The 112,835-nt window shown below is 72.4% G+C and carries 103 protein-coding genes, 2 tRNA genes and 1 riboswitch (1 of these 106 running past the window's edge); of the genes, 43 read left to right on the forward strand and 62 right to left on the reverse strand.

From position 1 onward, the window contains the following. Positions 1–68: 68 nt before the first annotated feature. Together FKN01_RS18915 and FKN01_RS18920 are read right to left on the reverse strand one after the other, a co-directional pair. Entirely contained in the window at positions 69–848 is a 780-nt protein-coding gene (locus FKN01_RS18915; protein ID WP_143622134.1) for a hypothetical protein, read from the reverse strand. Next, entirely contained in the window at positions 845–1,333 is a 489-nt protein-coding gene (locus FKN01_RS18920) for a SigE family RNA polymerase sigma factor (RefSeq protein ID WP_143622136.1), read from the reverse strand. The genes FKN01_RS18915 and FKN01_RS18920 overlap by 4 nt, the downstream gene beginning before the upstream one ends. 211 nt (positions 1,334–1,544) lie before the next feature. Here FKN01_RS18920 and FKN01_RS18925 point away from each other — a divergent pair, with 211 nt between their 5' ends. Then, positions 1,545–2,174: an ABATE domain-containing protein gene (locus FKN01_RS18925; RefSeq protein ID WP_143622138.1), complete on the forward strand. Its 630-nt coding sequence runs from the start codon at positions 1,545–1,547 to the stop codon at positions 2,172–2,174. On the opposite strand, the gene sodX is transcribed toward FKN01_RS18925, so the two are convergent. Continuing rightward, the gene (gene sodX, locus FKN01_RS18930) at positions 2,078–2,536 is read right to left on the reverse strand and encodes a nickel-type superoxide dismutase maturation protease (protein ID WP_143622140.1); all 459 of its coding nucleotides are present in this window, start codon (positions 2,534–2,536) and stop codon (positions 2,078–2,080) included. The two genes, FKN01_RS18925 and sodX, sit on opposite strands and share 97 nt — an antisense overlap. A 249-nt stretch (positions 2,537–2,785) precedes the next feature. On the opposite strand from sodX, the gene FKN01_RS18935 reads away from it, so the two are divergent. Together FKN01_RS18935 and sodN are read left to right on the forward strand one after the other, a co-directional pair. Further along, positions 2,786–4,033 (forward strand): RNA-guided endonuclease TnpB family protein, encoded by a 1,248-nt coding sequence (locus FKN01_RS18935; RefSeq protein ID WP_185992896.1) that lies wholly within the window; start codon positions 2,786–2,788, stop codon positions 4,031–4,033. 64 nt (positions 4,034–4,097) lie between these two features. Next, positions 4,098–4,493 carry a superoxide dismutase, Ni gene (gene sodN / locus FKN01_RS18940; RefSeq protein ID WP_143622142.1) on the forward strand — a complete coding sequence of 132 codons (396 nt, stop codon included), beginning with the start codon at positions 4,098–4,100 and terminating at the stop codon, positions 4,491–4,493. Positions 4,494–4,786: 293 nt separating this feature from the next. Here sodN and FKN01_RS18950 read toward each other — a convergent pair whose 3' ends face one another. Further along, the gene (locus FKN01_RS18950) at positions 4,787–5,254 is read right to left on the reverse strand and encodes an arsenate reductase ArsC (RefSeq protein ID WP_143622144.1); all 468 of its coding nucleotides are present in this window, start codon (positions 5,252–5,254) and stop codon (positions 4,787–4,789) included. Between the two features lie 91 nt (positions 5,255–5,345). Here FKN01_RS18950 and FKN01_RS18955 point away from each other — a divergent pair, with 91 nt between their 5' ends. Genes FKN01_RS18955 through FKN01_RS18965 form a run of 3 tightly spaced genes read left to right on the forward strand, consistent with a single transcriptional unit; the run spans position 5,346 to position 7,812 of the window. Next, entirely contained in the window at positions 5,346–5,654 is a 309-nt protein-coding gene (locus tag FKN01_RS18955) for a helix-turn-helix transcriptional regulator (protein ID WP_143622145.1), read from the forward strand. Continuing rightward, positions 5,645–6,757, forward strand: coding sequence for an ACR3 family arsenite efflux transporter (gene arsB / locus FKN01_RS18960; RefSeq protein WP_143622147.1), 1,113 nt, complete (start codon positions 5,645–5,647; stop codon positions 6,755–6,757). The genes FKN01_RS18955 and arsB overlap by 10 nt, the downstream gene beginning before the upstream one ends. Continuing rightward, a complete protein-coding gene (locus tag FKN01_RS18965) occupies positions 6,754–7,812 on the forward strand; it encodes an ArsO family NAD(P)H-dependent flavin-containing monooxygenase (protein WP_143622149.1) in 1,059 nt (352 codons plus the stop codon). The genes arsB and FKN01_RS18965 overlap by 4 nt, the downstream gene beginning before the upstream one ends. A gap of 5 nt (positions 7,813–7,817) precedes the next feature. On the opposite strand, the gene FKN01_RS18970 is transcribed toward FKN01_RS18965, so the two are convergent. Beyond that, a complete protein-coding gene (locus FKN01_RS18970) occupies positions 7,818–8,336 on the reverse strand; it encodes a GNAT family N-acetyltransferase (RefSeq protein ID WP_143622151.1) in 519 nt (172 codons plus the stop codon). After that, positions 8,336–8,707, reverse strand: coding sequence for a helix-turn-helix transcriptional regulator (locus FKN01_RS18975; protein ID WP_143622153.1), 372 nt, complete (start codon positions 8,705–8,707; stop codon positions 8,336–8,338). The genes FKN01_RS18970 and FKN01_RS18975 overlap by 1 nt, the downstream gene beginning before the upstream one ends. A gap of 454 nt (positions 8,708–9,161) precedes the next feature. Here FKN01_RS18975 and FKN01_RS18980 point away from each other — a divergent pair, with 454 nt between their 5' ends. Continuing rightward, positions 9,162–10,562, forward strand: coding sequence for an NAD(P)-binding domain-containing protein (locus FKN01_RS18980; RefSeq protein ID WP_143622155.1), 1,401 nt, complete (start codon positions 9,162–9,164; stop codon positions 10,560–10,562). A gap of 309 nt (positions 10,563–10,871) precedes the next feature. After that, positions 10,872–11,804, forward strand: coding sequence for a hypothetical protein (locus FKN01_RS32590; protein WP_185992897.1), 933 nt, complete (start codon positions 10,872–10,874; stop codon positions 11,802–11,804). Positions 11,805–11,940: 136 nt separating this feature from the next. Here FKN01_RS32590 and FKN01_RS18990 read toward each other — a convergent pair whose 3' ends face one another. After that, the gene (locus FKN01_RS18990; protein WP_143622157.1) at positions 11,941–14,805 is read right to left on the reverse strand and encodes a M4 family metallopeptidase; all 2,865 of its coding nucleotides are present in this window, start codon (positions 14,803–14,805) and stop codon (positions 11,941–11,943) included. 148 nt (positions 14,806–14,953) lie between these two features. Between FKN01_RS18990 and FKN01_RS18995 the strand changes: the two genes are divergently transcribed. Further along, a complete protein-coding gene (locus tag FKN01_RS18995) occupies positions 14,954–15,964 on the forward strand; it encodes a helix-turn-helix transcriptional regulator (protein WP_143622158.1) in 1,011 nt (336 codons plus the stop codon). A gap of 57 nt (positions 15,965–16,021) precedes the next feature. Here FKN01_RS18995 and FKN01_RS19000 read toward each other — a convergent pair whose 3' ends face one another. From FKN01_RS19000 to FKN01_RS19020, 5 genes are all read right to left on the reverse strand, one after another. Then, positions 16,022–16,645: a nucleotidyltransferase domain-containing protein gene (locus FKN01_RS19000; RefSeq protein WP_143622160.1), complete on the reverse strand. Its 624-nt coding sequence runs from the start codon at positions 16,643–16,645 to the stop codon at positions 16,022–16,024. Between the two features lie 5 nt (positions 16,646–16,650). Beyond that, positions 16,651–17,580: an SDR family oxidoreductase gene (locus tag FKN01_RS19005; RefSeq protein WP_143622162.1), complete on the reverse strand. Its 930-nt coding sequence runs from the start codon at positions 17,578–17,580 to the stop codon at positions 16,651–16,653. After that, a complete protein-coding gene (locus FKN01_RS19010; RefSeq protein ID WP_143622164.1) occupies positions 17,577–17,933 on the reverse strand; it encodes a DUF952 domain-containing protein in 357 nt (118 codons plus the stop codon). The genes FKN01_RS19005 and FKN01_RS19010 overlap by 4 nt, the downstream gene beginning before the upstream one ends. A gap of 81 nt (positions 17,934–18,014) precedes the next feature. Beyond that, positions 18,015–19,001 carry an NAD-dependent epimerase/dehydratase family protein gene (locus FKN01_RS19015; RefSeq protein ID WP_143622301.1) on the reverse strand — a complete coding sequence of 329 codons (987 nt, stop codon included), beginning with the start codon at positions 18,999–19,001 and terminating at the stop codon, positions 18,015–18,017. 114 nt (positions 19,002–19,115) lie between these two features. Next, complete coding sequence (locus FKN01_RS19020; RefSeq protein ID WP_143622166.1) at positions 19,116–20,060, reverse strand: LysR family transcriptional regulator; 945 nt, start codon at positions 20,058–20,060, stop codon at positions 19,116–19,118. A gap of 278 nt (positions 20,061–20,338) precedes the next feature. Between FKN01_RS19020 and snpA the strand changes: the two genes are divergently transcribed. Beyond that, positions 20,339–20,974: a snapalysin gene (snpA, locus tag FKN01_RS19025; protein ID WP_143622303.1), complete on the forward strand. Its 636-nt coding sequence runs from the start codon at positions 20,339–20,341 to the stop codon at positions 20,972–20,974. Positions 20,975–21,046: 72 nt separating this feature from the next. Here the strand turns inward: snpA and FKN01_RS19030 are convergent, their stop codons facing one another. From FKN01_RS19030 to FKN01_RS19050, 5 genes are all read right to left on the reverse strand, one after another. Then, positions 21,047–21,409 (reverse strand): GntR family transcriptional regulator, encoded by a 363-nt coding sequence (locus FKN01_RS19030; RefSeq protein ID WP_143622168.1) that lies wholly within the window; start codon positions 21,407–21,409, stop codon positions 21,047–21,049. A 2-nt stretch (positions 21,410–21,411) separates the two neighbouring features. Further along, positions 21,412–22,395 carry a DUF1648 domain-containing protein gene (locus FKN01_RS19035; RefSeq protein WP_143622170.1) on the reverse strand — a complete coding sequence of 328 codons (984 nt, stop codon included), beginning with the start codon at positions 22,393–22,395 and terminating at the stop codon, positions 21,412–21,414. Between the two features lie 149 nt (positions 22,396–22,544). Beyond that, complete coding sequence (locus tag FKN01_RS19040) at positions 22,545–23,225, reverse strand: DUF6304 family protein (RefSeq protein ID WP_143622172.1); 681 nt, start codon at positions 23,223–23,225, stop codon at positions 22,545–22,547. Between the two features lie 96 nt (positions 23,226–23,321). Next, on the reverse strand, positions 23,322–24,365 hold the full coding sequence (locus tag FKN01_RS19045) for a family 2 encapsulin nanocompartment cargo protein polyprenyl transferase (RefSeq protein ID WP_143622174.1): 1,044 nt from the start codon (positions 24,363–24,365) through the stop codon (positions 23,322–23,324). A gap of 130 nt (positions 24,366–24,495) precedes the next feature. Then, complete coding sequence (locus FKN01_RS19050; protein ID WP_143622176.1) at positions 24,496–25,902, reverse strand: family 2B encapsulin nanocompartment shell protein; 1,407 nt, start codon at positions 25,900–25,902, stop codon at positions 24,496–24,498. A 179-nt stretch (positions 25,903–26,081) separates the two neighbouring features. Here FKN01_RS19050 and FKN01_RS19055 point away from each other — a divergent pair, with 179 nt between their 5' ends. The 4 genes from FKN01_RS19055 (at position 26,082) to FKN01_RS19070 (ending at position 29,498) form a co-directional block, all read left to right on the forward strand. Next, positions 26,082–26,531 (forward strand): Rrf2 family transcriptional regulator, encoded by a 450-nt coding sequence (locus FKN01_RS19055; protein ID WP_143622178.1) that lies wholly within the window; start codon positions 26,082–26,084, stop codon positions 26,529–26,531. 88 nt (positions 26,532–26,619) lie between these two features. After that, positions 26,620–27,813 carry a globin domain-containing protein gene (locus FKN01_RS19060; RefSeq protein ID WP_143622305.1) on the forward strand — a complete coding sequence of 398 codons (1,194 nt, stop codon included), beginning with the start codon at positions 26,620–26,622 and terminating at the stop codon, positions 27,811–27,813. Between the two features lie 139 nt (positions 27,814–27,952). Further along, entirely contained in the window at positions 27,953–28,546 is a 594-nt protein-coding gene (locus tag FKN01_RS19065; protein ID WP_143622180.1) for an N-acetylmuramoyl-L-alanine amidase, read from the forward strand. A gap of 34 nt (positions 28,547–28,580) precedes the next feature. Next, entirely contained in the window at positions 28,581–29,498 is a 918-nt protein-coding gene (locus tag FKN01_RS19070) for a 1-aminocyclopropane-1-carboxylate deaminase/D-cysteine desulfhydrase (RefSeq protein ID WP_143622182.1), read from the forward strand. On the opposite strand, the gene FKN01_RS19075 is transcribed toward FKN01_RS19070, so the two are convergent. Continuing rightward, positions 29,480–31,075 (reverse strand): Na+/H+ antiporter, encoded by a 1,596-nt coding sequence (locus FKN01_RS19075; RefSeq protein WP_143622185.1) that lies wholly within the window; start codon positions 31,073–31,075, stop codon positions 29,480–29,482. The two genes, FKN01_RS19070 and FKN01_RS19075, sit on opposite strands and share 19 nt — an antisense overlap. Before the next feature lie 35 nt (positions 31,076–31,110). On the opposite strand from FKN01_RS19075, the gene FKN01_RS19080 reads away from it, so the two are divergent. The 3 genes from FKN01_RS19080 (at position 31,111) to FKN01_RS19090 (ending at position 32,992) form a co-directional block, all read left to right on the forward strand. Next, on the forward strand, positions 31,111–31,371 hold the full coding sequence (locus tag FKN01_RS19080) for a UBP-type zinc finger domain-containing protein (RefSeq protein WP_143622187.1): 261 nt from the start codon (positions 31,111–31,113) through the stop codon (positions 31,369–31,371). 230 nt (positions 31,372–31,601) lie between these two features. Further along, on the forward strand, positions 31,602–32,015 hold the full coding sequence (locus tag FKN01_RS19085; RefSeq protein ID WP_018105584.1) for an anti-sigma regulatory factor: 414 nt from the start codon (positions 31,602–31,604) through the stop codon (positions 32,013–32,015). Continuing rightward, positions 32,012–32,992, forward strand: a complete 981-nt coding sequence (locus FKN01_RS19090) for an RNA polymerase sigma factor SigF (protein WP_398932749.1) — start codon at positions 32,012–32,014, stop codon at positions 32,990–32,992. The genes FKN01_RS19085 and FKN01_RS19090 overlap by 4 nt, the downstream gene beginning before the upstream one ends. A gap of 67 nt (positions 32,993–33,059) precedes the next feature. Here the strand turns inward: FKN01_RS19090 and FKN01_RS19095 are convergent, their stop codons facing one another. Then, the gene (locus tag FKN01_RS19095) at positions 33,060–33,518 is read right to left on the reverse strand and encodes a hypothetical protein (RefSeq protein ID WP_398932751.1); all 459 of its coding nucleotides are present in this window, start codon (positions 33,516–33,518) and stop codon (positions 33,060–33,062) included. A gap of 141 nt (positions 33,519–33,659) precedes the next feature. On the opposite strand from FKN01_RS19095, the gene FKN01_RS19100 reads away from it, so the two are divergent. Then, positions 33,660–34,628 (forward strand): diacylglycerol kinase family protein, encoded by a 969-nt coding sequence (locus FKN01_RS19100; RefSeq protein ID WP_143622189.1) that lies wholly within the window; start codon positions 33,660–33,662, stop codon positions 34,626–34,628. 319 nt (positions 34,629–34,947) lie between these two features. Beyond that, a complete protein-coding gene (locus FKN01_RS19105) occupies positions 34,948–35,205 on the forward strand; it encodes a WhiB family transcriptional regulator (RefSeq protein WP_003953983.1) in 258 nt (85 codons plus the stop codon). 161 nt (positions 35,206–35,366) lie between these two features. Here the strand turns inward: FKN01_RS19105 and FKN01_RS19110 are convergent, their stop codons facing one another. Together FKN01_RS19110 and FKN01_RS19115 are read right to left on the reverse strand one after the other, a co-directional pair. Further along, positions 35,367–36,833, reverse strand: coding sequence for a sensor histidine kinase (locus FKN01_RS19110; protein ID WP_143622311.1), 1,467 nt, complete (start codon positions 36,831–36,833; stop codon positions 35,367–35,369). A 358-nt stretch (positions 36,834–37,191) separates the two neighbouring features. Beyond that, a complete protein-coding gene (locus FKN01_RS19115; protein ID WP_143622191.1) occupies positions 37,192–38,262 on the reverse strand; it encodes an SIS domain-containing protein in 1,071 nt (356 codons plus the stop codon). A gap of 197 nt (positions 38,263–38,459) precedes the next feature. On the opposite strand from FKN01_RS19115, the gene nagB reads away from it, so the two are divergent. Continuing rightward, positions 38,460–39,245, forward strand: a complete 786-nt coding sequence (nagB, locus tag FKN01_RS19120; RefSeq protein ID WP_143622193.1) for a glucosamine-6-phosphate deaminase — start codon at positions 38,460–38,462, stop codon at positions 39,243–39,245. Positions 39,246–39,318: 73 nt separating this feature from the next. Here the strand turns inward: nagB and FKN01_RS19125 are convergent, their stop codons facing one another. The 4 genes from FKN01_RS19125 to FKN01_RS19140 form a co-directional block, all read right to left on the reverse strand. After that, complete coding sequence (locus FKN01_RS19125; protein WP_143622195.1) at positions 39,319–40,854, reverse strand: glycoside hydrolase family 3 protein; 1,536 nt, start codon at positions 40,852–40,854, stop codon at positions 39,319–39,321. A gap of 9 nt (positions 40,855–40,863) precedes the next feature. Further along, positions 40,864–41,730, reverse strand: a complete 867-nt coding sequence (locus tag FKN01_RS19130; RefSeq protein WP_143622197.1) for a carbohydrate ABC transporter permease — start codon at positions 41,728–41,730, stop codon at positions 40,864–40,866. Further along, positions 41,727–42,737 (reverse strand): carbohydrate ABC transporter permease, encoded by a 1,011-nt coding sequence (locus FKN01_RS19135; protein WP_143622199.1) that lies wholly within the window; start codon positions 42,735–42,737, stop codon positions 41,727–41,729. Before FKN01_RS19135 ends, FKN01_RS19130 begins: the two co-directional genes overlap by 4 nt. Positions 42,738–42,851: 114 nt before the next feature. Beyond that, positions 42,852–44,150: a sugar ABC transporter substrate-binding protein gene (locus FKN01_RS19140; RefSeq protein WP_143622202.1), complete on the reverse strand. Its 1,299-nt coding sequence runs from the start codon at positions 44,148–44,150 to the stop codon at positions 42,852–42,854. Between the two features lie 281 nt (positions 44,151–44,431). Here FKN01_RS19140 and FKN01_RS19145 point away from each other — a divergent pair, with 281 nt between their 5' ends. The 5 genes from FKN01_RS19145 (at position 44,432) to FKN01_RS19165 (ending at position 51,072) form a co-directional block, all read left to right on the forward strand. After that, complete coding sequence (locus FKN01_RS19145) at positions 44,432–45,202, forward strand: GntR family transcriptional regulator (RefSeq protein WP_143622313.1); 771 nt, start codon at positions 44,432–44,434, stop codon at positions 45,200–45,202. A 240-nt stretch (positions 45,203–45,442) separates the two neighbouring features. Next, positions 45,443–45,697: a DUF3311 domain-containing protein gene (locus FKN01_RS19150; protein ID WP_143622204.1), complete on the forward strand. Its 255-nt coding sequence runs from the start codon at positions 45,443–45,445 to the stop codon at positions 45,695–45,697. Continuing rightward, positions 45,694–47,325, forward strand: a complete 1,632-nt coding sequence (gene mctP, locus FKN01_RS19155) for a monocarboxylate uptake permease MctP (protein ID WP_143622206.1) — start codon at positions 45,694–45,696, stop codon at positions 47,323–47,325. Before FKN01_RS19150 ends, mctP begins: the two co-directional genes overlap by 4 nt. A gap of 58 nt (positions 47,326–47,383) precedes the next feature. Next, a riboswitch (cobalamin riboswitch) is annotated at positions 47,384–47,515 on the forward strand. Positions 47,516–47,656: 141 nt separating this feature from the next. Further along, the gene (locus tag FKN01_RS19160) at positions 47,657–50,053 is read left to right on the forward strand and encodes a ribonucleoside-diphosphate reductase subunit alpha (RefSeq protein WP_143622208.1); all 2,397 of its coding nucleotides are present in this window, start codon (positions 47,657–47,659) and stop codon (positions 50,051–50,053) included. Further along, entirely contained in the window at positions 50,053–51,072 is a 1,020-nt protein-coding gene (locus FKN01_RS19165) for a ribonucleotide-diphosphate reductase subunit beta (RefSeq protein ID WP_185992900.1), read from the forward strand. Before FKN01_RS19160 ends, FKN01_RS19165 begins: the two co-directional genes overlap by 1 nt. Here FKN01_RS19165 and FKN01_RS19170 read toward each other — a convergent pair. Next, entirely contained in the window at positions 51,069–51,281 is a 213-nt protein-coding gene (locus FKN01_RS19170) for a hypothetical protein (protein ID WP_143622211.1), read from the reverse strand. The two genes, FKN01_RS19165 and FKN01_RS19170, sit on opposite strands and share 4 nt — an antisense overlap. Before the next feature lie 81 nt (positions 51,282–51,362). Here FKN01_RS19170 and FKN01_RS19175 point away from each other — a divergent pair, with 81 nt between their 5' ends. Then, complete coding sequence (locus tag FKN01_RS19175; protein WP_143622213.1) at positions 51,363–52,337, forward strand: GlxA family transcriptional regulator; 975 nt, start codon at positions 51,363–51,365, stop codon at positions 52,335–52,337. 28 nt (positions 52,338–52,365) lie between these two features. Here FKN01_RS19175 and FKN01_RS19180 read toward each other — a convergent pair whose 3' ends face one another. The 9 genes from FKN01_RS19180 to FKN01_RS19220 all read right to left on the reverse strand — a co-directional run bounded on the left by FKN01_RS19180 (position 52,366) and on the right by FKN01_RS19220 (position 60,548). Continuing rightward, positions 52,366–53,097: a D-Ala-D-Ala carboxypeptidase family metallohydrolase gene (locus FKN01_RS19180; protein ID WP_185992901.1), complete on the reverse strand. Its 732-nt coding sequence runs from the start codon at positions 53,095–53,097 to the stop codon at positions 52,366–52,368. A gap of 159 nt (positions 53,098–53,256) precedes the next feature. Further along, a complete protein-coding gene (gene def / locus FKN01_RS19185; protein ID WP_073964049.1) occupies positions 53,257–53,895 on the reverse strand; it encodes a peptide deformylase in 639 nt (212 codons plus the stop codon). A 59-nt stretch (positions 53,896–53,954) separates the two neighbouring features. Continuing rightward, entirely contained in the window at positions 53,955–54,947 is a 993-nt protein-coding gene (locus tag FKN01_RS19190; protein ID WP_143622215.1) for a hypothetical protein, read from the reverse strand. A gap of 91 nt (positions 54,948–55,038) precedes the next feature. Further along, the gene (locus tag FKN01_RS19195) at positions 55,039–56,307 is read right to left on the reverse strand and encodes an HD-GYP domain-containing protein (RefSeq protein ID WP_143622217.1); all 1,269 of its coding nucleotides are present in this window, start codon (positions 56,305–56,307) and stop codon (positions 55,039–55,041) included. After that, entirely contained in the window at positions 56,304–57,674 is a 1,371-nt protein-coding gene (locus tag FKN01_RS19200) for an HD-GYP domain-containing protein (protein ID WP_143622218.1), read from the reverse strand. The genes FKN01_RS19195 and FKN01_RS19200 overlap by 4 nt, the downstream gene beginning before the upstream one ends. 106 nt (positions 57,675–57,780) lie before the next feature. After that, positions 57,781–58,101, reverse strand: a complete 321-nt coding sequence (rsrA, locus tag FKN01_RS19205) for a mycothiol system anti-sigma-R factor (protein ID WP_143622220.1) — start codon at positions 58,099–58,101, stop codon at positions 57,781–57,783. Then, positions 58,098–58,742 carry a sigma-70 family RNA polymerase sigma factor gene (locus FKN01_RS19210; RefSeq protein ID WP_398932760.1) on the reverse strand — a complete coding sequence of 215 codons (645 nt, stop codon included), beginning with the start codon at positions 58,740–58,742 and terminating at the stop codon, positions 58,098–58,100. The genes rsrA and FKN01_RS19210 overlap by 4 nt, the downstream gene beginning before the upstream one ends. 274 nt (positions 58,743–59,016) lie before the next feature. Then, positions 59,017–59,676, reverse strand: coding sequence for an alpha/beta family hydrolase (locus FKN01_RS19215; RefSeq protein WP_143622224.1), 660 nt, complete (start codon positions 59,674–59,676; stop codon positions 59,017–59,019). 56 nt (positions 59,677–59,732) lie between these two features. After that, positions 59,733–60,548, reverse strand: coding sequence for an SOS response-associated peptidase (locus FKN01_RS19220; RefSeq protein WP_143622226.1), 816 nt, complete (start codon positions 60,546–60,548; stop codon positions 59,733–59,735). A 65-nt stretch (positions 60,549–60,613) separates the two neighbouring features. Here FKN01_RS19220 and FKN01_RS19225 point away from each other — a divergent pair, with 65 nt between their 5' ends. From FKN01_RS19225 to FKN01_RS19250, 6 genes are all read left to right on the forward strand, one after another. Further along, on the forward strand, positions 60,614–61,327 hold the full coding sequence (locus FKN01_RS19225; RefSeq protein ID WP_143622228.1) for a M50 family metallopeptidase: 714 nt from the start codon (positions 60,614–60,616) through the stop codon (positions 61,325–61,327). A gap of 47 nt (positions 61,328–61,374) precedes the next feature. Continuing rightward, positions 61,375–62,724, forward strand: coding sequence for a 3-phosphoshikimate 1-carboxyvinyltransferase (gene aroA / locus FKN01_RS19230; RefSeq protein WP_143622230.1), 1,350 nt, complete (start codon positions 61,375–61,377; stop codon positions 62,722–62,724). Positions 62,725–62,727: 3 nt separating this feature from the next. Next, positions 62,728–63,744, forward strand: coding sequence for a ribosome small subunit-dependent GTPase A (gene rsgA / locus FKN01_RS19235; protein ID WP_143622231.1), 1,017 nt, complete (start codon positions 62,728–62,730; stop codon positions 63,742–63,744). Between the two features lie 110 nt (positions 63,745–63,854). Continuing rightward, complete coding sequence (locus FKN01_RS19240) at positions 63,855–64,178, forward strand: multidrug efflux SMR transporter (RefSeq protein WP_143622233.1); 324 nt, start codon at positions 63,855–63,857, stop codon at positions 64,176–64,178. A gap of 51 nt (positions 64,179–64,229) precedes the next feature. Then, positions 64,230–65,030 carry a histidinol-phosphatase gene (gene hisN, locus FKN01_RS19245; protein WP_143622235.1) on the forward strand — a complete coding sequence of 267 codons (801 nt, stop codon included), beginning with the start codon at positions 64,230–64,232 and terminating at the stop codon, positions 65,028–65,030. Between the two features lie 186 nt (positions 65,031–65,216). Continuing rightward, entirely contained in the window at positions 65,217–65,618 is a 402-nt protein-coding gene (locus FKN01_RS19250) for a cyclic nucleotide-binding/CBS domain-containing protein (RefSeq protein ID WP_143622237.1), read from the forward strand. Positions 65,619–65,691: 73 nt separating this feature from the next. Here the strand turns inward: FKN01_RS19250 and FKN01_RS19255 are convergent, their stop codons facing one another. Continuing rightward, positions 65,692–67,143, reverse strand: coding sequence for a catalase (locus FKN01_RS19255; protein ID WP_143622239.1), 1,452 nt, complete (start codon positions 67,141–67,143; stop codon positions 65,692–65,694). 173 nt (positions 67,144–67,316) lie between these two features. On the opposite strand from FKN01_RS19255, the gene FKN01_RS19260 reads away from it, so the two are divergent. Next, complete coding sequence (locus FKN01_RS19260) at positions 67,317–67,736, forward strand: Fur family transcriptional regulator (RefSeq protein WP_143622241.1); 420 nt, start codon at positions 67,317–67,319, stop codon at positions 67,734–67,736. Positions 67,737–67,837: 101 nt separating this feature from the next. On the opposite strand, the gene FKN01_RS19265 is transcribed toward FKN01_RS19260, so the two are convergent. The 4 genes from FKN01_RS19265 to FKN01_RS19280 form a co-directional block, all read right to left on the reverse strand. Continuing rightward, positions 67,838–67,911: transfer RNA gene (locus FKN01_RS19265), tRNA-Met, on the reverse strand. A 107-nt stretch (positions 67,912–68,018) separates the two neighbouring features. Further along, a complete protein-coding gene (locus FKN01_RS19270; RefSeq protein WP_143622242.1) occupies positions 68,019–70,010 on the reverse strand; it encodes a tetratricopeptide repeat protein in 1,992 nt (663 codons plus the stop codon). A gap of 291 nt (positions 70,011–70,301) precedes the next feature. Then, positions 70,302–70,375: transfer RNA gene (locus tag FKN01_RS19275), tRNA-Met, on the reverse strand. Positions 70,376–70,426: 51 nt separating this feature from the next. After that, positions 70,427–73,414, reverse strand: coding sequence for a UPF0182 family protein (locus tag FKN01_RS19280; protein ID WP_185992905.1), 2,988 nt, complete (start codon positions 73,412–73,414; stop codon positions 70,427–70,429). Between the two features lie 137 nt (positions 73,415–73,551). Between FKN01_RS19280 and FKN01_RS19285 the strand changes: the two genes are divergently transcribed. Then, positions 73,552–74,109 (forward strand): PPA1309 family protein, encoded by a 558-nt coding sequence (locus tag FKN01_RS19285; protein WP_260696947.1) that lies wholly within the window; start codon positions 73,552–73,554, stop codon positions 74,107–74,109. Between the two features lie 28 nt (positions 74,110–74,137). Here the strand turns inward: FKN01_RS19285 and FKN01_RS19290 are convergent, their stop codons facing one another. From FKN01_RS19290 to FKN01_RS19305, 4 genes are all read right to left on the reverse strand, one after another. Continuing rightward, entirely contained in the window at positions 74,138–75,226 is a 1,089-nt protein-coding gene (locus tag FKN01_RS19290) for a PDZ domain-containing protein (RefSeq protein WP_143622245.1), read from the reverse strand. A gap of 92 nt (positions 75,227–75,318) precedes the next feature. Beyond that, positions 75,319–75,507, reverse strand: a complete 189-nt coding sequence (locus tag FKN01_RS19295; RefSeq protein WP_143622247.1) for a hypothetical protein — start codon at positions 75,505–75,507, stop codon at positions 75,319–75,321. A 127-nt stretch (positions 75,508–75,634) separates the two neighbouring features. Beyond that, positions 75,635–76,096, reverse strand: a complete 462-nt coding sequence (locus FKN01_RS19300; RefSeq protein ID WP_143622249.1) for a molybdenum cofactor biosynthesis protein MoaE — start codon at positions 76,094–76,096, stop codon at positions 75,635–75,637. Between the two features lie 175 nt (positions 76,097–76,271). Continuing rightward, entirely contained in the window at positions 76,272–77,414 is a 1,143-nt protein-coding gene (locus FKN01_RS19305; protein WP_143622251.1) for an SDR family oxidoreductase, read from the reverse strand. Between the two features lie 189 nt (positions 77,415–77,603). On the opposite strand from FKN01_RS19305, the gene FKN01_RS19310 reads away from it, so the two are divergent. Together FKN01_RS19310 and FKN01_RS19315 are read left to right on the forward strand one after the other, a co-directional pair. Next, positions 77,604–79,052, forward strand: a complete 1,449-nt coding sequence (locus tag FKN01_RS19310; RefSeq protein ID WP_143622253.1) for a zinc-dependent metalloprotease — start codon at positions 77,604–77,606, stop codon at positions 79,050–79,052. Then, on the forward strand, positions 79,049–79,597 hold the full coding sequence (locus FKN01_RS19315) for an NUDIX hydrolase (RefSeq protein WP_143622255.1): 549 nt from the start codon (positions 79,049–79,051) through the stop codon (positions 79,595–79,597). The genes FKN01_RS19310 and FKN01_RS19315 overlap by 4 nt, the downstream gene beginning before the upstream one ends. A gap of 70 nt (positions 79,598–79,667) precedes the next feature. On the opposite strand, the gene FKN01_RS19320 is transcribed toward FKN01_RS19315, so the two are convergent. The 4 genes from FKN01_RS19320 to FKN01_RS19335 form a co-directional block, all read right to left on the reverse strand. Then, positions 79,668–80,423, reverse strand: a complete 756-nt coding sequence (locus tag FKN01_RS19320) for an AIM24 family protein (protein WP_143622257.1) — start codon at positions 80,421–80,423, stop codon at positions 79,668–79,670. Positions 80,424–80,442: 19 nt separating this feature from the next. Continuing rightward, positions 80,443–81,123 carry an AIM24 family protein gene (locus FKN01_RS19325; protein ID WP_143622259.1) on the reverse strand — a complete coding sequence of 227 codons (681 nt, stop codon included), beginning with the start codon at positions 81,121–81,123 and terminating at the stop codon, positions 80,443–80,445. 11 nt (positions 81,124–81,134) lie between these two features. After that, on the reverse strand, positions 81,135–82,808 hold the full coding sequence (locus FKN01_RS19330) for a TerD family protein (protein ID WP_143622260.1): 1,674 nt from the start codon (positions 82,806–82,808) through the stop codon (positions 81,135–81,137). Positions 82,809–82,939: 131 nt separating this feature from the next. Then, positions 82,940–83,560, reverse strand: coding sequence for a M48 family metallopeptidase (locus FKN01_RS19335; RefSeq protein ID WP_143622262.1), 621 nt, complete (start codon positions 83,558–83,560; stop codon positions 82,940–82,942). A 257-nt stretch (positions 83,561–83,817) separates the two neighbouring features. On the opposite strand from FKN01_RS19335, the gene FKN01_RS19340 reads away from it, so the two are divergent. Together FKN01_RS19340 and FKN01_RS19345 are read left to right on the forward strand one after the other, a co-directional pair. After that, entirely contained in the window at positions 83,818–84,966 is a 1,149-nt protein-coding gene (locus FKN01_RS19340) for a ThiF family adenylyltransferase (protein ID WP_143622264.1), read from the forward strand. A gap of 41 nt (positions 84,967–85,007) precedes the next feature. Continuing rightward, a complete protein-coding gene (locus FKN01_RS19345) occupies positions 85,008–86,579 on the forward strand; it encodes an AarF/ABC1/UbiB kinase family protein (protein ID WP_143622266.1) in 1,572 nt (523 codons plus the stop codon). A gap of 179 nt (positions 86,580–86,758) precedes the next feature. Here FKN01_RS19345 and FKN01_RS19350 read toward each other — a convergent pair whose 3' ends face one another. From FKN01_RS19350 to FKN01_RS19365, 4 genes are all read right to left on the reverse strand, one after another. After that, positions 86,759–87,088 (reverse strand): hypothetical protein, encoded by a 330-nt coding sequence (locus tag FKN01_RS19350; RefSeq protein ID WP_143622318.1) that lies wholly within the window; start codon positions 87,086–87,088, stop codon positions 86,759–86,761. Between the two features lie 29 nt (positions 87,089–87,117). Beyond that, on the reverse strand, positions 87,118–87,486 hold the full coding sequence (locus FKN01_RS19355) for a WhiB family transcriptional regulator (RefSeq protein WP_018105532.1): 369 nt from the start codon (positions 87,484–87,486) through the stop codon (positions 87,118–87,120). Positions 87,487–87,659: 173 nt separating this feature from the next. Beyond that, the gene (locus FKN01_RS19360) at positions 87,660–87,998 is read right to left on the reverse strand and encodes a hypothetical protein (RefSeq protein ID WP_143622268.1); all 339 of its coding nucleotides are present in this window, start codon (positions 87,996–87,998) and stop codon (positions 87,660–87,662) included. Positions 87,999–88,162: 164 nt separating this feature from the next. After that, positions 88,163–90,406, reverse strand: coding sequence for an ATP-dependent DNA helicase UvrD2 (locus tag FKN01_RS19365; RefSeq protein ID WP_143622270.1), 2,244 nt, complete (start codon positions 90,404–90,406; stop codon positions 88,163–88,165). A 268-nt stretch (positions 90,407–90,674) separates the two neighbouring features. On the opposite strand from FKN01_RS19365, the gene FKN01_RS19370 reads away from it, so the two are divergent. After that, complete coding sequence (locus FKN01_RS19370; RefSeq protein WP_143622272.1) at positions 90,675–90,932, forward strand: glutaredoxin domain-containing protein; 258 nt, start codon at positions 90,675–90,677, stop codon at positions 90,930–90,932. Between the two features lie 122 nt (positions 90,933–91,054). Here the strand turns inward: FKN01_RS19370 and nudC are convergent, their stop codons facing one another. Genes nudC through FKN01_RS19385 form a run of 3 tightly spaced genes read right to left on the reverse strand, consistent with a single transcriptional unit; the run spans position 91,055 to position 96,823 of the window. Continuing rightward, positions 91,055–92,002: an NAD(+) diphosphatase gene (nudC, locus tag FKN01_RS19375; RefSeq protein ID WP_143622274.1), complete on the reverse strand. Its 948-nt coding sequence runs from the start codon at positions 92,000–92,002 to the stop codon at positions 91,055–91,057. Positions 92,003–92,046: 44 nt separating this feature from the next. Beyond that, positions 92,047–93,441 carry a dipeptidase gene (locus FKN01_RS19380; protein WP_143622276.1) on the reverse strand — a complete coding sequence of 465 codons (1,395 nt, stop codon included), beginning with the start codon at positions 93,439–93,441 and terminating at the stop codon, positions 92,047–92,049. 10 nt (positions 93,442–93,451) lie between these two features. After that, a complete protein-coding gene (locus tag FKN01_RS19385) occupies positions 93,452–96,823 on the reverse strand; it encodes an ATP-dependent DNA helicase (RefSeq protein ID WP_143622277.1) in 3,372 nt (1,123 codons plus the stop codon). A gap of 141 nt (positions 96,824–96,964) precedes the next feature. On the opposite strand from FKN01_RS19385, the gene FKN01_RS19390 reads away from it, so the two are divergent. Then, positions 96,965–97,870, forward strand: a complete 906-nt coding sequence (locus tag FKN01_RS19390; RefSeq protein WP_143622279.1) for an SAM-dependent methyltransferase — start codon at positions 96,965–96,967, stop codon at positions 97,868–97,870. Here the strand turns inward: FKN01_RS19390 and FKN01_RS19395 are convergent, their stop codons facing one another. Beyond that, on the reverse strand, positions 97,871–101,197 hold the full coding sequence (locus FKN01_RS19395; protein WP_143622281.1) for an ATP-dependent DNA helicase: 3,327 nt from the start codon (positions 101,195–101,197) through the stop codon (positions 97,871–97,873). A 189-nt stretch (positions 101,198–101,386) separates the two neighbouring features. Beyond that, positions 101,387–101,755 carry an MGMT family protein gene (locus FKN01_RS19400; protein ID WP_143622282.1) on the reverse strand — a complete coding sequence of 123 codons (369 nt, stop codon included), beginning with the start codon at positions 101,753–101,755 and terminating at the stop codon, positions 101,387–101,389. Positions 101,756–101,985: 230 nt separating this feature from the next. On the opposite strand from FKN01_RS19400, the gene FKN01_RS19405 reads away from it, so the two are divergent. The 3 genes from FKN01_RS19405 (at position 101,986) to FKN01_RS19415 (ending at position 107,960) form a co-directional block, all read left to right on the forward strand. Beyond that, positions 101,986–104,703 (forward strand): lysylphosphatidylglycerol synthase transmembrane domain-containing protein, encoded by a 2,718-nt coding sequence (locus FKN01_RS19405; RefSeq protein WP_143622284.1) that lies wholly within the window; start codon positions 101,986–101,988, stop codon positions 104,701–104,703. Positions 104,704–104,779: 76 nt separating this feature from the next. Next, on the forward strand, positions 104,780–106,381 hold the full coding sequence (locus FKN01_RS19410) for an alpha/beta hydrolase (RefSeq protein WP_143622286.1): 1,602 nt from the start codon (positions 104,780–104,782) through the stop codon (positions 106,379–106,381). Positions 106,382–106,454: 73 nt separating this feature from the next. Beyond that, positions 106,455–107,960, forward strand: coding sequence for an alpha/beta hydrolase (locus FKN01_RS19415; RefSeq protein WP_143622288.1), 1,506 nt, complete (start codon positions 106,455–106,457; stop codon positions 107,958–107,960). A gap of 81 nt (positions 107,961–108,041) precedes the next feature. On the opposite strand, the gene moeZ is transcribed toward FKN01_RS19415, so the two are convergent. The 5 genes from moeZ to FKN01_RS19440 form a co-directional block, all read right to left on the reverse strand. Continuing rightward, complete coding sequence (moeZ, locus tag FKN01_RS19420) at positions 108,042–109,220, reverse strand: adenylyltransferase/sulfurtransferase MoeZ (protein WP_143622290.1); 1,179 nt, start codon at positions 109,218–109,220, stop codon at positions 108,042–108,044. 85 nt (positions 109,221–109,305) lie between these two features. Continuing rightward, a complete protein-coding gene (locus tag FKN01_RS19425; RefSeq protein ID WP_143622292.1) occupies positions 109,306–110,133 on the reverse strand; it encodes a spherulation-specific family 4 protein in 828 nt (275 codons plus the stop codon). Then, the gene (locus tag FKN01_RS19430) at positions 110,121–111,086 is read right to left on the reverse strand and encodes an NAD(P)-dependent oxidoreductase (RefSeq protein WP_143622294.1); all 966 of its coding nucleotides are present in this window, start codon (positions 111,084–111,086) and stop codon (positions 110,121–110,123) included. Before FKN01_RS19430 ends, FKN01_RS19425 begins: the two co-directional genes overlap by 13 nt. Before the next feature lie 160 nt (positions 111,087–111,246). Then, a complete protein-coding gene (locus tag FKN01_RS19435; RefSeq protein ID WP_143622296.1) occupies positions 111,247–112,443 on the reverse strand; it encodes a hypothetical protein in 1,197 nt (398 codons plus the stop codon). A gap of 61 nt (positions 112,444–112,504) precedes the next feature. Then, on the reverse strand, positions 112,505–112,835 hold the final stretch of the coding sequence (locus tag FKN01_RS19440) for a DUF3492 domain-containing protein (RefSeq protein ID WP_143622298.1). The gene runs 1,430 nt beyond the window's last position; only the last 331 of its 1,761 coding nucleotides appear in the window; the start codon falls outside the window, past its right edge; it ends in the stop codon at positions 112,505–112,507.

Below are 112,835 nucleotides of genomic sequence, written 5' to 3' on the forward strand. Positions count from 1 at the left end.
GCCGCCGCTGCCCGCCGAGCGCCGCCGCCAGGGCGAGCCCCACATAGGCGCCGAGGCTCTCCGGGCCGTCACTTCGCCGGCAGCAGCTCCGGACGCAGCATCAGCTCGCGCAGCTGGGCCCGGGTGAGCGGCGGGGACTTCAGCATCGGGCCCCGGACGACGTCGGCCTCGAAGCCGGTGCTGTCCCGCACGCCGAGCTGGCTGCCGTCGGCGAGGACGAGCCGGGCGGTCAGCTCGGGCCCCCACTGCGGGGTGCCGCCCTCGCCGTAGTCCATGTCGTCGCTCCAGATGGTGAGCACCCGGCCCCCGGACAGCTCTTCGCGCACGCAGTCCGTACGGGCGGGCGCCCCCTTCTCCGGCTCGCACAGGTCCGCGTCCGCTGCTCCGCCGCCGAGCTTCTTGCGTACCGCCTCGGCGTCCATGACGTCGATGGTCAGATAGCCGACGCCGCCGTCCCGGCGGATCTCGTACTGCCCGTCCAGCGGCCCGGTCCTGGGCGGCTCGGGCGGCAGGGGCGAAGCGTGCTTGATGATGTCGGCGAACGACACCTCTTCGACCGTGCCGGTCAGCTGCGGCAGCAGCTGGAGCAGCCGCACGTCCCGAGGCGCCTCACCGGGCTCCTGGGCCAGGGACGCCACGGACGAGGTCTGCGGGGCGTCCGGCGCCGAGGTGAGCTGCGGGACGACGAACGCCCCCGCCGCCACCGCGCAGACCGCCGTCACCGTCACCGCGGCCCGGCGCCGCCAGCGGACCCGGGCCGCCTTCGCGTACACGGCCTCCGTGCTGATGACCGGCCGCCCCGCGTCCTCGGCGGCCCGCCCCAGCAGCTCACGCACGTCGTCACTCATACCAATACCTCCGCCATCTCGGCGCGCAGCGCCGCCAACCCCCGAGCCGTGTGGCTCTTGACCGTGTTCTCCCGCATCCCGAGCGTCGCGGCCGTGGCCTCGACGCTCAGGTCCTCCCAGTAGCGCAGCACCAGGACCGCTCGCTGCCTGGGCGTGAGCCGGGCGAGCGCCGCCCGTACCGCCAGGCCGGTGTCGGTGTCGGGTGCCTCGACGGCCCGCTCGGGCAGTTCCCCGTACGCCTGCTCGCGGCGCCAGAACCTGCGGCGGCCCGCGATGAAGGTGTTGACCAGGGTCTTGCGGGCATACGCCTCGATGTTGTCGAGCCGCCCGTGCCGCCGCCCGCCCAGCACGACCTTGACCAGGGTCGTCTGGACCAGGTCCTCGGCCTCGTGCCGGTCGCCGCAGAGCAGGAACGCACTGCGGAACAGGGCGGTACGTCTGCCCTCGACGAAGGCGTGCAGCGCGGCGTGGTCATCGCTCCGCATCCGGTTGTCCTTCCCCCGGCCCGCGGGCGCGGACCGTCTCACCCTTCCAGTGCGGTGGCCGGCACGGCGGGTTGCAGCGTGTACGTGAGCAGTTTCGGGCGGCGGCGCCACCTCCTGGTCACCCCGCTCCGCTCTCGTAATACCCTGTAGGCTGAGCGACCCATTACGCCTGCTTCGCACCGCCTCCGGACCGACGCCGTAAGGACACCTCGTGGAACTCGCCTATTACGCGGACTACGCCGTGCGCCTCGTCAACACCGAGCAGCCGTCCCGGAACGAGGACACCCTCATCTCCGTCGAGGCGGTCCGGGAGCTGTTCGGCCCCAGCGGCCAGGCGGCCCGGCGGGCGACCGACGCGGACGTGACCCGGTTCCGTTCGGTACGGGCCCGGCTGCGCGGGGTGTTCGAGGCGGCCGACGCCGGGGACGAGCGGCTGGCGGTGGACCGGCTGAACTCGCTGCTGATGGAGTTCCCGGTCAGCCCGCAGATCTCCGGGCACGAGGAGCGCGACGCGGACGGCAGGCCGGACTGGCACATGCACCTGGCGGACCACCCGTCCAACGCGACCGCGGGGTACGCCGCGATCGCCTCCATGGGCCTGGCCTTCCACCTCACCTCGCACGGTGTGGACCGGCTCGGCCTGTGCGAGGCCGCGCCGTGCCGCAACGCCTACCTCGACACCTCGACCAACCGCTCCCGCCGCTACTGCTCGGACCGCTGCGCGACCCGGGCCAACGTGGCCGCCTACCGGGCCCGCAAGCGCCTGGAGACCGAGCGCGCCGCCGAGACCGGCCGCACCGCGGAGACCGCCCAGGCCACCACCCCGCGCACCGAGCGCTGATCCTTCGTCAGCGGCCGGTACCGCGCCCGGGCCCGGGCCAGCACCAGCTCCTCGGGCACCGTCCCGTAGTCCGTACTGTCCCCGCCCGCGAAACTGTTGTCCCCCAGCACCCACCAGCCCCCGGCCCGCCGCTCCACGGCCCGCTTCACGACCAGCAGGTCCTGCTGGAACGGGTGGCGCAGGATCACCACGTCCCCGGGGCGCACCTCCGCCCCGTACTGCACGAGCAGCCAGTCCCCGTGATGCAGCGTGGGCACCATCGAGGGCCCGGTCACCTCCACCACCTGGAACGGCACCCGCCCCGCCAGCCCCCGCGCGGGCTGCTCGTCGGCCAGCTCCGGCACCTCCGGCACGTCCCTCATCTCCTCCCCAGTCCGTCCGGTAAACCGTCCCTCACCGGATTTCGTACTTTCGGCCACTGGTCCCACACTCATCCCGGACTTTGGCCTAAGCCGCCGAGGCGCTCGCCCGAGGTATTTCTCTAGGGTGCCCCATTCTTCAGTATCGAAATGAGGACTTCGGTGCCGGGCCAATGAGGGTGGTGTTCGCTGCGCAGTGGCCCTGACCTGCGTTCTCTTACGTTGTCAGTGAGGGCTGTTAGGTTGCGGATCATGACGGCTACAGCAGCGACCGAGCGGGGTTCCGGGCTCGCCCGGTACACCTTCCGGCTCCGCGTGTCGTCGACCGCGCTCGTCCGGCTGGAGGCCGAGTGGGCGCGGTGTCGGTGGGTGTGGAACGAGTGCGTGGCGATGTCCCGCAAGGTCCACGCCGCAAACCGCGACGCCGTGGAAAAGACGACGTGCGCCCCGGCGCAGCTGGACAGGATGCTGACCGAGGCGCGGCAGTCGATGGCGTGGCTCCGCGCAGGTGCGTCGGTGCCGCAGCAGCAGGTCATCCGCGACTTCTCGAAGTCCCGTGCCAGGGCGGTCAAGGACATCAAGGCGAAGGTGCCGGTGCGGCGGCGGGCCGGGATGCCCCGGATGAAGCGCAAGCGGGACACACGGCCCACGCTGAACTACACCCTGCGCGCGTTCCGTCTGAAGGACGGCCGCCTCCACCTCGCGGGCGGCGTCTCCCTGACGGTCGTCTGGTCCCGCCCACTCCCGTCCGTCCCTTCCAGCGTGCGCGTTTACCAGGACAGTCTGGGGCACTGGTACGCGTCGTTCGTCGTCGCCACCGAACCCCAGCCGCTCCCCGCCACGGGGCGCGTGCTGGGCGTCGACTGGGGCGTCAAGGAGACCGCCACCACCACATCCGACGCCCACGACCTGCCTCATCCTGAGCACGGGAAGAGCGCGGCGCGGAAGCTGGAGCGCTGTCAGCGGATGATGGCCCGCCGCCGCCCCGCCAAGGGCAAGGCCGCCTCCAAGGGCTACCGCAACGCCAGGCGACTGACGGCGAAGGTGCTCAAGAAGGTGGCGCGACAGCGGCAGGACACCGCCCGCAAGTGGGCCAAGGCGGTGGTCCGCGACCACGACGCCATCGCGGTGGAGGACTTCCGTCCGAAGTTCCTGGCGAAGACCACCATGGCCCGCAAGGCCGCCGACGCCGCGATCGGCGCCACCAAAGCCGCCCTCATCGAGATGGGCCGCAAGCACGCACGGGACATTCGTCTCGTGCATCCCGCGCACACCACCAGGGACTGCGCACAGTGCGGAGCGAGAGCCAAGCACGCACTACCTCTTTCGGAACGTACCTACACCTGCACCGCGTGCGGAGCCGCGTCCCCCAGGGACAAGAACTCCGCGCACGTCATGCTGGTCCGGGCTGGTCTCAACCCGGCTGGTGCCGATCGTGTAAGAGCCGGAGGACCGCAGGTCCCCGGCCAACGTGAGCCAGAAATCCCCGCCACCCTTTAGGGCAGGGAGGACGTCAAGGAGTAATGTCCCACCTGAGAAGACGATCACGAGGAAGGACAGCTCAATGCTTTCCCGCCTGTTTGCCCCCAAGGTGAAGGTCAGCGCCCACTGCGACCTGCCCTGCGGCGTGTACGACCCGGCCCAGGCCCGCATCGAGGCGGAGTCCGTCAAGGCCGTCCAGGAGAAGTTCCAGGCCAACGAGGACCCGCACTTCCGGGCCCGCGCCGTGGTCATCAAGGAGCAGCGCGCCGAGCTCGCGAAGCACCACGTCTCGGTCCTGTGGAGCGACTACTTCAAGGCCCCGCACTTCGAGAAGTACCCGCAGCTGCACCAGCTGGTCAACGACACCCTGAAGGCCCTCTCGGCCGCCAAGGGCTCGACGGACCCGGCCACCGGCCAGAAGGCGCTGGACCTGATCGCGGAGATCGACAAGATCTTCTGGGAGACCAAGAAGGCTTGATCTCCGGTTAGGCCGTCCGACCCGCGATTCCGCTGGTCGGACTCCCTACCTGCCCGCACCCGGTCCACAGGCCGCCGAGCACGGCGTCCGTCGCGGGCCGGGTGCGGTTTTCGTTTTCCGGCCGCAGGTGCGCGTGGATCCGCAGCGGGCTGACGGCGGACGCGTGGCCGAGGACGGGTTGAAGCTGTTTCACGCTCGCGCCGTCCGCGGTGGGCGCGGAGGCGTGGAAGTGCCGCAGGCCGTGGGTCACGCCGATGTGATGCGTGGCGGTGTTCTCCGTGCGGAGGCCCTTTTCAGGATGCGGCCCCGTCGCAGGCCGTCGCGCGTGCACCCCTTGGGCGGGCCGGGACCGGGGCGATCTCGGCGATCAGGTCCTCCACCAGGGCCTTGATCTCGTCGCGGATACGGCGGACCGCTTCGACGCCCTGGCCGGCCGGGTCGTCGAGCTTCCAGTCCAGGTAACGCTTGCCGGGGAAGACGGGGCAGGTGTCGCCGCAGCCCATGGTGACGCACACGTCGGACTCCTTCACCGCGTCCACGGTGAGGATCTTCGGGGCCTCGGCGGAGATGTCGATGCCGGCCTCGGCCATCGCGGCGACGGCGGCGGGGTTGACCCGGGTGCCCGGGTCGGAGCCGGCGGAACGGACCTCGACGCGGTCTCCGGCCAAGTGGGTCAGCCAGGCGGCGGCCATCTGGGAGCGGCCGGCGTTGTGGACGCAGACGAACAGGACGGACGGCTTCGTGCCGGTGCTCTCGGGCATGAGGGGCTCTCTCATCTCGCGGCGGCCGGGTGCCACCCATGGCATCAGCGTCCGCTGGTGTCAGCGAATGGTGATGTGAAAGTATCAGCGCATGCTGACTTCAGTCGATCCTGATGTGATTCGGGCGCTGGGAGATCCGCTCCGGCTGCAGATCGTGACCCTGCTGGCGCGCGAGACGCTGTGCACCACGCACCTGGTGGAGGAGACCGGGGCCAAGCAGACCAACCTGTCCAACCACATGAAGGTGCTGCGCGAGGCCGGCCTGGTGGAGACCGAGCCGTGCGGTCGCTTCACCTACTACAGGCTCAAGTCCGACGTCCTGGCCGGCCTGTCCGCACAGTTCGCCGGGCTCGCCGAATCCGCCCGCGCCGCCGCCGAGAACAAGAGGGCATGCCCGTGACCTCCGCCGCCCACGCCCAGAGCGCCCAGGAGAGCGGGGACGACTCGGTCGTCAAGAAGCTCTCCACCCTCGACCGCTACCTCGCGGTGTGGATTCTCGCCGCGATGGCCACCGGTCTGGGCCTGGGCCGGCTCATCCCCGGTCTGAACGACGCCCTCGCGAAGGTGGAGACCGGCGGGATCTCCCTGCCGATCGCGCTCGGCCTGCTGGTCATGATGTATCCGGTGCTGGCGAAGGTCCGCTACGACCGGCTCGACGCCGTCACCGGCGACCGCAAGCTGATGGTCTCCTCGCTGGTCGTCAACTGGGTCGTCGGCCCCGCGGTGATGTTCGCGCTGGCCTGGATCTTCTTGCCGGACCTGCCCGAGTACCGCACCGGCCTGATCGTCGTCGGCCTGGCCCGCTGCATCGCCATGGTCATCATCTGGAACGACCTGGCCTGCGGCGACCGGGAAGCCGCCGCCGTCCTGGTCGCCCTCAACTCCGTCTTCCAGGTCCTCGCGTTCGGCCTGCTCGGCTGGTTCTACCTCGACCTGCTGCCCGGCCGGCTCGGGCTCGGCGACGGCGAGCACCTCGACGTCCCGATGGGGAAGATCGCGCTGAACGTGGTCATCTTCCTCGGCGTCCCGCTCGCCGCCGGCTTCCTCACCCGCCGCCTGGGCGAGAAGAGGATGGGCCGCGCCGACTACGAGCAGCGGTTCCTGCCGAAGATCGGCCCGTGGGCGCTGTACGGGCTGCTGTTCACGATCGTCATCCTCTTCGCCCTCCAGGGGAAGACCATCACGTCGCAGCCGCTGGACGTCGCCCGGATCGCGCTGCCGCTGCTGGTGTACTTCGCCGTCATGTTCTTCGGCACGTTCCTGCTCGGCAAGGGCCTGGGCCTGGCCTACGACCGCACCGCGACGCTCGCGTTCACGGCGGCGGGCAACAACTTCGAGCTGGCGATCGCGGTCGCCATCGCCACCTTCGGCGTCACTTCCGGCCAGGCCCTGTCCGGCGTCGTCGGCCCGCTCATCGAAGTACCGGTGCTGATCGGCCTGGTCCACGTCGCGCTCGCCTGGCGCAGGCGTTTCGGCGCCGACGCGGTGACGACGGCCCCGTGACGCGGCGGACGGATGTGGTGGTGGTCGGCGGCGGCCAGGCAGGGCTCGCCGCCGGCTACCACCTGCGCCGCCGAGGTCTCGACTTCGTCATCCTGGAGGCGGATGCGGCGCCGGGCGGGTCCTGGCAGCACATGTGGGACTCGCTGCACCTGTTCTCCCCGGCCGAGCACTCCTCGCTGCCCGGCCGCCTCATGCCCGCCCAGGCGGGCGAGACCTACCCGGGCGCCGGGCACGTGGTGGACTACCTCGCCGACTACGTGCACCGCTACGACCTGCCCGTTCAGCACGGCAGCCGCGTGGACGCCGTACGCCGCGACGCGGACCGCCTCCTGGTCGAGGCGGGCTCCAGCACCTGGGCGGCCCGCGCGGTCATCAGCGCCACCGGCAGCTGGTCGCGGCCCTTCCTCCCCGCCGTTCCCGGCCGGTCGGCCTTCGCCGGTCGGCAGCTGCACACGGTGAACTACCGCAGTCCGGGCCACTTCGCCGGGCAGCGTGTCGTCGTGGTGGGCGGAGGGAACTCCGGGGCCCAGATCGCCGCCGATCTCGCCCTGGACGGCGGAGCCGAGGTGACGTGGGTGACCCGGCGCCCGCCGCGGTTCCTGCCGGACGACATCGACGGCCGCGCCCTCTTCGAGGTCGCCACCGCCCGCCGCCGGGCCCTGGACACCGGCCGTACCGACACCGGTGGGGTGGCTTCGCTCGGCGACATCGTGGTTGTGCCGCCCGTCCGAGCCGCCCGCGACGCCGGACTCCTCACCGCGAAGCCGATGTTCGCCCGGCTCACCGCCACCGGTGTCCGGTGGGCCGACGGCAGCCAGAGCGACGCGGACGCGGTGATCTGGTGCACCGGCTTCCGCCCGGCCCTGGCCCACCTCGCCCCGCTGGACCTGCGGGGCCCGCGCGGGCACATCCCCACCGACGGCACGCGCGCCCTCGGCGAACCGCGGCTGCACCTGCTCGGCTACGGCGACTGGACCGGCCCGGCCTCCGCCACCCTGATCGGTGTCGGCCGCACCGCCCGCGACGCCGCCAGCGCGATCGCGCAGCTGCCTTGACCGGCTCAGGTGATGGCGGGGCTGCGGCGCTCTACGAGGACGACGTCGCGCCAGACGCCGTGCTGGCGCCCGATCCGCTCCCGCGTGCCGATGACGCGGAATCCGGCCCGCTGGTGCACGGCGAGGCTGGCGGTGTTCTCGGGGAAGATCCCGGACTGGATCGTCCAGATCCCGGCCCGTTCGGTGGAATCCACCAGCGCCTTCAGCAGGGCGGAGGCGATGCCGCGGCCACGAGCAGCCGGGTGGACGTAGACGGAGTGCTCCACCACGCCCGCGTACGCGCGCCGGTCGGAGACCCGGCTCGCGGCCACCCACCCCAGCACCGCCCCATCGGCGTCCACGGCGGCGAAGCGGTGCTCGGGCAGCTTCGCCGCGTCGAACGTCTCCCAGGCCGGCGCGACGGTCTCGAAGGTGGCGTTCCCCTCGTCGATCCCCACCTGGTAGATGGCCAGCACCTGCTCCGCGTGCTCCGGTGCCAGCGGCACGATCATCACACTCGCGGGCCCCTCCCCCACGGCGCTCATCAGGCTGCGGTCGGCAGGGTCAGCAACTGGCCCATCGCCGCCAGCACGGACGGCTCGACGCGGTAGTAGACCCAGGTGCCGCGCCGCTCGGAGGTGAGCAGTCCGGCCTCCTTGAGCTTCTTCAGGTGGTGGGACACCGTGGGCTGGGAGACGCCGACGTCGGAGATGTCGCACACGCACGCTTCGCCGCCCTCGTGGGAGGCCACGGCCGAGAAGAGGCGGAGGCGGACCGGGTCGCCGAGCGCCTTGAACATACGCGCGGCGGTCTCGGCCTCCTCGGCGGTCATCGGGCGCTCGGCCAGCGGCGGACAGCACGGCGCCACGCCGTGACCGCCGGGTTCGAGCAGCGGCAGCACCTTCGCATTCGACATGCGTCTATGTTGACACATGTCGAACCAGCGGGGGAGAGACATTACGGGCGCGCGAGACGGGCGGCCACGCGCCGGGGGGGCATGCGCCGGGCGACCACACGCTGGGCGGCCACGCGCCGGGGGGCATGCGTCGGGCGGCCACGCGCCGGGCGGCCACGCCTCGGGCGACCACGCGCTGGGCGACCACGCCTCGGGCGGCCACGCGCTGGGCGGCCACGCCTCGGGCGGCCACGCGCCGGACGACCACGCGCGCCGGACGGCCACGCGCCAGGCGGCCATGCGGCATATAGGCGGTCGCGAGCCCCGGCCGGCCGCCGCCGTTCACGGCGACGTCGATGCGTCACCCGCCCAAGCTCCCAGTTTCGATGATTGTCTATGTTGACGCTCGTCAATACAGGTGCCATGCTGGGCCGCGCAAGCCATCGACAGATGTCGAAACACGCGAGGAGTCGCCGTGAACGCGCCCGCCACCACCGATCTGCCCGTCGTCGTGATCGGGGCCGGCCCCACCGGTCTGGCCGCCGCCGCCCACCTGGTCGGCCAGGGCGTCGAGCCCCTGGTCCTGGAGGCCGGTTCCACCGCCGGCGCCGCGGTGCGCGAGTGGTCACACGTACGCCTGTTCTCCACCTGGGGCGAGGTCGTCGACCCGGCCGCCGAGAAGCTGCTGGCCCCCACCGGCTGGACCCGCCCCGACCCGGCCGCCTACCCCTCCGGCGGCGACTGGGCCGAGCGCTACCTCCAGCCGCTCGCCGGCCTCCTCGGGGACCGCGTACGCACCGGCGCCACCGTCACCGGTGTCTCGCGCACCGGCCGGGACCGGATCGTGGACGCCGACCGCGAGCGGCAGCCGTTCGTCGTGCACGTCACCCACGCCGACGGCCGTGAGGAGCGCCTCCTCGCGCGCGCCGTCATCGACGCCTCCGGTACCTGGGCCACGCCGTCCCCGGCCGGCGGGAGCGGGCTGCCCGCGCTCGGCGAGAAGGCCGCCGCGGACCGGATCACCTACCGCGTCCCGGACCTGAGGGACCCCGCTGTCCGGGCCCGGTACGCGGGCAAGCGCACCGCTGTGATCGGCTCGGGTGCCTCCGCGTTCACCGCTCTCGCCCACCTCGCCGACCTCGCCGGGTCCGACGACGGCGCGGGTACGAAGGGCGTGTGGATTCTGCGCCGGGGCCTCTCGGGCTCGACCTTCGGCGGCGGCACCGCCGACCAGCTCCCGGCGCGCGGCGCCCTGGGCCTGGCCGCGAAGGCCGCGGTCGACGAAGGTCACGCGGACGCGGTCACCGGATTCCGGACCGAGGCGGTCGAGCGGGCGGACGACGGCCGCCTGATCCTGGCCGGCGAGGACGGACGCCGGCTGGACCCGGTCGACGAGGTCATCGTGCTGACCGGCTTCCGCCCCGACCTGTCCTTCCTGGACGAGCTGCGCCTGCGCCTGGACGAGCGCCTCCAGGCGCCGGTCGAACTGGCTCCGCTGATCGACCCCAACCAGCACTCGTGCGGCACCGTCTACCCGCACGGCCACCGCGAGCTCTCCCACCCGGAACAGGGCATTTACCTGGTCGGGATGAAGTCCTACGGCCGCGCCCCGACGTTCCTCGCCATGACCGGCTACGAGCAGGTCCGCTCCGTGGCCGCCGCGATCGCCGGCGACCTCGACGCGGCCGACCGCGTCGAACTGACCCTGCCCGAGACCGGGGTGTGCGGCGGCGCCGGCCTCTTCGACGCCGCCCCCGAGACCGGCCGGGACGGCGGATGCTGCGCCCCGGCGCCCCAGCTCGTCCAGCTCGGCGCCCCTTCCGCGGCGGCCGTCGGCACCGCGGAAGGGGAGGCGGGCGGCTGCTGCGGCTCGTGACCGGCCTCGGCACCCCGGCCCGCGGGGCCGCGACCGGATCGCGGGACCGGTCGCGGCCCCGCGCCTGAGCCCGCGCTCCGCCCGGGGAGACCGGCGCGTTCCGGCCCACAGCGACCACCTAGCATGAGCCGGTCAACCTCAACCGGGGTTGCGGAACATGCACAACAAGGGAACGCCGTGCGCCTGATCAGGCACTTCGCAACGGCTGTCGTGGCAACGGCGGCGATAGCACTGCTCTCCGGGTGCGCACGCGCACAGGGTCCGGCGGCGGAGCCGGCACCGGCCCGGGCCGCCGGCACGAAGGTGCCGGTGGAGACCGGCGCCCGGGACGTCGTCCACACCGCCGCCAACGGGAAGACGTACGGGATTCGGCTCGCCGTGAAGGGTCTGGTCCGCGCGCCGGAAAGCATCCTCGACGGTGCGGGTGCGCAGGACGGCCCCGAGGGCGGGGTCCCCTACTACCTCACCTACGAGGTCACCAACACCGGCGACGAGAAGATCCCCCACGCCTACGAGGTCTTCCACGACCTCACCCTGACCGGCACCGACTGGGCGCCCGGAAGCCCGGTCACGGCGTCCGGCGGCGGGCGGGCGGGGTGCGAGGACTCGGCGCCGGAGGCGCTGGCGCCCAGCGACTCGTACACCTCCTGTGGGACGTACCTGCTGCCCAAGGGCGTCGGCGTGCTGGCGGTGACGCACACCTCCGGTGGCGGGTTCATCACCCCGGCCGACCACGTCACGTCCTGGCCTGTCGACGGCGGACTCGGCGCGGCGTCGAAGGAGATGGCCGCCCAGGGCGACACGATCGCCGTCCGCTACGACGCCGGCGAGAAGCAGGGCGGCCTCCTCGAACTGCCCGCCACGCTGAAGTCCGTACGCAAGGGCAGCAAGGCCGACCTCGACGGCCTCGAACCCGACGACGCCAAGCGGGACCGCATCCCGTACTACGTGACGATCTCCTACAGCAATCCCGGGAAGAGCGACTTCTACGCCGGTCAGGCAGGCAGCGTCCGGGTGCTCACCGAAAGCGGCCAGCAGCTCGGAGGCGTACCCGCCCTCTCCATCTGGGGGCTGGACATCGCGGCCTGCCCGCCCGACGGGCACGGCGACACCGTCCCGGCGGGCGGCAGCGTGACTCAGTGCACCGTCCACTTCGCGGCGGAAGGCGACGAGCCGGTCGCCGTCGGCTTCGAGAACGCGGGCGAGGGCGTCCTCACCGGCTGGCGGGCCCGGGTCTCCTGAGGTGCCGAGGCCGGCCGGCCCGGCCCGGCCGCCGGCGGGCTGATCTCGGCGTGGCCGGTGTCCACCGGTGGGCTGCGTGAACACGAGCGGCCGGGCCCCCTAAGGGGTCCGGCCGCTCGGCTGTCACTGGGTCAGGTCAGCACTTGCCCGCCGGGCGGTCGCGCTTGACCAGGTTGGTGTAGCCGGTCGTGCCGTCGAGCCACAGGACGCGCTGGCCCTCGTCGGCCGCCGCGTAGACCTGGTCGCCGCGGTTGCAGGAGACGCGCTGGGCGCCGCCCTTGCCGTCGGGGGCCGCCTGGTAGATCTTCGGCAGCGTGTCGTTCGTCCAGTCGGTGGCCGGGGGCAGCTCGGTGATGTTGACCGCGTCGTCCGAGGCGGTCACCGAGTAGGCGAAGAGGGCGCCGGCGCCGTGCTCGGGGGTGACGGTGACCGGGTTCGTACCGTCGAAGTTCGCGCGGCGCACCGCGGCCTGGCCGGCGTCGGTGGCGTCGTCGTCCTCGACCCAGTAGACGCCGTCGTCGGTCACGGCCGTCTGGCCGACGCCGTACAGCTTGGTCGAGTCGATCGGCATGAGCGTCTTCTTGCCGGTGGCGGTGTCCAGGACCTCCACGCCGAGCATGGCGGTGCCGTCGCTCGCGGGCCACATCTTGGCGTAGGCGATCTTGCCGTCGTGGACCGAGGCGAGCGTCGTCACGCCGATCGGGTTGTTGTACAGCTCCTTGGTCTCACCGGTCTTGATGTTGATGTAGCGGCTCTGGGTGTAGCCGCTCTGCGGGTTCATGTACGTGTAGACGAGCAGGTCGCCGTCGAAGGCGAGCGCGCTGACGTTGGCGCCGACCCCGCCGACGATCTTGTCCATGCCGCCCTTGACGGGGCGGACGTGGAAGTACACACCGGTCGAGGCGTACTCGGCCCACGCGACGTTCTTGCCGTCGGTGTCCGCGTACACGTTGAAGTTGCCGTTGTTCGGGCTGATCAGCTGCGGCTGGCCCTTGCCGCTGGTGTTGCCGGCCCACACCGAGTACGGCTCGCTGCCGTCCTCGTTCGAGCGGGAGACGGCGTACTTGCCGGCGCCGGCGCCGAAGCCCGTGCTGTAGATGTTGTCCTTGGCGATCAGGGTGTCGGTGTCGACGCCCAGGGCCTTCTCCCAGCCGGGCACGATGCCGTGCGCGTCGAAGGAACGCTTCACGATCTTCAGCTGGGCCTTGGTGGCGCCCAGCTCCTCGGCGGCGGCGATGACCGCGGCGCGGCCCTCGGTGAAGCCGTCCAGGGGCGTCATGTACGCGGACAGCGCGCGGTAGACGATCTGGTCGGCGAACTCGGGGTCGAGGTCCTGGCGCATGTCCCACAGGGCGCCCGAGAAGATCGTGGAGTTGAGGTGCACACCGCCGTTGTCACCGCGGTAGGTGACGCCGATGAAGTTCTTCGACGTGGTGGCGCCGTCGTTCAGGTCGCGCAGGGCGCACTCGCGCGGGCCCGCGTTGGTGCACAGGTCCTCGCCGAGGAGGCCGGCGTCCGGGTCGTCCATGGAGACGCCGTTGGCCTCCAGGTCGATGGCGTTGCCGAAGTAGTCGGCGATGGCCTCGTTCATGGCGCCGGACTGGCCCGCGTAGACCAGGTTCGCGGTGTGCGTGACGACGCCGTGCGTCATCTCGTGGCCCACCACGTCGGTGTCGGCCGAGAAGGTGCGGTAGTCGCCGCCGCCCTGGCCGTACACCATCTTGCTGCCGTCCCAGAAGGCGTTGTTGTACGGCTGTCCGCCGTTGACGACGCCCACCAGGGAGTAGATGTAACCGTCCTTGCCGTCGAGGCTGTTCCGGTCGAAGTGGTTCTTGTAGTAGTCGTAGACCTTGCCGGCCGCCCAGTGGGCGTCGACCGCACCGGAGTTGGTGTAGTCCTCGCCGAGCTCCGGGCTCGCGGGGCGGAAGGTCTTGATGCCGCTCGGCCAGACGCCGGAGGCGCCGGACGCCTCACGGCCGCGCGCGTCGTACGTGGCGATCATGGGGCCCTGGTACGGGGAGTCCGCGGCCCGCTTGCTGTAGTCGATCATCTGGTAGGCACCCGTGGTGTCCTTGTACAGATTGATGTCGACCTTCTGGCCGTTGTAGCGGACGCCGCTGCCCTTGACCACGAGCTGGTCGGCCGCGTCGGTGGAGGCGTCGGCGGGGGCCGCCGCGCCGTCCACCGCGCCGGGGGTGGTGCCCGTCGCGCCGAACGTCTGGATGCCGCTGTACTGCATGACGGGGAAACCGGAGTGCCCGTCGATGTACACCTCCTGCTGGACCGGCGAGCCGTCGGCCGGGTTGGTGCCCGTGACGGTGATGTGCCGGGTCAGCACGCCGGTGCCCTGCGGGAGGATCGTGACGTCGCCCGCGGTGCCCTTGAACTCGGCCTTGCCGAGCTTCTCGCCCTTGGCCGGGGCGCGCAGGATGCCGCCGCCGAACTGCGCGGAGACCGCGCCGACCGCGCGCTCGATCGCGGTCTCCTCGGAGACCTTCGGGGTGACCGTGTCGAGCTTCAGCTTGGTGAAGTAGTTGCCGGAGGTGCCGGTGACGGCGCGCTTGCCGCCCTTCTTCGTCATGCGGACGACGTACTGGCCGCCGAGGACCTTCACGCCCTTGTACTTCTGCTGGAGGCGGACCGTCTCCTTGCCGCCCTTCTCGGTGGTGGTCCCGACGGCCGTCAGGTCCTTCGCCGAGGTGTCCGCGATGTGGTAGCGGCCCTTCTTGGCCTTGAGGTGGCCCCGGGCGGCGTCGGCCGCGCTGCCGGTGGCGGCGACCTCCTCGTGCAGACCGGTCACGAGCGAGGGGGTGTCGGTCTCGCTGCCCGGCGTCGTCCCGGAGGCGGCGGGGGCGGCCGCCGCGGTGTCGGCGTGCGCTGCCGGCATGGCGGTGGCCATCAGGCCCGCCGTGGCCAGCAGCGCGGCTATGCCCTGTCCGACGACGACGCCGGTGCGGCGCCCCTGTGAACCAACTGCTCGTCTGCGTGCTGAAGTCCGCACGGTGCTCCTCCGGTTGTCACGAATGCGTGAACGGTTATCGGATGCCGACATGGAAGTCCCGCAGCGGGGATGTGAACAATGCGTTCCACCTGCAGACTTCTGTACGTGCACACTTGTGTGGCCTACACGAACCGGCGAAGATCACCTGGTGAAGTGGGCTGATCTGGACGAACAGTGGCAGGCCCTCGGGCTCGGTACGGACGAACTCCGGGTGTACGAGGCACTGCTGAACACCTCCGGTGACGGCACCCGGGCAGCTCTCGCCCGGAGCGTGGGCCTTTCGCCCCGGCAGCTCCGCAACGCGCTGGACCGCCTCGGCGAGCGCGGCTTCACCCGCCCCGCCCGGGGCACCGGACTGCCTGTCCCGGACGCCCCGGCGACCGCGCTGCGCAACCTCATCCATCTGCACCAGGCGGAGCTGCTGCGGCGCGAGGCGGAGTTGGAGGAGCTGACCGGCTCCGTGGACCGGATCGCCGCGCAGCTCATGTCCGCCTCGCACACCCCGCGCACCCTCGGGATCGAGACGCTGCGGGGGCGCAGGGCGATCGCCGAGCGGGTCACCTCGCTGGTGGTGTCGGCGACCGAGGAGGTGGCCCTCCTGGACCGCCCCCCGTACGCCGCGAGCGAGCCGGACGGCATGCCCGAGCCGATCAACATGGCCGAGCCGGTCCGGCGCGGGGTGCGGGTGCGGGCCGTGGTCGACCGGGAGGGGCTGAGATTCCAGGGGCGGGCGCGCGGGCTGAACGAGCTGTCCGCTCAGGGGGTGCAGATCAGGCTCGGGATGGACCTGCCGACCAAGCTGATCACCGTCGACCGCCGGATGACACTGCTGCCGCCGACCGACGCGGCCGACCCCACCGCCACCGCCCTGGTGGTCAGCGACGCACTGCTGAGCAATGCGCTGGTGCCGCTGTTCGAGGCAGTGTGGGAGCGGGCCGTACCGATCGGCTCGGTGGACAACGCCCAGGTCACGGACGAGGACCGGGAGCTGCTGACGATGCTCTCCTCCGGCCTGAAGGACGAGGCGATAGCCCGCCGCCTGGAGGTGCACGTCCACACGGTCCGCCGGCGCATCAGCCGCCTGATGCAGGAGCTGAAGGCGGAGACCCGCTTCCAGGCCGGCGTACAGGCGGCGATGCGTGGCTGGCTGACGCTGTGAGACGAAGCCGGGGGCGTACGCGGGCTGAGGGGGCGGGGCGCCCGAAGCGCCCCGCCCTCAGTGCGCCAACAGCCCCCGCAGCCGGACCGCCCAGGGGTGGTCCGCGCCCTCGGCGAGCGTAATGGTCTCGGCCAGCCAGGCGCGCGCGTGGTCGTCCAGGACCGGCAGCGCCGCCTCGAAGTCCCGCTCGTCCTTGGGCCTTCGGGACCTGGACTTGTAGAGGAGCTGGATCTCCGGCGCGAGGTAGGGCACGCCGCCCGGCGAGACCCGGCCCAGCCGCCCCGGCGAGAGGCGGACCCGGGCGTCCCGGCGGTAGACCCAGTCGTCGCCGTCCGTGTCGTCCAGCATGAACTGGAGCCGCCACGGCTCGTCCGCCCCCGGCCGGCACCAGATGTCGTGGACACCGGCGGGCAGGGTCTCACCCGTGCGCCAGGGCCGCAGTGTGCCGGGCGGATCGGCGGCCCACCACTCCCAGCCGGACAGGACCCGCCGCGCCTCCGCCTGGTCGCGGCGCAGCAGCAGCACGTCGATGTCGCCGTGGGCCCGGTACGCGCGCCCCACCGCCAGTTCGACCGCGTAGCCTCCGGCGATCCACCAGGGGGCGCGCAGCGGGGCGAGCAGGCGGACGGCCTCGGCGAGCGGCGGCGGGTCCCAGGGGCCCCACGGGGTCTCGGTGCGCATGCCCGTCAGCCCTGCCGCAGCAGGTGGCGGTAGCTGTCGGGGTGGTCGCGCAGATAGGTGGCGAGATCCGTGGCGGGGCGGCCGGTCAGTGTCGGGACGGCGTCCGAGACGGCGGCCATCTCGCCGGCCGCGATGGCCTCGTACGAGGTGACCCAGCCGGCCACCTCCCAGTCCGGGGCACCGTAGCCGGCCCGTGAGGCGTATGCCTCCTCGCGGGTCTCCGGGACATAGGTGACGGCCCGTCCGGTGGCCCGGCTCAGCTCCTCAGCCGCCTCGGCGAGCGTGAAGGCCACGGGGCCGGTCAGGTCGTAGGTGCGGCCGTCGTGCGAGGGGCCGGTCGCGTCGGTGTCCGCGAGGAGCACGGCGGTGGCGGCGTCGGCGATGTCCTCGTGGGCGACGGCGGCGACCCGGCCGTCCCCGGCGGGGCCGCGCAGCACTCCGTCGGCGCCCGTCATGGCGGGGAGCCCGGCGAGATACCAGCTGTCGCGCAGGAAGGTGTACCGGACGTCGGCGGTCCGGATGTGCGCCTCGGTGTGCCAGTGGTCCCGAGCGAAGGTGAACGTGGCGTCGGGGGCGGCGCCCAGGAAGGAGACGTAGACGATGCGTTCGACGCCGGCCGCGACCGCCGCGTCCACCGCCGTCGTGTGCTCGCGGACCCGGTCGGGACTCTCGTGCGCCGAGACGAGGAACAGGGTGTGCGCCCCGGCCAGGGCGCGCCGCATGGCCTCGCCGTCGCCGTAGGCGGCGGGTGGTGCGAGGTCGGCGCCGGGGAGGGCGGGCAGCCGGGACGGGTCGCGGCCGAGCAGCCGGACGGGGACGCCGGCCCGGGCCAGCCGGGTCGCGACCCGGCCGCCGAGCGCGCCGCTCGCCCCGGTGACGGCGGTGGGCGGACCGCTGGTGACGGCACCGGGGGCGGTGCCGGGGGCGGGGCTCATGCGGGGGTGCCCTCCTCGGACGGCCAGGGGCGCACCTCGACGACCGCGTCGACGGGAAGCGGTCCGTAGATGTGCGGGAACTCCTCGCCGCCGGGGGAGGCCGCCTCGTACCGGACGGGTGCGGTGAGCCGGCCGGGGTCGATGACGAGCACCACGAGCTCCTGGTCGGCGGCTCCGGCCCGGCTCCCCGCGCCGTACAGCATCTCGGCCACTCCGGGGAGCTGGTGGGGCAGCGAGCAGTGGATGAAGCCCTCTTCGTGCAGGGTGCGGCCGCGGGTGGACATCTCGTACGTCCCGATCCCGCGCGCCGCCTCCCAGAGCGGTCCTTCGGTGAGGTGCAGCAGTTCGGCCATGGGGCGAGGCTAACCCCGTGACGGGCGATGAGTCCGGCCCTGTGGACAACCCCTCGCCGCGTCGGCGTGGCGCCCGGGTCCTCAGCCGGCCAGCAGCTTCGCCTCCGTCTCCGGGGAGAGGCCCACGGCGGGGCGGTCGGGGCGCTGGGGCACCTCGCCGCCGATCCCCCGCAGCCATGCCCAGGTGTCCGCGACCGTCTCCTCGACCGGGCGGCAGCGCAGCCCCGCCGCGAGGGCGAGCCCGACGTCGCCCTGGTGGAGGGTGTCGTACACCTCCCCCGGCGGCAGCCACACCGGCAGTTCGGTCCACGGCTCGACGCCCGCCGCGAGGATCTTCTCCGCCGGGGTCCAGCGCAGTTCGGCGTCCGAACCGGTGGCGCGCACACAGGCGTCGAGCAGTCCGCCCATGGTGGTGTGCCCCGGCCGGCTGACCAGGTTGTACGGGCCGTGCAGCCCGCGCTCCGCCGCGTCGAGCACCCATGCGGCGAGGTCGCGCGCGTCGATGTACTGGAGGTCCGTGTCCGGGGGGCCGGGGGCCAGGACCGGGCCGCCGCGGGCGATCCGGTTCAGCCACCAGGGCAGCCGGCCGATGTTCTCCCAGGGGCCGAGGATCAGGCCCGCCCGGGCGAGGAGGGCGCGGTCGCCGAAGGCGTCCTGGGCGGCGAGTTCGCCGCCGCGCTTGGCCAGGGCGTACGACTGGTCGTCACCGGCGTCCGGCGAGGCGCCCGTCACCACGGGGCCGTCCTCCGCGAGGCCGGCCGGGGCCGGGTAGTCGTAGACGGAACGGCTCGATATGTATGTGTATCGGCCGGCGCGAGTGGAGAGCAGCCGGGCCGCGTCGCGCACGGCGAGGGGCGCGCCGCTCCAGGTGTCGACCACCAGGTCCCAGGCGGGGCCGTCGGCGTCGGCGAGGGCGGCCGGGCCGCCGTCGGCGGTGCGGTCACCGATGATCTCAGCGACCCCCGGCGGGGGCGCGTGGTGGCCCCGGTGGAAGACCGTGACCTGCCAGTCGCGCGCGAGGGCCGCCTCGGTCACGGCCCGGCCGACGAACTGCGTACCGCCCAGCATCAGAAGCCTCATACCTCCGACTCTGCCCTGTCGCGGCCCGGTCCGGAACGGCCCACGCTCTCGGCTGAATCGCCCGGAATCGGGAACTCCCCCGGTCCGGGCCCGCCCCGGGCCTCAGGAGCGGGCGAGCGGGCTGCGATGGCGCAGCAGCCACTGGTGGTATCCGGCCACCCGCCGCGCCGCGTCCCGGTAGGCGGCCTCCAGTTCCGCGTAGACGGCGGTCATGTCCGCGCCGGGCCGGGAGACCAGGATCAGCCGGACCGCGAGCGGGTCGTCGCGCAGCGGGCGGATCGCCATGTCGTCGCGGGGGCCCGAGGTCGGCTGGCAGGGGGCCACCGCTTCGCCGAGGACGACGAGGGAGGCGGCGGTCAGGTAGTCGCCGTGCAGGATCACCGGGGCCAGCCCGGCTTCGCTGAACATCCGGCGCAGGCCGTCCCATTCACCGTCCACCGTGGGGTCGACCATCCACCGGTCGGCGGCCAGGTCCGCCAGGTCGACCACGGGCAGCGCGGCGGCCGGGTGGTCGCGGGCCATGGAGACGAACTGCGGTTCGCGGTCCACGAGGACCCGCTGCTCCAGCCCGTCCGGAACGGCGAGCGGGCAGCCCTCCACCTCGTGCACGAAGGCCACGTCGAGCCGTCCGGCGTCGACCGCGCGCAGCAGGGCGCGGGCGGAGACGTCGACCCGTAGCGAGATGTCGGTCCCGGGCAGCCTCTGCCGCAGGCGGCGCAGCCAGCCGCCGATGACCCGGCTGGCGGTGCAGCCGATGCGCAGCCGGGGCCCTTCGGCGGCGGCGGCCTCCGCCAGCGCGTCGCTGACCAGGGCGCTCATGCCGTCGACCAGGGGGCGGGCGCGGCTGAGGACGGCGCGGCCGAGGAGGGTGGGGCGGCAGCCGGTGCGTTCGCGGCTGAAGAGTTCGGCGCCGAGCGCGTTCTCGATCCGGCGCAGCTGGGTGGTGAGCGCGGGCTGGCTCACGCCCAGGGTGCGGGCCGCCCGGTGCAGGCTGCCGGTGTCGGCGATGGCGCACAGCGCCCTGAGGTGTCTCACCTCAAGCTCCATGGTGCCGAGGTTAGGGCGAGCGGGCGAGCCGCACCATGGGCCGTAACCCGGGCAAACGCGGGTGATTCAGCGGGCGTTGAGCGTGCGGACGGCGGGTGTGCACAGGACGTCCACACGCTGGTGATAGGGCCGCGTTATCACCGGCTGACATCATCCGCGCGGGCCCCGCTTCCCCGACACTCTCTCCGTACCGCCCCCGTCCGAGTCCGATCATCGGACGGGTTCCTCTGACAGGTAACTGGTAGGAGACCCCCCACATGAGACACCCCAGGACCGTCATGTCGGCCGTGCTCGGACTCGGCCTCACCGTCGCCGCGCTGGGCGCGGGACCGGCGATCGCCGCTCCGGAGGCGGCCGCCACGGCCGCGCACGTGGCGTACTCGGCCAAGTCCGCCTCGCACGAGGACGCCGCCGCCAACAAGGCGTTCTTCGAAGCGGTCGCGAAGTCGGTGGCCGAGAAGCGGGCGGCCAACCCCGGCGTCCAGGCCGTCACCATCGTCTACAGCGCCGCCAACGCCCCGAGCTTCCGCACCCAGATAGCCAACAGCGCCTCGATCTGGAACAGCTCGGTCTCCAACGTCCGGCTCCAGGAGGGCTCGAACCCCGACTTCGCGTACTACGAGGGGAACGACTCCCGCGGCTCGTACGCCAGCACCGACGGCCACGGCAACGGCTACATCTTCCTGGACTACACGCAGAACCGGCAGTACAACTCGACCCGGGTCACCGCCCACGAGACCGGGCACGTCCTCGGTCTGCCGGACCACTACTCGGGGCCGTGCAGCGAGCTGATGTCGGGCGGCGGCCCCGGCACGTCCTGCACCAACCCGTATCCGAACGCCAGTGAGCGCAGCCAGGTGAACTACCTGTGGCAGTACGGCTTCGCGGCCACGCTGACCAAGGCCGGTTCCTGACCGTCCCCGCTCGCTCCGACGGGCCGCCTCGCAGGACGGGGCGGCCCGTCGCCGTGCCGGGTGCGGCGGCCGTCAGCCGGTGCCGCCGTATTCGGTACGGACCAGGGTCAGCAGTTCGTCCACCGTGAGGCCCAGGCCCTTTGCCTCGGCGACGGTCTCGCGGACCCGTTCGAGGAGGCGGGCGCGGTGCGGGGACGCGCCGTCCGCGATGGCCGCGCCCCGGCCCCGGCGCAGCTCGATCAGGCCTTCCTCGCGCAGCCGCTGGTAGCCCCGCAGCACCGTGTGCACGTTGACGCCGAGCGACTCGGCCAGGACCCGGGCCGCGGGCAGCCGTTCGCCCGGGCCCGCCGCGCCGTCGGCCACGGCGCGCCGCACGCAGGCGGCGATCTGGTCGCCGAGCGGCACGGTGGAGGTGGGGTCGACCCGGAAGAGCATGGTCAGTGGTCCGTTCGGCGCTGGTCGATCAGGGTGTTGAGGAGCGCGGCCCCGGTCGCCGAGTCGTCCACGGTCACCGCGAAGTCGCGGCCGTTCGTCAGCCGGGCCACGATGCCCTCCCCGGACCGGATCATGACACCGCTGCGCCCGGGCCGGACGCGGTACCCCCAGCCGCCGTACTCGGCGAACGGGCTGATGTCACGGCTGGCCGCGGCCTCTATCCGCTCCAGCGGGACGCGGACGCGCGGCCAGGGCAGCAGCCCGGAGACGGTGATCCCGCGCCGGTCCACGGTGACGTACGGGCGGGCGAAGCTCGCGATGAGCAGCCCGAGGACGAGGGGCAGCACGGCGAAGGGCCAACTGGCCGTGAACAGCATGGCGACACCGGTCCCGATGACCAGGAGCGCGGTGAGCGGCAGCCACCAGGACCCGGCGCCCCGGCCCCACCCGGCGACCTCCCCGGCGCCCAGCGCGATGCGCGCGCCGCCCGCCTCGGGCCCGTCGTCGGCGACCGGTTCGGGGACGGGCGTCAGCATCGCCGCGAGGTATCCGAGCCCGAAGGCGACGACGCCCGCCCCGAAGGCCGCGGCCATGTGCCACATGGGGAAGTGGATGCCCTGCCCCCGGCCCTGCGCGTCCTCGACCGCGTCCACGTTGATGAGGAGGACGGCCCCCATGAGGTAGCCGATGAAGGCGGCGAAGGCGTACCCGAAGGCGACCAGCGTGCGATGTGCCGTGCCCGCGAACTTCCCGAACCCGGCCATCAGCGTCCACAGGAGACCGGTGCCGAGCAGTACGAGCGTGGTGACGACCAGGTACGAGGTCTGGCCGGCGTAGTCGTCCACCCGGCCGTTGCCCACGAAGTGGCTGGCCAGCTGCGCGGGCAGCCGGTCGCGGCGGGTGGCGAAGAGCAGCAGGTCGACGGCGAGCGCGAGCAGGAACGGCAGGGCGGTGAGCACCACACGGCCGATGGTCTTCCGGTTCATCAAAACCTCCCTTGTTCGCATGTTAGTAGAACAATGGAGGTGACGGCAACGGAGGCGACGGCAAGGAAGGTGACGGCAATGGAGGTGTCGGCCGTGAAGCAGGCGCACAGGTAGGGCGGCGGGGCGGGCCGGCGGCCCTGCCCGGACGGTCAGGCGGTTTCGAGCGGGAACGCTCCCCGGTGGCCCGTACCGGCGCCCTCGGCCGGCCGGGGTTCGAACTCCCGGCAGCTCCAGACCTCCTGGACGAAGCCGGTCCGCCGCTCCCACAGCCCGAGCACGTCCTGCTCCCCGGCCGTGCCCCGGTATTCCTCCTTGGCGCCCCGGAAACAGGCGAGCCCACCGGAGAGACCGCGGCCGGGCGCCCGGTCCGGGGCCGGGAAGTAGTCGGAGAACGCGCAGGCTATGCAGGTCCGCAGGCGGACTCCGGGCGGCAGCTCCCGCTGGATCGTCGCCAGCGCGGACCCGAAGTCGCTCTCGGCCCGCTGCGAACCGAAGGCGGCCCCGCCGAACCGGAGTTCCAGGTAGAGATACGGGTCGGGCCTGCGGAGGGACAGCAGGCAGCTGAGGGTCGCCTGCCGCTCCGCCCCCTCCGCCATGACGGGGAACGGCAGGTCCCACTCCAGGACGCAGTCACCCAGGGCGCCGTCCGTCAGCGCGAAAAGCTCCCGCTCCGCCGGTCCGGCCGCCACCGGGCGCAGGCCGTCGAAGCTGCCGCCCTCGAAGTCCACGCCCCGCACGCGGAGGCGGAGTTGCTGCCCGTCGGTGGTGAGGATGACGGCGTCCGATCCCTGCCGGTCCCGGTACCACCCTGCCCACGACTCATCTGTCATGAGCAGGGACTGTAGCCCCTGCCTCCGACGCCTCCCCTGCCGCCCTCCGGTTGGCCGGGGCCGCCCCTCGGCACCTCCTTACGGCCGGTGGCTCCGTCAGTGCTGCCGGCGCGTCACGAACTCGGCCAGGGCCAGCAGATCGCCCGCCGCCGAGAGGTCCGGGACCGCCCTGGACAGATGGTGCACGGCCCGCGCCATGCGGTCCGCCGCGCAGCTCTGCGCCCAGTCCCGGCCGCCCGCCCGGTCCACCGCGTCGGCGGCCCGGCTCACCTCGGCGCGGGTGCTCATCGCGCCCCGGTACAGCTCGGCGAGCTCCGCCGCGGCCGGCCCGCCCGCGGTGAGCGCCGCCACCACGGGCAACGACTTCTTGTGGGCGCTGAGATCCGCGCCGACCGGCTTTCCGGTCTGGGCCGGGTCGCCCCAGATGCCGATCAGGTCGTCGATCAGCTGGAAGGCGAGGCCCGCCTCCCGGCCGAAGCCGTCCATGGCCCGGACGGCCCGCTCGTCGGCGCCCGCGTAGAGCGCGCCCAGGGCGCAGGCACAGCCGAGCAGCGCGCCGGTCTTCGCCGTCGCCATGGTCAGGCACTCGTCCAGCGACACCTGGTCCGGGTCCCGCTCCTCGAAGGCGCAGTCGGCCTGCTGGCCCGCGCAGAGCTCGATGACGCAGGTCGAGAGCCGGGCCGACGCGGCGGGCGACATCGCCCTGCCGTCCTCGGCGAGCAGCCGCTGGGCGAGGGCCAGCATCGCGTCGCCGGCGATGACGGCGTCCGGCACACCGAACACCGTCCAGGCGGTGGCCCGGTGGCGGCGGGTGTGGTCCTCGTCGATGACGTCGTCGTGGAGCAGGGTGAAGTTGTGGACGAGCTCGACGGCGACGGCGGCCCGGACGGCCTGTTCGGGATCGCCGCCCAGTGCGCGGGTGGCCGCCAGGACGAGCGCCGGTCTGATCGCCTTGCCCGCGCCGCCCGCCGCCGGGCTGCCGTCGGCGTGCTGCCAGCCGAAGTGGTACATCGCGACCCGCCGGATCGAGCCGGGCAGGGAGGCGACCGCCGCCCGCAGGTGCGGGTCCACGAGGGTCCGGGTGTACTCAAGGAGCGCCGCGGCCTCGTTGCCCTCGGTCGCGGCGTCTGTTCGGGTCATGGTCAATCGGTCACCCCTGTCGTTGCCGCCCCGGCCCCGGCCGCTGTCGCGGCCGGGGCCGGGGGCGTGGGTGGTTGCTGGGAGCGCGGGCGGGCGGGGCCCGGGCCGTGAAAGGCCCGGGCCCGGTGGCTCACCGCCAGCGGCTGACCTCGACGTTCTCCAGGACACCGAGGGCGTCCGGGACGAGGACCGCCGCGGAGTAGTAGGCCGTCACGAGGTAGGAGATGATCGCCTGCTCGTCGATGCCCATGAAGCGGACCGAGAGGCTGGGCTCGATCTCGTCCGGGATGCCCGTCTGCTGGAGGCCGATGACGCCCTGCTCGGACTCGCCGGTCCTCATGCAGATGATCGACGTGGTGCGGGCGTCGCTGACCGGGATCTTGTTGCACGGGAAGATCGGGACGCCGCGCCAGGCCGGCACGTGGTGTCCGCCGACGTCCACGCTCTCCGGGACGAGGCCGCGCTTGTTGCATTCGCGACCGAAGGCGGCGATGGCGCGCGGGTGGGCGAGGAAGAGCTTGGAGCCGCGCCGGCGCGAGAGCAGTTCGTCCATGTCGTCGGGGCTCGGCACCCCGTCGTGCGGCTGGAGCCGCTGGCCGTAGTCGCAGTTGTTGAGCAGGCCGAACTCCCGGTTGTTGATGAGCTCGTGCTCCTGGCGCTCGCGCAGCGCCTCGACCGTGAGCCGCAACTGCTGCTCGGTCTGGTTCATCGGCTGGTTGTAGAGGTCCGCTACGCGGCTGTGGACCTTCAGGACGGTCTGCGCGACGCTCAGTTCGTACTCGCGCGGGGCCGCGTCGTAGTCCACGTACGTGTGCGGGACGACGGCCTCGCCGACGTGGCCCGCGGAGAGGTCGATCGCCGCCTCGCCGTACTTGTTGGTGCGCTGCTGCGGGACGGCCAGCAGCCCGGCGAGATGGCTGCGCAGCGAATCGGCCCGTTCCGCGAGGTTGAGCACGTCCGCCCGCCGCAGCGTGAGCACCGTGCACGCGGTGACGGCGCGGGCCGTGTACTCCCAGACGGCGTCGCCCTCGACGAGGGAGTGGTCCCCGAAGTAGGCCCCGTCGGCGTGGACCCCGAGGACCGCCTCGTCACCGTAGGGGCCGGTGCCGACCTTCTCGACCTTGCCGTGCGCCAGCAGGTAGACCCGGTCCGCCGCCTCGCCCGCCGTGGCCAGGAGCTGCCCGGCGGGGATCTCGCGCTGCTCGCACCTCCGGGCCAGCTCGGCGAGCACCTCCTCGTCCCCGAAGTCCCTCAGCGCCGGCAGCTCACCGAGCTCGGCGGGGATGACCGCGACCCGGTCCCCGGTCTGCACGAACGTGACGCGGCCGTCCCCGACCGAGTAGCTCAGCCGGCGGTTCACCCGGTACGTGCCGCCCTGCACCTGGACCCACGGCAGCATCTTCAGCAGCCACCGTGAGGTGATCTCCTGCATCTGCGGAGCGGACTTGGTGGTCGTCGCGAGGTTCCGCGCGGCCGCCGTGCCGAGACTCTGCTGCGGCGGCGCCTGCACGTTCTGAACCTCTTCGCCAACGGACATTTGTCGTCCTCTCGATCTATCGGCTGACCTGCGGGAAGAACACTTCCAGCACGAGGACCGGCCACGCCATTACACAAAAGAGTGTGACTAATCGGGCTTTGGGCGGGGCACAACGCTGCGCGATGCCCCCCGCCGGCTTTAATTTGCATCCGGAATACCACTTACCTAGGGTGGCCGCCATGCGGCTGACCAAGTTCACCGACGTCGCGCTGCGCGTCCTCATGCGCCTCGCCGTCGTGAAGCACGAGGACCCGCCGACCACCCGCGAGGTGGCGGCGGTCATGCAGGTGCCGTACTCGCACGCCGCGAAGGTCGTGGCCCGCCTCCAGCACCTCGGCCTGGTCGAGGCGCGACGGGGCAGGGGCGGCGGGCTCGCCCTGACCGACGCGGGCAGGTCGGCCTCGGTCGGCGCCCTCGTCCGCGAGCTGGAGGAGCCCGGCGACGTGGTCGACTGCGAGGGCTCCACCCCGTGTCCGCTGCGCGCGGCCTGCCGGCTGCGCGGCGCCCTGCGCGAGGCACAGGAGGCCTTCTACGCGTCCCTGGACCCGCTCACCATCACGGAGCTGACCGCCACGCCCACCGGCCCCCTGCTGATCGGCCTCGGCGCCGGGCCGCCGCCCCGGGACTGACCCCCGTCGCACCGGGCCGCCGGCCCGGTGCCTACACTGCCGTTAAATGCGCATCCCAGATGCCAATTCAACATCCGAGGAGTCACCGATGCTCTCCGAGTCGTCCACCGCCACCGTCCGCGCCACCCTGCCCGCCGTCGGCGCGGCCATCGGGGACATCGCCGATCTCTTCTACCGCAAGCTGTTCGACGCCCACCCGGAGCTCCTGCGCGACCTGTTCAACCGGGGCAACCAGGCCTCCGGCGCCCAGCGCCGGGCGCTCGCCGGCTCCATCGCCGCCTTCGCGACCCAGCTGGTCGAGCAGCCCGACACCCGCCCCGACGTGATGCTCAGCCGGATCGCGCACAAGCACGCCTCGCTCGGGGTCACCCCGGCCCAGTACCAGGTCGTCCACACCCACCTCTTCGCCGCGATCGCCGAGGTCCTGGGCGAGGCGGTGACCCCCGAGGTCGCCGCCGCCTGGGACGAGGTCTACTGGCTGATGGCCAACGCCCTGATCGCGATCGAGGAGCGGCTGTACGCGGAGCAGGGCGTCGTCGCCGGCGACGTCTGGCGCGAGTGGGAGGTCGTCTCGCGCACCGAGGAGACCGACGACGTCGCCCGGTTCCGCATCCGCCCCGCCGACGGCTCGCCGGCCCCCGCCTTCCGCCCGGGCCAGTACGTCTCCGTCCAGGTCGAACTCCCGGACGGCGCCCGTCAGATACGCCAGTACAGCCTGACCGGCGCCGCCGGACCGGCGCTCCGCTCCATCACGGTCAAGCGGGTGCACGGCAACGACGCCCCGGACGGCGAGGTCTCCCGCCACCTGCACGCGCGGGTCCGCGCCGGTGACCGGCTCCGGGTCTCCGCCCCGTACGGCGACCTCGTACTGAAGTCCGACGAGGCCCCGCTGCTGCTCGCGTCCGCGGGCATCGGCTGCACCCCGATCCTGGCGATGCTGGAACACCTCGCGGAGTCGGAGCACCGCGCCCCGGTCACCGTCGTGCACGGCGACCGCTCCCCCGCCGACCACGCGCTGCGCACCGACCACACCGCGCTCACGGCCAAGCTGCACGACGCCGCCGCCCACTTCTGGTACGAGAACCCGGCGGACGGTCACCCCGCCGACCGCACCGGGCTCGTGGACCTGAGCGGCCTCACCGTCCTCCCGGGCACGCACGCCTACCTCTGCGGCCCGCTGCCCTTCATGCGGTCGGTCCGCACCCAGCTGCTCGCCAAGGGCGTCCCGGCCTCCGACATCCACTACGAGGTGTTCGGCCCCGACCTGTGGCTCGCCTCCTGAGCCTCCCGAGCCTCCTGGAGCCAGGACATGTCCGGATCGGCTCGCACACGATCCGAACAGGGCCCCGCCGTCGCCCCGCGACCGGTCGGGGCCCTTCCGGCCGGGTAGACCGCTCCCATACGCACAGAAGGAGCCGGCCATGTCCTCACCCATGTCCGCGAGCGCTTTTCTCGCCGCCCTCAAGAAGGAAGGGCTCACCGTCGTCGAGGTCGGCGACTGGCGCAGCCACAACCGCGACCGGAAGGGCCCCTGGGGCCCCGTCCACGGGGTGATGATCCATCACTCCGCCACCGAGGGGACCGACGCCACCGTGAACGTGTGCCGCGACGGCCACCCCGACCTGCCGGGGCCGCTGTGCCACGGCGTCATCGCCAAGGACGGCCGGGTCCACCTGGTCGGCTACGGCAGGACCAACCACGCGGGGATGGGCGACGGCGACGTCCTGCGCGCGGTCGTCGCGGAGAAGAAGCGCCTTCCCCGCGACAACGAGACCGACACCGACGGAAACCGGCACTTCTACGGCTTCGAGTGCGAGAACCTCGGCGACGGCCGGGACCCCTGGCCCGACGCCCAGCTCGAAGCCGTCGAGAAGGTATCGGCGGCCATCTGCCGCCACCACGGCTGGACCGCCCGCTCGGTCATCGGCCACCGCGAGTGGCAGCCCGGCAAGGTGGACCCGAAGGGCTTCTCGATGAACGACATGCGCGACCGCGTCCACGACCGCCTCAAATGACCCCCGGGCGGCACCCGCCGCCACAATGGACGGCATGCACGTCCCGTCCCCCGAGTCCCGGCTGCGCCCGCTGCTGCCTTCGCCCGTGCAGCCGGCCGAGGACGAGCGCTTCGCCCGGCACGGCGTGACGCTGCTGCTCAAGCGCGACGACCTCATCCACCCGGATCTGCCGGGCAACAAATGGCGCAAACTCGCGCCCAATCTGGCCGCCGCCGGCGGGCGCCCCGTGCTCACCTTCGGCGGCGCCTACTCCAACCACCTGCGGGCCACGGCCGCCGCCGGCCGGCTCCTCGGATTCCGCACCGTCGGCGTCGTACGCGGTGACGAGCTGGCCCACCGCCCCCTGAACCGCTCGCTCGCCCGGTGCGCCGCCGACGGCATGCGGCTGCACTTCGTGGACCGGGCCACGTACCGCGCCAAGACCGACCCGGCGGTCCTGACCGGGCTGCTGGAGGCGTACGGGGACTGCGAGGTCGTCCCGGAGGGCGGCAGCAACGCCCTCGCCGCCCGGGGCTGTGCCGCGCTCGGGCGCGAACTGCGGGGCGTGGCCGACGTGGCGGCGGTGGCCTGCGGCACCGGCGGCACCCTGGCCGGGCTCGCCGCCGGACTCGCGCCGGGGCAGCGCGCGCTCGGCGTCCCGGTGCTGCGCGGCGGCTTCCTGGGCGAGGCGGTGCGGGAGCTCCAGCGGGCGGCGTTCGGCGGTCCGGCGGGCGGCTGGTGGCTGGACGAGCGGTTCCACTTCGGCGGCTACGCCCGTACGACACCCGAGCTGCACGCCTTCGCACAGGATTTCGAGGACCGGCACGGGCTGCCCGTGGAGCGACTGTATGTGGCCAAATTGCTGTACGCGCTCACCGTGCTGGCCGAGGAGGGCGCCTTCCCCGCCGGGACCACGGTCGCGGCGGTGATCACCGGCCGCCCGGACGAAGATCCTCAGCCCTCCTCGCGGTAGGCCGCCGCCTCCTCCAGGTCCAGGCGGCGCAGCAGGGTCCGCATCATCTCGTCGTCGATCCGGCGCTCGTCCCGCAGCCGTACGAAGACCTCCCGCTCGGCCTCGATCATCTCGCCGGCCAGCCGCCGGTAGGTGTCGTCCGCCGACTCGCCGGTGACCGGGTTGGCCGCGCCCAGGCGTTCCCACACGGCGTTGCGGCGGCGCTCCAGGACGGTCCGCAGCCGGTCCGCCAGCGGCTGGGGCAGCCGGTTGCGCTCGTCGGCGAGCAGCTCGTCCAGGCGGGCCTCGGCGGCGGTGGACGCCTCGTTCTGGGCCTGCGCCTCGGCCAGGGTGTCGGCCTGCCGGTCCCGGCCCGGGAGCTTCAGCACGCGCACCAGGAGCGGCAGCGTGAGCCCCTGGACCACCAGCGTGCCGATGACGGTGGTGAACGTCAGGAACAGCACCAGGTTGCGGGCCGGGAAGTCCGCGCCGTCGGCGGTGACGAGGGGGACGGAGAAGGCGATGGCGAGCGAGACGACGCCGCGCATCCCGGCCCAGCCGACGATCAGCGGCGAGGTCCAGTCCGTGCCGGTCTCCCGCTCCCTGATCCGCCGTGACAGCCACCGGGGGAGGTAGGTCGCCGGGTAGACCCAGACGAAGCGGACCACCACCACGGCCAGGAAGACCAGCACCGCGTACCCGAAGGCGTCCGCCACGGAGTAGGTGCCCAGTCCCTTGAGCACGAACGGCAGCTGAAGGCCGATCAGCGCGAAGACGGCCGACTCCAGGACGAAGGCGACCATCTTCCAGACGGCGGCCTCCTGGAGCCGGGTGGCGAAGTCGACCTGCCAGGACCGGTGGCCCAGGTACAGCGCGACGACGACCACGGCGAGCACCCCCGAGGCGTGCACGCGCTCGGCCGCCGCGTACGCCACGAACGGGATGAGGAGCGAGAGGGTGTTCTGGAGCAGCGGCTCCTTCAGGTGGGTGCGCAGCCAGTGCAGCGGGACCATGAGCAGCAGGCCGACCCCGACGCCCCCGACCGAGGCCAGCAGGAATTCGCGCGCCCCCGCGCCCCAGCTGACGCCCTCCCCCACGGCGGCGGCCAGCGCCACCTTGAACGCGGTGATCGCGGTGGCGTCGTTCACCAGTGACTCGCCCTGCAGGATCGTCGTGACACGCGCGGGCAGCCCCACCCGTCGCGCGATCGCGGCGGCGGTGACGGCGTCCGGCGGGGCGATCACGGCGCCGAGCACCAGCGCGGCGGTCAGCGGCAGATCGGGCACCAGCAGATAGGCCAGCCACCCGACCGCGACCGTCGCGAACAGGACGTAGCCGACCGACAGCAGCGCCACGGGCCGCAGGTTGGCCCGCAGGTCCAGGTAGGAGCTGTCCACGGCGGCCGTGTAGAGCAGGGGCGGCAGCAGCAGGGGGAGCACGATGTGCGCGTCCAGGGCGTACGACGGCACCCCCGGCACGTACGAGGCGACCAGGCCGACGGCGACCAGGAGAAGGGGGGCCGGCACCGGCGTGCGGCGTGCGAGGCCCGCGGTCGCGGCGCTGCCCGCGACCAGCGCCACCAGGGGCAATGCGTCCATCTCATGATCCTCGCATCCGTCGTAACCTGGCCATCATGAGTGGTTGCCCGCATGTACCGGATCTGCCGCGCCCCGAGCCCGTGCCCCTCGGCGAGACCTGTCCCGAGTGCCTGGCGGCCGGCACCCACCCCGTGCAGCTGCGGCTGTGCCTGAGCTGCGGCCACGTCGGCTGCTGCGACTCCTCGCCCGGGCGGCACGCGACGGGGCACTTCGAGCAGACCGGCCATCCGGTGATGCGGAGCTTCGAACCGGGCGAGAAGTGGCGTTGGTGCTTTGTCGACGGTTCGATCGTCTGACGTCCGGGTACGTCAAACCGGCGCGCGTCGTTCGTAATTGAGCGACGCAGCCCCCTAGGCACTGTGTGTACGCGTGGACCTACCATGAGTGACAGCCACAGGGAGGGTTCCGGCGACACGGCATCATGGATGGCGATAGCGTCGCCGGGCCGAGAACCGAAGACGTACCGCATGGCTCCGGGCGTTCTTCCCGGAACCTCGAACGAGTTTGTGCCACCTTGGAGGTGAGGGTGTCCCAGATCGCAGGCGAGCCCGGGAATCAGGACTTCGTAGAGGTCCGGCTGCCCGCTGCGGGTGCCTACCTGTCGGTGCTGCGCACGGCCACGGCCGGTCTCGCAGCACGCTTGGACTTCACTCTCGACGAGATCGAGGACCTTCGCATCGCGGTGGACGAGGCGTGCGCGATCCTGCTCCAGCAGGCCGTGCCCGGCTCCGTCCTGAGCTGCGTCTTCCGCCTCATCGACGATTCGCTCGAGGTGACGGTCGCGGCCCCGACCACGGACGGCCGCGCCCCGGAGCGCGACACCTTCGCCTGGACGGTGCTCTCCGCGCTGGCCGGCAAGGTCGACTCCTCGGTCGCCGACGACCGTACGGTCAGCATCAGCCTGTACAAACAGCGCGGCGCGGGACCCGGGCCGGCGTGAGCAACGGGAACGGGGACGGTCCGGTGCGGGACGAGACGATCCGGCCAGGGGTGGTGCGTGCGGCGGGCATCCCGGATCAGCAGGCCCTGCCTCATCCGGTGGACGGGGCGGATGCGCCCCGTGCGGTGGACGGGGCGGACGGGCCCGCCGGCATTACGGTCGCGGTGGAGCAGTCGCAGGCGGAGCGGGCAGGCCAGATGAGCGAGCACGGGCACCACGATCCAAACGACCGCAGCGGGGCGCGGGCGCTGTTCATCGAGCTGGGCAAGCTGCCCGACGGTTCGCCGGAGCGGGCCGAGCTGCGCAACCGGCTGGTGCGGATGCACCTGCCGCTGGTCGAGCACCTGGCCCGCCGCTTCCGCAACCGCGGGGAGCCGCTGGACGACCTGACCCAGGTCGCCACGATCGGGCTGATCAAGTCCGTCGACCGGTTCGACCCGGACCGGGGCGTCGAGTTCTCGACGTACGCGACACCGACCGTCGTCGGGGAGATCAAGCGCCACTTCCGCGACAAGGGCTGGGCGGTGCGGGTGCCGCGCCGCCTCCAGGAGCTGCGGCTCTCGCTGACCTCGGCGACCGCGGAGCTCTCCCAGCTGCACGGCCGTTCGCCCACGGTGCACGAGCTGGCGGAGCGGCTGGGGATCTCCGAGGAGGAGGTCCTGGAGGGCCTGGAGTCGGCCAACGCGTACAGCACGCTCTCGCTGGACGTGCCGGACACGGACGACGAGTCGCCGGCCGTGGCGGACACGCTGGGCTCCGAGGACGAGGCGCTGGAGGGCGTCGAGTACCGGGAGTCGCTGAAGCCGCTCCTGGAGGACCTGCCGCCGCGCGAGAAGCGGATTCTGCTGCTTCGGTTCTTCGGCAACATGACCCAGTCGCAGATCGCGCAGGAGGTCGGCATCTCGCAGATGCACGTCTCGCGGCTGCTGGCCCGCACGCTGGCGCAGCTGCGCGAGCGGCTGCTCGTGGAGGAGTAGCGGGCGCGTGACGCGCGGGAGGCCGCCGGGGTGTTCTCCGGCGGCCTCCTCGTGTGTCCCGGGCCGTTCAGGCGTCCTCGGTGTCCGCGTCGGGCGTCGCGCCCGGCCTGCGGATGCCGAGGGCATCGATGGTGGCGGGCCTGACCAGCTGGTAGAGCGCGGTCAGCGCGACCGCCGCGAGGACGATCCCGGCGGGGATCAGCGCGCCGTGGGACCGCAGCAGCGTCCAGGCCACCGGCAGCGCGATGATCTGCGTGATGAGTGCGGGGCCCCGGCTCCAGCTGCGGCGCAGCAGCAGGCCGCGGGCGGCGAAGAGCGGGATCAGCCCCAGCGCGATGACGGTCAGCCCGCCCATCTCGGCCTGCTCGGGGCTGTCGGGCCGGCCCAGCAGGCCCATCACCAGCATGTAGATCCCGCCGATGACGAGGGCGGCGCCTTCGAGGCCGCTGATCGCGGCCACCAGGGTGATCCTGGCCGGCTTCGCGGGCTCGGCCAGGGGCGAGGGCGCGTTCTGCTGAGTACTCACCCTTGCAGGTTGGCATCCCGGCCCCGGCGAAGGAAAGCCGGGGTGGCGCGCGCCACCGCCGCGGCCCCGCGCCGTCACCGAGCGTGAGGGTCTGCGGGCAGGGCTTCGGGGGTGTACCTCGCGGTAGGTAGGCTGGCAGTCATGCGCGCACTTCTTGTGGTCAACCCAGCCGCCACCACCACCAGTGCGCGGACCCGTGACGTGCTGATCCACGCGCTGGCGAGCGAGATGAAGCTGGAGGCCGTCTCCACGGAGTACCGCGGGCACGCCCGCGACCTCGGGCGGCGGGCCGCCGACAGCGACGACATCGACCTCGTGGTGGCGCTCGGCGGCGACGGCACGGTCAACGAGGTCGTCAACGGCCTGCTGCACCGCGGCCCCGATCTGGACAACCTGCCGAAGCTGGCCGTGGTGCCCGGCGGCTCCACCAATGTCTTCGCGCGGGCCCTCGGGCTGCCCAACGACGCGGTGGAGGCGACCGGCGCCATTCTGGACGCGCTGGCGGACCGGACCGAACGCACGGTCGGCCTCGGCCTCGCGGCGGGGACTCCGGGCACGGAGGACGAATCCGTTCCGGAGCGCTGGTTCACCTTCTGCGCCGGCCTCGGATTCGACGCCGGGGTGGTGGGCCGGGTCGAACAGCAGCGGGAGCGCGGCAAGCGTTCGACCCATGCCCTGTACGTGCGCCAGGTGGTCCGGCAATTCCTGGAGGAGCCGCACCGCAGACAGGGCGTGATAACGCTCGACGTGCCCGGCGAGGAGCCGGTCACCGATCTCGCGCTTTCCATAATCTGCAACACGGCCCCCTGGACGTACCTGGGGGACAGGCCGGTCTACGCGGCCCCGAAGGCGTCCTTCGACACCGCCCTGGACGTCCTGGGCCTGCGGAAACTGTCCACGGCGGCGGTCAGCCGCTACGCCACCCAGCTGCTCACCTCGAGCCCGGAGAAGGGCCCCCGGGGCAAGCACGCCGTTTCACGGCACGACCTCACGGACTTCACCTTGCATTCAAAGGTGCCGCTGCCCTTCCAGATGGACGGTGACCACCTCGGAGTGCGTACGAGTGTGACGTTCACAGGCGTACGCCGTGCACTGCGTGTGATTGTGTGAGCGGAAGGGACCAAAGTCCTTTAACTCGAACGTTTGGACTGGCTTCCACCCTCTAGAAGTACGGCTGTGACCTAGCCGACACCGAGGAATCAAAAAAAACTTTCCAGAAGGGGTTGTATCCGCCGCCGAGGTTTGCGAATCTCTACATGGCGATCGGGACGGCCCGCAACAACGGCCTCCACTGAGAGCCAGAACCCCTCCTCACTTCACAGGACCACAACCAGTTCATCTGGGCGTCGGGCCTACACCTGCGGGGGGATTCGTGAAAGCGTTCACATTCACAAGCCACAGTACGTAACACCAAGGAGAGGTAGCAGCCATGGACTGGCGTCACAACGCCGTTTGTCGTGAGGAAGACCCGGAGCTGTTCTTCCCCATCGGCAACACCGGTCCTGCGCTGCTGCAGATCGAGGAAGCCAAGGCCGTCTGCCGTCGCTGCCCCGTCATGGAGCAGTGCCTGCAGTGGGCGCTCGAGTCCGGCCAGGACTCCGGCGTCTGGGGTGGCCTCAGCGAGGACGAGCGCCGCGCAATGAAGCGCCGCGCCGCTCGCAACCGGGCGCGCAACGCCAGCGCCTGACCGACGCCACCGCTACGAACCTCAGCGCAGGCGGCGCGTACAGCGCGTACGCACCACCCCGCCCCCCGAGTCGCAGCGCGCAGTACCCCCGAAGCGCATGCTTGACCGAAGAGCCCGGGCCGTTCACAACGGCCCGGGCTCTTCGGTGTGTACGGGCCCCGCTACTTCTCGTTGCGGACCGGGATGTCGAGGACGACCTGCGTCCCGCGCTCCGGCGCCGGGACCATGCCGAACGAGCCGCCGAGCTCGCCCTCGACCAGCGTGCGGACGATCTGCAGGCCGAGGTTGCCGGCCTTCTGCGGGTCGAATCCCTCGGGCAGACCGCAGCCGTCGTCCTGGACGGTGATGAGGAGCCGCCCCTCGCTGGGCGAGCCGCCCCGGACCGCCGAGACCTCGACGGTGCCGGACTCCGCGACGGAGAAGGCGTGTTCCAGCGCGTTCTGCAGGACCTCGGTGAGGACCATCGAGAGCGGCGTCGCGACCTCGGCGTCGAGTATCCCGAAGCGTCCCGTGCGGCGGCAGGTCACCTTGCCCGGCGAGATCTCCGCGACCATGGCGATCACCCGGTCGGCGATGTCGTCGAACTCCACCCGCTCGTCCAGATTCTGGGACAGCGTCTCGTGCACGATGGCGATCGAACCGACGCGCCGCACCGCCTCGTTGAGCGCCTCGCGGCCCTGCGGGGAGTCCATCCGGCGGGCCTGGAGGCGCAACAGGGCGGCGACCGTCTGGAGGTTGTTCTTCACCCGGTGGTGGATCTCCCGGATGGTGGCGTCCTTGGTGATCAACTCGCGCTCGCGGCGGCGCAGTTCCGTGACGTCACGCAGCAGGACCAGCGAACCGATGCGGACGCCCTTGGGTTTGAGGGGGATCGCGCGCAGCTGGATCACCCCGCCCGCGCACTCCACCTCGAACTCCCGGGGCGCGTAGCCGCTGGCCATCTTGACCAGGGCCTCGTCCACCGGGCCCCGGGACGGGGCGAGTTCGGCGGTGATCTGGCCGAGGTGCTGGCCGACCAGGTCGGAGGCGAGGCCGAGGCGGTGGTACGCGGAGAGGCCGTTGGGGCTGGCGTACTGGACGACCCCGTCGGCGTCCAGCCGGACCAGGCCGTCGCCGACGCGCGGGGACGCGTCCATGTCCACCTGCTGGCCCGGGAAGGGGAAGGCCCCGGCGGCGATCATCTGGGCCAGGTCCGACGCGGACTGGAGGTAGGTCAGCTCAAGCCGGGACGGGGTGCGGACGGTGAGGAGGTTGGTGTTGCGCGCGATCACGCCGAGCACCCGGCCCTCCCGGCGTACGGGGATCGACTCGACCCGTACGGGCACCTCCTCGCGCCACTCCGGGTCGCCTTCGCGCACGATCCGGCCCTCGTCCAGCGCCGCGTCGAGCAGCGGGCGGCGGCCACGCGGGACCAGGTGGCCGACCATGTCGTCCTGGTAGGAGGTCGGGCCGGTGTTGGGCCGCATCTGCGCGACGGAGACGTACCGCGTGCCGTCGCGGGTGGGGACCCACAGGACGAGGTCGGCGAAGGAGAGGTCGGAGAGCAACTGCCACTCCGAGACCAGCAGGTGGAGCCACTCGAGGTCGGTGTCGCTCAGGGCGGTGTGCTGGCGTACGAGGTCGTTCATGGAGGGCACGTGTGCGAGCGTACCCGTGGACGCGTGCCGGTCCGAACCGGAAGCGCCGCCCGTACGTGCGGTGAACCGGGGCCGACATCGGCGCCGCGTATGGATGGACACGGCACAGTGGTCTAGTCCACAATGCTTGATGTAGGACCTCCGCTCTCCCCGCACAGGAGAGCGGACGAGGTACCCGCGCTCTCTGCCCTGACTGCGCCGGTGCCTCTCCCCCGGCCGGGGGCACCGCACACCGCCGGCCGAGCCGGCCGCCCGCGAGGGCGGCTCCACTCCGGGCTGCGGTGCTGGTCGGGCTGAGGGTCCCGGCCCGGCGCCGCGGCCCGCGGGTCTTTCCGGGGGCTCCCCCGCCTCAGCGCGTCTCGGTGACCTTCGCGAGCGCGCGCGGCGCGTCCGGGTCCTGGCCCCGCGCGATCGTCACCTCGTACGCCAGCATCTGGAGCGGCAGGATCTCCAGGACCGGCTGGAGCTCCTCCGGCACCCCGGCCGTCGGCAGCACGAACCCCGCGGACGCCGCCGCCACCTGGGCCTCGGGCCCGACGACGAAGAGGTCGGCGCCCCGGCCGTGCAGCCGGTCCAGGACGGGCTGGAGGGCCTCGCCGCCCCGGCCGTCGGTCACCACGGCGATGACCGGCGAGATGTTGTCGACCATCGCCAGGGGGCCGTGCAGCAGGTCGGCACCGGAGTACGAGAGGGCGGGGATGTAGCTCGTCTCCATGAGCTTCAGGGCCGCTTCCTTGGCCGTGGGGTAGCCGTATCCCCGCGAGGTGATGACCATGCGCTCGGCGAACCGGTAGCGCGCGGCCAGGGCCCGCACCTCGTCCCTGCGGGCGAGCACCTCCTCCGCGAGGTCCGGCAGGACGCCGGCCGCCGCCCCGTCGCCGCCGCGCAGCCCCTCCACGAAGAGGTACAGCGAGAGCAGGGACGCGGTGTACGTCTTGGTGGCCGGCAGCGCCTTCTCGGGCCCGGCCAGGATGTCGATGTGGTATTCGGAGACGGCCGCGAGCGGCGAGTCCGGGTTGTTGGTCACCGCCAGCGTCACCGCGCCGGCCTCCCGGGCCGCCTTGGTCGAGGCCACCAGGTCGGGCGAGCCGCCGGACTGGCTGACGGTGATGACGAGGACGTCGCGGAGGTCCGGCTTCGCGCCGTAGGCCGTCGTGGTGGACATCGAGGCCAGCCCGCAGGGCAGCCCCAGCACGATCTCCAGCAGGTACTTCGCGTAGAGCGCGGCGTTGTCGGACGTGCCGCGGGCGGTGAGCAGGACGAAGCGAGGCTCGCGCGCCGCGATCCGCCCGGCGGTCTCGCGGATGGCGGGCGCGCCGCGCTCCAGGACGCGGCGGAGCATCGCGGGCTGCTCGGCCATCTCGCCGGCCATGATGCGGCCGGGCCGCTCGCCGTCACCGGCCGGGTACGTGGCGGACATGTCTGGTGCCTCCCGGGTGTCGCGATGCCCCGGACAAGTCGAACACGGGGCGCGCGGGGGCCGCCAGCGGACGACGCCCGGCGGGGCGCGTCCGGGTGCCGGTACGGGCCTCCCGGGGGAGGGTGAGTCTGCTAGATTGGAACCTTGATTGGTCTATACCACATATCGTCACTCTCGATCGGATCGGCAGGCCCCGCGTGGAAGTTGTCATCGTCCCGGACGCCAAGGCAGGCGGCGAGCTGATCGCGGGGGCCATCGGCGCCCTGCTCGGCCGCAAGCCCGACGCCCTTCTCGGCGTTGCCACCGGCTCTACCCCGCTGCCCATCTACCAGGCCCTCGCGGACCTGGTCCGCTCCGGCGCCGTGGACGCCTCGCGCGCCCGCGTCTGCCAGCTGGACGAGTACGTCGGGCTGCCGGCGGGCCACCCGGAGTCCTACCGCTCCGTGGTGCTCCGCGAGGTGGTCGAACCCCTCGGGCTCTCCGAGGACGCGTTCATGGGCCCCGACGGCTCCGCCGAGGACGTCCAGGCGGCCTGCGAGGCGTACGACAGGGCGCTGGCCGAGGCCGGCGGCGTCGACCTCCAGCTGCTGGGCATCGGCACCGACGGGCACATCGGCTTCAACGAGCCCTGCTCCTCGCTCGCCTCCCGCACCCGGATCAAGACGCTCACCGAGCAGACCCGGGTCGACAACGCGCGCTTCTTCGACGACGACATCGACCAGGTGCCGCACCACGTGATCACCCAGGGCATCGGCACCATCCTGGAGGCCCGCCACCCGATCCTGCTCGCGACGGGCGAGGGCAAGGCGGACGCGGTGGCCGCGACCGTCGAGGGGCCGGTGGCCTCGATCGTGCCCGCCTCGGCGCTCCAGCTGCACCCGCACGCGACGGTGGTCGTGGACGAGGCGGCGGCGTCGAAGCTGAAGCTGGCGGACTACTTCCGCGCGACCTACGCGGCGAAGCCGGCCTGGCAGGGGCTGTAGCCTTCGCGCTTCCGCCGTACGCGAGAGGGCCGGGACACCGCGGTGGTGTCCCGGCCCTCTCACGCGTGCGGGGTCAGCTCCCGGCGATGATCTCCGCCGCCGCCCGGCCGCAGACGCGGGCGGCGCCGTGCGTCGCGATGTGCAGCGCTCCCCGGGGCCCCGCCTGCGGGACGCCCATCTCGACCACGATGGTGTCCGGGCGCGCCGCGAGCAGCGCGTCCAGGGCCTCGCTCATCCACGCGTGGCGGTGCACGTCGCGGACCACGGCGACGACGCGCCGCTCCCCGGCCGCCCGCAGCGCGGCCTCGGCCGGGGCCTCGGAGTCGCCGTCGAAGGTGCCGGTCTCCGTGCCGGGGACGAGCCGGGTCAGCTCGGCCGCGAGGCCCCAGGGGGTCTCGTCGCCGACCGCGATGTTCGCGACCGGGGTGAAGGCGGCCACGTACGCCGGGCCGGTGAGCGGTGCGGCCTCGCCGGTCACCCTCACCGCGCGGCGGGCGGCGACCAGGCCGATGTCCGAGGCGACGCCGGTGTTCCGCGGGGTGCCGGGCGCGGTCCCCTCCTGTGCTGCCGCGCCCGGCCCCCGTACGGCCCCCCTGGCCTCCCGCGTCCAGGACGCGAGGGCCCGCACCCGTGCGGCGGCGTCGGCGAGCCGCTCCTCGGGAAGTTCACCGGAGCGCACCGCGGCGACCAGCGCGTCGCGCAGCCGCAGGACGGTGCTGTCGTCGTCGAGCCCGCCACCGACGCAGAGCGCGTCGGCACCGGCCGCGACGGCGAGGACGGAGCCGCGTTCGATCCCGTACGTCGAGGCGATGGCCTGCATCTCCACGGCGTCGGTCACGATGAGGCCCTGGTAGCCCAGCTCCTCGCGCAGCAGACCGGTGAGGATCTGGGGGCTGAGGGTGGCCGGGCGGTGCGGGTCGAGCGCGGGCAGCAGGATGTGCGCGCTCATCACCGACTTGGAGCCGGCCGCGATGGCCGCCCGGAACGGGACGAGCTCCCGGGCGTGCAGGGTCTCCAGGTCGACGTCGATGCGGGGCAGCGCGTGGTGCGAGTCGACCGCGGTGTCGCCGTGCCCGGGGAAGTGCTTGGTGCAGGCGGCGACACCGGCGGCCTGGAGGCCCTCGACGTACGCGGCGGTGTGCCGGGCGACCAGGTGCGGGTCGGCGCCGAAGGAGCGGACGCCGATGACGGGGTTGCCCGGGTTGGAGTTGACGTCCGCGGACGGGGCCCAGTTGAGGTTGACCCCGCACTCGGCGAGCCGGCGGCCCAGCTCGTGGGCGACGGCCCGGGTCAGCTCGGTGTCGTCCACCGCGCCGAGCGCCAGGTTGCCGGGGAAGGACGAGCCGTGCCGCACCTCGAGGCGGGTGACGTCGCCGCCCTCCTCGTCGATGGCGACGAGCACGTCGTCCCGCTCGGCCCTGAGCTGGGCGGTGAGCGCGGCGAGCTGCTCGGGCGTCTCGATGTTGCGGCCGAACAGTCCGACGGAGGAGAGCCCTTCGCCGACCCGGCGCAGCAGCCACTCCGGCGCCGTGGTGCCGGTGAAGCCGGGCTGCAGCACGGCGAGGGCGTCACGGGTGAGGGTGTCCGTGGTGGAGGTGAGGGTGGTCATGGGGCGGCGTTATCCCTTCACGGCGCCGGAGGTGAGCCCCGCGGCCATCTTCTTCTGCACGAACATGAAGAAGATGACGACCGGAAGAGCGATCATGGTGGACGCCGCCATCAGGGCGCCGTAGTCCGTACCGCGCTCACTGGTGAACGTCATCAGCCACACGTTGAGCGTGTACTTGGAGTTGTCGTTGATCAGGATGTAGGCGAAGAGGTACTCGTTCCACGCGTTCACCAGCGCGAAGATCGACGCGGCGGCGAGGCCGGGCGCGAGCAGCGGCAGGATCACCCGGCGGAAGGCGCCGAAGCGGGTGCAGCCGTCCACCATGGCGGACTCCTCCAGCTCCACCGGGATGTTCACCACGAAGCCGCGGATCATGATCGTCGCGAACGGCAGCGTGGAGACCAGGTAGACGACGATCAGGCTCCAGTACTCGTCGATGCCGCCCATGGCGTTGAGCTGGGCGTAGATCGGGATGAGCATCGCCGTGGGCGGCAGCATCTGGACCAGGATCAGGATCAGGACCAGGGCCTTGCGGCCGAAGAAGCGGAACCGGCCGATGGCCAGGGCCGCCAGGGTGGCGATGATCATGCCGCCGACGACGGCGGTGATCGAGACGATCAGGCTGGACTGGACCGCGGTGCCGAAGTTCGGCTGGTCCACGGCCTTGACGAAGTTGTCGAAGGTGATCGACGAGGGCCACAGGGTCTGGTCGTACGAGCGGATCTCGCGGCTGGGCCGCAAGGCGCTGATCACCAGCCAGTAGACCGGGAAGACCATGACCAGGGCGATGCCGAGGCCGAGGATGTTCAGGCCGACCCGGGTCTTCTTGCGGTCCGGGCGCAGGGCCTGGGGTGTGTCGGTCGTCGTGGTGCTCATTCGACCTCTCCCGTCTTCATGAGCTGGCGCAGGTAGTACACGGCCACCGCGGACAGCAGGAGCACCGTGATCAGGGCGATCGCGGTGCCCTGACTGAAGGAGGTGGACTCGAAGGCCTTGGAGTACGAGTAGAGGCCGAGGGTCTCGTATTCGGGTTCGGGCTTGCTGCCGCGCAGCAGCCAGATCTGGCCGAAGACGTTGAAGTCCCAGATCACCGACAGCGTGGAGACCATGCTGAAGACCGGCTTGATGACCGGCCAGGTCACGTAGCGGAAGATGCCGAAGCTGGTGGCGCCGTCGAGCGAGGCGGCCTCCTCCAGTTCCTGCGGGACCTGGGTGAGGGCGGCGTACAGCGTGACGACGACGAACGGGATGGCGCCCCAGACGACCAGCAGCGTGATGATCGCGAAGCCCTGGACCGGGTCGAGGTACCAGTTGTGGCCGAGCCAGTCGTCGCCGACGACCTTGGCGATGAGGGTGTTGATGAGGCCGTAGTCGGAGTCGGCCATGAACCGGAAGATGGAGGCGGCGACCATCAGCGGCATCGACCAGGCGGCGATCATGCAGAAGGTCAGGATGAGCCGCACCCAGTTGGACAGCCGGCGCATCAGCAGGGAGATCAGCAGCCCGATGCCCATGGTCAGCGTCACGCAGATGGCCATGAAGACGACGGTGCGGAAGGTCACCCACCAGAACTCGGAGTCCCCGAGGATGTTGGTGAACTGGTCGAAGCCGACCCAGGGTGCGGGATCACCGGTCCACAGCTCGCGCCGGCCCATGTCCTGGAACGACATGATGACGGTCTTGGCGAGGGGGTAGAGGTAGACGGCGGCGATCGCCACGATCGCCGGGAGGATCAGGAAGTAGGGCAGCAGTTCGCCCTTCTTCCGCTTCCTCTTCTGCTTCAGGGGCTTGCCGCCCTCATCGGACAGCGGGCTCCCGTCCGCCTTGGGATCACGTGGTACGGGGACCGGTGGCCCGGCGGCCTTGGTATCGGCGGCAGTCACGTGGCTGACCTTCCATCGCGGGTCCGAGGCAGCCCCCGGAAAACACGGCGTTCTTGTGCGAAAGGGGGCGGGGGCCCGGCGCGGTGCCGGGCCCCCGCCTGGCGATCAGAAGGCTCAGGCCTTCTTGTTGATCAGTGCGTCGATCTCGCTGTCGGCCTTCTTGGTGGCGTCGGCGACGGACGTGCCCTTGAGGATCTTCAGGAGCATGTTCTCCAGAATCTCCTCCTTCTCGATGGAGGCCCAGCCCGGCGCGATCGGCGTGAACCAGGCGTCCGGCACCGCGTTGGCGATGGCGGCCGTCTCGGGCTTGGCCTTCAGCGGCTCAAGCTGCTTCTCGTTGTTCGGGAGGATGTTCTTCGACGCGAGGACGTCCATGGACTTCGCGTTGGTGAAGAGGGAGATCCACTCCTGGCCGAGGTCCTGGACCTTGGACTTGGAGATGGTGGCGAGGTCGGAGCCGCCGATGAAGGACGGGAGCGCCTTGCCGTTCGGGCCGGGCATACCGGCCGTGGCGATCTTGCCGTCCAGCTTCGGGTTGCCGTTCTCGCCCGTGGTGACGCTGCCGGCCTCCCAGGCCTGGCCGTAGATGACCGCGGCCTTCTCGTTGGCCATGACGTTGGCGTGGTCCTGCTCGTCCTTCGTCTGGTCGGCCTTGTTGTACTTCTTGACCAGGTCGACGAAGTGCTGGATGCCCTTCTGCGCCTCGGGGGTGGAGAGGCTGGCCTTCCACTCCTTCGAGCCCTCGTCGTACTTGGCGATCTGGCCGCCCTCGGCCGCGACGTAGGACATCGCGGCGTACCAGTAACGGCCCGGGTAGTACAGGGACGAGGCGCGCTTGTCCTTCTTCGCGAGCTCGGCCTGGACCTTGTCCATCGCCTTGAGGAAGTCGTCCTCGTTCTGCGGGAGGGTGTCGCTGCCGGTACCGGCCTTCAGCATGTCCTTGTTGTAGACCGCCAGACGGGCACTGGCGTAGTAAGGAACGCAGTAGATCTTGCCCTCGTAGGAGCAGGTGTCCTTCAGACCCTTGATCCAGGTGTCCGAGTTCTCGTACTTCGAGGTGTCGATCTCGCCGAGCGCGCCGTTGAGGATGTACTGCATGGTCTCGGTGTTGCCGAGTTCGACAACGTCCGGGAACTTGTCGCCACCGAGGGAGGTGTCGAGCTTCTTGACCTTGTCCGCCCACTGCTGGTACTGGACCTTGACCGTGACGTTGGGGTACTTCTTCTTGAACTGGGCGTTGACGTCCTTGACCAGTTCGGGCCAGGTCGACTGGGCCTCGCCCATGAGCCAGACAGTCAGGTCTTCCTTGCGGTCCTTCGGGTCCTTCGAGGACGTCTTGTCGTCCGAACCACACGCCGCGATGGAAACCAACATGCCCGCGACGCCGATCGCCGCGATGAGCTTGCGCTTCACGCCACCCTCCTCAGGGATGCTGCAACCCCCTCCCCACCGCGCGAGAACGTCGACGAGTACCTCTGGGGCTGGGACCTGGTCTTTAATGGTTTAGACCAGTACCGGGAGCTTGGCCTAGACCTTTAGGGGTGTCAAGGGTGTATAAGAAGTGCACTCGCGTCCGTTATAGGACCGACACCTGAGGGAGGGCGACGAGCCGTGACCGGACCGTGCCACCATGTGAGCCGCGACAGACGGAGGAGCCGGTGACGGCAGCAACGCAGCAGTCGGGAAGGCGGGCCATGGGCGCCGACGGGGGCAGTTCGGAGAACGAGACGGGCACGGGCGCCGGGACGCGCACCGCGCGCGTACCGAAGTACTACCGGCTGAAGCGACATCTCCTCGACATGACCGACACCATGCCGCCGGGCACCCCCGTCCCCCCGGAACGGACCCTGGCCGCCGAGTTCGACACCTCGCGCACCACCGTGCGCCAGGCGCTCCAGGAACTGGTCGTCGAGGGCCGGCTGGAACGCATCCAGGGCAAGGGCACCTTCGTCGCCAAGCCGAAGGTCTCCCAGGCCCTGCAACTCACCTCGTACACCGAGGACATGCGCGCCCAGGGCCTCGAACCGACCTCCCAGCTCCTGGACATCGGCTACGTCACCGCCGACGACACCCTCGCCGGGCTGCTCGACATCAGCGCCGGCGGGCGGGTCCTGCGCATCGAGCGCCTGCGCCTGGCGAGCGGCGAGCCGATGGCCATCGAGACCACGCACCTCTCGGCCAAGCGCTTTCCCGCGCTGCGCCGTTCCCTGGTCAAGTACACCTCGCTCTACACCGCGCTCTCCGAGGTGTACGACGTCCGGCTGGCCGAGGCCGAGGAGACCATCGAGACCTCCCTGGCCACCCCGCGCGAGGCCGGGCTGCTCGGCACCGACGTCGGCCTGCCGATGCTGATGCTCTCCCGGCACTCGCTGGACGAGCAGGGCGAACCGGTCGAGTGGGTGCGCTCGGTCTACCGCGGTGACCGCTACAAGTTCGTGGCCCGCCTGAAGCGGCCGCTGGACTGACCCCCCGTACGCACGTCCCCCCGAACGGCCCCCGGACCCGCCCCCGGGGGCCGTTCGGCGTTCCCCGGGTCCGGATTGGACTGGACCAACCCCGGTACGTTTGCCGCTATTTGGGCCATCCGGCCGGGCCGCGCCGACCGTTGCCGGACCGCAATGCGGACGGGGGGTGACGGTGACCGGGACCCTCGCCTAGATTTCCTGCGCATTACAGGTGATCAGCGAGGGGACGGAGTCGCCGCCATGCCGCAAGAACCAGAAGGAAAGCCACCCACCGTCACACCGCTGCGGGTGGTCATCGCCCTGTGTCTCATCGCGCCGTTCGTGGCGATGCTCTGGGTGAGTTCGTACGCGAAGATCGACCCGACCTTCATCGGCATCCCGTTCTTCTACTGGTACCAGATGCTCTGGGTGCTGATCTCCACCGCGCTCACCATGATCGCGTACAAGCTGTGGCAGCGTGACCAGCGCGCCCGCAAGGGGGGTGCGTCGGCATGAAGGACGGCGTGAACGGCGTCGCGCTCGGCGTCTTCATCTTCTTCTTCGCGGCCGTCACGGTCATGGGCTTCCTGGCCGCCCGCTGGCGCAAGGCCGAGAACGAGGCCACCCTCGACGAATGGGGCCTGGGCGGACGGTCGTTCGGCACCTGGGTCACCTGGTTCCTGCTCGGCGGCGACCTCTACACCGCGTACACCTTCGTCGCCGTGCCCGCGGCGATCTACGCGGCCGGCGCGTCCGGCTTCTTCGCGGTGCCGTACACCATCCTGGTGTATCCGCTGATCTTCACCTTCCTGCCGCGCCTGTGGTCGGTCTCGCACAAGCACGGCTACGTCACCACCTCGGACTTCGTCCGCGGCCGGTTCGGCTCGAAGGGTCTTTCGCTGGCCGTCGCGGTCACCGGCATCCTCGCCACCATGCCCTACATCGCCCTCCAGCTCGTCGGCATCCAGGCGGTGCTGGACGTGATGGGCGTCGGCGGCGGCGAGGACACCAACTGGTTCGTCAAGGACCTGCCGCTGCTGATCGCGTTCGCGGTGCTCGCCGCGTACACCTACTCCTCGGGGCTGCGGGCGCCCGCGCTGATCGCGTTCGTCAAGGACGGGCTGATCTACCTGGTCATCGCCGTGGCGATCATCTACATCCCGATCAAACTCGGCGGCTTCGACGACATCTTCGCCGCCGCCAAGGACAAGTTCGCGCCGCCCGGGAAGCCGCCGACCGGCGCGCTCGCGCCCCCCGAGGCCGGCCACTGGGGATACGCCACCCTGGCGCTCGGGTCCGCGCTGGCGCTCTTCATGTACCCCCACTCGATCACGGCGACGCTCTCCAGCCGCAGCCGTGAGGTGATCCGCCGCAACACCACCATCCTGCCGCTGTACTCGCTGATGCTGGGCCTGCTCGCGCTGCTGGGCTTCATGGCGATCGCCGCCGGCGTGCAGGTGGAGAACGGCCAGCTCGCCATCCCGCAGCTGTTCGAGAACATGTTCCCCGACTGGTTCTCGGGCGTGGCCTTCGCCGCCATCGGCATCGGCGCGCTGGTGCCGGCCGCGATCATGTCCATCGCCGCGGCGAACCTGTTCACGCGCAACATCTACAAGGACTTCCTGAAGCCGGACGCGACGCCCGAGCAGGAGACCAAGGTCTCCAAGCTGGTCTCGCTGCTGGTCAAGGTCGGCGCGCTGGCCTTCGTCCTCACCATGGACAAGACCGTCGCGATCAACTTCCAGCTGCTGGGCGGGATCTGGATCCTCCAGACGATGCCGGCCCTGGTCGGCGGCCTGTTCACCCGGTGGTTCCACCGCTGGGCGCTGATCGCCGGGTGGGCGGCCGGCATGGTCTACGGCACCCTGGCCGCGTACGGGGTCGCGAGCCCGAACGGCTCCCAGCAGCACTTCGGCGGGTCCTCCAAGGAGATTCCCGGCCTCGGCGAGATCGGCTACATCGGCCTCACCGCGTTCGTGCTGAACGTCGTGGTCGTCGTCGTCCTCACCTTCGTCCTGAACGCCGTGAAGGCGCCCGCCGGGTCCGACGAGACCTCCCCGGCCGACTACACCGCGGACGCGGGCGACCCGGGTGTCCAGCAGAAGCTGCCGCCGGCCACGGCGGGGGCGCCGGGCGGTCACTGACCGCACACCTCTACGCCACGCGACACAACATGTGGGGGCCGTCCGACAGGGCGGCCCCCACATGTATGCTCATGCTCGCTGTCGCCGCAGGGGAATCCGGTGCAAATCCGGAACTGTCCCGCAACGGTGTATCCGGTGTGCTTTCGCGCACCCGTCAGTCCGAGGACCTGCCGACAGCGCGTCCGGCTCGACCGAACCGGACGCCCAGACGTCCGGGCCTCGTGGGATGGGCCGGTGGACGCCGCACGGAGTGCCGCCCTGCCCGGGCCCGCTCCTGCCCGGCTGCCCCCGCTCCCCCGCCGGACCGGAGCCGAGCGAGGGAGAGCACCACGTGACCATCGCGCCAGCCGATCCGGTTTCCACAGCCGGATCAACGGGAACCGCGAGCGACGGCCCCGGCACCGCACTGCTGCGGACCCTGACCGGCCTCACCGCCGATCTGCCCGACACCGACCCCGGGCGCGTCGCCGCCGCCGCCCTGCGCGGCCGCAACGCCCGGTCGGACGAGGCGGAGCTGCGCTCACTGGCCACCGAGGCCGCGGCGGGCCTGATCTCCGAGGACCCCGCCTACTCCCGCCTCGCCGCCCGTCTGCTCACCCGGTCCATCGCGGACGAGGCCGCGGGCCAGGGCGCCGTCTCGTTCTCCGCGTCCATCGCCGTGGGCCACCGCGAGGGCCTGATCGCGGACCGGACCGCCGAGTTCGTGACGCTGCACGCCGCCGCCCTGGACGCCCTGGTCGAGGGCGCACTCGCGGCCGGGGCCGACGACCGCTTCGGCTACTTCGGGCTGCGCACCCTGCACAGCCGCTACCTGCTGCGCCACCCGCTCACCCGGCAGGTCATCGAGACCCCCCAGCACTTCATGCTCCGGGTCGCCGCCGGGCTCGCCGAGGACACCTCCGGGCGGGCGCTGGACGAGGTCGCGGCGCTGTACGGGCTGATGAGCCGGCTGGACTACCTGCCGTCCTCGCCGACGCTCTTCAACTCCGGCACCCGCCACCCGCAGATGTCGTCCTGCTACCTGCTCGACTCGCCGCTGGACGAGCTGGACTCCATCTACGACCGCTACCACCAGGTGGCCCGCCTGTCGAAGCACGCGGGCGGCATCGGCCTCTCGTACTCCCGCGTCCGCGCCCGGGGTTCGCTGATCCGGGGCACCAACGGGCACTCCAACGGCATCGTGCCGTTCCTGAAGACGCTGGACGCCTCCGTCGCCGCCGTGAACCAGGGCGGCCGGCGCAAGGGCGCCGCCGCGGTCTACCTGGAGACCTGGCACGCGGACATCGAGGAGTTCCTGGAGCTGCGCGACAACACGGGCGAGGACCAGCGGCGCACGCACAACCTGAACCTGGCGCACTGGATTCCGGACGAGTTCATGCGCCGCGTCGACGCGGACACCGCCTGGTCGCTGTTCTCCCCGGCGGACGTGCCGGAGCTGGTCGACCTGTGGGGCGACGCGTTCGACGCCGCGTACCGGGCGGCCGAGGCGAAGGGGCTGGCCCGCAAGACCATGCCGGCCCGCGAGCTGTACGGCCGGATGATGCGGACCCTGGCGCAGACCGGTCAGGGCTGGATGACGTTCAAGGACGCCTCCAACCGCACGGCGAACCAGACCGCCGAGCCGGGCAGGGTCGTGCACTCCTCGAACCTGTGCACCGAGATCCTGGAGGTCACCGACGACGGCGAGACCGCCGTCTGCAACCTGGGCTCGGTCAACCTCGGCGCGTTCGTCAAGGGTTCCTCGATCGACTGGGAGCGGCTGGACGCCACCGTGCGGACCGCGGTGACCTTCCTCGACCGGGTCGTCGACATCAACTTCTACCCGACCGAGCAGGCCGGCCGGTCCAACGCCCGCTGGCGGCCGGTGGGCCTGGGCGCGATGGGCCTCCAGGACGTCTTCTTCCAGCTGCGGCTGCCCTTCGACTCCCCGGAGGCCCGGGCGCTCTCGGCCCGGATCGCGGAGCGCGTCATGCTCGCCGCGTACGAGGCGTCCTGCGACCTCGCGGAACGGTCCGGTCCGCTGCCCGCCTGGCCGGAGACCCGGGCCGCGCGCGGGGTGCTGCACCCGGACCACTACGACGTGGAGCTGAACTGGCCGGAGCGCTGGGAGGCGCTGCGGGCCCGGATCGCGAGGACCGGGATGCGCAACTCGCTGCTCCTGGCGATCGCCCCGACCGCGACGATCGCCTCGATCGCGGGGGTCTACGAGTGCGTCGAGCCCCAGGTCTCGAACCTCTTCAAGCGGGAGACCCTCAGCGGTGAGTTCCTCCAGGTCAACGGCTATCTGGTGGACGAGCTGAAGCGGCTCGGCGTGTGGGACGCGCGGACGCGTGAGGCGCTGCGCGAGTCGAACGGCTCGGTGCAGGGCTTCGGGTGGATCCCGGCGGACGTGCGGGCGCTGTACCGCACGGCGTGGGAGATCCCGCAGCGCGGCCTGATCGACATGGCGGCGGCCCGTACGCCGTTCCTCGACCAGAGCCAGTCGCTCAACCTCTTCCTGGAGACGCCGACCATCGGCAAGCTCTCCTCGATGTACGCGTACGCCTGGAAGCAGGGCCTGAAGACCACGTACTACCTGCGCTCCCGCCCGGCGACCCGGATCGCCCGTGCCGCCTCCGGTGCCGCGCCGGCCGCCGCCCCCGTCCCCGTACAGCAGGCGCAGGCGCCCGACGCGGACGCCGTCGCCTGTTCCCTGGAAAACCCCGAGTCCTGCGAGGCATGCCAGTGATGACCACCACGACCACCGGACGGAACCTGCTCGACCCGGGCTTCGAACTGACCCTGCGGCCCATGCGCTACCCGGACTTCTACGAGCGCTACCGGGACGCGATCAAGAACACCTGGCACGTGGAGGAGGTCGACCTCCACTCGGACGTGCCGGACCTCGCGAGGATGACGCCCGCCGAGCAGCACCTGATCGGGCGGCTGGTGGCGTTCTTCGCGACCGGTGACTCGATCGTCGCCAACAACCTGGTGCTGACGCTGTACAAGCACATCAACTCCCCCGAGGCCCGGCTGTATCTGTCGCGGCAGCTGTTCGAGGAGGCCGTGCACGTCCAGTTCTATCTGACGCTGCTCGACACCTATCTGCCCGACCCGGACGACCGCGCGGCGGCGTTCGCGGCGGTGCAGAACATCCCCTCGATCCGCGAGAAGGCGCAGTTCTGCTTCCGGTGGATGGACTCGGTGGAGGAGATCGACCGGCTGGAGTCGAAGGCGGACCGCCGTCGCTTCCTGCTGAACCTGATCTGCTTCGCGGCGTGCATCGAGGGGCTGTTCTTCTACGGCGCCTTCGCCTACGTGTACTGGTTCCGCTCGCGCGGGCTGCTGCACGGTCTCGCCACGGGGACCAACTGGGTCTTCCGCGACGAGACCATGCACATGAACTTCGCGTTCGAGGTCGTGGACACGGTCCGCGCGGAGGAGCCGGACCTCTTCGACGACGCCCTCCGGCAGCAGGTCACCGACATGCTGAAGGAGGCCGTCGAGGCGGAGCTGCAGTTCGGCCGCGACCTGTGCGGCGACGGGCTGCCCGGCATGAACACCGAGTCGATGCGCGAGTACCTTCAGTGCGTCGCCGACCAGCGGCTCACCCGGCTGGGCTTCCCGGCGGTGTACGGATCGCAGAACCCGTTCTCGTTCATGGAGCTCCAGGGGGTCCAGGAGCTCACGAACTTCTTCGAGCGCCGCCCCTCGGCGTACCAGGTGGCCGTCGAGGGCACGGTCGCCTTCGACGACGACTTCTAGATCCTCGCCCAGCTCCTGACGTACGGACGCCGTGCGGCCCCCACCGGCCGCGCGGCGTCCGCCGTTCGGGGTGGGCGGGTGCTCCGGTCCTGTTCCGCCGCGCGCAGCTGGCGGTCGATGCGGCGCTCGCGGGCGGCGCCGATCAGCGCCGGCAGCAGGACGAGGGCGGAAAGTGCGGAAATGCCGAGGAAGTTCAGGAATGTGTTCATGCCTCTACTGTCCTCGTTCCGGAGGAGATCCGGCAGTGGCAGGACTGTCATACGACATCGAATTACTGCCACACTGGGTCCATGCTGAACAACGTCGCCGCCCTGCTGCTCGATGACGTCCACCCCTTCGAACTCGGGGTGCTCTGCGAGGTGTTCGGCCTCGACCGCAGCGACGAGGGCCTGCCGGTGCACGATTTCGCGGTGGTCTCCGGCGAGGGGCCCCAGCTGCGGACCCACGCCGGCTTCACGATCCACACCCCCCACGGCCTCGACCGGCTGGAGGAGGCGGACCTCGTCGCCGTACCGGCCGGCAGCCGCTTCGGGCAGCGCGAGTTCCCCGAGGAGGTCCTGACCGCCCTGCGCCGGGCCGTGGAGCGGGGGGCCCAGGTGCTCAGCGTCTGCTCGGGGGCGTACCTCCTGGGCGCGGCCGGGCTGCTCGACGGCCGCCGCTGCACCACGCACTGGCGGCACGCCGACGACCTGGCCCGCCGCTTCCCCGAGGCCGCCGTCGAGCCGGACGTGCTGTACGTGGAGGACGGGCCGGTCACCACGTCGGCGGGGACGGCCGCGGGGATCGACGCCTGCCTGCACCTGGTCCGCCGGGCCTACGGGCCCGCCGTCGCCAACACCATCGCCCGCCGGATGGTGGTGCCGCCGCACCGGGACGGCGGGCAGGCGCAGTACGTCCAGCGGCCTCTGCCGCGCACCCGGTGCGACACGGTGGGCGGCACACTGGCCTGGATGGAGCGCCACCTCGACCGCGAGATCACCGTCGAACAGCTCGCGGACCGGGCGCACATGTCGCCGCGCACCTTCGCCCGCCGCTTCCAGCAGGAGACCGGCACCACTCCGTACCGCTGGCTGCTGCGCCAGCGCGTCCTGCTGGCCCAGCACCTCCTGGAGAGCTCCGACGAGACCGTCGACACCATCGCCGACCGCACCGGCTTCGGGACGGCGGCGGCGCTGCGCCACCAGTTCGTACGCGCCCTGGGCACCACGCCGCAGGCGTACCGGCGCACCTTCAGGGGCCCGTCGGCGGTCGGCGAGGCTGCCTGACCGGGCCCGACGGACCCCGTGAGGGGTGTCAGACGCCGCAGTTGGGCGCCGACCAGTGGTGGCTGGGGCCCTGGTTCACGTGGACGTGGTCGTTGTGGTCCGGGTAGCCCGGGCCGAGAATCCCGTTGAAGCCGTGGTAGCGGGCCTCCTTGGCGAGGGTGCAGAAGGCGATCCCGCCGAGGTCGGCCGCGTCCCCGTACAGATGGCGGCTGTTCGACGCGCCGCCGACGGCGCTGTTGCAGGACGTGGAGCGGAACCCGCTGTTGATGTTGATGGGCCGGTCGCCGAGCGCGTGGCGCAGCGCCTCCAGCTTCCACATGGTGCTCAGCGCGTTGGCCTTCGCCGTGGCCGCCGAGACCGCGCCGCCCGACCAGGTGCTGTTGCAGCGGTTCATCTCGGCGTACGTGAAGTGCGCCGGGGTGCAGTCGTTGTCCTGGAGGGCGTAGATCTTGGCCTGGGTGTCGGGGCCCGCGATGCCGTCGGCGGCCAGCCCGTAGGCGGCCTGGAAGCGCTTGACGGCGGCGGTGGTGGCGGGGCCGTACGAGCCGTCGATGGCCAGGACCGAGTTGTAGCCGGGGTAGCCGGCGACCCGGATCTGCAGCTGTTTCACGTCGTTGCCGGTGGCGCCGGGCCTCAGGGTGCGGGTCCAGGTGTAGCAGCCGTCGGCGTGCGCGGTGCCGGCGGTGACCACGGCACCGCCCAACGCGAACGCCATGGTCATGACAAGGCTGAGCAGGAGTCGTGCGGAACGTCTGATCACGGGGGCTCCCTACCGCTGTTGGATGTCTGGGCTGTGGAAGGCCTGCGGCACGAGCCTGTCGGATGCGAGGGTCCCCGTCAACTACGCGTGTAGAAACGGAGGTTGACGGAGAGGCGAACGCGGCGCGGGACGGGCCCGCGCCGCGTTCGCCGCACCGGCTCAGTCGTTCGGGACGACCTCGTAGCGCGGGGTGTTCTCCGCCATCTGCCGCAGCGCGTCCTTGCGCTCGCGCTTGGAGAGCCGGTCGATGTACAGGTAGCCGTACAGGTGGTCCGTCTCGTGCTGGAGGCAGCGCGCGAAGTAGCCCGTGCCGCGCACCCGGACCGGGTTGCCCTTGGCGTCCTGGCCGCGCACCACCGCGTAGTCCGGGCGGGCCAGCTTGGCGTACGCCGTCGGCACGGAGAGGCAGCCCTCGCCGGAGTCGTCCAGGACCCGCGCCTCCGGCGGCAGCTCCTCCAGGACCGGGTTGCAGATGGCACCGACGTGCCGCACGCCCTCGTCGTCGGGGCAGTCGTAGACGAAGACCTTGAGGTCGACGCCGATCTGGTTGGCGGCCAGGCCGACGCCCTCCGCCGTGCGCTGGCTCGCGAACATGTCGTCGATCAGCGCGGCCAGCTCGTCGCCGAACTCCGTGACGTCCTTGCACTCCTTGTGCAGGACCGGGTTGCCCACGACCGTGATCGGACGGGAGGTACCGCGCTCGCGGTGTGCCGTCTCGCGCGCCTCACAGTCCTCGGTGTCGATGAGGAAGCCCTCCTCGTCGACGCTGACCTGCTCGTCCGTCTCCTGCTGCGCCATGTCCGCCGTACGCCTTCCTCAAAACCCGAATCGGTGCGTCCATAGCCTACGGGCACGGGTCAGCAGACTTCTTCGAGATCCCGCCACTCACGGCTGTCCGGGCTGTCCGCCACCCAGCCGTCCAGCAGCCCGCGCACCAGACCGGCCGGGGCCGCGAGACCGCACTCACGCTCCGGCACCCACAGCTCACCGGCCGTGCGGTGCCCCAGCGGGCCCGGATGCCCCGGCTCGCTGTGGTCGTGCGGGTCCAGGTGCTCGCCGTCGCCCTCGTCGCTCTCCATCCGGCTCTCCGAACAGGCCCGGCACAGCAGCCGCACCGACGAGGACCAGTCCTCGGCGGCGAACCCCGCGTCCGAGGCCAGCTGCTCCAGCGCGTCCCGGTCCGCCTCCGTGGCCGCCTCCAGCAGCACCACCCAGGTCGGCACGGGCGACGGGGCCCACAGCTCGATCTCGTCGAACACCGGGTAGGAGGGGCCCGCCGCGGTGATCCGCTCGCCGTTCGACACCCCGTCGTGCAGCACGACCTCGCCCCAGCGCCGCCCGGACGACGGCAGCGGGATCGACAGCACCTCTATCCGGGCCGGGTCGAGACGGCGGCCCCAGACGACCTCGGCCTCGCCCTCCGGCGACAGCCGTACCGCCGCGCTGCCCAGCTCCATGCCGACCGGCTCGTTGCCCGCGGCCGGGGTCTGCTGACCGCCGCCCGGGACCTTCAGCCCGTACGCCTGCCAGGCGCGGCGCGCCAGCGGCCAGTCCTGGAGGGCGGTCGCGGCGATGCCCACGTTCCACCAGTCCGGGGCTCCGGACTCCTTGTCGAGCAGGGCGACGGCCCGCAGCCCGGCGGCCCTCGCCTGTTCCCAGTCGTGCCGGAACTTGTGCAGCAGCGCCAGGTTGAACCATGACTCGGAGAGCCAGGGCTCCAGGTCCGCCGCGCGTGTCAGCAGCGCCCCCGCGTCCTCGTACCGGCCGTCGCCGATCAGCGTGAACGCGCGGTCCGTGGCCTGCCGCCAAGAGGCGGACGGCCGATGCCGTACCTTCCCGAAGATCCTCACGATTCCCGCCTGTCCCGACTGGACACCCTCGTTCTACCGCTCTCTTCGCATCCAACCATGCCGGGCCGGACGCCCGCTCATTACCCATCGGTTACCCGGGCGGGACGGGGGTCAGGCCGCCCCGGGCCAGAACCCGGGCCAAGGACTCCACCACCTGCGGCTGGTAGTCGTGCCCGGTTCCGAGCCTGAGCTGTTCCAGCGCACCCAGTGGCCCGGAGAGACTTTCCCCGCTGAGGTCGTCGTATGCGTTCACCGCCCGGACGATCCTGGCGGACAGCGGCTGCTCCCGGTAGGGGTCGGCCTGGCGCTCCACCACGACGGCGACCTTCGCGTCCACCCCGGTCTGCCGGACCACCGCGCCGCCGAGCAGCGCGATCCGGCGCTGCTCGGCGGCCGGCAGCAGGGCCGTCGCCCCGTCCGGCACCGGGTCGACCAGCGACAACTGGCCGATGTCGTGCATCAGCGCCGCGTACTCCAGGACGGTGAGCTCCGGCCCGGACAGGCCCATCTCGCGCCCGACGGCGGTGCACAGCTCGGCCACCCGGCGGGCGTGGCCGTGCGGGGTGTAGCCGGCGATCTCGGTGGACCGGGCGAGCGAGGCGATGGTCTGCCGGTACGTGGTGCGGGCGGCGGCGAACCGGCGGTACGAGAGCTGGGTGAGCAGCAGCGGTACGCAGAGCACGGGCAGCGCCCACAGCCCGGCGGCGGCGACCCCGAGCGCCATGACCGCGCCGGTCGCGCAGACGGCCGAGCCGATGCCGGTGAGCGCCCGCAGCTCGTCGCGGAGCAGCGGCCCGAAGGGCGCGGGGGCCTCCCGGGAGCCGCGCGGGCGGGTGCGGGCGCGCAGCAGGAGCGCGGCGAGCACGGCGTCGCAGAGGGCGGTCAGGCCGAGCAGCAGGAGCAGGAAGGCCGCGTAGTACGGACCGTCGCCGAGCCATCGCTCGCTGCGGCCCGCGGTGTACAGGGGCTGGAAGCAGACCGCCGCGAAGGTCACGGTCAGCAGCCGCCGGGCCACCTGGTCGGCGCCCGGCCCGGCGCCCCGCGCCAGCTGCGGCACCGAGGCGACGAGCTGGGCGGCGGCGAGGACCGCGACGACCTGGAGGACCCCGTGGCTGGTGGGCTGCCCGCCGCTGCGCCCGAGCAGGGCGTACGCGAGTGCCCCGGCGGCGCCGAGCGGCGCGGGCTCCCGCTCCCCGGGCAGGGCGCCCCAGCGGGCCAGCTCGCCGATGGTGATGAGGGCGCCGAAGGCGAGGGCGTGCCCCGGATCGTGGACGCCGCGCCACAGGGTGTGCCCGAGCCCGGCGGCGGCGAGCACGAGGGCGGCGCCGCGCAGGCCGAGCGTCGCGGGGCCCGGGGTCACCGGGGACCCTGCCCGTCGGCACCGTCCGGCCGGGGGCTCAGCGGCGCGGGGACGGGCCCGGCGGCCCCCTCCCGAGGCGGCGGCAGCCGCGTGTCGTCCGATGTGACGGCCCCGAACCAGCCGTACCGCTCCAGGCCCCGCGCCAGGGCCCGCACCATCTGGGGGTCGAACTGCGTGCCGGCGCACCGTTCCAGCTCCTCCACGGCGGCCGGGACCGGCCGGGCCCGCCGGTAGGAGCGGGTCGAGGTCATGGCGTCGAAGGCGTCGGCGACGGCGACGACGCGGGCGCATTCCGGGATGCCCCGGCCGGAGAGCCCGGACGGGTAGCCGCTGCCGTCGAGGCGTTCGTGGTGGTGCAGGATCGCGGCCCTGGCCTCGCCGAGGAAGCCGATGCCCCGGACGATCTCGTGCCCGTACTCCGGGTGCAGCTCGATGACGCGCCGCTCCTCGGGGGTGAGCGGGCCGTCCTTGCGCAGGACGCGGGTGGGGACGCCCAGCTTGCCGACGTCGTGGAGGATGCCGGCGAACCGCAGCACCTCGACGCGCTCCCGGTCCAGGCCCAGTTCGTGGGCGATGAGGACACAGGCGCGGCCGACCCGTTCGCTGTGGCCCCGGGTGTAGGTGTCCTTGATGTCGACGGCCTGGACGAGCGCCCGGATGGTGGCGCGGTGCGCGGCGTGCTCGCGGTGGTACTGGGCGTAGACCCAGCAGGAGATGTACATGGGCAGCAGGACGAAGAGCGCGGCGAGCGGCCCGTAGGAGCTGTTCCAGAGGACGGCCATCATCAGCCCGGCGAGGCCGTGCACCAGGTGGGGGGCGAGCGAGCGAGGCAGGAGCCCGCGCCAGGCGCGGCGCACCGGCAGCCGTTCCGCGACGAGCAGGATCGAGCCGTCGAGGGCGGCGAGCACGGCGCTGAAGGCGAGGGCCGCCGCGCAGACCGGCAGCAGCGCGTAGGGCAGGTCGGGCGGGCTGTCCAGCGCGGCGGGCCCGCCGAGCAGGGCGTGGACGCGGGAGGCCGCCCAGACGGCGAGGGCCGGCTCGGCGGCGCGCCAGATCCGGCGGGCGGTGACGGGCGGTTTGCCGGCCCGGCCCGCGAGGGAGCCCGGGACGGCGACGAGCGCCGCCGCCGGGGGCGGGAGCAGGAAGGCGGCGGCGAGCAGCAGCGGGAAGAACGAGCCCGCGCCGACGAAGCCGACCGGGAAGGGGCGGCGGCCGAGGAGTTCGCAGGCCAGATGGAGCCCGGCGAGCAGGGCGAGCGTGGTCCACGGGGTGGCGGCGCCCGGGCGCAGGGCGGGCGCGGCGCACAGGACCGCGCCGAGGGCGACGAGGCCGATATGGGCCCGCACCGCCCCGCGTGTGGCTCTCACCCTCGCTCGCCCCCCAGCTCCGCTCGTGAAGGGCCACGCTAACGAGCGGGGCGGTCCGGGCGGGTGCCGTCGGGGGCGATTAGCACGTTCGGGTGAAGCGCGGAGGTCACTCCTTGGCGGCGCTCGGCACCTCGGGGCCGGAGACCGTGACGTCCTGCTCCGGCACCGCCTGTCCCGAGCGGATGAGGTCGATGCGGCCCATCACCTTGGAGCGCAGGTCGGCCGGCACGTCGTCCTGGCCGCAGCAGCGCTTCACCAGCTTCTTGACGGCCTGTTCGAGGCCGTACTTCTCCAGGCAGGGGGAGCACTCGACGAAGTGCGCCTCGAACTTGGTGCAGTCGCTGTCGGGCATCTCCCGGTCGAGAAACTCGTAGAGGTGATCCAGGACCTCTGCGCACTCCGTCTCGTGCGGCTCTCCGCAGCTCATGAGCCCGAGCCTTTCCGATCGTCCGACTCACCGGCGCCGGCGGGGACGAGCCCGCGGTCGCGGGCGTAGTCCTCCAGCATGCCGCGCAGTTGACGGCGGCCCCGGTGCAGTCGGGACATCACCGTACCGATGGGAGTCCCCATGATGTCCGCGATCTCCTTGTAGGCAAAGCCCTCGACATCGGCGAGATAGACCGCGATGCGGAACTCCTCGGGGATCGCCTGCAGCGCGGACTTCACGTCCGAGTCGGGCAGGTGGTCGAGGGCCTGCGACTCGGCGGAGCGCAGCCCGGTCGACATGTGCGACTCGGCGCGGGCCAGCTGCCAGTCCTCGATCTCCTCGGCGGCACTGCGCTGGGGTTCGCGCTGCTTCTTGCGGTACGAGTTGATGAAGGTGTTCGTGAGGATGCGGTACATCCACGCCTTGAGGTTGGTGCCCTCACGGAACTGGTGGAAGGAGCCGTACGCCTTGGCATACGTCTCCTGGACCAGGTCCTCGGCGTCCGCGGGATTGCGCGTCATGCGCAGGGCCGCCGAGTACATCTGGTCGAGGAAACCGAGGGCGTCGCGCTCGAAACGCGCGTTGCGCTCGGCCGTCGTCTCCTGCGGGCGGCCGTCGTCGGTCCCTGTGACCGGACCCACCTCCTCCAACGCTGGGGCGGAGCCGAAACCGGACCCGCTCGAATCGGAGAATAGTCGACCTTGGTCACGCGCGGGCTGTCGATCCGTTCCGCCGGGTGACCGCTCGGGAGTGGTCTTGGCCGCGTGCAGGACCGTCCACTCCAGGTCAGCGGTGTTCGAGCGACGTGGGCAGATGGTCGAACCCATGCGACGGACTCCCTCTCCACTTACGACGTTGGCTTACCGATGTCCGGAACAACAGCGGCTCCGTGCCGGGCATTCCCCGCGGTGCGCGTCACACGAGACCGGCCAGCCATCCGGCGACGGCCGCGGTGAGGATCCCCATCGCCCGCTCCTCGGTGAGCCCGGACTTCTTCGGTACGGCGAAGCCGTGGTCGCCGTACGGCACTTCGGTGATCCGGTAGTCGCCGGGCGGGAATTCGGCGGGCTTCCCGAACGGGTCGTTGCCGCCCTGGACGACGAGCGCGTCCACCCCGCAGCCCAGCAGCTCGTCGGCGCGGGTCTTCTCGGGGCGGCCCGGCGGGTGCAGCGGAAAGCTGAGCGCGAGGACCGCCCGGGCGCCGAGCTCCGCGGCGGTGCGGCAGGCCACGCGGGCCCCGGCGCTGCGTCCCCCGGCGACGACCGGCGGCCCCGGGGCGGCGAGGGCCGGCCAGACTCCGCGCCAGCCGGTGTCCAGGGTCTTCGGGGCGGGCGCCAGCTTCTTGCCGGCCACCCGCCAGGGCTGCTCCACGAGGGCGACGCTCACGCCGTACGCGGGCAGGGCGGCGCCGAGGGCCTTGAGGTCGCGGGCCTCGATGCCGCCGCCGGCACCGTGGCCGAGGGCGAGCACGAGGCGCGGGGCGGGGGCGGCGAGCCAGGTGACGCGGGCGGGGCCGGCCCCGGTCTCGACGGTCTCGGCGCGGGGGGTCACGTCGTCGGTGTTCACGGCGCCCATCCAACCAACACCCGGCGGGCGGTACGGGGATGGCGCGTGGCCCCGGCCCGCGTGGTTCAGAAGAGGGTGCCCACCTCGGGCTCGGCCAGCTCGTCCTTCAGCTCGGGGCCGTTGTTGCGGACGTTGCTGACGGCGGTCGCGACCGGGTAGGCGCGCATCAGGCCGGGCGGCGGCGGTGCGAGCAGGGCCCGCAGCTCCTCGATGTCGGTGCGCGAGGGGTCCAGCCAGTCGTCCCAGCGGTCCGGGGTGAGCATCAGCGGCATCCGGGGGTGGATCTCGGAGAGCGAGGCCGGTCCGCCGGCGGGGGCGACGGCGAGCGGACCGGTCTCCGCCTCGGTGGTGATCACCGAGCAGGTGACCCACCACGCCTGCGGGTGGTCGTCGGGCAGGGTGCGGTCGCGCCAGAACTCGTACAGGCCGGCCATCGCGAAGACCGAGCCGTCGGCCGGGGTCACGAAATAGGGCTGCTTGCGGGGGCGCTTGCGGCGCCCCTTCTCCTCCAGCTGCCGTTCCTCGGCGCCGGTCACCCACTCGTAATAGCCGTCGGCGGGCAGGATGCAGCGCCGGGAGGCGAAGGGGCGGCGGAAGGACGGCTTCTCGTGGACGGTCTCGGCCCGGGCGTTGATCATCCGGGCGGCGCCCTCCGGGTTCTTGGCCCAGGACGGGACGAGCCCCCATCTCAGTGCCCGCATCTGGCGAACCGGGCGCTGGTCGTCCGCGTCTTTCACAGGACGTTCCAGGATGGCGTAGACCTCCTTGGTCGGCGCCACGTTGTAGTCGGGCTCCAGTGTCTCGGCCGGTTCCCACTTCTCCACCTGGAAGAGTCCGGTCAGGTCCTCGGGCCGCCGACTCGCTGCATACCGTCCGCACATAAGTGCCAGACTGCCACGACCGCCGTCCCGAACGGACCCCGATCCGGTAAGGAGCCGCCCGCCCCATGGACAGCACCGATCTCGGCAACCTGTGGGACCGCGTCACCGGCACCCAGCCCGCCCCGGAGCAGTGGCTGGTGGTGGTGACCGCGACGGCGGCGCTGATCGCGGTCGTCCCGAACGTCCTGTGGCGGTTGTCCCGGAACACGATCACCATCGCCCACGAGGGCGGCCACGGACTGGTGGCGCTGCTCTCCGGCCGGCAGCTCTCGGGCATCCGGCTGCACTCGGACACCAGCGGGCTGACCGTGAGCCGGGGCAGGCCGACCGGGATCGGCATGGTGCTGACCGCCGCGGCGGGCTACACCGCGCCCTCGCTGCTCGGGCTCGGCGGCGCCTGGCTGCTGGTGGACGGCCGGATCACGCTGCTGCTGTGGCTGGCGACCGCCCTGCTCGCGGTGATGCTGGTGATGATCCGCAATGTGTACGGGGCGCTGTCCGTGATCCTCACCGGCTCGGTGTTCCTGCTGGTCTCCTGGCTGGCCTCGCCCGCCTGGCAGTCCCTGTTCGCGTACAGCGTGGTCTGGTTCCTGCTGCTGGGCGGCGTACGCCCGGTGTTCGAGCTCCAGTCGAAGCGGCGGCGCGGCGGGGCGCCGGACTCGGACGCGGACCAGCTGTCCCGGCTGACCGACGTCCCGGCGGCGCTGTGGCTGTTCCTCTTCCACGCGGTGTCGCTGTGCTCCCTGATCGGCGGCGGGCGCTGGCTGCTGGGCCTGTGACGGGCTGTGACCGGGCTCACCTCCGCCCGAACCTCTAAAGTGAGCGCATGACCGAAAGCGCCGTGCACCCCGCCCTCTGGCCCGCCCCCTTCGCGAGCGGGGCCGTCGACGCGACCGTCACGGTGCCCGGTTCCAAGTCGGTCACCAACCGCGCGCTGGTGCTCGCCGCCCTCTCCTCGGAGCCCGGCTGGCTGCGCCGCCCGCTGCGCTCCCGGGACACCCTGCTGATGGCGGACGCGCTGCGCGCGATGGGCGTACGCATCGAGGAGACGGTGTCCTCCAGCTCCTCGGCGACCGGCGCGGCCGGTGCTCCGGAGGCCGCGGGCGAGGCGTGGCGGGTCATCCCGGCCCCCCTGCACGGCCCGGTCACCGTCGACGTCGGCAACGCCGGTACGGTCATGCGCTTCCTGCCCCCGGTGGCCGCGCTCGCCGAGGGACCCGTTCGCTTCGACGGCGACCCCCGCTCCTACGAGCGCCCGCTGACCGGGGTGATCGAGGCCCTGCGGGTCCTCGGTGCCCGGATCGACGACGACTCCCGGGGCTCGCTGCCGATGACCGTGCACGGCGGCGGCGCGCTGGACGGCGGCCCGGTCGAGATCGACGCCTCCTCGTCCTCCCAGTTCGTCTCGGCGCTGCTGCTGTCCGCGCCGCGCTTCAACCAGGGCGTGGAGGTCCGGCACACCGGCGACCGGCTGCCGTCCATGCCGCACATCCGGATGACCGTCGACATGCTCCGGGCCGTCGGCGCGCAGGTGGACGAGCCGGAGACCGGCGGCGAGCCGAACGTCTGGCGGGTCTCCCCCTCGGCGCTCCTCGGCCGCGACCTGACCGTCGAGCCGGACCTGTCCAACGCCCAGCCGTTCCTGGCGGCGGCGCTGGTCACGGGCGGCCGGGTGACCATCCCGGACTGGCCGGCGCGCACCACGCAGCCCGGTGACGCGCTGCGCGAGATCTTCACCGAGATGGGCGGCGGCTGCGAGCTCACCGAGCACGGGCTGACCTTCACCGGCTCCGGCCGCGTCCACGGCATCGACGTGGACCTCTCCGAGGTCGGCGAGCTGACCCCGGGCATCGCCGCCGTCGCCGCCCTGGCCGACTCCCCCTCCACGCTGCGGGGCGTCGCCCATCTGCGGCTGCACGAGACGGACCGGCTGGCCGCGCTCACCAAGGAGATCAACGAGCTGGGCGGCGACGTCACCGAGACGGCGGACGGCCTGCGCATCCGCCCGCGCCCGCTGCACGGCGGCACCTTCCGTACGTACGACGACCACCGGATGGCCACCGCGGGGGCGGTCATCGGCCTTGCCGTCCCCGGAGTGGAGATCGAGAACGTGGCGACGACCGCCAAGACCCTGCCGGACTTCCCGCAGATGTGGACCGGAATGCTCGGGGCCTGAGACATGCGCCGCTACGGCAAGAACCCCGACGAGGACGACATCCGCGTCCGCCCCAACCGCAAGGGCAACCGCCCGCGCACCCACATCCGGCCCAAGCACGAGGACGCCGAGGACGGCATGGTCCTCACCGTGGACCGGGGCCGCCTCACCGTCCTGGTCGGCGACCGCACGGTCGTCGCGATGAAGGCCCGCGAACTGGGCCGCAAGGCCGCGGTGGTGGGCGACACCGTGTCACTCGTCGGGGACCTGTCCGGCGACAAGGACACCCTCGCCCGGATCGTCCGCATCGGTGAGCGGCGCTCGGTGCTGCGCCGGACGGCGGACGACGACGACCCGTTCGAGCGGGTGGTCGTGGCCAACGCGGACCAGCTGGCGATCGTGACCGCGCTGGCCGATCCGGAACCGCGTCCGCGCATGATCGACCGGTGCCTGGTCGCCGCGTACGACGGGGGGCTCTCCCCGCTCCTGGTGCTGACCAAGTCCGACCTGGCGTCCCCGGACACGCTGCTGGGCGCGTACACCCCGCTGGGGGTGCCGTTCGTCGTCACCAGCCGCGAGGAGCTGGAGAACGGGGACGCGGCCGACCGGGTCCGCGAGCAGCTCGACGGCCGGGTGACGGCCTTCGTCGGGCACTCGGGCGTCGGCAAGACCACGCTGGTCAACGCGCTGGTGCCGAAGGAGAAGCGGCGCACCACCGGGGTGGTGAACGCGGTGACCGGCCGGGGCCGGCACACCACCACGTCGGCGCTCGCGCTGCCGCTGCCCGGCTACCAGGGCTGGGTGATCGACACCCCCGGGGTGCGTTCGTTCGGGCTGAACCACATCGACCCGTCGCGCGTCATCAACGCCTTCCCGGACCTCCAGCCCGGTACGGAGGAGTGCCCGCGCGGCTGCACCCACGACAACCACGAACCGGAATGCGCGCTGGACGCCTGGGTGGCGGCGGGGCACGCGGACCCGGCCCGGCTGGACTCGCTGCGCCGGCTGCTCTCCACCCGTAACAGGCGCGAGGGCGACTGATCGCCGACCGGGCCGGGAACGTTTGCGATCACTCGCTTCCGGTAAGTGCATAATCACGCCCAGCGGCACCATTGGTGCGGGGCGGTCGGCGATGCGGGAGGGTGCGGACGATGGCATGGCTGCTGGTCGTGGTCGCGGGACTTCTGGAGACCGGGTTCGCGGTCTGCCTGAAGCTCTCGCACGGCTTCTCCCGGCTGTGGCCGACCATCGCGTTCTGCGTCTTCGCGCTCGGCAGCTTCGGTCTGCTGACCCTGTCGCTGAAGAAGCTCGACGTCGGGCCGGCGTACGCGGTGTGGACCGGCATCGGCGCGGCGGGGACGGCCATCTACGGCATGGTCTTCCTCGGTGACGTGGTCTCCACGCTGAAGCTGGTGTCGATCTCGCTGGTGATCCTCGGCGTGATCGGCCTCCAGCTCTCCGGCTCCGCGCACTGACCGCTGCGGCCCGTGTGGCCCGGCTCACCGGCGGGTCGATACTGTGACGGCATGCCCGATTACCACGATGATCTGCGCCTGGCCCACGTACTGGCGGACGCCGCCGACGCGGTGACGATGGACCGGTTCAAGGCTCTGGACCTCAAGGTCGAGACCAAGCCGGACATGACGCCGGTGAGCGAGGCCGACAAGGCCGCCGAGGAGTTGATCCGGGGCCATCTGCACCGGGCTCGCCCGCGCGACGCGATCCTCGGCGAGGAGTACGGCATCGAGGGCACGGGGCCGCGGCGCTGGGTGATCGACCCGATCGACGGCACCAAGAACTACGTACGGGGCGTGCCGGTCTGGGCGACGCTGATCTCGCTCATGGAGGCCGGGGAGGACGGCTTCCAGCCGGTCGTGGGCGTGGTCTCGGCGCCCGCGCTGAACCGCCGCTGGTGGGCGGCGAAGGGCTCGGGCGCGTACACCGGCCGCAGCCTGACCTCGGCGACCCGGCTCCAGGTCTCCAAGGTGGAGCGGATCGCGGACGCCTCGTTCGCGTACTCCTCGCTGACCGGCTGGGAGGAGCAGGGGCGGCTCGACGGGTTCCTGGACCTGACCCGGGCCTGCTGGCGCACCCGGGGCTACGGGGACTTCTGGCCGTACATGATGGTCGCCGAGGGGTCCGTGGACATCTGCGCGGAGCCGGAGCTCTCGCTGTGGGACATGGCGGCGAACGCGATCGTCGTCCAGGAGGCGGGCGGCCGGTTCACCAGTCTGGACGGTGTGGACGGGCCGGGCGGCGGGAACGGGGCGGCGTCTAACGGCGCACTCCACCGCGAGCTGCTGGGGTACCTGAACCAGCGTTACTGAGTGCGCCCCGCCCGCAGGGCGGCGTAACGGGCGTGCAGTGGGGTGCGCGGTACATCCGCGCGCCCCTTTTCCGGCCTTCGCGACCCCTTGTCGGCTTTCCGCATGGATGCGACTCTGAGCATTCCCCCACTTGTGAACTTGTGAAGCGACTCACGCGGTCGGTTCACCGAGGAGGTGGCATGCTTCATGCTCGTCCGTGACGCCATGAGCACGATGGTCCTCACCATCGGCCCGGCCCATACGCTGCGCCAGGCCGCCCGGCTGATGTCGGCCCGCCGGATCGGGGCGGCCGTCGTCCACGACCCCGACACCTGCGGGGTCGGCATCCTCACCGAGCGCGACATCCTCGACGCCGTCGGCGCGGGCCAGGACCCCGACACCGAGACGGCCTCCGCCCACACCACCACCGACGTGGTCTTCGCCGCACCCGGCTGGACGCTGGAGGAGGCCGCGGCGGCCATGGCGCACGGCGGCTTCCGCCATCTGATCGTCCTCGACGACGACGGCCCCGTCGGGATCGTCTCGGTCCGCGACATCATCCGCCGCTGGACGCCCGCGCCCCGCCGCCCGGCCGCACTGGTCGGCTGACGGCCGCCCCGCGCACGCGACCGGCCCGGCCCCCGCGGGTGCGGGGCCGGGCCGGTCGTACGGCCGGGGGGACTCAGGCGCGCAGCGCCTGCACGGCCGCCTCCAGCCGCTTGCCGAAGTCCTCGTCGGCGCGGCGGAAGTTACCGATCGCCCGCTCGGCGATGTCGTCGCGCGAGACCTTCGCGATGAAGCCGGACAGGTTGTCGACCAGCCGGCCCTTCTCGTCCTCGGTCATGAGCCGGTAGAGGTTCCCGGCCTGCACGAAGTCGTCGTCCTCGGCGTGGCGCGGGGTCTCGTGGTTGCCCGTGACGCCCGCGACGGGGGTGCCTCCCGAGAGCGGCCGGCCCGTCTCGGCGGGGCCGCCGAAGCTGTTGGGCTCGTAGTTCTTCGCGCCCTTGTGGCGGCCGTCGTACAGATAGCCGTCCCGGCTGTTGGTCCGCGCCTCGGTGGCGTGCGGGCGGTTCACCGGGAGGTGGTCGGCGTTGATGCCGACGCGGTAGCGGTGCGCGTCGCCGTACGCGAAGAGGCGGCCCTGGAGCATCTTGTCCGGGGACGGACCGATGCCGGGCACGAAGTGCGCCGGGCTGAAGATCGACTGCTCGACCTCGGCGAAGATGTTCTCCGGGTTGCGGTTGAGCTCCAGCTTGCCGATCTCGACCGGCGGGTAGTCCGCGTGCGGCCACACCTTGGTGAGGTCGAACGGATTGAAGCGGTACGTCGCCGCGTCGGCCGCCGGCATGATCTGCACCTGCACGGTCCAGGACGGGAAGTCACCGCGCTCGATGGACTCGCGCAGGTCCCGCTGGTGGCTGTCCGGGTCCACGCCGGAGAGGCGCACGGCCTCCTCCGTGGTGAGGTTCTTGATGCCCTGGTCGGTCTTGAAGTGGTACTTGACCCAGAAGACCTCGCCCGCCTCGTTCTGCCACTGGTAGGTGTGCGAGCCGAAGCCGTCCATGTGCCGGTACGAGGCGGGGATGCCCCGGTCGCCGAAGAGCCAGGTCACCTGATGGGTGGACTCGGGCGAGAGCCCCCAGAAGTCCCAGACGTTGTCCGCCTCCTGGGAGCCGGTGTACGGGTCGCGCTTCTGCGTGTGGATGAAGTCGGGGAACTTGATGGCGTCCCGGATGAAGAACACCGGGGTGTTGTTGCCGACGAGGTCGTAGTTGCCGTCCTCGGTGTAGAACTTCAGCGCGAAGCCGCGCGGGTCGCGCACCGCGTCGGCGGCGCCGAGGTTGCCCGCGACGGTGGAGAAGCGGAGGAAGGTCTCGGTCTGCTTGCCGACCTCCGAGAGGAACTTCGCCCGCGTCCACCGCGACACGTCACGGGTCACCGTGAACGTCCCGTACGCCCCGGCGCCCCGGGCGTGCACCACGCGCTCCGGAATGCGCTCGCGGTTGAAGTGCGCCAGCTTCTCCATCAGCGACTGGTCCTGCACCAGGACCGGTCCGCCCGCACCGGCGGTCTCGCTGTTCTGGTTGTCGGCGACCGGTGCGCCTGCCTCCGTGGTGAGCGGTCCCTGCGTCACGTGCGCCTCCTGCGTCGTTTCCGCACGTCATGCCTTCATGCCGTGCCCGCGTCCGGCCTTCCTGTCCTCCGGCCGACGCCAAAGCGATCCTACATTGGACAAAGTCCAAGTCAACTGGGCATCCAAAGTCGCACATATTCAAGACCTGACCCCCGCGCTGCTAGAATGGCGCCATGAGTGACCTGCTGGAACGACTTCGAGGACGCGGCTGGCGCATGACCGCGCAGCGGCGCGTCGTGGCCGAGGTCCTCGACGGGGACCATGTGCACCTGACCGCCGACGAGGTCCATGCCCGCGCGGTGGCGAAGCTGCCCGAGATCTCCCGGGCCACCGTCTACAACACGCTGGGCGAGATGGTGAGCCTCGGCGAGGTCATCGAGGTCTCCACCGACCGGCGCGCCAAGCGCTACGACCCCAACGCGCACCGCGCCCACCACCACCTGGTGTGCGCGCGGTGCGGCGCCATCCGCGACGTGCACCCGTCGGGCGACCCGCTGGCGGACCTGCCGGCCGGCGAGCGCTTCGGCTTCACCATCTCCGGCGTCGAGCTGACCTACCGGGGCATCTGCCCGGACTGCGCCGCGACGGCCTGAACGTGTCCCGGACCGCCTCCCGCGCCGGGGGGCGGTCTTCGTGTGCGCGCACATACGACCGAGGGCCGGATCTTCGAAAAGATCCGGCCCTCGGCCTTCAGTAGCGGGGACAGGATTTGAACCTGCGACCTCTGGGTTATGAGCCCAGCGAGCTACCGAGCTGCTCCACCCCGCGTCGTTGTGTTCACAACCCTACGGGACGGCTCGGACCAGTGCAAATTCGTTCGGCCGACTTCGTTTGCGCCGCCGCCGGAGCCCCGGGCTCCGGCCCGCGCCCAGGGCCTACGCCGTCAGTTCCTGGTGCAGGGCCTCGCGGAGGCGCGCCGCGCGCTCCGCGACCTCCGCCGGGCCGAGCTCGACCGCCCGGGCGCACCAGCGCTGCCCCTCCGCCAGCTCACCGCGGCGCGCGGCGAGCAGGGCCAGGCGCAGCGCGGCCCGCCCGTGACCGTCGGCGGCGGCGCGGGTCCACCACAGGGCGGCCTCGCGCTCGCTGCCCTCGCGGGCCAGCAGCAGGCCGAGGTTGAACGCGCCGTTGCGGCTGCCGGACTCGGCCGCCGCGCGGTACCAGTACCCGGCGCTCTCCACGTCTCCCCGGGAGGCGGCGAGCATGCCGACGCGGACCTGGGCGCGGCGGTGCCCCTGCTCGGCGGCCCGCTCGTACCACTCCTCGCACTCGGTCTTCTCGGGCAGCGGCTCGCCCAGCGCCGGCGGCCCGGGCGGCGGCTGCCGCGCGTCGAGCAGCCCGGCCAGCCGGAAGGCCGCCTCCGCGCTGCCGCCGCCCGCCGCGCAGCGCAGGTGGCGCTCGGCCTCCTGCTCCTCGCCGTGGTGCAGGAGCGCCATGCCGACCTGGAGCGCCGCCTCGGTGTGCCCGGCCGCCGCCGCCCGCTCGTACCAGAGGAGGGCGGTGCGGTCCTCGTCGCGCCCGGCGTAGAGGATGCCGAGGTTGAAGGCCGCGTCCACGCTGCCCGCCTCGGCCGCCTTGGAGAACCAGGGCTCGGCGCCGGCCGGGTCGCCGGCCTGGAGCAGGAGCACGGCGAGCGCGTTGGCCGCCTCGCGGTGGCCGGCGTAGGCGGCGCGGCGGTACCACTGCTCGGCCTGGGCGGTCCGGTCCTGGGCGGCGCAGAGCAGCCCGAGGTTGTACGCGCCGTTGACGTCGCCCGCGTCCATCGCCGCGCGGTACCAGCGCTCGGCGGTCTGCTGCTCGCCCCGGGCCGCGTGCAGCGCGCCGAGGGCGTTCGCGGCGTTGCCGTCGCCGTCCTGGGCGGCGCGCAGCCACCACACGGCGGCGCTCTCCCGGTCGCCCGCGTCGCGCAGCAGGAAGCCGAGCGCGCAGGCGGCCCGGGCCTCGCCCGCCTTGGCCGACATCAGATACCAGCGCCCGGCCTCCTTCAGCTCGCCGCGCTGTTCGAGGATCGCCCCGAGGTGCAGGGCGGCGCGCCGGTGACCGCGCGCGGCGGCCTGCCGGTACCACTGCTCGGCCTCGCCGCCGCGCGCCTGTCCGGGGCCGGAGACCGGGCCGTCGCCCTCGGCGGTGCGGCGGGGCGCGGCGGGCTGCGCGCCGGAGCGCGGGCCCAGGCCGGGGCGGCCGAACACCTCGTGCGCGGCGTCGGCGGCGTTGCGCTCCAGGAGGCGCGCCAGTCGGTAGGCGGCCTCGCGGTGGCCCTGTTCGGCGGCGGCGCGCAGCCAGCGCTCGGCTCCGACGTCGCTGCGGTGCTCCAGGAGGTCGGCCAGGGCGTAGGCGCCGAGCGCGTGGCCCTGCTCGGCGGACTGGCGCAGCCAGTACTCGGCGGCGGGCTCGTCCCCGCGCTCGCGGAAGTGCCGGCCCAGGGCGTGCGCGGCGGCGGCGGAGCCGGCCACGGCGGCGGTGCGCCACCAGCCGGCCGCCTCGTCGGGGTAGCCGCGCTGGTGCAGCAGGACGCCCAGGTTGTTCGCGGCGGCCCGGTCCCCGGCGGCGGTGGCGCCACGCAGGTAGGGCTCGGCGCCGGCGAGGTCGCCCCGGCGCAGGAGCAGGGCGCCGAGCACGCTCATCGACGCGGTGTCACCGGCGTCGGCCGCGCGGCGGTGGCGGGCCTCGGTCTCCGCGCCGTCCGCGCTCGCCTCGGCCTCCGCCCGCTCGGCGTTCTCCACCCCGTGGGCGGCCTCGATGGTCTCTGCGGTCTCGGTGGTCGCGGCACTCTCCGCGTTCTCGGCGTCCTCGGAAGTCTGGGCGGTCCCGGTGCTCTCGATGGTGTCTTTGTACTGCTCGGCGGCAGCGGCAAACACCGCATCCGCCATCTTTTCCGCCGGATGGACGTGACCCCGCGCAAACCGCCCTGTCTTCAACAGAGTTGCCCTGTCCCCCATAAATACCATCGTCGCACCACCTGTAACCCGCGTACACCTGGTATATCGCGGTCAGTGACGTCACTTCAGCGTTTTGTCGACATGCCCACAGAGAGACAAGTCAAACACGTCCCCGGCCAACTCGTGCCCCTCGAACCGCACTTCACGCCCACCTCGTGAACAGGCCGCCACGGCACGACGAAGGCCCGGATCCCCTGGAGGATCCGGGCCTTCGTCTTTCAGTAGCGGGGACAGGATTTGAACCTGCGACCTCTGGGTTATGAGCCCAGCGAGCTACCGAGCTGCTCCACCCCGCGTCGTTGTGTTCAAACCGTACCACGACGCGGGGCGGAGCTTTACCGGGTTACTCAGCCCCCGCCCTCATCGCCCGTTTTGTCCGAAGCGCTGGCCTGGCTCGCCTTGTCGCCCTTGTCACTCTCATCGGGCTTGTCCGCCTTGCCGTCACCGGACGTGCCGGCCTTGCCGTCGGCGTCCGCCTTGGACTGGGCCGCGGCAGCCCGCTCCAGCGCGTCCTGGAGATCGGTCTGCGCCTTGCCGTAGGCCGCCCAGTCCTGCTTCTTCAGCGCCGCCTCGCCTTCCGTGTACGCCTTCTGGGCGTCGGCGATCGCCTTCTTCAGCGCGGCGTCACCGGTGGCCGGCGGCTGGCTGGTGTCCGGCGGCTCGGTGGTGTCGCCCGGCGGCTCGCTCGTATCGGAACCATCGGCGCCGAACACCGCGTTCAGCGCCTCGCCGAGGCTGTTCTCGAAGACGATCTTCGAGCCGTACGAGGCGGCGACCTTGCGCAGCAGCGGGTAGTTCTGCGTACCACCGCGCGTGTAGACCGGCTCGATGTAGAGGAAGCCCCCTTCGAGCGGCACGGTCAGCAGGTTGCCGTACTCGATGTCGGAGTCGGTGCCCTTGAGGTTTCTCACGAACTCGGCGACGTCGTCGTTGCCGTTGAGCTCACTCTGTACCTGGCCTGGGCCCTTCACCGCGCCGGTGACTCTCAGGAGCCTTATCGTGCCGTAGTCCTTGCTGGCCGCGTCGGCGTCCACCGCCATGAACGCCCCGAGGTCGGGCCGCCCCTTCGGGGTGAACGTCGTGGTCAGCGAGAACTTCTGAGCCGTCTGCCCCGGCATCTTTATGCTCAGGTAGTACGGCGGGACGGAGCCGGACTCCTTGTTGGTCGGGTCGTCCGGAACCTGCCAGGCGTCACTGCCGCTGTAGAACTGCGCGGGGCTCGTGACGTGGTAGCGGGTCAGCAGCTCGCGCTGCACCTTGAACAGGTCCTGCGGGTAGCGCAGGTGGTCCATCAGCTCCTGCGGGATGTCCGCCCTGGGCTTCACGGTCCCGGGGAACGCCTTGCGCCAGGTCTTCAGGACCGGGTCCTGCGTGTCCCACTCGTACAGCGTGACCGTGCCGTCGTAGGCGTCGACCGTGGCCTTCACCGAGTTGCGGATGTAGTTGACCTGGTTCTGCTGGGCGACGACCGCGCGCTGGTTGGTGGTCAGCGAGTCGGCGGTGGTGTCCCCGAGCGTGGTGCGCGAGGCGTACGGGTAGCCGTTGGTCGTCGTGTAGGCGTCGACGACCCACTGGATGCGCTTGTTCACCACGGCCGGGTAGGCGTCGCCGTCGATGGTGAGCCAGGGGGCCACCGCCTCCACGCGCTCCTTGGGCGTGCGGTTGTAGAGAATCCGCGACCCGTCGCCGATGGCGCCCGAGTAGAGGATCTGCGGCTCGCTGAACGCCACCGCGTAGGCGGCGCGGTTGAACGTGTTGGAGAGACTGACCCCGCTGTCGCCCTTGTAGCTGGTGGTCTTCTCGCCGTCCTCCTCGTAGTCGAGCTCCTTCTGGGGCCCGCCGACGATGGAGTACTGCTCGGTCTTCTCGCCGTAGTAGATCTCCTGCTTGTACGTGCCCAGGTCGCCGGTGGTCGGCAGCCCGGACTCGGTGAAGTCGGGAGATCCCTGCGGGTTCTTACCGGTGGTGGTCCCCCGGGCGGCGATGGCGCCGTAGCCGTGGGTGTACGTGAAGTGGTCGTTGATCCAGTTGCGCTTGGGGATGCCCTCGATGTTGAGCTCGCGCAGACCGATGACCGTGTCCTGCTCCTTGCCGGCGTCGTCCTTGTAGCGGTCGACGTCCAGCGTCTTGGGGAACTGGTAGTAGTTCCTCTTCTGCTGGAGCTGCTGGAAGGCGGGCGAGACGACGTTGGGGTCCATCACCCGGTAGCTGGCCGCGTCGTTCGCCGCCGCCCGGAGCTTGGCGTCGTCGTCCTCGGTGGACTTGCCCGTGTAGTCCGAGACCTGCGCGTCGTCGATGCCGTACGCGTCGCGGGTGGCCTCGATGTTCTTCCGGATGAACGGGGCTTCTTTGGCCTGCTCGTTCGGCTGGACCTGGAACTTCTGCACGATGGCCGGGTAGAGGCCGCCGATCAGGATGGCCGAGAGGACCATGAGGCCGAAGCCGATCACCGGCAGCTGCCAGGTGCGCCGCCAGAGCGTCGCGAAGAACAGCACCGCGCAGATGGCGGCGATGCAGAACAGGATCGTCTTCGCCGGGAGGTACGCGTTGGCGTCGACGTACCGCAGGCCCGTCCAGTTGTCCGTGGCCTTGAAGTCACTGGACTTCACCGCCAGGCCGTACCGGTCGAGCCAGTACGCCACGGCCTTCAGCGCGACGAAGACGCCGAGCAGCACCGACAGATGGCCGGTGGCCGCGCCCGTCGCCCGCGCGCCGGGGCTGGTGACACGCAGCCCGCCGTACAGGTAGTGGGTCAGCGCGGCGGCGATCAGCGAGAGCACCGTGGCCGCGAAGCCGAAGCCCAGCAGGAAGCGGTACCAGGGCAGGTCGAAGGCGTAGAACGACACGTCCAGATGGAACTGGGGGTCCTTCTGGCCGAACGACACGCCGTTCACGTACATCAGCCAGGTCCGCCACTGACCCGACGCGGAGGCGCCGGCGATCAGGCCGACCAGCGCGGTGACCGCCAGCAGCACCCACTTCTTGTACGGGGCGAGGCCCATCCGGTAGCGGTCCAGGCTCTGCTGCTCCAGCGACATCGCGCTCAGCGGCGGCCGGAGCCGGTGCGCGAGCCAGATGTTCAGGCCGACGGCCAGGGCCATCAGCAGTCCGAAGACGAGGAACAGCCCGATCTTGGTCCACAGGGTGGTGGTGAAGACGGACGAATACGCGACCGACCTGTACCAGAGCCAGTCCGTCCAGAATCCTGCGAACATGACGAACGCCATGGCGAGAATCGCCAGGACGCCCAGAGTCATGAGCAGGGTTCGGGCGCGCCGGGACGGGCGGCCGACTCTGATCCGTGGCCCGGTCGGGCCTCCGCCGCGGTCCGGCATCTGGAAAGCCAACGTGCGCACCTCGAAGTTCGCGGGTCGTGTGAAGCGGGCCCAGCGATCGTAGAGCCCATCCCTTCAACTTACTGATGCTTTACCTAGTTCCCGTTCCGGGGGCGGAAGGAGGCAGGATATTGCCCATGTCCAACGTTTCCCCCTCGGGCCCCCCGATGGCCGCGAGCCCGCTCACCGTCGCGGTGCTCGAAATCGATGAGTACGTCTCCACCCTCGGCTGGGACCAGCCGGCCCGCCTCTTCGCACTGGTCGACACCGCGCGGCTACGGGCCCAGGAACCCGGCCTCGCCGCCCAGCTCGGCCTCGACGACGGTGCGAAGGCCGCCGCGCTGACCCCCGTCGAGCAGGAGGAGCTGCCCGCGGGCACGGCGCTGGACGAGTTCCTCGCCACGATCGCCTGGCCCGACGCGGTCGCCGGGTGCGCGATGACGGTGGAGCGCCTGATGCTGCCGCCGTCCGCCGAGGCGTCCGTGCCGGACGGACTGGACGACAAGCGGCTGACCGAGTGGGTCGCCGAGCACCCCGACCGGCAGGAGGTGCGGATGACCGTGGCCGTTCTGCGGGACGGGGCGCGTGAGTCCGCCGTCCGCCTGCGCGAGAAGGACTCGGCGAGCGAGGTGCTGACCGGCGCCGGTCTCGTGCCGGGCCTGGCCGAGGCGCTGGCGGCCACCTTCGAGTCCTGACCGTCCGCCGTGCGCCGCGGGGGCGCGGTCAGCCCGCCGAGCAGCTCGGCAGCCCGGCCGTGTCCCCCGCGCGGAGCTTGTCCAGGGACTTCCTGGCGTCGTCGATGGTCTTGACCCGGATCAGGGTGAGCCCGTCGGGGGTGTCCGCCGCAGCGGCTTCGCAGTTGTCGTCGGGGGTGAGGAAGTAGCGTGCGCCCGCCTCGCGCGCGCCGACCAGCTTCATGGTGATCCCGCCGATCGGGCCGACCTTGCCGGCGTCGTCGATCGTGCCGGTGCCGGCGATGAACTTGCCGCCCGTCAGCTGTCCCGGGGTCAGTTTGTCGAGGATGCCCAGGGAGAACATCAGCCCCGCGCTCGGGCCGCCCACGTCGGCGAGCTTGATGTCGATGTCGAAGGGAAAGGTGTGGTCGGTCCCCGCCTGGATGCCGACGATCGCGCGGTCCCCCTCGGGGGCCTTCACGGTCGTGAGGGTGACCTTCTCGCTGCCTTCGGGCTTCTTGCCGGCCTTCTCGGCCGCCGCCGCGGTCTTGGCCGGGATCACCGTGAAGACGACGTCCTGGCCGGGCTTGTGCTTGGTGACCAGCTTCGCCACGTCCTCGGGCTTCCCGACCGCGGTGCCGTCGACGTCCTTGATGATGTCGCCCGCGTGCAGCTTGCCCTGTGACGGGCTGTCCTTGACGACGCTGGAGACCACGACGTACGAGGTGACCGGGATGTTCAGCTCCTTGAGCGCCGCGACCTTGGCGCTCTCCTGGGACTGGCTGAACTCCTCGGCGTTCTCCTGCGTCGACTCCTCCTCGGTCTTGCCGTCCGGGTAGAGGGTGTCGTGCGGTACGACGACGCTGTCGTGGCCCAGCCACCCGGAGACGGCCTCCACCAGGTTCATGCTGTAGTCGGCGCCGGTGACGCGGACCGTCGTCATGTTGAGGTTGCCGGACGTCTTGTACGTCTTGTGGCCGGTGATCCGCAGGACGGGGTCGCCCTCGACGTCACCGAGCGTGTTCACCGTCGGACCGGGAGACATCTCCGAGTACGGCACTTTGATCAGCACGCCTGCGCAGAGCAGCGCGATCAGGATCAGCGTGGAGGCGAGCATCGTCGCGGTGCGGCGTGGCATGGAACGACAGTACGGGAAGGGTCTGTCAGTGCACCGCCGGGGCCGGTCCGTACGGGGCCGGGGCGGGCGGGTCGAGGACGCCGGGGGCGGCCTCAGACGTTCGAGATCTGCTCCGCCGGTTCGGAACCGGAGTGGGACTTCTCCATGGCTTCACGGAAGCGCGCGTACCCGGCGAGTTCGGTGACGTCACCGGTGGTGCGGTTGCGGGCGGCCCAGCCTCCCCATATCGCCGCGCCGAACGCGGCGAGAACCGGAATCAACAACCAGGCGAGCGCTGCCATGCCGACCTCCCTACCCACTGATGCGGCCGACTGGCCGATCAGCAGATTAACCATGTGGAGAACCAACGCTCGTGGCAGGGGTGCGGTTACGCAAATCGGGGCGGATGCCCGCCGTTCCGGTTTGCGATCAGCAGGCGCCGACCCATTCCTCCGTACCGTCCGAGAAGCGCTGGTGCTTCCAGATCGGAACCTCGTGCTTGAGGTCGTCGATGAGCTTGCGGGAGGCCGCGAACGCCTCCGCTCGGTGGGGGCAGGAGACCGCCACGACGACCGCGATGTCACCCACCCGCAGTTCACCCACCCGGTGGACGGCGGCGAGCGCCCGGACCGGGAAGTCGGAGACGACCTTCTCCGCCACCCGGCGCAGCTCGTCGGCGGCCGAGGGGTGGCACGAGTAGCCGAGGCCGTCGACGTCCTGTCCACCGTCGTGGTCACGCACGGTGCCGACGAAGAGGGTGGTGCCCCCCGCGGCGTCGTCACCGACCGCCCGGAAGACCTCGTCGACCGACAGCGGCGTGTCACGGATGTCCAGCAGCCGGATCGGGTCCTGCGCCGTCTGCTCACCGGGGTGGTCGTACGTGAGTGCCATGACCCCCATCGTGCCGTACCGCACCGACAACGCGGTATTGCCGGTTCACCCGGCGGGCCGCGCCGCGGCTTGGAGTCTCCTACAGGGCGCTCGGAGACAGGCCGCTCGGACAGGGTGCCGGCTACAGGCGCTCGGAGACAGGGTGCTCGGCCGCAGACGCCCGGAGACAGGGCGCTCAGATGCGGCGGCGGGCCTTGCGCGCGCGGCGCACCAGGGCCGCGGTGCCGAGGAGGGCGACGGTCGCACCGGCGGCACCGGCCGCGGTGGCGTCCTTGCGGCCGAGGCGGCGTCCGGCGACGGTGTGGCGCCCCTCCACCTCCTCCAGGAGCGCGGCGAGCACCTCCTCGTTGGTCCAGGCCGGGCGCCAGCCCGCGTCGTGCAGCCGGCTGACGCTGACCACCCACGGGTGCATGGTGTAGGCCAGGTCACCCGCGGGCGAGGGGGTGAGTCCGATCCGGTGCAGCCGGGCGGCGGCGCCCAGCGCGACGGCGGAGGGGAGCTCCATCCGGCGCACCCCGCTCAGCTCCTCGACCTCCTCCTGCTCCAGCCAGCCGTCACAGCCGACCGCGAACTCCCCGTCGATCTTCTCCAGGGCGGCGTATTCCAGGGCCGTGACCAGGTCCTCCACGTGGCAGAACTGCCAGGCGGGCCGGGAACCGGCGACCACGAGCAGCCGGGGCGACTCGAAGTAGCGGGTCAGCGCGGTGTCCGTGCCGCCGACGAGCACGGCGGGGCGTACGACGGTGACGTGCAGCCCGGGGTGGGCGCGCGGGGCGCGGCGGCCGAGCCGTTCGATCTCCAGCAGGTCGCCGACGCCGGTGGCCTCGGCGGTGGCCCGCAGCTCGGCGTCCTCGGCGAGCGGGAGGTCGTTGTCGGGCAGCGCGCCGTACACCATCGCGGAGGTGCACAGGACGACGCGGTGGACGCCGGCGGCCGCGGCGGCGGTCAGTACGGTCTGGGTGCCGCGCACGTTGTAGGCGGTGCGCGCGGCGGGGTCGCTCTCCAGGTCGAGGTCGAGCGCCAGATGGACGACGACGTCCGCGCCGCGCAGCTTGTCGGCGATGGCGGGGTCGCGGACGTCGAGGAGGTGCCAGGTCGCGTCGGTGACCTCGCCCCGGCGCTCGTCGATGGCGATGACCTGCTTGATCTCCTCGGACGCGGCGAGGCGTGCGGTGAGCAGCTCGCCCACGCCCGTCGCGGCTCCGGTGACGGCCACGACCGGGCCGCGGCCTCCGGGGCGGCCGGGGGCGGTTTTCTTCTCGGGTGACGGGTCGGCCAGGTTTCGCGCTGCGCGAACCTGCGGATCTGGGGAACTCACCGGGCGTCTCCAGCGGTTGTCTTCAGTACGTACCCGCGTGACACGTACGTACCAGGTGGCGTCCATCCTGCCGCAGGGCCGGACCGGGCGGAGCACTGAGGCCCCGAGCGGACTTGGTGTCTACGCTGGATGGTGATGTCGGGCAGTCGCCGTCGGTTCCCCCGGCGGCCCTACGAGCCGAGGAAACCCGTGAGTGACACCCCATTCGGATTCGGCCTTCCGCCGGAGGAGCCGGACGACGGCGACAAGGGCAAGAAGAACGACCCCACCGGAGGTGGGCAGGGTTCGGGCGGTCCGGCGAACCCGTTCGGCTTCGGCCCCGGCGCCGGCGGTGACAACCCCTTCGCCGCCATGTTCGGCTCGATGAACCCGAACGATCTGGGCGCGGCCTTCCAGCAGCTCGGCCAGATGCTGAGCTACGAGGGCGGGCCCGTCAACTGGGACATGGCCAAGCAGATCGCCCGCCAGACGGTGTCGCAGGGCACGCCGGACGGCTCCAAGGACGCGAGCGTGGGTCCCGCCGAGCGGTCGGCGGTCGACGAGGCGCTGCGCCTGGCCGACCTGTGGCTGGACGGCGTGACGTCGATGCCGTCCGGTGCCATCTCCAGCGTGGCGTGGAGCCGCGCGGAGTGGGTCGAGGCGACGCTCCCCGCCTGGCAGCAGCTGGTGGACCCGGTCGCCGAGCGGGTGGGCCTGGCCATGGGCGATGTGCTGCCCGAGGAGATGCAGGCGATGGCGGGCCCGCTGATCGGCATGATGCGGTCGATGGGCGGCGCGATGTTCGGCCAGCAGATCGGGCAGGCCGTCGGCGTGCTGGCGGGCGAGGTGGTCGGCTCGACCGACATCGGGCTGCCGCTGGGCCCGGCGGGCCGGGCCGCGCTGCTCCCGCTGAACGTGGAGCGGTTCGGCAAGGACCTGTCCGTCCCGCAGGACGAGGTGCGGCTGTACCTGGCGCTGCGCGAGGCCGCCCACCAGCGGCTCTTCGCCCATGTCCCGTGGCTCCGCTCGCACCTGTTCGGCGCCGTCGAGGGGTACGCGCGCGGCATCAAGGTCGACACCAGCAAGCTGGAGGACGTGGTCGGCCAGTTCGACCCCTCGCAGCCCGAGCAGCTGCAGGAGGCCCTTCAGCAGGGCATGTTCCAGCCGGAGGAGACGCCGGAGCAGAAGGCGGCCCTGGCCCGTCTGGAGACGGCCCTCGCGCTGGTCGAGGGCTGGGTGGACGCCGTGGTGCACGCCGCCGCGAAGTCCCGGCTGACCTCGGCCGACGCCCTGCGCGAGACGATGCGCCGACGCCGTGCGTCCGGCGGTCCCGCCGAGCAGACGTTCGCCACGCTCATCGGCCTCCAGCTGCGTCCGCGCCGGCTGCGGGACGCCTCGCGGCTTTGGGCCTCGCTCACGGACGCCCGCGGTCTTGAGGGGCGGGACGCGCTGTGGGAGCACCCCGACATGCTCCCGACCGCTCACGACCTGGACGATCCGGACGGCTTCGTCCACCACGAGCAGATGGACTTCTCGGAGCTGGACAAGATGCTCGGCGAGGCGGCGAACGGCCCGAAGAAGCCCGCGCCGGGGGCGGACGCCCCGGGCGAAGCCTCGGAGCAGGGTGACGGCGACGGCAAGGACGACACCGACAAGTGAGCCTGCACGACGACGCCGCCCTGGTGCTGGAGGGTTACGGGGCGGAGGCCGGGGCCGCCCAGAAGGAGCTGCGCGACGCCTATCTGGAGCACCTCGCGCGCCATCCGGACGGCATGTGGAAGTCCTGCGGGGCCGGGCATCTGACGGCCAGCGCCCTGGTCGTCGCCCCGGAGCGGGGCCGGGTGCTGCTCACGCTGCACCGCAAGCTGCGGATGTGGCTGCAGATGGGCGGCCACTGCGAGCCCGGTGACGCGACGCTCGCGGCAGCCGCGCTGCGGGAGGCGACGGAGGAGTCCGGGATCACCGGGCTGACGCTGCTGCCGGGCGGGCCCGTGGTCCTGGACCGGCATCCGATCCCGGCGCCGTGCCACTGGCATCTGGACGTGCAGTACGCGGCGCTGGCCCCGGCGGGCGCGACGGAGAGCATCAGCGAGGAGTCGCTCGACCTGCGCTGGTTCGCCTACGACGAGGTGGCCGAGGTCGCCGATGCCTCGGTGGCGCGCCTGGTGGAGCGTACGCGCGCGGTGCTGGAGGGCGGCCGGTAGCCGCCGGTGCGACGCGGAATCGGTAAGGGGCGGCCTCCAGGGAGGCCGCCCCTTACCGTCGTAGTGCGGCTCAGTTCCAGGCGTTGTTCTGGTTCTGGCCGTGCGCGCCGTGCTGGCCCATGCCGTACTGGGCGGCGAGGCCCTGTCCGATCTGGGCGTTCTGCGGCGGCATCAGCTCGCTCGGCTGGACCAGGGCGAAGCCCTGCCCGAGGAAGCTGAGCTCCCAGCCCTCACCGGTGTTGCCGCGCCGGCGGAAGACACCCGAGGAGTGCGTCTGGGCCTGCATCTGCACCCGTAGCGAGGTCGACCAGGCGACGATCGCGTCGGCGTCGGCGCTGACGTACTTGTCGGGCGTGACCTGCATCATCAGCGGCTGGCCCGACGTCATCAGGGCGACCTTGCCGGTGCCGGAGATGTTGAGCTGGTACTTGCCGGTGCCCGAGATGCCGTACTGGCTGTCCACCGCGATGACCTCGGTGTGCAGCGAGGAGTCGAGCGCCAGGACGTAGGAGCTGTCCACCGTCAGGCCGTCGTGGTCGACGTCCACGACGTGGATGTACTGCGCCAGGTTGGCGAAGTAGACGGTGCCCTGCCCGGAGCAGCGCATCAGGTCCAGCCCCTCGCCGGTGCGGGCGCGGGAGCGGCGCTGGGCGTTCGACTCGTACTCACCGTCGAACTCCATCAGCCCCTGGTAGGCGACCATGGCGCCCTTGCGGGCCAGGACGTCGTCGTGCCCGGTCAGCGCGACCCGCAGGAGCTGCGGGTTCTGGATGGTGTAGCGCTCCTGGGACTGCTGTTCCGTGAGGCCGAAAAGTGAACTCTGCATGGTGTGTTCTCCCTCCCCGTCAGTGCCGGACGCGCAGCCGGTCGGTGCTGTCCTCGCTCGGCTGGACGACGACGATCCCCTGGCCGGAGAAGGCCATCTGGAACGCCTCGCCGCTGCCCCGCCCGATGAGCGATGACGCCTTGAAGCTGCGCTTGCCCTTCACCTTGAGGTGCGGGGACCAGGCGACCAGCGCGTCCGGGTCGACGTACGTCTCGTCCTCGCCGCGTCCGCAGTCGACCACGAGCGGCGTGCCGCGCGAGGTGATCGCGACCCAGCCGGTCCCCGAGATGCAGACGTTCCACAGGCCCTGGCCGGCGAACTTGGCGAGGCCCTTGACCCGCTCGACACCCCAGGTGAGGTGGCCGTCGAAGGCGAGGACGTTGGTGCCGTTGACCGAGAGGGAGTCGTTGTTGAGGTTGATGACGACGACGTCGGCGCCGTAGTCGGCGAGGTAGAGCAGCCCGTCGCCGGTGCACTTCATGAGGGGCGCGCCCTCGCCGGTGATCCACTGCGAGGCGATCTGGCGGACGGCGGGCGGGTTGGGCTCGTACTGGATGAAGCCCTCGTACGCGACCATCGATCCGGTGCGCGCGTAGAGGTCCTGGCCGGTCGCCATGGCGACCTTCAGCATGGAATGGCCGTGGTTCTCCATCCGTGCCGTGACGGGGGTCGGGGCGTAGCCCGCGAGCTGCTGGTTCATGACGGGCTCCCTCAGACCTCGTAGGGCTGGACGACGATGAAGTTGCCGGGCGCGCCCCGGAACTGGAGGTTCACGGTCTCCCCGCTGTGCCCGGGGTACGCGTTGCGGCGCAGCCGGACCTGGCTGGAGAGGATCACCTGGGACGCGGACGACCACGCCACCACGGCGTTGCAGTCGGCGAAGGTGGTCGGGGTGACCGGCAGGACGACGGGGACGCCGTGCGTCTTGACGATGAGCGTGCCGGTCCCCTGGAACTGCATGGTGAACAGGGCGCCGCCGGGGATGCCGTGGCCCTCGATGCGGCGCACCTCGTACTGGAGCGACTCGTCGAAGGCGAGTACGTTCTCCGCGGAGACGCAGACTCCGTCGCCCTGGAGTTCGATGGAGTGCAGGTGGGCGCCCTCCTCGGCGAGGAAGACCTGACCCCGGCCGGTACAGCGCATGAGCTGCATCTCCTGGCCGGTGGCGTTGCCCACCATGCGGCCGGCGAAACCCGCGCCCTTGTAGCTGAAGTCGACCTTGCCCTGGTACATCACCATGCTGCCCTGCCGGGCGAGCACTCCCGTACCGCCCAAGGTCAGGTCGACCCGCATGAGCTGCTGGTTCTGCGGGGTCCAGCGCTGTCCGGTCGCCGTCTCCTTGTACGGCTGGAGCGCGGCCTGCAGACCGGCGCCGGCCCCCTGCGGCGCGCCGCCGGGCATGCCCTGCCCGCCCGGCGGCGTGCCGGGAGGCTGCTGGCCGTACGGGGACGGGGCCTGCTGTCCGTAGGGCGCGGGCGCCTGGCCGGGGACCTGCCCGAACTGCTGCGGGGGCTGCTGCCCGAAGGGCTGCTGGGGCTGGTGGGGCTGCTGGCCGAAGGGCTGCTGCGGCTGCTGCGGCTGCTGGCCGGGCTGCCCGTAGGGGGCCGGCGCGGGCGGTGGGGGCATGGTGCCGCCGGGCGGGGCCATCGGGGCGGCGATCGTCGGCGCGGCGTGCATCTGCTGCTGCGCGGCGGGGGCCGGCGGGGTGCCGAAGGCGGGCGCGGGCTGAGGGACCTGCGGTGCCTGAGGTGCCGGTGGGGCGGCCGGGGCGCCGAAGGACGGGGCCGGAGTCGCCTGGGCGGGCGGGGCGAACGACGGGGCGGCGCTCTGCGGCGGAGCGGCGGCGGCCGGCTCCTCCTCGGCGACCTCGCCGCCGAAGTTCTTCAGCAGCGCCTCGAGGCCGCCGTCGAAGCCCTGGCCGACAGCGGCGAAGCGCCAGACGTCCTTGAGGTAGAAGTCGCCCAGCATGACGGCGCGTTCGGTGCTGAACTCCGAGCCGTCGAACGCGTACCTGACGACTTCCTCGCCGCCCGCGACGATCCGGATGTATCCGGGACCGACCTGCGACATCTGTCCGGCACCGTCCACGGTGGCGGTGAACGACAGCTTGTGGATGTTCGCCGGAATGCGGTCCAGGGTGACGCGGAACGACTCGGTGTCACCGGCCTGTGCCCCGAGGAGCTGAATGGACTCCTCGGGAGATTTCGGCTGATTGAAGAAGATGAAATACCGGTCGTCGGAGAGCTGCTCATTGGCATCGAGCCCGAAGCAGCTGATGTCAAAGCTCAGTCCCGGGCCGGCGATCTGCACACCTACGTACAGGTCCGTCCCCGGCGTGAGATCGCTGATCTTGGCCTTGTGGCCGCGTTGGAATTCCCTGGCCATGCGTAACGACCGTCCCCCATCCGGAAGGTGAATGCGTCGCGTCAGGCTATCCGCAAACTCCGGCAATGGGCGAAGCCGGTACAGACCCGGTACAGAAACACCCGGCACCACTCACCCGGCGCCACCGCCTGTCACTCGCCGCGTGCGGCCGGCAGGTGCGGCAGCCGGTCGGCGGCCACCACGCCGTCCAGATAGCCGCGGGCCCGCTCGGTGCGGGGGTAGGCCTCCAGCAGCCGCCAGAACCGCGGCCCGTGCCCGGGCACCAGGAGGTGGGCGAGTTCGTGGACGAGCACATAGTCCACGACGTATTCGGGCATGCCCTGCAACCGGTGCGACAGCCGGATGCTGCCCTCGGACGGGGTGCACGAGCCCCATCGGGTGTTCTGGTTGGTCACCCACCGCACGGAGGCGGGCCTGGCCCGGCCGTCGAAGTACTGGGCGGACAGGCGCTCCGCCCGCTCGGCGAGCTCGGTGTCGTCGAGGACGCGCCTGCTCTCCTGGGCGGCGAGCCGGTCGAGCATCACGTCCACCCAGCGCCGCTCCTCGGCCTCGGACATGCGGGCGGGAATGAGCACGATCGTACGGCCGCCCTCCCGGTAGGCGGAGACCGTTCTGCTGCGGCGGGCGCTTCTGCGGACCTCGACCGCGCTCGTCGCCGGGGCGCGGCGGGCAGGGTCCGCACCGCGCCGGCGGGGTCCGGCGCCGGGCACGGCAGGCTCCCCGGCGAAGCCGGGCGACGGGTCGGCGGGCATGGTTCGACGTTACCCGCTGTGCGCGGGGGAAGTCCCGCCTCCGGGACGGTTCCCCATGATCGACTCCACGCCTTGACCATTTGAACGACTAATACCCGCGCCTGTGGATAACTCTCCGCACGTCTCGGCGCCCCGCTGCATTCTGGCAAAGGAACTCGCACAGCGGAGTGACGCACAGCTGAGTCACAGACAGCGGAGTCACAGACACACAGGCCGACAGACACACAGGCCGACAGACATACAGACCGGGGGAAGCCATGCATCCGATGTTGAAGCCCGCGCTGCGCCGCGCCTGGCGGGGCGGGGACACCGTGCAATTCGGAGTGACACCCGCACACGCGGTGAAGGTCGGCCCGATGGATATCGCGACAGGCTGCTTCATGGAACTGCTCGACGGCACCAGAGGCATGCCTCTGCTCCGTGAACAGGCCAGGACGATGGACTTGACCGAGCGTCACGTGGACACCCTGGTGACGAGGCTGGTGGACGCCGGACTCGTGGACGACGTACGGGCGGGCGGCCCGGCGGCGGAAGCGCTGCGGGCCCGGACCGACGTCCTGGAGCGTCACCGGCCAGACCTGGCCTCGCTCTCCGTCGTGCACCCCGAGCCCGGCGGAGCGGTGCGCAGACTCGCGGCCCGCCGCTCGATGCACGTGCAGGTCCGGGGCGCGGGCAGGGTCGGTGCGACCGTCGCCGCGGTGCTCTCCGGAGCGGGGGTCGGACGGGTGGAGGTCCTGGACGGCGGGTGTACGGAGCCGGGTGACGTGTCCCCGGGCGGGCTGCCCGCCTCCGCCGTCGGGGAGCGCAGGGACATGGCGGCCCGGCAGCTGGTCCGCCGCTCCGCCCCCGGCCCGGGCCCCCGGGCACCCGGGGCGGGAGGCTGCGGTCCGGCCGGGCACGAGCCGGGGCTGTCGCTGATCGTGGTCGCCCCGCGGGACGGGCTGTCGGCGTACGTCCCCGATCCGGGCACCGCCGAGCCGTGGATCTCCTCGGGCACACCCCATCTGTACGCGGGGGTGCTGGAGGCCACCGGCTTCGTCGGGCCCCTGGTCCTGCCCGGCGGTACGGCCTGCGCCGGCTGCCTCCAGCTGCACCGGCGGGACCGTGACCCGCAGTGGCCGCGCATGCTGGCGCAGTGGCGGTCCGGACGGCGCGCCACCGCCCAGGCGTGCGACCTGGGCCTGGCGACGGCGGTGGCCGGGCTCGCGGCGGCGCACGCGCTGGCCTTCCTCGACGGCGAGCTGCCGATGAGCACCGGTGCGCGATGGGAGGCGGCGCTGCCGCTGTTGGACTGGAGGTCGGAACGGATCGGGACGCACCTCGACTGTTCCTGTGGCGCCGCCGGTCACACTGAGAGGGTCCGCGCCTCCGGAGCCGGCACGGCGCACGACACAATGGCCGGGTAACCGCCGCCCGCAGCGCGGCAGTCTGGGAATTGGAGGGGCATATGTCTGATCTTCCCCGGAAGGCGGTCACCCGTACCGCCAAGCTGGCCGCGCTGCCGTTGGGTTTCGCCGGCCGTGCCACCTGGGGGCTGGGCAAGCGCATCGGCGGCAGGTCGGCGGAGCTGGTGGCCCGCGAGGTGCAGCAGCGCACCGCCGACCAGCTCTTCAAGGTCCTCGGGGAGCTGAAGGGCGGGGCGATGAAGCTCGGCCAGGCCTTGTCCGTCTTCGAGTCCGCGCTGCCCGAGGAGGTCGCGGGGCCCTACCGCGCGGCGCTCACCAAGCTCCAGGAGGCCGCCCCGCCCATGCCGAGCGGCACGGTGCACGCGGTCCTGGCGGAGCGGCTCGGCGAGGACTGGCGGGAGCTGTTCCTGACGTTCGACGACAAGCCGTCGGCCGCTGCGTCCATCGGCCAGGTGCACCGGGCTGTGTGGCACGACGGCCGGGACGTGGCCGTGAAGGTGCAGTACCCGGGCGCGGGCGAGGCGCTGCTCTCGGACCTGACCCAGCTCAGCCGGTTCGCACGGCTGCTGGGCCCGCTGGTTCCGGGCATGGACATCAAGCCGCTGATCACGGAGTTGCGCGACCGGGTGTCCGAGGAGCTGGACTACGAGCAGGAGGCGTGGTCCCAGCGGGCGCACGCCGAGGAGTTCGCGGACGATCCCGACGTCGTGGTCCCGGAGGTGGTCCACCAGTCGGCGCAGGTGCTGGTCACCGAGTGGATGGACGGGGTGCCGCTGGCCGATGTGATCGCCGACGGCACGGCCGGGCAGCGCGACCGGGCCGGCCAACTGCTCGCGAGGTTCCTCTTCTCGGGCCCCGCCCGCACGGGCCTGCTCCACGCCGACCCGCACCCGGGCAACTTCCGGCTGCTGCCCCCGGACCCCGAGGCGGACGCGTCCGGGCAGGAGGACGACGAGGGCGCGGGCGCGGCCCAATGGCGGCTGGGGGTACTGGACTTCGGGACGGTGGACCGGTTGCCGGGCGGACTGCCGCAGACCATCGGGGACGCGTTGCGGCTGACGCTGGGGGGCGACGCCGACGCGGTGTACGAGATGCTGCGGGCGGAGGGGTTCGTCAAGGACTCGATCGACCTGGAGCCCGACGCGGTGCTGGACTACCTGCTGCCGATCATCGAGCCGGCCGAGGTGGAGGAGTTCACGTTCAGCCGGAGCTGGATGCGTCATCAGGCCGCCCGGATAGCCGATCCGCGCTCCCCGGCCCACCAGTTGGGCAAGCAGCTGAACCTGCCACCGTCCTACCTGCTGATACACCGGGTGACGCTGAGCACGATCGGGGTGCTGTGCCAGCTCGGCGCCACGGTCCGGCTGCGCGACGAACTCGAATCCTGGCTACCGGGGTTCCTGCCGCCGGAGGACGCGGCGGACGCGGAAGACGCGGAAGACGCGGCGGACGCGGAAGACGCGGCGGACGCGGCGGACGCGGAAGACGCGGCGGACGCGGAAGACATGGAGGCCGTGGAAGACGTGGAAGCCGCGGTGGAGGACGCAACGGAGGACGCGGCGGAGCATCTGCCGCCGGCACCGAGGTCCGCCGAAACTGTGGACGCCGGCTAGCCGCGCCGGACCGGTCCGGCCCCTCCCGTCCCGGCCCCGAAACGCCGCCGGGGCCGGTCCGTTGGACGGACCGGCCCCGGGGCGGGGTGCTGCTGCGCGGATGGCGCCGGGGGGCATGGCCCGCCGGGCGCAGAGAGCGGCTGCGTCCGGCGGGCCGCCTCCGTGGCGGGCCGGGTGGCTCAGTGCATGACGGCCATGGCCAGCGCGCGGCGGGCGCGCATCGAGGCGCGCTCGGCACGGCGCTGCATCCGCCGGGCGGCGATCAGGCGCACGGCCTGACGGTCCGCGTCGGCTTCGCGCAGGCGGTCGTGCATATGCGCACGAGCCATGGCTTCTGGGATGAGTTGCATCTCGCGGGTCCTGTTCTGGCGCGAGTCGTTCGCGCCGATGATGGTGACGTCTGGGGTCGCGGAGCCGGCGGGCTCGGACGTGGGGGCGGGGATGGTCATTGGAGCCTGGTTTCGGGGATCGTGGGTGAGGGGACGGTCGATGGTTCCGATGCGCTTCATGGGCTTGGGGGCCGGGAACCCCACGGTGGTCACGCCGCGACCGGGTTCTTGCGCGGGCGGCCACGCGGCCGCTTCCGGGCGACGACGACGCCCTGGATGAAGAGCTCGCCACCCCAGACGCCCCACGGCTCGCGGCGCTCCTTGGCGCCGGCGAGGCACGCCTCGACGAGCGGGCAGGTGCGGCAGAGGGACTTGGCGTACTCGACGTCGGCCGGCGACTCGGCGAAGAAGACCTCCGGGTCGTAGGCGCGGCAGGGAACGGGTACGCCGAGGTTCTCGATGGCGTCGTCGAGCGCGGTGAGCGCGGTGAGGGGGGTCAAGGTGGAGTCCTCCGTGAGGCCGGGCGGGGAGATCGTGTCGGAAGGCGGTACGGACGGGGCGTGCGCTTCGAGTTGCACGGTGGTGGTGTCCTCGTCTGGTCGTTTCCGGCCTGTTGGCCGGGGGGCGGCTGGTACCAGGTCCTGCTTGTCCCGAGGCCCCTTCTCGTTGTCTCGCCCGTTGGGGCAAAACAAAAGGGCCGCGGATCCCGAGTGGGGTTCCGCGGCCCTGAAGGCGCCGGCCTGATGCTGGATCAGGCTGGATCACTCCAGGGTTCAGGCCCACGGAAGGCCCACATCGTGTGGTGGTGCATCGTCTGCTCGGTGACGCCGGCTTCCGCTCCCGCACCGACGGCCGCAAAGGCATAGGCCGGGGCCTGTCCCTTCGCTACTGCTGCTGCCGGTGCCTGGGTCGGTCGCTCATTGCGCTCCCGCACGGGAAGGCCGGCCAGGGACATCGGAATGACGGCGGAGACGCCGGACACACCGGTGGCGCGCAGGGAGGACTTCGGGGCACGGGCGAGAAGGCCGAGCGAGCAGGCGGAGACGACCGAGAGATCGGTCATTTTGTTGGTCTCGATGATGCTGATCACTTCAATCGCCTCCTCTCGGCGTCTCGGGGGACCGGCGGGCCGGTCCTGCGTATTCGGATAAGTACAGCACGGAGCCAGGGCTTCAGAGAAGCCGCTGTTTCCGTGGTTAAGAACCTATGGTGATAGCCGGGGCGGGCGCAAACTATTTTTCCGACGAGTTTTCCTCACCCCTCCCCGGCTGCCTCCGCGTCGTCTTCGCGCCCGTCCCCACCTGCGCAGATGTCCAGAACGGCGGCGCCGAAGCGGCCCAGCTTCCGCGCGCCGACCCCCGGGATCCCGGCCAGTTCGCCCTCGGTGCCGGGCACCGCCTCCGCGATGGCCATCAGCGTGCGGTCGGTGAAGACGCAGTAGGCGGGCTGGCCGGTCTCCCGCGCCCGGGCCGCCCGCCAGTCGTGCAGCCGCTCGTACAGCGCCTCGTCCATGTCGGACGGGCAGTCGTCGCAGCGCATCAGCTTCATCTCGCCGGCGTCCGTCAGGGTCTTGCCGCACACCCGGCACCGAGCCGGTGTCCGGGGCTTCCGCCCGGCCGCCGGCCGCCCTCCGCCGCCTGGGCCGGCCGCGCCGCCCGCGCCGCTCCGGCCGCCGTCGCCGGACCAGACGCCGCCCGGGCCGCCCGCCGGGCTCCGGCCGCCCGGGCCGGTGGAGCCGGGGCGGAGCCCGTTCAGGAAGCGGGTCGGCCGCCGTCCGGGCCGGCCGCCGGGCGACCGGGAGAGCGACCAGGACAGGGTGAGGTGGAAGCGGGCCCGGGTGACGCCGACGTACAGCAGCCGGCGCTCCTCCTCGATCTGCTCCGCCGTCTTGGCGTAGGTGATCGGCATCATGCCCTCGGTCAGCCCGACCAGGAACACCGCGTCCCACTCCAGGCCCTTCGCAGAGTGCAGCGAGGCCAGGGTGACGCCCTGGACGGTGGGCGCGTGCTGGGCGGCGGCCCGCTCGTCCAGCTCGGCGACCAGGTCGGAGAGCGTCGCCCCCGGGTGGGCCCGCTCGAAGTCCTCGGCGAGCCGGACGAGGGCGGCCAGGGACTCCCAGCGGTCGCGCACCGCGCCGGACCCGGCGGGCGGCTCGCTGCGCCAGCCCTTGGTCGAGAGCACCGCGCGCACCTCGGCGGGGAGGTCGTCCGCGTCGTCCAGGAGGGAGTCGTTGCCCCCCGCACGGGCCGCGCCGCGCAGGGCCATGCCCGCCTCGCGGACCTCCGCGCGCTCGAAGAACCGCTCGGCGCCCCGGAGCTGGTAGGGGACGCCCGCGTCCGCGAGGGCCTGTTCGTAGACCTCGGACTGCGCGTTGACCCGGTAGAGCACCGCGATCTCGCCGGCCGGGACGCCCGCCGCGATCAGGTCGCGGATGCGGCGGGCGGTGCCCTCGGCCTCGGCGGGCTCGTCCGCGTACTCGACGAAGGCGGGCTCGGGGCCGCGCTCCCGCTGCGAGACCAGGTCGAGGCGGTGCTCGGCGGCCCGGCCGGTGGCCTGCGCGAGCAGCCCGTTGGCCAGGTGCACCACCTGCGGGGTGGAGCGGTAGTCGCGGACCAGCTTGACGACGGTCGCGCCGGGGTGGCGGGTGCGGAAGTTGAGCAAGTGGTCCGGGGTGGCCCCGGTGAACGAGTAGATGGTCTGGCCGGCGTCGCCGACGACGCAGAGGCTGTCCCGGTCGCCGAGCCAGAGGTCGAGCAGCCGCTGCTGGAGCGGGCTCACGTCCTGGTACTCGTCCACGACGAAGTGCTGGTACTGGCGGCGGACGTGGGCGGCGATGTCGTGCCGGTCCTGGAGGATGCCGACGGTGAGGAGCAGCACGTCCTCGAAGTCGATCACCGTGCGCTCGCGCTTCAGCTCCTCGTAGGTCTCGTAGACCTTGGCGATCTCTGCCGGGTCGCGCGGGGCGTCCCGCTGTGCCTTGGCGACCACCGCCGGGTAGTCGGCGGGAACGGTCTGGGTGACCTTGGCCCACTCGATCTCGCTCGTGACGTCGCGCAGCTCGTTGCGGTCGAGCCGCAGGCCGCTGCGGGCCGCTGCCTCGGCCACCAGCTGGACCTTGCGCTCAAGGAGCCGGGGCAGCTCGCCACCGACTGCTTTCGGCCAGAAGTACTGGAGCTGGCGCAGGGCCGCGGAGTGGAACGTGCGCGCCTGCACCCCGCCCGCGCCCAGCTGGCGCAGCCGGCCGCGCATCTCGCCCGCCGCCCGGTTGGTGAAGGTGACGGCCAGGACGCTCGCCGGCTGGAGTATCCCCGCGCGCACCCCGTAGGCGATGCGGTGCGTGATGGCCCGCGTCTTGCCCGTGCCGGCTCCGGCCAGCACGCACACCGGGCCCCGCAGGGCCGTGGCCACCTCGCGCTGCTCGGGGTCGAGCCCGTCGAGGACGGCGTCCGCGGTGTCCGGGACCCGGGGGAAGAGGGTGGAGTGCGTTGCTGATGTCACCCCGCCATGCTGCCAGGTCGCCCGGGGCGCGTGCGGTGGTTGTCCACAGGGGTGAGGTATCCGTCGTACTAATGCGGGGGCGGCCCGCGCGCGGGTTCCGCGCACCGTTCCCGCCAGGGTCCCGGGGGCGGGAATGGCCGCCGGGTCGCATACGTTCACCTGGCGTGCGGCAACGCGCGCCCCGGCCCCGTGTGACGTAACAGACGCGCGGGACCGTCCGGGCGTGACGGGATTTGCCGGGACCGAAGAGACAGAGGAGCGCGAAGACATGCCGGGCACTGTGACGATGTACAGCACCACCTGGTGCGGCTACTGCCGTCGGCTGAAGGGGCAGATGGACCGCGAGGGCATCGCCTACACCGAGATCAACATCGAGCAGGACCCGGAGTCGGCCGCCTTCGTCGAGAAGGCCAATGGCGGAAACCAGACGGTCCCGACCGTGCTGGTGGTCCCCGAGAACGGCGGCGAGGACGTCGTGATGACGAACCCGAGCCTGGCCCAGGTGAAGCAGGCCCTCGGGGCCTGATCCCCGGGCCGCCTGATCCCCGGGCCGCTTGGTCCCCGGGCCTGGCCCCCCGGGGCCGGGCCCCGGACCCCCCGCCCCCTCCGGCCGACGCGCCGGTGGGGGCGGTGTCGTGTCCGGGCCGGTCAGCCGCCCGCGCGCACCGGCTTCGGGAGCGGCTTGCCGTACCAGAGCTCGATCAGCCGCGAGGCGATCGAGATGCCGAAGGGGGGCAGGATCTCGCCCGACTCGAAGGCGGCGGTCAGGTCCTCGCGGGAGAACCAGCGCGCCTCCTCGATCTCCTCACCGTCCACGTTGATGTCGAACGTCGAGGCGCGCGCCATGAAGCCCAGCATCAGGCTGGACGGGAACGGCCAGGGCTGGCTGGCGACGTACTCGACCTCGCCGACCGTGATGCCGGCCTCCTCGAAGACCTCGCGGGCCACGGACTGCTCGATCGACTCGCCCGGCTCCACGAACCCGGCGAGCGTGGAGAAGCGGCCCTCGGGCCAGTGCACCTGGCGGCCGAGCAGGGCCCGGTCCTGGTCGTCGGTGACGAGCATGATGACCGCCGGGTCGGTGCGTGGGTAGTGCTCGGCGCCGCACGCCGGGCAGCGGCGGATGTGGCCGGCCGCCGCGATCACCGTACGCTCGCCGCAGCGGGAGCAGAAGCGGTGCAGCCGCTGCCAGTTCTCCAGGGCCACCGCGTGCACCATCAGGGCGGCGTCACGCGGACCGAGCAGCATCCCCGCCTCGCGCAGCCCCGCCGGGCGGGCCGACTGGTCCATGCGGCCCGGCAGGGTGTCCTTCTGGAGGGCGAAGTAGCTGACACCGTCCGCGTCGGTGCCGAGGAAGTAGCGGTGGGTCTCGGTGACGGGGGCCTCGAAGGCGGGCGTCATCACGAGTTCGGTGCCGTCGTCGGTGTCGTCGATCAGCACCTGGCCCCCGGAGACGACGAAGACCCGGGTCGTCGGGTGGCTCCACGCGGCGGACAGCCACGCCTCGTCGAGGCGGTGGTGCGCCGCGCGGTCGATGCCGCTCGGCGCGGTCAGACCGATGGGCCGGTCTGCGGTGGCGTTGTCGAAGGTGCTCACAGGTGCTTCCTACTCCCCCGGGATGGATCGGGCGTTCAGAGGATTCAGCGGAGGGCGGCCGCCAGGTCGCTCCAGAGGTGGGCGGCGGTCTCGACGCCCTTGAACAGAAGGTCCAGCTCGACCTTCTCGTCGGGGGCGTGCCAGCCGTCGGACGGTACGGAGACGCCGAGGAAGAGGACCGGCGCGCCGAGCACGTCCTGGAGGTCGGCGGCGGGCCCCGAGCCCCCTTCTCGGGTGAAGAGGACCTGCTGGCCGAAGGCACGGCCCATGGCGCGGGCCACGGCCTGGAGCGCCGGGTGGTCCAGGGGCGTCAGGCAGGGCCGGGTGGCGGGCAGGAAGGTGATCCGGTGGCTGATCCCGGCCGGGACGCGGGCCTCGGCCCAGGCCCGTACGGTCTTCTCGATGTGGTCCGGGTCCTGGCCCGCGACCAGGCGGAAGCTGATCTTCACGCGGGCGGACGAGGGGATGATGGTCTTGCTCCCGGCGCCCTGGTAGCCGCCGCCGATGCCGTTGACCTCGGCGGTCGGGCGGGCCCAGATCCGCTCCAGCGTCGAATACCCGGTCTCCCCGGAGGCGGCCCGGGACCTGGCGGTGCGCAGCCAGTCGGCCTCGTCGAAGGGCAGCTCCGCGAAGAGCGCGCGCTCGGTCTCCGTGAGCTCGGCCACGCCGTCGTAGAAGCCGGGGACCGCGACCTTGCCGTCCGCGTCGTGGAGCGCGGCGACGAGGCGGGCGATCTCGGTGGCCGGGTTGGGGACGGCGCCGCCGAAGGAGCCGGAGTGGATGTCCTGCCCGGGACCGTGGAACTCGATCTCGCACTCGGCGAGGCCGCGCATCCCGGTGCACACGGTCGGCGTGGTCTCGTTCCACATGCCGGTGTCCGAGACGATCACCGCGTCGGCGGCGAGGCGGCCGGCATGGCGCTCGACCAGGTCACGGAAGTGCGGGGAGCCGGACTCCTCCTCGCCCTCCACGATCAGCTTGAGGTGCACGGCGGGGGCGGTGCGGCCGGTGGCGGCGAGGTGGGCCCGGACGCCGAGGGTGTGGAAGAACACCTGCCCCTTGTCGTCGGCCGCGCCGCGTCCGTACATCCGGCCGTCGCGGATCACCGGCTCGAACGGCTCGCTGCTCCAGCCGTCCTCGCGGGCGGCGGGCTGGACGTCGTGGTGTCCGTACACCAGGACCGTGGGCGCCGCCGGGTCGTCGGAGGGCCATTCGGCGAAGACGGCGGGTGCGCCGTCCGTCTCCCAGATCTCCGTGACCGGAAAGCCGGTCTCCGCCAGCTTGGCCGACAGCCACTCGGCGCTGCGCCGTACGTCGCCCTCGTGCTCCGGCTGAGCGGATACGGAGGGGATGCGCAGCCACTCGGCGAGGTCGTCGAGGAAGGCCACGCGGTGCTGCTCGGTGTACGTGCGGACGGCGCTGTCCGGGGTGTCGCTCATGACCTTCAGCCTATCCGTCCGCCGGAGGTGGCTCGTCCAGCAGGATGCGCTCCAGCTCCCGGCGGCCCGGCAGCGAGGCCGGGCGGACGGCCTCGCCGCTGCGCACGAAGAGGAAGGTGGCCGTGACGTCGGTGAGCGGCAGTCCGTGCAGCTCGGCCCAGGCCAGCCGGTAGACGGCGAGCTGGAGCGGGTCGGCGTTGTGGGCGCGGCCGGTCTTCCAGTCCACGATCTCGTACGTGTCCCCCGTGCGGTACACGGCGTCGATACGGCCCCGGACGACCCGGCCGGCCAGGGTGATCTGGAACGGCGTCTCCACGCGGTACGGGGTGCGGCGGGCGTACGGGGTGCGCTCGAAGGCTTCCTTCAGGTCGGCGAGGTCGCGCTCGTCGGCGATGTCGGTGTCGCTGTCGTCGCCGCCGGGCAGCTCGTCGGGGCCGAGCATGGGCAGCGGCAGCTCCTCGAAGCGGGACTCCACCCAGGCGTGGAAGCGGGTGCCCCGGCGGGCGGCGGGCTGCGGCGGGCGGGGCATGGGCCGGGCCAGCTCCCGGGCGAAGGCGTCCGGGTCGTCGGCGAGGCGCAGCAGCTGGGTGGCGGAGAGCGAGGCGGGGACGAGGACGTCGCGCACGGCGGCACGGGCCCGGCGCAGCTCCCCGGCGAGCGCCTCCAGGTCCCGGTCCCAGGAAGCGAGGGTCCGCGTCTCCTCGGGGGTGAGGCGGGCGGGCGTGCGGGGGGCCGGGACGCCCGGGGCGCCGGCCGGTACATCCGGGACGCCCGGGGCGCCGACCGGTGCTTCCGGGATGCCCGGGGCGCCGGCCGGTGCTTCCCGGCCGTCCTGCGCGCCGGCCGGCGTGTCCGGGGCGTCGGGCTCCGGCCGGGACAGCAGCTCCATCACCGTGTCGGCGGCGGCCCTGCGGCGGGCCAGGGCGGTGTCGTCCAGCGGGAGCGGCCAGGCGTGGTCGGCGGACGCCTCGGCGAGCGCCGGATTCTCGTCGGTCTCCGCCGGGGCGTCCGCCCACACCTCGATCTCGCCGTACCCGGCGGCGCAGTGGTCGTACAGCGCGTGCAGGAAGGGGGACGGGCCGCGCGGCTTCTTCTGCGTGGGGCCCCACCAGTGGCCGGAGCCGAGCAGCAGCGTGCGGGGGCGCGTGAAGGTGACGTATCCGAGGCGCAGCTCCTCCGTGTGCTGGTGCTCCTTCATCTCCTCCTTGAAGTCCTTGAGGCCCTTGGCGTCGTAGCTGTGGAGGACGGGCAGGGTGGCGGTGTCGCCGCGCAGGGCGTGCGGGAGGACCTTGGCCTGGGAGGTCCAGGCGTCCCGCGACTGGCCGCTGGGGAACTGGCCGGTGACCAGTCCGGGCACGGCGACGACGTCCCACTCCAGGCCCTTGGACTTGTGGGCGGTGAGGACCTTCACGGTGTTCTCGCCGCCGGGCAGCGCGTTGTCGAGGCCCTTCTCGTACTGGACGGCGGTGCGCAGGAAGCCGAGGAAGGCGAGGAGGGTGGCCTCGCCGTCGACGGCGGCGAACCGGGCGGCGACGTCGAGGAAGTTGCCCAGGGTCTCGCGGCGGCGGGCGGCCAGGGCCTGCGGGGAGGCGGAGAGCTCGACCTCCAGGCCGGTGGTGGCGAGGACGCGGTGCAGGACGTCCATCAGGGGGTCGGCGAGCGAGCGGCGCAGGTCGCGCAGTTCGGCGGCGAGGCGGGCGAAGCGGATGCGGGCCTCGGCGGAGAACGGAAGCCGGTCGTCCTCCTCGCCGCCGCCGTCCAGGAAGGTGTCGAGGGCGTCGGCGAGGGAGATCACCTCGGCCGGGTCGGTCCCCTCGACGGCCTCGGCGAGCCTGCGGTCAAGGTCCTGGTCCTCGTCGCCGTGGGCGGCGCGGTGCACCAGGAGGCGGGCCCGGCGGCCGAGCAGGGCCAGGTCGCGGGGGCCGATCCGCCAGCGGGGGCCGGTGAGCAGGCGGACGAGGGAGGCGTTGGCGCCGGGGTCCTGGAGGACTTCGCAGACGGCGACGAGGTCCGCGACCTCGGGGAGGTGGAGCAGCCCGGCCAGGCCCACGACCTCGACCGGGATCTCGCGGGCGACCAGCGCGGCCTGGATCTCCGGGAAGTCGCCGGCGGTGCGGCACAGGACGGCGATCTCGCCGGGCGCCCTGCCGGTGCGCACGAGGTGGGCGATGGAGTCCGCGAGCCAGGCGATCTCCTCGGTGTGGGTGGGCAGCAGGGCGCAGCGGACGAGGCCGTCGCGCTCGGCGCCGGGGGCGGGGCGCAGGGCCTCGACGCCCTCGTGCATGGCGCGCAGGGGCGCGGCGAGGCCGTTGGCGAGGTGGAGGAGGCGTCCGCCGCTGCGGCGGTTCTCGCTGAGGGCGTAGCGGGTGGCGGGGGTGCCGTCGGCGTGCGGGAAGTGGCTGGGGAAGTCGTCCAGGTTGGCGACGGAGGCGCCGCGCCAGCCGTAGATGGCCTGGCAGGGGTCGCCGACGGCGGTGACGGCGTGCCCGGTCGGCGCGTCGGTGCCGGGGCCGCTGCCGAAGAGGGCGGAGAGCAGGAGTCGCTGGGCGACGGAGGTGTCCTGGTATTCGTCGAGCAGGACGACCCGGTATGTGTCGCGGAGGATGGCGCCGACCTCGGGGCGGGTGAGGGCCAGCTCGGCGGAGAGGGCGATCTGGTCGCCGAAGTCGAGGAGGTCGCGGCTCCGCTTGGCCTCGCGGTAGCGGCGGGTCAGCGCGAGCAGTTCGCGGCGGGCCTCGGCGGCCTCGGGGATCTTGCGCAGTTCGGCGTTGGTGAGCTTCGCGGTCGCCAGCGCGTTCAGCAGCTCGGTGTCGTACGCGTCGAGCTGTTCGGGGCGCACGAGGTGTTCGGCCAGCTCGGCGTCGAGGGCCAGGACCTCGCTGACGAGGGTGGCGAAGGACCTGGTCAGGGCCGGGTAGGGGCCGGGTGCCTCGCGCAGGACGCGGGCGGCGAGCTGGTAGCGGGTGGCGTCGGCGAGGAGGCGGGTGCCCGGTTCGAGCCCGATGCGCAGCCCGTGCTCGGTGAGCAGCCGCCCGGCGAAGGCGTGGTACGTGGAGATGCCGGGTTCGCCCGGGGGGTTGTCGGGGTCGATCACGTCCGGGTCGGTGATGCCGGCGGCGACGAGGGCCTTGCGTACGCGCTCGGCGAGCTCACCGGCCGCCTTGTTGGTGAAGGTGAGCCCGAGGACCTGCTCGGGGGCGACCTGACCGGTGCCGACCAGCCAGACCACGCGGGCGGCCATCACCGTGGTCTTCCCCGACCCGGCTCCGGCCACGATCACCTGCGGGGCGGGCGGCGCGGTGATGCAGGCCGTCTGCTCCGGGGTGAAGGGGATGCCCAGCAGCTCCTTGAGCTGCTCGGGATCGGTGAGGCGCGGGGACACTCCACAGAGGCTAACCGGCGCCACCGACAACCCACGAAGTCGCGGAATCCGCCCCGGCCCCCGCCTCCCGGTGGCACTCGTCACACCCGGCGGGTCTAAATTGTCTGCTTGTCGCACCAACAGCCTTACGAGGACGGTCATATGAGCGCCGACGCACCCGCCCCTGACGCCACCGAGCTCAGGAAGCGCATCGACACGACGAAGGCGCACCCCGCGCGGGTCTACGACGTCTTCCTCGGCGGCAAGGACAACTACCCGGCCGACCGGGAGGCCGCGGCCATGGCGCTGGCCGCCAATCCGCGCGGCTACCTCACCGTGCGGCACAACCGGGACTTCATGCGGCGGGCGGTCACCCTCGCCGCGAACGACGGCATCCGGCAGTTCCTGGACGTCGGCACCGGGCTGCCGACGCAGGCGAACGTGCACCAGATCGCCCAGGGCATCGCGCCCGAGTCGCGCGTGGTCTACGTGGACAACGACCCGGTGGTCCTCGTGCACGCGCAGGCCCTGCTCACCAGCGGTCCCGAGGGCCGCACCGACTACGTAGAGGCGGATCTGCGCGACCCGGACCGGATTCTGGAGGCCGCCCGCCGCACGCTCGACTTCGACCGCCCGGTGGCCCTGGTCCTCGCGGCCGTGACCCACTTCATCGAGGACGAGACGGCCTACCCGGTGGTGAAGCGGCTGGTGGACGCGCTGGCCCCGGGCAGCGTTCTCGTCCTGAGCAATGTCAGCTCGGACCTCAACCCGGAGCAGGTCGGCAGCATCACCAAGGGCTTCAAGGAGCGCGGCTTCGCCATGGTGCGCCGGTCCTACGCCCAGATGGAACGGTTCGTCACCGACAACGGCCTGGAGCTCCTCGACCCCGGCATCGTCCCCGTGCACCGCTGGCGCCCCGAGCGGGTCGTGGACCTGCCGGAGGCCCGGAATCCGGACCCGGAGTTCGTCGCCGGCCTGGACGAGCTGGACCGTACGCGCTACCAGGACATCAACGACGTCACCGACGCCGACGTCAGTGTCTACGGGCTGGTGGCCCGCAAGCGCTGATCACTCCAGGACGTGCCGGCCCTCCGGCCGCGCGCTGCACGACGCCTTGAAGGAGCAGTGGCCGCAGTGCTGGCCGGTCGTCGGCGTGAACCGCTCGTCCAGCACCCGGCCCGCGGCGGTCGCCAGCAGGTCGGAGACCCACGCGCCGTCCGGCGGCGCCTGCGCCTGCACCTTGGGCGCGGCGTCGCCGCCCTCCTTCTTGGGGGCCGGCTGGCGCAGCTGTACGAGTTCGGCGCCGCCCGGCTCCGGCCGCGTACCGCCGAAGGCGTCGTCGACCGCCCCTTCCCGTACCGCCAGCTGGTAAACGGCGAGCTGGGGGTGGCGGTGGACCTCGTCCCTCGTCGGGGACTGCTTGCCGGTCTTGAAGTCGACCACATAGGCCCGGCCCTCCGCGTCCCGCTCCACGCGGTCCATGGAGCCCCGGATGCGCACCTCGTACTCGCCCGCCTCCAGCGTCACGTCGAAGTCGTGCTCACTGGCGACGGGGGTGCGGCCGGCCCGGTCCATGACGTGCCAGCGCAGGAAGCGTTCGAGGGCGGCGCGGGCCTGCTCCTTCTCCTGGCGCGACTTCCAGGGGGCGTCGAAGACGAGCCCGTCCCAGACCGAGTCGAGCCGTTCCATGAGGACGGCCAGGTCGGCGGGCGTACGGCCGGAGGCCACCTCGTCGGCCAGGACGTGGACCACGTTCCCGAAGCCCTGGGCGGCGGTCGCGGGCGCGTCGGCCTTCACCTCGCGGCCCAGGAACCACTGGAGCGCGCAGGTGTTGGCGAGCTGGTCGAGCGCACTGCCGGAGAGGGTGACCGGCCGGTCCCGGTCGCGCAGCGGCACGGCCGAGCGGGTCGGCTCGTACAGGCCCCACCAGCGGTACGGGTGCGCGGCCGGTACGAGCGGCTGGCCGTCGTCGTCGGTGAGCGCCGCGAGCCGGGCTAGGCGGCGGGCGGCCTCCTCGCGCAGCGCGTCGGACGCGGCCGGGTCGACGGTGGTGGCGCGCAGCTCGGCGACGAGCGCGGCGACGGACAGCGGGCGGCGCGGGCGGCCGGTGACGTCGCGGGGCTCGACGCCCAGCTCGGCGAGGAAGCGGGAGGGCTGGTCGCCGTCGTCGGCGGGGGCCTTCACCGCCGTGACGACCAGGCGGTCGCGGGCGCGGGTCGCCGCCACGTAGAACAGCCGCCGCTCCTCGGCGAGGAGGGCGCCGGGCGTCAGTGGTTCGGCGAGCCCGTCGCGGCCGATCCGGTCCGCTTCGAGCAGCGAACCCCGGCGGCGCAGGTCCGGCCAGAGCCCTTCCTGGACGCCCGCCACGACGACGAGGCGCCACTCCAGGCCCTTGGAGCGGTGGGCGGTCATCAGCCGGACGGCGTCCGGGCGGACCGCGCGGCGGGAGAGGGTGTCGGCCGCGATGTCCTGCGCGTCGACCTCCTCCAGGAAGTTGAGCGCGCCCCGGCCGCCGGTGCGCTCCTCGGCGCGGGCGGCGGTCTCGAACAGCGCGCACACCGCGTCGAGGTCCCGGTCCGCGTTGCGCCCGGCGGTGCCCCCGCGCAGGGCCGCCCGCTCCAGCCGGCCCGGCCACGGGGTGCCGGACCACAGCGACCAGAGGGCCTCCTCGGCGGTGCCGCCCGCCTCCAGCAGCTCGCGGGCGGTACGCAGGAGCGCGCCGAGGCGCTGGGCGCCCCGGGCGTACGACGGGTCGTGCGTCACCAGGCGCTCCGGCTCGGCGAGCGCCCGGGCCAGCAGCTCACCGGAGGGCGCGGGCACCTTGTTCCCGGCGGCGCGCTCCTCGTCCCGCAGGGCGCGGCCGAGGCGGCGCAGGTCGGCGGCGTCCATCGCGCCGAGCGGCGAGGCGAGCAGGGCCAGCGCGGTCTCGGTGTCCAGCCAGGGGGCGTCCGTCCCCTCGGAAGCCGTACCCCGCACCGCCGCCTCCGCCACCGCGCGCAGCGCCGTCAGGAGCGGGCCCACCGCCGGTTCGTGGCGCAGGGCCAGGTCGTCGCCGTCGACCTCCAGAGGGACGCCCGCCGAGGTCAGGGCCCGGCGCAGGGAGGGCAGCGTGCGGCCGCCGGCCCGGACGAGCACCGCCATCTCGGACCACGGCACCCCGTCCTCCAGGTGCGCCCGGCGCAGCAGGTCCGCGATGTTCTCCAGCTCCGTTGAGGCGGTCGGGTAGGTGTACACCTCGACGGAGCCGCCCTCGCGGACCGCGCCCAGTTCGCGGTGGGCGCGGACCTTCGCGGACGGCAGCCGGGTGAGCGGCATCCGCCGGGTGAGCAGCCGGGTGGCGGCGAGCAGCCGGTCGCCGGAGCGGCGCGAGGTGGTGAGGACGCCGACCGGGGCCGGGGCGCCGTCCGCCCGCCGGAAGGTCTCCGGGAAGTCGAGGATGCCGTTCACATCGGCGCCCCGGAACGCGTAGATCGACTGGTCCGGGTCACCGAAGGCGACCAGGTCGCGCCCGCCGCCGCCCTCCGGGGTGCTGCCCCGGTTGCCGGCCAGCGCGTGCAGCAGCCGTACCTGGGCGGGGTCCGTGTCCTGGTACTCGTCCACGAAGACCGCGTCGTACGCCCCCGCCAGCTGGGCCGAGACCTCGGGGCGCTCCGCGAGCAGCACCGCCCGGTGCACCAGCTCCGCGTAGTCCAGCACGCCCTGGGCGTCCAGCACGTCGAGGTATTCGGCGAGGAAGCGGGCGGCGGCGCCCCAGTCGGGCCGGCCGGTGCGCTCGGCGAAGGCGGCGAGGGCGTCCGCGCCGAGACCCAGCTCACGGCTGCGGGCGAGCACCGCGCGCACCTCGTCGGCGAAGCCGCGCGTGGTCAGGCAGGCGCGCAGCTCGTCGGGCCAGCTGATGTGCGGGCGCCCCTCCTTCTCCAGTTCGAGCTGGCCGGCCAGGAGGTCGCGGACGGTCACGTCCTGCTCGGGCCCGGACAGCAGCCGCAGCGGGTTCGCGAAGAGGTCGGCGTCCTGGTGGGCGCGGACCAGGGCGTAGCAGAAGGAGTGGAAGGTGGTGGCCTGCGGCCCCCGGGCGGCGCCGAGCCGGGCGGCCATCCGGTCGCGCAGTTCGACGGCGGCCTTGCGGCTGAAGGTGAGGACCAGCAGGCGGGCCGGGTCGGCCCCCCGGGCGATGCGCGCGGCGACGGCTTCGACGAGCGTCGTCGTCTTGCCCGTACCGGGCCCGGCGAGGACCAGGAGCGGGCCGCCGGGGTGGTCAACCACGGCGCGCTGCGCCGCGTCCAGGAGAGGGGGCTCCACCGAACCCGGCAGGGTGCGCACCAGCCGGTACGGGCCCGGGGTCCCCGGCCGTGCGTGGCGGTGAGGACTGTGCCGGGTGGTGGAGGAGGTGCTCACGTGGGTTCGCCGGTCCTGGTGGGTGTACGGGTGAGGGCGCGGCGTCCGCCGCGAACTGAAGACGCTACTCCGACGCGCCCCCCGAATGCGGCGGGACGGCTGCGGGGATCGTCACGTTCTTCCCGCCGCGCCCCGCGCGCACCGTACGGACCAGGCTCCGCCCGATCCGCCGCCGCATGGCCGAAGCTGTCAGGTGTGAGCTCCCCCACCGCCGCCCGTCACGCCGTCCCATCGCGCGCGCCGCATGTCCAGGCGCGGGAGGTGGCCCTCCGCGCTCGCCGGGGCCTCGCGCAGCGGGGTGTTCTCCGCGCGGTAGTGGTCCAGGGCGCGCAGCTCGTGGCCGGGCAGCAGCCTGCCGTCGGAGCGCACCACGCGCCACCACGGCACCGCGCTCCCGTACAGCGCCATGACCCGGCCGACCTGGCGCGGGCCGCCCTCGTCCAGCCACTCCGCGACATCGCCGTACGTCATCACGCGGCCGGGCGGGATCAGGTCGGCGACGTCGAGCACGCGCTCCGCGTACTCGGGCAGCGCGTCGCCCGTCGGGTGTTCGCTCATCCGCCCCATCCTGCCGCACACCACCGACAGCGCGGCGCGTCACGGCCCGTGGGTGTCCGTGCGCACACGCAGCGTGCGCACGCCGGGAAAGGAGCGTATGTTGCGCATCGCACGCCCCCGCATCACCCCCTGATGCCCCCTTGCGCCCATCGGCCGTGCCACCATCATGCGGGCGGTGACCGGTGATACGAGAACACGAAGACCAATCAGAGGCGACGAAGGAGCAGGGCGTGCAGCCACCGAAGGCGGCCGACGCCTCCGATGCCGAACCGCGTCCGGACAGAGCCCGGCGGGAGCCGGGCACGGACGCGGAGACTCCGGCCGGATCGACCCTCGCCGGCTCCGACGAGACGCAGGCCGAGCGCGTCTCCGGTGACGAACCCCTGCTGCCCGCCCGTGTGCACCGCCCCTCCGACCTGCTGCGCCTGCTCATCGGGGTGCTGGCGGTCGTCGTGCTGTTCTCCGTCGCCGCGTTCGCCCACGGCACCACCACCGGTCTCGAAGAGGACATCAACAAGGGCACCGGACAGGCCCCCGACCTGCTGATCAAGATCGCCGGACTGGTCTCCAGCATCGCGGTGCTCCTCGTCCCGGTCGCCTTCGCCATCGAGCGGCTGATCAAACGCGACGGGCTGCGGATCGCCGACGGGGTGCTGGCCGCCGTGCTGGCGCACGGCGTGACGCTGGCCACGGACCTATGGGTCGCCAAGTCCGCTTCCGGCACCATCCGGGACGCGCTGACCCAGCCGCAGCCCGGCGCCGCGGTCACCGATCCGGTGCACGGCTACCTCGCTCCCGTGATCGCGTACATGACGGCGGTCGGCATGGCGAGACGGCCGCGCTGGCGGGTCGTGCTCTGGGTGGTGCTGCTGCTCGACGCCTTCGCGATGCTGGTCGGCGGCTATACGACCCCGTTCTCCATCGTGCTCACGGTGCTGATCGGCTGGACGGTGGCGTACGGCACGCTGTACGCGGTCGGCTCGCCGAACGTCCGCCCGACCGGGCAGCACCTGATGGCCGGTCTGCGGCACGTCGGCTTCCGGCCGGTCACCGCGATGCGGGCCGAGGACGCGCCCGACTCCGGGGACCAGAGCGACCGGGGGCGCCGCTATCAGGTCTCCCTGGAGGACGGGCCACCGCTCGACGTGACCGTGGTGGACCGCGAGCAGCAGGCCCAGGGGTTCTTCTACCGGGTGTGGCGCAGGCTCACCCTGCGCGGCATCACCCAGCGGCGGTCCATCCAGTCGCTGCGCCAGGCGCTGGAGCAGGAGGCGCTGCTCGCGTACGCGGCGATCGCCGCCGGTGCCAACGCGCCGAAGCTCATCGCCACCTCCGAGCTCGGCCCGGACGCCGTGATGCTGGTCTACGAGCACATCGGCGGCCGGTCGCTGGACGCCCTGGCGGACACCGAGATCACCGACGATCTGGTGCGCGGGGCGTGGGAGCAGGTCAAGGCCCTCCAGTCGCGCCGGATCGCGCACCGCAGGCTCACGGGTGACGCCATACTGGTGGATCGTTTCGGCAAGGTGTTCGTCACCGACCTGCGCGGCGGCGAGATCGCGGCCGGTGACCTGGTCCTGCGGATGGACGTCGCGCAGCTGCTCACCACCACCGGGCTGCGGGTGGGCCCCGAGCGGGCCGTGGCCGCCGCGCTCGCCGTGCTCGGCCCCGACGCGGTCGCCGACTGCCTGCCGCTGCTCCAGCCGATCGCGCTCAGCCGCTCCACCCGGGCGCAGCTGCGCCGGCTCGCCCGGGAACGCTCCCAGCGCGAGCGCGAGGCCGTCCTCGAAGCGTCGGACGCGGCCAAGCGCGCCCGGGCCGAGGAGGCGGAGCTGTCCAGGAGCGGGGAGCGCAAGAACGCCCGCAAGTCGCTGCGCACGGAGAAGCAGGCCGAGAAGCGGGCCATGGACGACGCCCTCGAAGAGGTGCGCGAGGAGGACCTGCTCTCCCAGATCCGCCGCGAGGTCCTGCTGATCCGGCCGCAGGCGCCGGTCGAGCCGGTCCGCCTGGAGCGCATCAAGCCGCGCACCCTGATCAGCTTCATCGCCGGTGCCATCGCCGCGTACTTCCTGATCTCGCAGGTCACCGAGGCCGACTTCGGGGCGGTCGTCGAGCAGGCGGAGTGGGGCTGGGTGGCCGCCGCGCTCGGCTTCTCGGCGCTGAGTTACGTGGCCGCCGCGATGAGCCTGCTGGGCTTCGTGCCCGAGCGGGTGTCGTTCGGCCGGACCGTCCTCGCGCAGGTCGCCGGGTCGTTCGTGAAGATCGTGGCGCCGGCGGCGGTCGGCGGGGTGGCGCTGAACACCCGCTTCCTCCAGCGCTCCGGGGTCCGGCCCGGTCTCGCGGTGGCGAGCGTGGGCGCGTCCCAGCTGTTCGGTCTCGGCTGCCACATCCTGCTGCTGGGCGCCTTCGGCTATCTGACCGGCACCGAGAAGACGCCCTCCTCGCTCACCCCGTCCAGGACCGTGATCGCCGGGCTGCTGACGGTCGCCGTGCTGGTCCTCGTGGTCACCGCCATCCCGTTCCTGCGGAAGTTCGTGGTGACCCGGGTGCGGTCGCTGTTCGCCGGGGTCGTTCCCCGCATGCTCGACGTGGTGCAGCGCCCGCAGAAGCTGCTCACCGGGATCGGCGGGATGCTGCTGCTGACCGGTGTCTTCGTGATGTGCCTGGACGCCTCGGTCCGGGCGTTCAGCGGACCGGACACCCCGCACCTCAGCTACGCGAGCATCGCCGTGGTCTTCCTCGCCGGCAACGCGCTCGGCTCGGCCGCGCCGACGCCGGGCGGCATGGGCGCCGTGGAGGGCGCGCTGACGCTGGGTCTGATCGCGGTCGGGCTGCCCAAGGAGGTCGCCGCCCCGGCCGTGCTGCTGTTCCGGCTGATGACCCTGTGGCTGCCGGTCCTTCCCGGCTGGCTGTGCTTCAACCACCTCACGCGCAAGGGACAGCTGTGACCGACCTGCGTGCACGGGCCACCCACTTGGACCGGCACCCCGTGCGCGCGCCCCGGCGCCGCCGCAGCATGGAGCGATGAGGACCTCCCCTGCCCTGCGCGCCGCGGCCCTCGCCGCCACCGTGACCGTGCTGCTCCCCCTCGCCGGCTGTGCGGACGGCGGTGACGAGGAACCCACCGGCCCGACGAACCGGGCCCGCGCGGCGAACGCCGCCACCGGCAGCCCGTCGACCGGCCTCGCCGCCCAGAAGCTGACGTGGAAGAAGTGCCCCGCGCCTTCCCAGGCCCAGGGCGGTGGAAACCCGCCGTCCCCGCTGCCCGGCGGGGCGAACTGGGAGTGCGCCTCCATGAAGGCCCCCCTCGATTACGCGAAGCCGGACGGCGACACCATCGAGCTGGCGCTCATCCGCGCGAAGGCGATCAGCCCGAAGAAGCGGATCGGCTCGCTCATCTTCAACTTCGGCGGGCCCGGCGGCTCGGGCGTCGCCACCCTGCCCGCGTTCGGTACGGCGTACGACAAGCTGCGCGCCCGGTACGACCTGGTGAGCTTCGACCCGCGCGGAGTGGGGAACAGCGACGGCGTCGAGTGCGAGACCGACAAGCAGCTGGACGCCCGCTACCAGGAGGACGGCACCCCGGACGACGCGGCGGAGGAGAAGGCGTTCGTCCAGGACACCAAGAGGTTCGCCGCCGCCTGCGAGAAGCGGTCCGGCGAGCGGCTCCCGTACGTCGGCACCACCAACGCCGCCCGCGACATGGACTTGATGCGCCAGGTGCTCGGCGACGACAAGCTGTACTACTTCGGCATCTCGTACGGCACCGAGCTGGGCGGCGTCTACGCGCACCTCTTCCCCAAGAAGGTCGGGCGGGCGGTCCTGGACGCGGTGGTCGACCCCACCGAGGACGCCGAGGAGTCCTCGCTGAGCCAGGCCAAGGGCTTCCAGCTCGCCCTGGACAACTTCACCGAGGACTGCGCGGACCGGGGTGACGCCTGCAAGCTGCCCGGGTCCGACGCGAAGGAGATCGAGCAGGGCATCTCCTCCCTGCTGGACCAGCTGGAGAAGAAGCCCATCAAGGGCATCGGCGCCCGCGAGCTGACCGAGACCCAGGCCACCACCGGCATCGCGGCGGCCCTCTACTCCAAGGAGACCTGGCCGCTGCTGGAACAGGGTGTGGACGAGGCGGACGGCGGGAACGGCTCCCTGCTCCTGGCGCTCGCCGACTCCCTCAACGGCCGCTCCGAGGACGGACGGTACGACAACTCCGCCGCCGCCTACTCCGCGATCAGCTGCGCCGACTCGCGCGAGCGGTTCACGCTGGAGCAGACGAAGGCGAAGCTCCCCGCGTTCCGCGACGCCTCCCCGGTCTTCGGGAACTACCTGGGCTGGGGCCTGATGGGCTGCACCGACTGGCCGGTCAAGGGCACCTGGAAGACCCCCGACGTCAGCGCCCCCGGCGCCGCCCCCATCCTCGTCATCGGCAACACCGGCGACCCGGCGACCCCGTACGAGGGCGCCCAGGCGATGGCCGAGGAGCTGGGCGAGGGCGTCGGCGTGGAGATGACGTACAAGGGCCAGGGGCACGGCGCGTACAACAGCGGCGACGCCTGCGTGCAGAAGGCGGTCGGCGGCTATCTGCTCGACGGCAAGGTCCCGGAGGCCGGCACGGTCTGCGGCTGACCGCCCGCCGGGTGCCCCCCCTACGATGGGCGGACTGCCGTACCGGCAGCGCTCGACGGGGAGGAAGGCACACGTGGCCGCACACGCACGGGCCGGGGCACTGGCCGCCGCCGCACTGCTGCTGACGGGGGCACTCGCGGGCTGCGAGGACGGTACGGACGACAAGCCGGGCACGCGGGCGGCCGGCTCCCCCGCCACGCAGCGCCCGGACTGGACCCGTTGCGAGGCTCCCGAGGGCGGTGAGGCACCGGGCTCCGAGTGGCGCTGCGCGACGGTGCAGGTGCCGCTGGACTACGCGAAGCCGAAGGGCGAAACGATCGGCATCGCCCTGATCCGCAAGGAGGCCACGGACCGGGGCAAGCGCCTGGGCTCGATGCTCTTCGACTTCGGCGGGCCCGGCGGCTCGGGCGTCTCCATACTGCCGCGCGCCGCCTCCGGGTACGCCGCCCTCAACTCCCGTTACGACCTGGTGGGCTTCGACCCGCGCGGGGTGGCAAGGAGCTCCGGGGTGCGGTGCCGCGACGACAAGGCGCAGGGGAAGGCGTACCAGAATGTGGACATGACGCCGGACACGGCGGCCGAGGAGAAGGCGTTCATGGCGGACGGCGCCGACTTCGGGGCCGGCTGCGCCCGCCTGTCCGGCAAGATCCTCCCGCACGTCGGCACGACGAACGCCGCCCGCGACATGGACCTGATCCGCCAGGCCCTCGGGGACGAGAAGCTGACGTACTTCGGCATGTCGTACGGCACCGAGCTGGGCGGCACGTACGCCCATCTCTTCCCGGAGCGCGTGGGACGTACGGTCCTGGACGCGGTCGTCGACCCGACCGCGGACTCCACCGGGCACGCGCGCAATCAGGCGACCGGCTTCCAGCGGGCGCTGGAGAACTACCTCGAGGACCGCGGCGAGGACCCGGAGGCGGGCTCCCGGCGGATCGCGGCGCTGCTGAAGCGGATCGACGCCGAGCCGCTGCCGACCGGCACGGACCGCGAGCTCAACGAGTCGCTGGCGATCACCGGCATCGTGACCCCCCTCTACTCGAAGGACAGCTGGCCCGCCCTCACCCGCGCCCTGGACGAGGCGGAGGAGGGCAGCGGCGGCATGCTGCTCCAGCTCGCCGACTCGTACAACGGCCGCGACGAGAACGGCCACTACGACACCCAGAACCACTCGCAGCGGGCCATCTCCTGCGCGGACGGCAAGGGGCGGCCCACGGCGGCCGAGGCGAGGGCGCTGCTGCCCGAGTTCGAGAAGCTGTCCCCGGTGTTCGGCCCGTTCCTGGCCTGGGACACGGCGGGCTGGTGCTCCGGCTGGCCGGTGGCCGGCGAGCACGACGACCCGGAGGTGAGCGCTCCGGGCGCCGGTCCGATCCTGGTCGTGGGGACGACGGGGGACCCGGCCACGCCGTACGAGGGCGCCCGCCGGATGGCGGACGAGCTGGGCGAGGGCGTCGGCGTGCTGCTCTCCAACGAGGGCGAGGGGCACGGCGCGTACGGCGGCAACAGCTGTGTGACGTCGACCGTGGACTCGTACTTCCTGGACGGGAAGGTCCCGGCGGACGGCAAGACCTGCTCGTGACCAGGGCCACGAGCGCCGAAGGGGCCGGTCCGCGCGATGCGGACCGGCCCCTTGCGAGCGTGCCGAGTGGAGCCGGACGTTCTAGTAGACCGGCTTCTCGGGCTCGATCTGGTTGACCCAGCCGATCACGCCGCCGCCCACGTGGACCGCGTCGGCGAAGCCCGCCGACTTGAGGACCGCGAGGACTTCCGCACTGCGGACACCCGTCTTGCAGTTCAGGACGATGCGCTTGTCCTGCGGGAGGTCCTGGAGGGCGTTGCCCATCAGGAACTCGTTCTTCGGGATCAGCCGGGAGCCCGGGATCGCGACGATCTCGTACTCGTTCGGCTCGCGGACGTCGATGATCTCGATCTTCTCGTCGCCGTCGATCCACTCCTTGAGCTGCTTCGGAGTGATGGTCGACCCGGCCGCCGCCTCCTGCGCCTCCTCCGACACGACGCCGCAGAAGGCCTCGTAGTCGATGAGCTCGGTGACGGTGGGGTTCTCGCCGCAGACCGCGCAGTCGGGGTCCTTGCGCACCTTGACCTGGCGGTACTGCATCTCCAGGGCGTCGTAGATCATCAGCCGGCCGACCAGCGGGTCGCCGATGCCGGCGAGCAGCTTGATGGCCTCGTTGACCTGGATCGAGCCGATGGAGGCGCAGAGCACACCGAGGACGCCGCCCTCGGCGCAGGACGGGACCATGCCCGGCGGGGGCGGCTCCGGGTAGAGGCAGCGGTAGCAGGGGCCGTGCTCGGACCAGAACACGGACGCCTGGCCGTCGAAGCGGTAGATCGAGCCCCAGACGTAGGGCTTGTTCAGCAGGACCGCGGCGTCGTTGACGAGATAGCGGGTGGCGAAGTTGTCCGTGCCGTCCACGATCAGGTCGTACTGGGAGAAGATGTCCATCACGTTGTCGGCTTCCAGCCGCTCCTCGTGAAGGACCACGTTGACCAGGGGGTTGATGCCCTGGACCGTCTCCTTGGCCGACTGGGCCTTGGACTTGCCGATGTCACCCTGGCTGTGGATGACCTGGCGCTGCAGGTTCGACTCGTCTACCTCGTCGAACTCCACGATGCCGAGCGTGCCGACACCGGCGGCGGCCATGTACATCAGGGCCGGCGAACCGAGGCCGCCGGCGCCGACACAGAGCACCTTCGCGTTCTTCAGCCGCTTCTGCCCGTCCATCCCGACATCCGGGATGATCAGGTGGCGGGAGTACCTGCGGACCTCGTCGACGGTGAGCTCAGCAGCTGGCTCGACCAGGGGTGGCAGCGACACAGGAACCTCAACAATGCAGGTGGTCGGTTTCTACGTACTTCGACTACGTACGGTTGTTCTTCCGGTAACACTGCCACGCCCCTTCTCATTCCGAGATACCAGGTCCGATCCGCGAGACGATTTCGTCCCAGTACCTGGGCAGTGCCGCGAATGGGTCGCTTCGTCCGTGACCGTTCCCCGATCCGGTCCGTCCGCCGCGGTCCGTGAAGAAGATCGTCCCGGCGCCCTGCCAGCGGGCGATCCGCATCGCCTCCTCCAGGTGCGTGCGCGGAACGCCGTGCACGAAGTGTGCGAAGCGGCCGGGCGGGTAGGCCGCGGTCCACTCCGCCACCTGCGACCAGCGGTAGTCGCTCCACGCGCCCCGGAACGTGACGAGCTGGTCGCCGGTCTCCGCGTAGCCGGGGTACGGATGGGTGTCGTGCCCCAGCACGAGGTGGCCGTCGTCCTTCCCGAGGAGGGCCCGCAGGGCGCCGGCGAGCCGGCGGACGGCCGGCAGCTCGGCGCGGCCGGCCGGGCAGCGGTCCAGGTAGAAGCCGTCCACCCGGTACCAGTCCAGGTAGGAGCGGGCGTCGGCGAGCAGTTCCCCGAACGGCCGGGTGCCGTGGGCGAGGTCGAGCTGTCCGAGCAGCCTGCCGCCGGACGCCCGTACGGCGTCGAGCGGGCCCCCTTCGCGCAGCGCCCGGGCGCGGGCGTCGCGGAGCCGGCCGGCCGCCTCCAGACAGTGCGGGTCGGGCCTGCTGCCGGGGCCGTTGTCGATGTTGAGGACGGCCCAGTGCAGGGGGGTCCCGGGGCGGGTCAGCTCGGCCCACTCGGCGGGGGCGAGCAGCGGATGGGCGTAGCCGGGGACGCCGAAGCCGAGCCGGTCGGCCCCGCTGGCGCGCCGGGCGGTGCCGGTGCTGGTCAGATGCGGCACGCCGCCTCCATCCAGATGTCCGCGAGCGACTCCTCCAGATTGATCCGGGGGCGCCAGCCGAGCCGGTCCCGCGCGGTGCGGACGTCGGCCTGCTGCCAGGCGCCGCAGCCGTCCGGGTACGGGGACGGGGTGGCCGAGAGGTGTTCGATGACCGACTCGGCGGAGGTGCGGGGCGCGCCGATGGGGAGGCGGGCGGGGGGCGTGTCCAGCTCGTGGAGCGCGCCGGCGTATCCGGCGACCTTGGCGAGGACGGCCGCCGCGTCGCGCAGCCGGACGGCCCGGCCGGTGCCGATGTTGACGACGCCCTGCGCGGCGGAGAGCGAGGCGGCGTGCACGGCCCGCGCCACGTCGCGCACGTCCACGAAGTCCCGCTGCACGCCCAGGCCGCTGAGCTTCAGCTCGCCGTCCCCGGCCTGCATGGTGCGGCGCATCGCCTCGGCGAGCCGGCCGAGCGGGGAACCGGCCGGGGTGCCGGGGCCGACCGGTGAGAAGACCCGCAGGACGACCGCGTCGAGGCCGGAGCCGAGGACGAGCTCGGTGGCGGCGAGCTTGCTGACGCCGTACGGGCCGCCGGGGCGCGGGATGGCGTCCTCGGCGGTGGAGGACCCGGGCTGCGAGGGTCCGTACTCCGAGGCGCAGCCGACCTGGACCAGGCGGGCGGTGCAGCGGCTGCGCCGCATCGCCTCGCAGACGGTGGCGACGGCGACGGTGTTGTGCCGGGTGAGGTCGCGCGCGCCGCCCCGGGTCGCGCCGGCGCAGTTGACGACGACCCCGGGATGGACGGCGTCCAGGAAGCGGGTGAGCGCTCCGGGGCTGCCGGTCGCGAGGTCGAACCGCACATCGGCGTCGTCGCCGCGGCCGAGGGCCGTGAGGTGGACGGCGGGGTCGGCGAGCAGCCGGTCGGCCACGAACCGGCCGATGAATCCGTTGGCCCCGAGCAGCAGCACCCTCATCGCGCACCGCCCCGGCCTGAGGGCCGACGGCGGGCTGCCGGTGCGGGGGATTGGCGGGTCATGTCGGTGTCTCCTTGAGGGCTGTTCCGTACGTCTCGGTGCGCACGGTTCGGGTGGTACGGCCCGCGGCGTCGGCTCCGCGGGGGGCTCGGGGGCCGCCTCAGGGGGCGGCGTGGGCGGATGCCCGGGTGAGGGCGAGGACGGCGGTGACCAGCAGGCCGAGCGCGGCGGTGCCGCAGGCCAGTACGGGCACGGCCCCGGGGCCCGCCGCCTCGGTCAGCGCCTCGACGGGGCGGGCGACCGCGTCCAGCCCCGGCAGCCGCCCGGCCAGGATCAGGGCCGGGGCCGCGGCCTCCATGGCGCAGGCGGCGGCGAGTCCGGTGGCGGCGGGTTCGGGGAAGCCGTGGACGGTCAGGAGGCGGGCCAGCAGGAGCAGCACCCCGAGGGCAGCGGCCCCGGCCGGTGAGCCGCCGGGGCCGAAGCCGAGCCGGGCCAGGTACAGCAGCGCGGCGAGGGCGCAGACGAAGAGCGCGACGACGCCGAACAGCAGGGGGCGCACACCCGCCCCGAACTCCTCCAGCGCGTGGCTGCCGTGCAGTCGGCGGTGCGCGGACAGGGCGAAGAGGTGCGCGCACCAGGCGGCCGGGGCCACCGCTGCGGCGAGCCCCAGCAGGGGTGCCGGAGTCAGTGTCCAGGGGCCTTCGGGGCCGCCGCTGAGGACTTGGTGGAGCAGGTCCTCGCCGTAGAGCACGTAGCCGAGGAGCCAGCAGGCGCAGAGCGCGGCGGCGCCGGACGAGCCCGCCCCGTCCCGGGCGCCGAGCGGGCCGGTGCGCAGGGCGAGCGCCAGGCCGACGAGCGCGAGGAGCGTCCCGGTGGAGCCGATCGCCAGCCGGGCGTCGCCGCCGAGCACCCCGTCGGCCAGCCCGAGCACGACGAGGGTCGCGAGGCAGGCGGCGCCGGGCAGCATGGCGCGCAGGGACCAGGCGGCGCGCGTGGTGACGTCGCGCGCCGGAGCGGGGCCGGTCGCGGCGGGCTCCCCCGCGACCGCCGGGACCCGTGCGAAGAGCTCCTCGGCGAGTGAGAACACGTCGCGGTGCCGGTAGCGGGCGGCGGTGCGGTCGGTGACCCCGTGGGCCTCCAGGCCGGCGGCGATCTCCAGCGGGTCGACGGCCCGTTCGCACAGTTCCCGGTGGCGGTGCATGAGCGCCCGCACCGGGTCGGCGGTCCCCCGCCGCCCGATGACGTCGCCGCGGAGGGGGAGGTGGGCGTGCGCCACTTCGGGGGCGCGCGGGGGTGCGTCCCCGGCTCCGGCGTCGGCCGCCGGGGCGGCGTCCCCCTGATCGCCCTCGCGGCTCATCGTCGTTCCTCCGTGGTGCTGCCCGCCTGGTGCCGGGGCGGGCGGGCCCGGCGTCTCGTGGCTACGCATCGGCGCTCCCCGCGCCCGCCCAGCTGGGGGTGCGATCGACGTGCTCCCGTCCGGGGGGTTCCGGCCAGTGGCCGAGGACGTGGGCCTCCGGAGGGGTGGCGAAGGGGCGCGGGCCGTCGTGGGTGGCCGGCGGCGGACTCTCGCGTACCGGCGCCCGTGCGATCAGCTCCAGGTAGATGCCGTGGAAGGCGGCGAGATTCTGTTCGACGGAGAAGAGTTCGAGCGCCCGGGCGCGCGCCGCCGCGCCCAGGCGTGCACGGCGCTCGGGGTCGCGCAGGAGCGCGACGCAGGCGTCCGCGAGTGCCCTGGGGTTGCGCGGCGGG

The organism is Streptomyces sp. 130, assembly GCF_007096885.1.
Classification (GTDB): domain Bacteria; phylum Actinomycetota; class Actinomycetes; order Streptomycetales; family Streptomycetaceae; genus Streptomyces.

Excerpts from the sequence above, each read along its gene's own strand:
- hisN (WP_143622235.1), top strand. The coding sequence starts at position 64,230 with ATGCCCGATTACCACGATGATCTGCGCCTGGCCCACGTACTGGCGGAC.
- FKN01_RS19075 (WP_143622185.1), bottom strand. The coding sequence starts at position 31,075 with ATGGACGCATTGCCCCTGGTGGCGCTGGTCGCGGGCAGCGCCGCGACC.
- sodX (WP_143622140.1), bottom strand. The coding sequence starts at position 2,536 with ATGAGGGACGTGCCGGAGGTGCCGGAGCTGGCCGACGAGCAGCCCGCG.
- FKN01_RS19000 (WP_143622160.1), bottom strand. The coding sequence starts at position 16,645 with ATGCGCACCGAGACCCCGTGGGGCCCCTGGGACCCGCCGCCGCTCGCC.
- FKN01_RS19170 (WP_143622211.1), bottom strand. The coding sequence starts at position 51,281 with ATGAACACATTCCTGAACTTCCTCGGCATTTCCGCACTTTCCGCCCTC.
- FKN01_RS19105 (WP_003953983.1), top strand. The coding sequence starts at position 34,948 with ATGGACTGGCGTCACAACGCCGTTTGTCGTGAGGAAGACCCGGAGCTG.
- FKN01_RS18935 (WP_185992896.1), top strand. The coding sequence starts at position 2,786 with ATGACGGCTACAGCAGCGACCGAGCGGGGTTCCGGGCTCGCCCGGTAC.
- FKN01_RS19340 (WP_143622264.1), top strand. The coding sequence starts at position 83,818 with ATGCATCCGATGTTGAAGCCCGCGCTGCGCCGCGCCTGGCGGGGCGGG.
- mctP (WP_143622206.1), top strand. The coding sequence starts at position 45,694 with ATGAAGGACGGCGTGAACGGCGTCGCGCTCGGCGTCTTCATCTTCTTC.
- FKN01_RS19125 (WP_143622195.1), bottom strand. The coding sequence starts at position 40,854 with ATGACCACCCTCACCTCCACCACGGACACCCTCACCCGTGACGCCCTC.
- FKN01_RS19250 (WP_143622237.1), top strand. The coding sequence starts at position 65,217 with ATGCTCGTCCGTGACGCCATGAGCACGATGGTCCTCACCATCGGCCCG.
- def (WP_073964049.1), bottom strand. The coding sequence starts at position 53,895 with ATGGCGCAGCAGGAGACGGACGAGCAGGTCAGCGTCGACGAGGAGGGC.
- FKN01_RS19400 (WP_143622282.1), bottom strand. The coding sequence starts at position 101,755 with ATGAGCGAACACCCGACGGGCGACGCGCTGCCCGAGTACGCGGAGCGC.
- FKN01_RS19130 (WP_143622197.1), bottom strand. The coding sequence starts at position 41,730 with ATGAGCACCACGACGACCGACACACCCCAGGCCCTGCGCCCGGACCGC.
- FKN01_RS19115 (WP_143622191.1), bottom strand. The coding sequence starts at position 38,262 with ATGTCCGCCACGTACCCGGCCGGTGACGGCGAGCGGCCCGGCCGCATC.
- FKN01_RS19050 (WP_143622176.1), bottom strand. The coding sequence starts at position 25,902 with ATGTCCGTTGGCGAAGAGGTTCAGAACGTGCAGGCGCCGCCGCAGCAG.
- FKN01_RS19175 (WP_143622213.1), top strand. The coding sequence starts at position 51,363 with ATGCTGAACAACGTCGCCGCCCTGCTGCTCGATGACGTCCACCCCTTC.
- FKN01_RS19035 (WP_143622170.1), bottom strand. The coding sequence starts at position 22,395 with ATGAACCGGAAGACCATCGGCCGTGTGGTGCTCACCGCCCTGCCGTTC.
- FKN01_RS19055 (WP_143622178.1), top strand. The coding sequence starts at position 26,082 with ATGCGGCTGACCAAGTTCACCGACGTCGCGCTGCGCGTCCTCATGCGC.
- FKN01_RS19380 (WP_143622276.1), bottom strand. The coding sequence starts at position 93,441 with ATGAGCGACACCCCGGACAGCGCCGTCCGCACGTACACCGAGCAGCAC.
- FKN01_RS19030 (WP_143622168.1), bottom strand. The coding sequence starts at position 21,409 with ATGCTCTTCCGGGTCGACCCCACCTCCACCGTGCCGCTCGGCGACCAG.
- FKN01_RS19335 (WP_143622262.1), bottom strand. The coding sequence starts at position 83,560 with ATGCCCGCCGACCCGTCGCCCGGCTTCGCCGGGGAGCCTGCCGTGCCC.
- FKN01_RS19110 (WP_143622311.1), bottom strand. The coding sequence starts at position 36,833 with ATGAACGACCTCGTACGCCAGCACACCGCCCTGAGCGACACCGACCTC.
- snpA (WP_143622303.1), top strand. The coding sequence starts at position 20,339 with ATGTCGGCCGTGCTCGGACTCGGCCTCACCGTCGCCGCGCTGGGCGCG.
- FKN01_RS19005 (WP_143622162.1), bottom strand. The coding sequence starts at position 17,580 with ATGAGCCCCGCCCCCGGCACCGCCCCCGGTGCCGTCACCAGCGGTCCG.
- FKN01_RS19070 (WP_143622182.1), top strand. The coding sequence starts at position 28,581 with ATGCACGTCCCGTCCCCCGAGTCCCGGCTGCGCCCGCTGCTGCCTTCG.
- FKN01_RS18955 (WP_143622145.1), top strand. The coding sequence starts at position 5,346 with ATGCTGACTTCAGTCGATCCTGATGTGATTCGGGCGCTGGGAGATCCG.
- arsB (WP_143622147.1), top strand. The coding sequence starts at position 5,645 with ATGCCCGTGACCTCCGCCGCCCACGCCCAGAGCGCCCAGGAGAGCGGG.
- FKN01_RS19240 (WP_143622233.1), top strand. The coding sequence starts at position 63,855 with ATGGCATGGCTGCTGGTCGTGGTCGCGGGACTTCTGGAGACCGGGTTC.
- FKN01_RS19080 (WP_143622187.1), top strand. The coding sequence starts at position 31,111 with ATGAGTGGTTGCCCGCATGTACCGGATCTGCCGCGCCCCGAGCCCGTG.
- FKN01_RS19150 (WP_143622204.1), top strand. The coding sequence starts at position 45,443 with ATGCCGCAAGAACCAGAAGGAAAGCCACCCACCGTCACACCGCTGCGG.
- sodN (WP_143622142.1), top strand. The coding sequence starts at position 4,098 with ATGCTTTCCCGCCTGTTTGCCCCCAAGGTGAAGGTCAGCGCCCACTGC.
- FKN01_RS19040 (WP_143622172.1), bottom strand. The coding sequence starts at position 23,225 with ATGACAGATGAGTCGTGGGCAGGGTGGTACCGGGACCGGCAGGGATCG.
- FKN01_RS19145 (WP_143622313.1), top strand. The coding sequence starts at position 44,432 with ATGGGCGCCGACGGGGGCAGTTCGGAGAACGAGACGGGCACGGGCGCC.
- FKN01_RS19015 (WP_143622301.1), bottom strand. The coding sequence starts at position 19,001 with ATGCTGGGCGGTACGCAGTTCGTCGGCCGGGCCGTGACCGAGGCGGCC.
- FKN01_RS19430 (WP_143622294.1), bottom strand. The coding sequence starts at position 111,086 with ATGAGGGTGCTGCTGCTCGGGGCCAACGGATTCATCGGCCGGTTCGTG.
- FKN01_RS19290 (WP_143622245.1), bottom strand. The coding sequence starts at position 75,226 with ATGCCACGCCGCACCGCGACGATGCTCGCCTCCACGCTGATCCTGATC.
- FKN01_RS18975 (WP_143622153.1), bottom strand. The coding sequence starts at position 8,707 with ATGTCGAATGCGAAGGTGCTGCCGCTGCTCGAACCCGGCGGTCACGGC.
- aroA (WP_143622230.1), top strand. The coding sequence starts at position 61,375 with ATGACCGAAAGCGCCGTGCACCCCGCCCTCTGGCCCGCCCCCTTCGCG.
- FKN01_RS18970 (WP_143622151.1), bottom strand. The coding sequence starts at position 8,336 with ATGAGCGCCGTGGGGGAGGGGCCCGCGAGTGTGATGATCGTGCCGCTG.
- rsgA (WP_143622231.1), top strand. The coding sequence starts at position 62,728 with ATGCGCCGCTACGGCAAGAACCCCGACGAGGACGACATCCGCGTCCGC.
- FKN01_RS19225 (WP_143622228.1), top strand. The coding sequence starts at position 60,614 with ATGGACAGCACCGATCTCGGCAACCTGTGGGACCGCGTCACCGGCACC.
- FKN01_RS19410 (WP_143622286.1), top strand. The coding sequence starts at position 104,780 with ATGAGGACCTCCCCTGCCCTGCGCGCCGCGGCCCTCGCCGCCACCGTG.
- FKN01_RS19280 (WP_185992905.1), bottom strand. The coding sequence starts at position 73,414 with ATGCCGGACCGCGGCGGAGGCCCGACCGGGCCACGGATCAGAGTCGGC.
- FKN01_RS19330 (WP_143622260.1), bottom strand. The coding sequence starts at position 82,808 with ATGGCCAGGGAATTCCAACGCGGCCACAAGGCCAAGATCAGCGATCTC.
- FKN01_RS19390 (WP_143622279.1), top strand. The coding sequence starts at position 96,965 with ATGAGCGCCGACGCACCCGCCCCTGACGCCACCGAGCTCAGGAAGCGC.
- FKN01_RS19215 (WP_143622224.1), bottom strand. The coding sequence starts at position 59,676 with ATGGGCGCCGTGAACACCGACGACGTGACCCCCCGCGCCGAGACCGTC.
- FKN01_RS19370 (WP_143622272.1), top strand. The coding sequence starts at position 90,675 with ATGCCGGGCACTGTGACGATGTACAGCACCACCTGGTGCGGCTACTGC.
- FKN01_RS19295 (WP_143622247.1), bottom strand. The coding sequence starts at position 75,507 with ATGGCAGCGCTCGCCTGGTTGTTGATTCCGGTTCTCGCCGCGTTCGGC.
- FKN01_RS19010 (WP_143622164.1), bottom strand. The coding sequence starts at position 17,933 with ATGGCCGAACTGCTGCACCTCACCGAAGGACCGCTCTGGGAGGCGGCG.
- FKN01_RS19045 (WP_143622174.1), bottom strand. The coding sequence starts at position 24,365 with ATGACCCGAACAGACGCCGCGACCGAGGGCAACGAGGCCGCGGCGCTC.
- FKN01_RS18915 (WP_143622134.1), bottom strand. The coding sequence starts at position 848 with ATGAGTGACGACGTGCGTGAGCTGCTGGGGCGGGCCGCCGAGGACGCG.
- FKN01_RS19100 (WP_143622189.1), top strand. The coding sequence starts at position 33,660 with ATGCGCGCACTTCTTGTGGTCAACCCAGCCGCCACCACCACCAGTGCG.
- FKN01_RS19320 (WP_143622257.1), bottom strand. The coding sequence starts at position 80,423 with ATGCAGAGTTCACTTTTCGGCCTCACGGAACAGCAGTCCCAGGAGCGC.
- FKN01_RS19165 (WP_185992900.1), top strand. The coding sequence starts at position 50,053 with ATGACCACCACGACCACCGGACGGAACCTGCTCGACCCGGGCTTCGAA.
- FKN01_RS19270 (WP_143622242.1), bottom strand. The coding sequence starts at position 70,010 with ATGGCGGATGCGGTGTTTGCCGCTGCCGCCGAGCAGTACAAAGACACC.
- FKN01_RS19220 (WP_143622226.1), bottom strand. The coding sequence starts at position 60,548 with ATGTGCGGACGGTATGCAGCGAGTCGGCGGCCCGAGGACCTGACCGGA.
- FKN01_RS19350 (WP_143622318.1), bottom strand. The coding sequence starts at position 87,088 with ATGAAGCGCATCGGAACCATCGACCGTCCCCTCACCCACGATCCCCGA.
- FKN01_RS19060 (WP_143622305.1), top strand. The coding sequence starts at position 26,620 with ATGCTCTCCGAGTCGTCCACCGCCACCGTCCGCGCCACCCTGCCCGCC.
- FKN01_RS19285 (WP_260696947.1), top strand. The coding sequence starts at position 73,552 with ATGTCCAACGTTTCCCCCTCGGGCCCCCCGATGGCCGCGAGCCCGCTC.
- FKN01_RS19345 (WP_143622266.1), top strand. The coding sequence starts at position 85,008 with ATGTCTGATCTTCCCCGGAAGGCGGTCACCCGTACCGCCAAGCTGGCC.
- FKN01_RS19325 (WP_143622259.1), bottom strand. The coding sequence starts at position 81,123 with ATGAACCAGCAGCTCGCGGGCTACGCCCCGACCCCCGTCACGGCACGG.
- FKN01_RS19065 (WP_143622180.1), top strand. The coding sequence starts at position 27,953 with ATGTCCTCACCCATGTCCGCGAGCGCTTTTCTCGCCGCCCTCAAGAAG.
- FKN01_RS18950 (WP_143622144.1), bottom strand. The coding sequence starts at position 5,254 with ATGCCCGAGAGCACCGGCACGAAGCCGTCCGTCCTGTTCGTCTGCGTC.
- FKN01_RS18920 (WP_143622136.1), bottom strand. The coding sequence starts at position 1,333 with ATGCGGAGCGATGACCACGCCGCGCTGCACGCCTTCGTCGAGGGCAGA.
- FKN01_RS19020 (WP_143622166.1), bottom strand. The coding sequence starts at position 20,060 with ATGGAGCTTGAGGTGAGACACCTCAGGGCGCTGTGCGCCATCGCCGAC.
- rsrA (WP_143622220.1), bottom strand. The coding sequence starts at position 58,101 with ATGAGCTGCGGAGAGCCGCACGAGACGGAGTGCGCAGAGGTCCTGGAT.
- FKN01_RS19300 (WP_143622249.1), bottom strand. The coding sequence starts at position 76,096 with ATGGCACTCACGTACGACCACCCCGGTGAGCAGACGGCGCAGGACCCG.
- FKN01_RS19435 (WP_143622296.1), bottom strand. The coding sequence starts at position 112,443 with ATGAGCCGCGAGGGCGATCAGGGGGACGCCGCCCCGGCGGCCGACGCC.
- FKN01_RS19260 (WP_143622241.1), top strand. The coding sequence starts at position 67,317 with ATGAGTGACCTGCTGGAACGACTTCGAGGACGCGGCTGGCGCATGACC.